The sequence below is a fragment of the Streptomyces sp. NPDC017095 genome, assembly GCF_044332325.1.
Classification (GTDB): Bacteria; Actinomycetota; Actinomycetes; order Streptomycetales; family Streptomycetaceae; genus Streptomyces.
Genome location: NZ_JBIROU010000005.1, coordinates 170,010 through 285,352, shown reverse-complemented (window position 1 = coordinate 285,352; position 115,343 = coordinate 170,010). Strand labels below are relative to the sequence as shown.

95 protein-coding genes and 2 pseudogenes (2 of these 97 cut by a window edge) are annotated in these 115,343 nt (G+C 73.2%); 58 read left to right on the top strand and 39 right to left on the bottom strand.

Annotated elements, in window-relative coordinates; all coding sequences use genetic code 11:
* Positions 1 to 670 carry the 5' portion of a TIM barrel protein gene (locus tag ACH4OA_RS12670; RefSeq protein WP_397968914.1) on the bottom strand. It extends 170 nt beyond the left edge of the window, so the window shows 670 of its 840 coding nt (coding positions 1–670); its start codon is at positions 668 to 670; its stop codon lies off the left edge, out of view.
* Between the two features lie 218 nt (positions 671 to 888).
* Between ACH4OA_RS12670 and ACH4OA_RS12665 the strand changes: the two genes are divergently transcribed.
* The 8 genes from ACH4OA_RS12665 to ACH4OA_RS12630 all read left to right on the top strand — a co-directional run bounded on the left by ACH4OA_RS12665 (position 889) and on the right by ACH4OA_RS12630 (position 8,068).
* The gene (locus ACH4OA_RS12665) at positions 889 to 1,176 is read left to right on the top strand and encodes a hypothetical protein (protein ID WP_397938908.1); all 288 of its coding nucleotides are present in this window, start codon (positions 889 to 891) and stop codon (positions 1,174 to 1,176) included.
* Positions 1,173 to 1,535 carry a helix-turn-helix domain-containing protein gene (locus tag ACH4OA_RS12660; protein ID WP_397938906.1) on the top strand — a complete coding sequence of 121 codons (363 nt, stop codon included), beginning with the start codon at positions 1,173 to 1,175 and terminating at the stop codon, positions 1,533 to 1,535. The genes ACH4OA_RS12665 and ACH4OA_RS12660 overlap by 4 nt, the downstream gene beginning before the upstream one ends.
* A 150-nt stretch (positions 1,536 to 1,685) precedes the next feature.
* A complete protein-coding gene (gene uraD / locus ACH4OA_RS12655; RefSeq protein ID WP_365883301.1) occupies positions 1,686 to 2,198 on the top strand; it encodes a 2-oxo-4-hydroxy-4-carboxy-5-ureidoimidazoline decarboxylase in 513 nt (170 codons plus the stop codon).
* A gap of 4 nt (positions 2,199 to 2,202) precedes the next feature.
* Entirely contained in the window at positions 2,203 to 2,598 is a 396-nt protein-coding gene (gene uraH / locus ACH4OA_RS12650) for a hydroxyisourate hydrolase (protein ID WP_397938904.1), read from the top strand.
* A gap of 4 nt (positions 2,599 to 2,602) precedes the next feature.
* Positions 2,603 to 3,526 (top strand): factor-independent urate hydroxylase, encoded by a 924-nt coding sequence (gene pucL, locus ACH4OA_RS12645; RefSeq protein WP_397968912.1) that lies wholly within the window; start codon positions 2,603 to 2,605, stop codon positions 3,524 to 3,526.
* A gap of 64 nt (positions 3,527 to 3,590) precedes the next feature.
* Positions 3,591 to 5,003, top strand: a complete 1,413-nt coding sequence (locus tag ACH4OA_RS12640; RefSeq protein ID WP_397938900.1) for a nucleobase:cation symporter-2 family protein — start codon at positions 3,591 to 3,593, stop codon at positions 5,001 to 5,003.
* 70 nt (positions 5,004 to 5,073) lie between these two features.
* The gene (locus tag ACH4OA_RS12635) at positions 5,074 to 6,459 is read left to right on the top strand and encodes an 8-oxoguanine deaminase (protein WP_397938898.1); all 1,386 of its coding nucleotides are present in this window, start codon (positions 5,074 to 5,076) and stop codon (positions 6,457 to 6,459) included.
* A 241-nt stretch (positions 6,460 to 6,700) separates the two neighbouring features.
* On the top strand, positions 6,701 to 8,068 hold the full coding sequence (locus ACH4OA_RS12630) for a nucleobase:cation symporter-2 family protein (RefSeq protein ID WP_365878826.1): 1,368 nt from the start codon (positions 6,701 to 6,703) through the stop codon (positions 8,066 to 8,068).
* Positions 8,069 to 8,145: 77 nt separating this feature from the next.
* On the opposite strand, the gene ACH4OA_RS12625 is transcribed toward ACH4OA_RS12630, so the two are convergent.
* The 6 genes from ACH4OA_RS12625 to ACH4OA_RS12600 all read right to left on the bottom strand — a co-directional run bounded on the left by ACH4OA_RS12625 (position 8,146) and on the right by ACH4OA_RS12600 (position 13,873).
* Positions 8,146 to 8,568 carry an acyl-CoA thioesterase gene (locus tag ACH4OA_RS12625; RefSeq protein WP_397968911.1) on the bottom strand — a complete coding sequence of 141 codons (423 nt, stop codon included), beginning with the start codon at positions 8,566 to 8,568 and terminating at the stop codon, positions 8,146 to 8,148.
* 52 nt (positions 8,569 to 8,620) lie between these two features.
* The gene (locus ACH4OA_RS12620) at positions 8,621 to 9,244 is read right to left on the bottom strand and encodes a hypothetical protein (RefSeq protein WP_397968910.1); all 624 of its coding nucleotides are present in this window, start codon (positions 9,242 to 9,244) and stop codon (positions 8,621 to 8,623) included.
* 157 nt (positions 9,245 to 9,401) lie between these two features.
* Positions 9,402 to 10,001, bottom strand: a complete 600-nt coding sequence (locus tag ACH4OA_RS12615; protein ID WP_365878820.1) for a histidine phosphatase family protein — start codon at positions 9,999 to 10,001, stop codon at positions 9,402 to 9,404.
* Between the two features lie 76 nt (positions 10,002 to 10,077).
* Positions 10,078 to 10,704 (bottom strand): DUF4232 domain-containing protein, encoded by a 627-nt coding sequence (locus tag ACH4OA_RS12610; protein WP_397968908.1) that lies wholly within the window; start codon positions 10,702 to 10,704, stop codon positions 10,078 to 10,080.
* 30 nt (positions 10,705 to 10,734) lie between these two features.
* Positions 10,735 to 12,582, bottom strand: coding sequence for a trypsin-like serine protease (locus tag ACH4OA_RS12605; RefSeq protein WP_397968906.1), 1,848 nt, complete (start codon positions 12,580 to 12,582; stop codon positions 10,735 to 10,737).
* An 82-nt stretch (positions 12,583 to 12,664) separates the two neighbouring features.
* Positions 12,665 to 13,873, bottom strand: coding sequence for a pyridoxal phosphate-dependent aminotransferase (locus ACH4OA_RS12600; RefSeq protein ID WP_365878814.1), 1,209 nt, complete (start codon positions 13,871 to 13,873; stop codon positions 12,665 to 12,667).
* A gap of 80 nt (positions 13,874 to 13,953) precedes the next feature.
* Between ACH4OA_RS12600 and ACH4OA_RS12595 the strand changes: the two genes are divergently transcribed.
* Positions 13,954 to 14,589 carry a winged helix-turn-helix transcriptional regulator gene (locus ACH4OA_RS12595; RefSeq protein WP_397968904.1) on the top strand — a complete coding sequence of 212 codons (636 nt, stop codon included), beginning with the start codon at positions 13,954 to 13,956 and terminating at the stop codon, positions 14,587 to 14,589.
* Positions 14,590 to 14,764: 175 nt separating this feature from the next.
* Here the strand turns inward: ACH4OA_RS12595 and ACH4OA_RS12590 are convergent, their stop codons facing one another.
* From ACH4OA_RS12590 to ACH4OA_RS12580, 3 genes are read right to left on the bottom strand one after another with little or no spacing between them, the layout of a single operon-like run.
* Positions 14,765 to 15,565, bottom strand: a complete 801-nt coding sequence (locus tag ACH4OA_RS12590) for a hypothetical protein (RefSeq protein WP_397938888.1) — start codon at positions 15,563 to 15,565, stop codon at positions 14,765 to 14,767.
* Positions 15,565 to 16,827: a VWA domain-containing protein gene (locus tag ACH4OA_RS12585; RefSeq protein ID WP_397938887.1), complete on the bottom strand. Its 1,263-nt coding sequence runs from the start codon at positions 16,825 to 16,827 to the stop codon at positions 15,565 to 15,567. The genes ACH4OA_RS12590 and ACH4OA_RS12585 overlap by 1 nt, the downstream gene beginning before the upstream one ends.
* Positions 16,828 to 16,836: 9 nt before the next feature.
* Positions 16,837 to 18,372 (bottom strand): IucA/IucC family protein, encoded by a 1,536-nt coding sequence (locus ACH4OA_RS12580; RefSeq protein ID WP_397968902.1) that lies wholly within the window; start codon positions 18,370 to 18,372, stop codon positions 16,837 to 16,839.
* Between the two features lie 138 nt (positions 18,373 to 18,510).
* Between ACH4OA_RS12580 and ACH4OA_RS12575 the strand changes: the two genes are divergently transcribed.
* Positions 18,511 to 20,022 (top strand): IucA/IucC family protein, encoded by a 1,512-nt coding sequence (locus tag ACH4OA_RS12575; protein WP_397968901.1) that lies wholly within the window; start codon positions 18,511 to 18,513, stop codon positions 20,020 to 20,022.
* 34 nt (positions 20,023 to 20,056) lie between these two features.
* Here the strand turns inward: ACH4OA_RS12575 and ACH4OA_RS12570 are convergent, their stop codons facing one another.
* The 5 genes from ACH4OA_RS12570 to ACH4OA_RS12550 all read right to left on the bottom strand — a co-directional run bounded on the left by ACH4OA_RS12570 (position 20,057) and on the right by ACH4OA_RS12550 (position 24,436).
* Positions 20,057 to 21,901: an alpha/beta fold hydrolase gene (locus ACH4OA_RS12570; protein WP_397947951.1), complete on the bottom strand. Its 1,845-nt coding sequence runs from the start codon at positions 21,899 to 21,901 to the stop codon at positions 20,057 to 20,059.
* A gap of 296 nt (positions 21,902 to 22,197) precedes the next feature.
* The gene (locus ACH4OA_RS12565) at positions 22,198 to 22,383 is read right to left on the bottom strand and encodes a hypothetical protein (RefSeq protein ID WP_397938879.1); all 186 of its coding nucleotides are present in this window, start codon (positions 22,381 to 22,383) and stop codon (positions 22,198 to 22,200) included.
* 115 nt (positions 22,384 to 22,498) lie between these two features.
* Entirely contained in the window at positions 22,499 to 22,891 is a 393-nt protein-coding gene (locus ACH4OA_RS12560; RefSeq protein WP_397947950.1) for a hypothetical protein, read from the bottom strand.
* A 93-nt stretch (positions 22,892 to 22,984) separates the two neighbouring features.
* Positions 22,985 to 23,512, bottom strand: coding sequence for a hypothetical protein (locus ACH4OA_RS12555; RefSeq protein WP_397968899.1), 528 nt, complete (start codon positions 23,510 to 23,512; stop codon positions 22,985 to 22,987).
* Positions 23,513 to 23,602: 90 nt separating this feature from the next.
* The gene (locus ACH4OA_RS12550) at positions 23,603 to 24,436 is read right to left on the bottom strand and encodes an RHS repeat-associated core domain-containing protein (RefSeq protein ID WP_397968897.1); all 834 of its coding nucleotides are present in this window, start codon (positions 24,434 to 24,436) and stop codon (positions 23,603 to 23,605) included.
* Here ACH4OA_RS12550 and ACH4OA_RS12545 point away from each other — a divergent pair.
* Positions 24,396 to 24,882: pseudogene (locus ACH4OA_RS12545) on the top strand (TetR/AcrR family transcriptional regulator); the annotation flags it as partial. The gene ACH4OA_RS12550 and the pseudogene ACH4OA_RS12545 overlap by 41 nt on opposite strands.
* A 284-nt stretch (positions 24,883 to 25,166) precedes the next feature.
* On the opposite strand, the gene ACH4OA_RS12540 reads toward ACH4OA_RS12545, so the two are convergent.
* The 3 genes from ACH4OA_RS12540 to ACH4OA_RS12530 form a co-directional block, all read right to left on the bottom strand.
* Complete coding sequence (locus ACH4OA_RS12540) at positions 25,167 to 25,985, bottom strand: DUF1963 domain-containing protein (protein ID WP_397938871.1); 819 nt, start codon at positions 25,983 to 25,985, stop codon at positions 25,167 to 25,169.
* Between the two features lie 1,059 nt (positions 25,986 to 27,044).
* Positions 27,045 to 27,941: an RNA polymerase sigma-70 factor gene (locus ACH4OA_RS12535; RefSeq protein WP_397938869.1), complete on the bottom strand. Its 897-nt coding sequence runs from the start codon at positions 27,939 to 27,941 to the stop codon at positions 27,045 to 27,047.
* 1,082 nt (positions 27,942 to 29,023) lie between these two features.
* Positions 29,024 to 29,938, bottom strand: a complete 915-nt coding sequence (locus tag ACH4OA_RS12530; protein ID WP_397938867.1) for an MBL fold metallo-hydrolase — start codon at positions 29,936 to 29,938, stop codon at positions 29,024 to 29,026.
* A gap of 523 nt (positions 29,939 to 30,461) precedes the next feature.
* Here ACH4OA_RS12530 and ACH4OA_RS12525 point away from each other — a divergent pair.
* Entirely contained in the window at positions 30,462 to 31,376 is a 915-nt protein-coding gene (locus tag ACH4OA_RS12525) for a HipA family kinase (protein WP_397938866.1), read from the top strand.
* A gap of 74 nt (positions 31,377 to 31,450) precedes the next feature.
* Here the strand turns inward: ACH4OA_RS12525 and aceB are convergent, their stop codons facing one another.
* Together aceB and ACH4OA_RS12515 are read right to left on the bottom strand one after the other, a co-directional pair.
* Complete coding sequence (gene aceB, locus ACH4OA_RS12520) at positions 31,451 to 33,076, bottom strand: malate synthase A (RefSeq protein WP_397968896.1); 1,626 nt, start codon at positions 33,074 to 33,076, stop codon at positions 31,451 to 31,453.
* 184 nt (positions 33,077 to 33,260) lie between these two features.
* On the bottom strand, positions 33,261 to 33,869 hold the full coding sequence (locus tag ACH4OA_RS12515) for an NTP transferase domain-containing protein (protein WP_397947944.1): 609 nt from the start codon (positions 33,867 to 33,869) through the stop codon (positions 33,261 to 33,263).
* Between the two features lie 147 nt (positions 33,870 to 34,016).
* On the opposite strand from ACH4OA_RS12515, the gene ACH4OA_RS12510 reads away from it, so the two are divergent.
* Positions 34,017 to 34,334: a DUF5955 family protein gene (locus ACH4OA_RS12510; RefSeq protein WP_365878373.1), complete on the top strand. Its 318-nt coding sequence runs from the start codon at positions 34,017 to 34,019 to the stop codon at positions 34,332 to 34,334.
* Between the two features lie 50 nt (positions 34,335 to 34,384).
* On the opposite strand, the gene ACH4OA_RS12505 is transcribed toward ACH4OA_RS12510, so the two are convergent.
* From ACH4OA_RS12505 to ACH4OA_RS12495, 3 genes are all read right to left on the bottom strand, one after another.
* Positions 34,385 to 34,687 (bottom strand): DUF6234 family protein, encoded by a 303-nt coding sequence (locus ACH4OA_RS12505; RefSeq protein WP_397969034.1) that lies wholly within the window; start codon positions 34,685 to 34,687, stop codon positions 34,385 to 34,387.
* Between the two features lie 3 nt (positions 34,688 to 34,690).
* A complete protein-coding gene (locus ACH4OA_RS12500) occupies positions 34,691 to 34,837 on the bottom strand; it encodes a hypothetical protein (protein WP_397968895.1) in 147 nt (48 codons plus the stop codon).
* 442 nt (positions 34,838 to 35,279) lie between these two features.
* The gene (locus ACH4OA_RS12495) at positions 35,280 to 36,077 is read right to left on the bottom strand and encodes an IclR family transcriptional regulator (protein WP_397968893.1); all 798 of its coding nucleotides are present in this window, start codon (positions 36,075 to 36,077) and stop codon (positions 35,280 to 35,282) included.
* 275 nt (positions 36,078 to 36,352) lie between these two features.
* On the opposite strand from ACH4OA_RS12495, the gene allB reads away from it, so the two are divergent.
* The 3 genes from allB to ACH4OA_RS12480 all read left to right on the top strand — a co-directional run bounded on the left by allB (position 36,353) and on the right by ACH4OA_RS12480 (position 39,980).
* On the top strand, positions 36,353 to 37,690 hold the full coding sequence (gene allB, locus ACH4OA_RS12490) for an allantoinase AllB (protein WP_397947940.1): 1,338 nt from the start codon (positions 36,353 to 36,355) through the stop codon (positions 37,688 to 37,690).
* Between the two features lie 54 nt (positions 37,691 to 37,744).
* Positions 37,745 to 38,860 (top strand): allantoicase, encoded by a 1,116-nt coding sequence (alc, locus tag ACH4OA_RS12485; protein ID WP_397938854.1) that lies wholly within the window; start codon positions 37,745 to 37,747, stop codon positions 38,858 to 38,860.
* Between the two features lie 310 nt (positions 38,861 to 39,170).
* Entirely contained in the window at positions 39,171 to 39,980 is an 810-nt protein-coding gene (locus ACH4OA_RS12480; protein WP_397947937.1) for an AIM24 family protein, read from the top strand.
* Between the two features lie 177 nt (positions 39,981 to 40,157).
* On the opposite strand, the gene ACH4OA_RS12475 is transcribed toward ACH4OA_RS12480, so the two are convergent.
* Positions 40,158 to 40,553 carry a ribonuclease domain-containing protein gene (locus ACH4OA_RS12475; RefSeq protein WP_397938851.1) on the bottom strand — a complete coding sequence of 132 codons (396 nt, stop codon included), beginning with the start codon at positions 40,551 to 40,553 and terminating at the stop codon, positions 40,158 to 40,160.
* Positions 40,554 to 40,638: 85 nt separating this feature from the next.
* Positions 40,639 to 41,658 (bottom strand): Gfo/Idh/MocA family oxidoreductase, encoded by a 1,020-nt coding sequence (locus ACH4OA_RS12470; RefSeq protein ID WP_397938849.1) that lies wholly within the window; start codon positions 41,656 to 41,658, stop codon positions 40,639 to 40,641.
* 130 nt (positions 41,659 to 41,788) lie between these two features.
* On the opposite strand from ACH4OA_RS12470, the gene ACH4OA_RS12465 reads away from it, so the two are divergent.
* From ACH4OA_RS12465 to ACH4OA_RS12430, 8 genes are all read left to right on the top strand, one after another.
* Positions 41,789 to 42,526, top strand: coding sequence for a GntR family transcriptional regulator (locus ACH4OA_RS12465; RefSeq protein ID WP_397938943.1), 738 nt, complete (start codon positions 41,789 to 41,791; stop codon positions 42,524 to 42,526).
* A 162-nt stretch (positions 42,527 to 42,688) separates the two neighbouring features.
* Positions 42,689 to 43,693 (top strand): sugar ABC transporter substrate-binding protein, encoded by a 1,005-nt coding sequence (locus ACH4OA_RS12460; RefSeq protein ID WP_397938847.1) that lies wholly within the window; start codon positions 42,689 to 42,691, stop codon positions 43,691 to 43,693.
* Positions 43,690 to 44,769, top strand: coding sequence for an ABC transporter permease (locus ACH4OA_RS12455; protein ID WP_397968892.1), 1,080 nt, complete (start codon positions 43,690 to 43,692; stop codon positions 44,767 to 44,769). Before ACH4OA_RS12460 ends, ACH4OA_RS12455 begins: the two co-directional genes overlap by 4 nt.
* The gene (locus tag ACH4OA_RS12450) at positions 44,766 to 45,536 is read left to right on the top strand and encodes an ATP-binding cassette domain-containing protein (RefSeq protein WP_397938844.1); all 771 of its coding nucleotides are present in this window, start codon (positions 44,766 to 44,768) and stop codon (positions 45,534 to 45,536) included. Before ACH4OA_RS12455 ends, ACH4OA_RS12450 begins: the two co-directional genes overlap by 4 nt.
* Before the next feature lie 175 nt (positions 45,537 to 45,711).
* Positions 45,712 to 46,857, top strand: coding sequence for an ROK family glucokinase (locus ACH4OA_RS12445; protein WP_365872179.1), 1,146 nt, complete (start codon positions 45,712 to 45,714; stop codon positions 46,855 to 46,857).
* Positions 46,854 to 47,435 carry a sugar kinase gene (locus tag ACH4OA_RS12440; protein WP_365872181.1) on the top strand — a complete coding sequence of 194 codons (582 nt, stop codon included), beginning with the start codon at positions 46,854 to 46,856 and terminating at the stop codon, positions 47,433 to 47,435. Before ACH4OA_RS12445 ends, ACH4OA_RS12440 begins: the two co-directional genes overlap by 4 nt.
* 99 nt (positions 47,436 to 47,534) lie before the next feature.
* Positions 47,535 to 50,390 (top strand): SNF2-related protein, encoded by a 2,856-nt coding sequence (locus tag ACH4OA_RS12435; RefSeq protein WP_397968890.1) that lies wholly within the window; start codon positions 47,535 to 47,537, stop codon positions 50,388 to 50,390.
* Positions 50,391 to 50,530: 140 nt separating this feature from the next.
* Entirely contained in the window at positions 50,531 to 52,687 is a 2,157-nt protein-coding gene (locus ACH4OA_RS12430) for an SWIM zinc finger family protein (protein WP_397969032.1), read from the top strand.
* A gap of 259 nt (positions 52,688 to 52,946) precedes the next feature.
* Here the strand turns inward: ACH4OA_RS12430 and ACH4OA_RS12425 are convergent, their stop codons facing one another.
* Positions 52,947 to 53,912, bottom strand: a complete 966-nt coding sequence (locus ACH4OA_RS12425) for a ScbA/BarX family gamma-butyrolactone biosynthesis protein (RefSeq protein WP_397968888.1) — start codon at positions 53,910 to 53,912, stop codon at positions 52,947 to 52,949.
* A 599-nt stretch (positions 53,913 to 54,511) separates the two neighbouring features.
* On the opposite strand from ACH4OA_RS12425, the gene ACH4OA_RS12420 reads away from it, so the two are divergent.
* From ACH4OA_RS12420 to ACH4OA_RS12405, 4 genes are all read left to right on the top strand, one after another.
* Positions 54,512 to 55,231 (top strand): HAD family phosphatase, encoded by a 720-nt coding sequence (locus ACH4OA_RS12420; protein WP_397968887.1) that lies wholly within the window; start codon positions 54,512 to 54,514, stop codon positions 55,229 to 55,231.
* Positions 55,232 to 55,245: 14 nt separating this feature from the next.
* Positions 55,246 to 56,001, top strand: coding sequence for a glucose 1-dehydrogenase (locus ACH4OA_RS12415; RefSeq protein WP_365872225.1), 756 nt, complete (start codon positions 55,246 to 55,248; stop codon positions 55,999 to 56,001).
* A gap of 169 nt (positions 56,002 to 56,170) precedes the next feature.
* Complete coding sequence (locus tag ACH4OA_RS12410; protein ID WP_365872189.1) at positions 56,171 to 56,842, top strand: ScbR family autoregulator-binding transcription factor; 672 nt, start codon at positions 56,171 to 56,173, stop codon at positions 56,840 to 56,842.
* Between the two features lie 346 nt (positions 56,843 to 57,188).
* A complete protein-coding gene (locus ACH4OA_RS12405; protein ID WP_397968885.1) occupies positions 57,189 to 59,699 on the top strand; it encodes a BTAD domain-containing putative transcriptional regulator in 2,511 nt (836 codons plus the stop codon).
* Positions 59,700 to 59,924: 225 nt separating this feature from the next.
* On the opposite strand, the gene ACH4OA_RS12400 is transcribed toward ACH4OA_RS12405, so the two are convergent.
* From ACH4OA_RS12400 to ACH4OA_RS12390, 3 genes are all read right to left on the bottom strand, one after another.
* The gene (locus tag ACH4OA_RS12400; RefSeq protein WP_397938831.1) at positions 59,925 to 61,496 is read right to left on the bottom strand and encodes an alpha-L-arabinofuranosidase B; all 1,572 of its coding nucleotides are present in this window, start codon (positions 61,494 to 61,496) and stop codon (positions 59,925 to 59,927) included.
* 232 nt (positions 61,497 to 61,728) lie between these two features.
* Complete coding sequence (locus ACH4OA_RS12395; RefSeq protein ID WP_397968884.1) at positions 61,729 to 62,931, bottom strand: type III PLP-dependent enzyme; 1,203 nt, start codon at positions 62,929 to 62,931, stop codon at positions 61,729 to 61,731.
* Positions 62,928 to 63,860, bottom strand: coding sequence for a DMT family transporter (locus tag ACH4OA_RS12390; protein ID WP_365872195.1), 933 nt, complete (start codon positions 63,858 to 63,860; stop codon positions 62,928 to 62,930). The genes ACH4OA_RS12395 and ACH4OA_RS12390 overlap by 4 nt, the downstream gene beginning before the upstream one ends.
* A 681-nt stretch (positions 63,861 to 64,541) precedes the next feature.
* Between ACH4OA_RS12390 and ACH4OA_RS12385 the strand changes: the two genes are divergently transcribed.
* Together ACH4OA_RS12385 and ACH4OA_RS12380 are read left to right on the top strand one after the other, a co-directional pair.
* Positions 64,542 to 66,461 carry an ABC transporter ATP-binding protein gene (locus ACH4OA_RS12385; RefSeq protein WP_397969030.1) on the top strand — a complete coding sequence of 640 codons (1,920 nt, stop codon included), beginning with the start codon at positions 64,542 to 64,544 and terminating at the stop codon, positions 66,459 to 66,461.
* A 181-nt stretch (positions 66,462 to 66,642) separates the two neighbouring features.
* Entirely contained in the window at positions 66,643 to 67,530 is an 888-nt protein-coding gene (locus tag ACH4OA_RS12380; protein ID WP_397938825.1) for a helix-turn-helix transcriptional regulator, read from the top strand.
* Positions 67,531 to 67,621: 91 nt separating this feature from the next.
* Here ACH4OA_RS12380 and ACH4OA_RS12375 read toward each other — a convergent pair whose 3' ends face one another.
* Entirely contained in the window at positions 67,622 to 69,268 is a 1,647-nt protein-coding gene (locus tag ACH4OA_RS12375; RefSeq protein WP_397968882.1) for a glycoside hydrolase family 27 protein, read from the bottom strand.
* A gap of 325 nt (positions 69,269 to 69,593) precedes the next feature.
* On the opposite strand from ACH4OA_RS12375, the gene ACH4OA_RS12370 reads away from it, so the two are divergent.
* A complete protein-coding gene (locus tag ACH4OA_RS12370; protein WP_397938821.1) occupies positions 69,594 to 71,021 on the top strand; it encodes a non-reducing end alpha-L-arabinofuranosidase family hydrolase in 1,428 nt (475 codons plus the stop codon).
* A 199-nt stretch (positions 71,022 to 71,220) separates the two neighbouring features.
* Here the strand turns inward: ACH4OA_RS12370 and ACH4OA_RS12365 are convergent, their stop codons facing one another.
* The gene (locus ACH4OA_RS12365) at positions 71,221 to 71,901 is read right to left on the bottom strand and encodes an alpha/beta fold hydrolase (RefSeq protein ID WP_365872203.1); all 681 of its coding nucleotides are present in this window, start codon (positions 71,899 to 71,901) and stop codon (positions 71,221 to 71,223) included.
* Between the two features lie 211 nt (positions 71,902 to 72,112).
* Between ACH4OA_RS12365 and ACH4OA_RS12360 the strand changes: the two genes are divergently transcribed.
* Positions 72,113 to 74,896: an AAA family ATPase gene (locus ACH4OA_RS12360; protein WP_397968880.1), complete on the top strand. Its 2,784-nt coding sequence runs from the start codon at positions 72,113 to 72,115 to the stop codon at positions 74,894 to 74,896.
* Here the strand turns inward: ACH4OA_RS12360 and ACH4OA_RS12355 are convergent.
* On the bottom strand, positions 74,893 to 77,514 hold the full coding sequence (locus tag ACH4OA_RS12355) for a CHAT domain-containing protein (RefSeq protein ID WP_397968878.1): 2,622 nt from the start codon (positions 77,512 to 77,514) through the stop codon (positions 74,893 to 74,895). The genes ACH4OA_RS12360 and ACH4OA_RS12355 overlap by 4 nt on opposite strands.
* Positions 77,515 to 77,547: 33 nt before the next feature.
* Here ACH4OA_RS12355 and ACH4OA_RS12350 point away from each other — a divergent pair, with 33 nt between their 5' ends.
* The gene (locus tag ACH4OA_RS12350; protein ID WP_397968876.1) at positions 77,548 to 79,191 is read left to right on the top strand and encodes a glycosyltransferase; all 1,644 of its coding nucleotides are present in this window, start codon (positions 77,548 to 77,550) and stop codon (positions 79,189 to 79,191) included.
* 15 nt (positions 79,192 to 79,206) lie between these two features.
* Here ACH4OA_RS12350 and ACH4OA_RS12345 read toward each other — a convergent pair whose 3' ends face one another.
* A complete protein-coding gene (locus ACH4OA_RS12345) occupies positions 79,207 to 79,929 on the bottom strand; it encodes a hypothetical protein (RefSeq protein ID WP_365872211.1) in 723 nt (240 codons plus the stop codon).
* A 194-nt stretch (positions 79,930 to 80,123) separates the two neighbouring features.
* On the opposite strand from ACH4OA_RS12345, the gene ACH4OA_RS12340 reads away from it, so the two are divergent.
* The 8 genes and pseudogenes from ACH4OA_RS12340 to ACH4OA_RS12305 all read left to right on the top strand — a co-directional run bounded on the left by ACH4OA_RS12340 (position 80,124) and on the right by ACH4OA_RS12305 (position 87,696).
* Positions 80,124 to 80,612 carry a GNAT family N-acetyltransferase gene (locus ACH4OA_RS12340; RefSeq protein WP_397938812.1) on the top strand — a complete coding sequence of 163 codons (489 nt, stop codon included), beginning with the start codon at positions 80,124 to 80,126 and terminating at the stop codon, positions 80,610 to 80,612.
* 157 nt (positions 80,613 to 80,769) lie between these two features.
* On the top strand, positions 80,770 to 81,135 hold the full coding sequence (locus tag ACH4OA_RS12335) for an STAS domain-containing protein (protein ID WP_397949116.1): 366 nt from the start codon (positions 80,770 to 80,772) through the stop codon (positions 81,133 to 81,135).
* A 359-nt stretch (positions 81,136 to 81,494) separates the two neighbouring features.
* Positions 81,495 to 81,698: a cold-shock protein gene (locus ACH4OA_RS12330; RefSeq protein WP_003973099.1), complete on the top strand. Its 204-nt coding sequence runs from the start codon at positions 81,495 to 81,497 to the stop codon at positions 81,696 to 81,698.
* A 345-nt stretch (positions 81,699 to 82,043) separates the two neighbouring features.
* Positions 82,044 to 83,537 carry a DEAD/DEAH box helicase gene (locus ACH4OA_RS12325; protein WP_397968874.1) on the top strand — a complete coding sequence of 498 codons (1,494 nt, stop codon included), beginning with the start codon at positions 82,044 to 82,046 and terminating at the stop codon, positions 83,535 to 83,537.
* A gap of 45 nt (positions 83,538 to 83,582) precedes the next feature.
* The gene (locus ACH4OA_RS12320) at positions 83,583 to 84,023 is read left to right on the top strand and encodes a CBS domain-containing protein (protein WP_397938805.1); all 441 of its coding nucleotides are present in this window, start codon (positions 83,583 to 83,585) and stop codon (positions 84,021 to 84,023) included.
* Between the two features lie 1,338 nt (positions 84,024 to 85,361).
* Positions 85,362 to 85,700 carry a MerR family transcriptional regulator gene (locus tag ACH4OA_RS12315; RefSeq protein WP_365880015.1) on the top strand — a complete coding sequence of 113 codons (339 nt, stop codon included), beginning with the start codon at positions 85,362 to 85,364 and terminating at the stop codon, positions 85,698 to 85,700.
* A gap of 226 nt (positions 85,701 to 85,926) precedes the next feature.
* Positions 85,927 to 86,007: pseudogene (locus ACH4OA_RS12310) on the top strand (hemolysin III family protein); the annotation flags it as partial.
* 450 nt (positions 86,008 to 86,457) lie between these two features.
* On the top strand, positions 86,458 to 87,696 hold the full coding sequence (locus tag ACH4OA_RS12305) for a PP2C family protein-serine/threonine phosphatase (RefSeq protein ID WP_397969029.1): 1,239 nt from the start codon (positions 86,458 to 86,460) through the stop codon (positions 87,694 to 87,696).
* A 43-nt stretch (positions 87,697 to 87,739) separates the two neighbouring features.
* Here ACH4OA_RS12305 and ACH4OA_RS12300 read toward each other — a convergent pair whose 3' ends face one another.
* On the bottom strand, positions 87,740 to 88,123 hold the full coding sequence (locus ACH4OA_RS12300) for a PRC-barrel domain-containing protein (RefSeq protein WP_397968873.1): 384 nt from the start codon (positions 88,121 to 88,123) through the stop codon (positions 87,740 to 87,742).
* Positions 88,124 to 88,244: 121 nt separating this feature from the next.
* On the opposite strand from ACH4OA_RS12300, the gene ACH4OA_RS12295 reads away from it, so the two are divergent.
* The 7 genes from ACH4OA_RS12295 to ACH4OA_RS12265 all read left to right on the top strand — a co-directional run bounded on the left by ACH4OA_RS12295 (position 88,245) and on the right by ACH4OA_RS12265 (position 94,192).
* Positions 88,245 to 89,546, top strand: a complete 1,302-nt coding sequence (locus ACH4OA_RS12295; protein WP_397968872.1) for an alpha/beta fold hydrolase — start codon at positions 88,245 to 88,247, stop codon at positions 89,544 to 89,546.
* 38 nt (positions 89,547 to 89,584) lie between these two features.
* Positions 89,585 to 90,220, top strand: a complete 636-nt coding sequence (locus ACH4OA_RS12290) for an MBL fold metallo-hydrolase (RefSeq protein ID WP_397968870.1) — start codon at positions 89,585 to 89,587, stop codon at positions 90,218 to 90,220.
* Between the two features lie 48 nt (positions 90,221 to 90,268).
* A complete protein-coding gene (locus ACH4OA_RS12285; RefSeq protein ID WP_365880007.1) occupies positions 90,269 to 91,048 on the top strand; it encodes an exodeoxyribonuclease III in 780 nt (259 codons plus the stop codon).
* 15 nt (positions 91,049 to 91,063) lie between these two features.
* A complete protein-coding gene (locus ACH4OA_RS12280; protein ID WP_397938793.1) occupies positions 91,064 to 91,483 on the top strand; it encodes a DUF6278 family protein in 420 nt (139 codons plus the stop codon).
* A gap of 251 nt (positions 91,484 to 91,734) precedes the next feature.
* Complete coding sequence (locus ACH4OA_RS12275; RefSeq protein ID WP_397968869.1) at positions 91,735 to 92,661, top strand: glutamate ABC transporter substrate-binding protein; 927 nt, start codon at positions 91,735 to 91,737, stop codon at positions 92,659 to 92,661.
* An 11-nt stretch (positions 92,662 to 92,672) separates the two neighbouring features.
* On the top strand, positions 92,673 to 93,317 hold the full coding sequence (locus tag ACH4OA_RS12270) for an amino acid ABC transporter permease (protein WP_397968867.1): 645 nt from the start codon (positions 92,673 to 92,675) through the stop codon (positions 93,315 to 93,317).
* Positions 93,314 to 94,192: an amino acid ABC transporter permease gene (locus tag ACH4OA_RS12265; RefSeq protein ID WP_397949125.1), complete on the top strand. Its 879-nt coding sequence runs from the start codon at positions 93,314 to 93,316 to the stop codon at positions 94,190 to 94,192. The genes ACH4OA_RS12270 and ACH4OA_RS12265 overlap by 4 nt, the downstream gene beginning before the upstream one ends.
* Positions 94,193 to 94,240: 48 nt before the next feature.
* On the opposite strand, the gene ACH4OA_RS12260 is transcribed toward ACH4OA_RS12265, so the two are convergent.
* Positions 94,241 to 95,806 (bottom strand): CocE/NonD family hydrolase, encoded by a 1,566-nt coding sequence (locus ACH4OA_RS12260; RefSeq protein ID WP_397968865.1) that lies wholly within the window; start codon positions 95,804 to 95,806, stop codon positions 94,241 to 94,243.
* Positions 95,807 to 96,017: 211 nt separating this feature from the next.
* On the opposite strand from ACH4OA_RS12260, the gene ggt reads away from it, so the two are divergent.
* Positions 96,018 to 97,817: a gamma-glutamyltransferase gene (gene ggt, locus ACH4OA_RS12255; protein ID WP_397949129.1), complete on the top strand. Its 1,800-nt coding sequence runs from the start codon at positions 96,018 to 96,020 to the stop codon at positions 97,815 to 97,817.
* A gap of 9 nt (positions 97,818 to 97,826) precedes the next feature.
* Here the strand turns inward: ggt and ACH4OA_RS12250 are convergent, their stop codons facing one another.
* A complete protein-coding gene (locus ACH4OA_RS12250; protein ID WP_397968863.1) occupies positions 97,827 to 100,406 on the bottom strand; it encodes an ATP-dependent Clp protease ATP-binding subunit in 2,580 nt (859 codons plus the stop codon).
* Positions 100,407 to 100,561: 155 nt separating this feature from the next.
* Positions 100,562 to 101,338 (bottom strand): type I methionyl aminopeptidase, encoded by a 777-nt coding sequence (gene map / locus ACH4OA_RS12245; RefSeq protein ID WP_365883654.1) that lies wholly within the window; start codon positions 101,336 to 101,338, stop codon positions 100,562 to 100,564.
* A gap of 77 nt (positions 101,339 to 101,415) precedes the next feature.
* Between map and ACH4OA_RS12240 the strand changes: the two genes are divergently transcribed.
* From ACH4OA_RS12240 to ACH4OA_RS12215, 6 genes are all read left to right on the top strand, one after another.
* Positions 101,416 to 101,667, top strand: a complete 252-nt coding sequence (locus tag ACH4OA_RS12240; RefSeq protein ID WP_365883653.1) for a helix-turn-helix transcriptional regulator — start codon at positions 101,416 to 101,418, stop codon at positions 101,665 to 101,667.
* A 2,178-nt stretch (positions 101,668 to 103,845) separates the two neighbouring features.
* Positions 103,846 to 104,508 (top strand): hypothetical protein, encoded by a 663-nt coding sequence (locus ACH4OA_RS12235; protein WP_397968861.1) that lies wholly within the window; start codon positions 103,846 to 103,848, stop codon positions 104,506 to 104,508.
* 159 nt (positions 104,509 to 104,667) lie between these two features.
* Positions 104,668 to 105,510: a nitrilase-related carbon-nitrogen hydrolase gene (locus ACH4OA_RS12230; RefSeq protein WP_365883238.1), complete on the top strand. Its 843-nt coding sequence runs from the start codon at positions 104,668 to 104,670 to the stop codon at positions 105,508 to 105,510.
* Between the two features lie 29 nt (positions 105,511 to 105,539).
* On the top strand, positions 105,540 to 106,790 hold the full coding sequence (locus tag ACH4OA_RS12225; protein ID WP_397938933.1) for an aspartate aminotransferase family protein: 1,251 nt from the start codon (positions 105,540 to 105,542) through the stop codon (positions 106,788 to 106,790).
* 112 nt (positions 106,791 to 106,902) lie between these two features.
* The gene (hydA, locus tag ACH4OA_RS12220) at positions 106,903 to 108,342 is read left to right on the top strand and encodes a dihydropyrimidinase (RefSeq protein WP_397968860.1); all 1,440 of its coding nucleotides are present in this window, start codon (positions 106,903 to 106,905) and stop codon (positions 108,340 to 108,342) included.
* A gap of 11 nt (positions 108,343 to 108,353) precedes the next feature.
* Positions 108,354 to 109,397: a TIGR03842 family LLM class F420-dependent oxidoreductase gene (locus ACH4OA_RS12215; RefSeq protein WP_397968858.1), complete on the top strand. Its 1,044-nt coding sequence runs from the start codon at positions 108,354 to 108,356 to the stop codon at positions 109,395 to 109,397.
* A gap of 69 nt (positions 109,398 to 109,466) precedes the next feature.
* On the opposite strand, the gene ACH4OA_RS12210 is transcribed toward ACH4OA_RS12215, so the two are convergent.
* Both ACH4OA_RS12210 and ACH4OA_RS12205 read right to left on the bottom strand, forming a co-directional pair.
* Positions 109,467 to 110,135 (bottom strand): hypothetical protein, encoded by a 669-nt coding sequence (locus ACH4OA_RS12210; protein WP_397968856.1) that lies wholly within the window; start codon positions 110,133 to 110,135, stop codon positions 109,467 to 109,469.
* A 195-nt stretch (positions 110,136 to 110,330) separates the two neighbouring features.
* Positions 110,331 to 111,395, bottom strand: coding sequence for a biotin/lipoate A/B protein ligase family protein (locus tag ACH4OA_RS12205; RefSeq protein WP_397938773.1), 1,065 nt, complete (start codon positions 111,393 to 111,395; stop codon positions 110,331 to 110,333).
* 247 nt (positions 111,396 to 111,642) lie between these two features.
* Here ACH4OA_RS12205 and ACH4OA_RS12200 point away from each other — a divergent pair, with 247 nt between their 5' ends.
* The 3 genes from ACH4OA_RS12200 to ACH4OA_RS12190 all read left to right on the top strand — a co-directional run.
* Positions 111,643 to 112,830, top strand: coding sequence for a glutamate--cysteine ligase (locus tag ACH4OA_RS12200; protein ID WP_397968854.1), 1,188 nt, complete (start codon positions 111,643 to 111,645; stop codon positions 112,828 to 112,830).
* A gap of 180 nt (positions 112,831 to 113,010) precedes the next feature.
* The gene (locus tag ACH4OA_RS12195) at positions 113,011 to 114,792 is read left to right on the top strand and encodes an N-acetylglutaminylglutamine amidotransferase (protein ID WP_397938769.1); all 1,782 of its coding nucleotides are present in this window, start codon (positions 113,011 to 113,013) and stop codon (positions 114,790 to 114,792) included.
* Positions 114,768 to 115,343: the 5' portion of a S9 family peptidase gene (locus ACH4OA_RS12190; RefSeq protein WP_397968852.1), read on the top strand. 1,623 nt of this gene lie beyond the right edge of the window; only the first 576 of its 2,199 coding nucleotides appear in the window; the start codon lies at positions 114,768 to 114,770; its stop codon lies beyond the right edge, outside the window. Before ACH4OA_RS12195 ends, ACH4OA_RS12190 begins: the two co-directional genes overlap by 25 nt.

The window sequence follows — 115,343 nt, the reverse complement described above, 5'->3', positions numbered from 1 at the left end:
TGTCGGCGATCTGCACGTGCCCGGTCTTCGCCGCGTACGCCTCGATCACCGCCGGCAGGTCCTCGCCGTTCATCGACAGGTGGTACAGGTCCAGCAGGAACCTGGCGTTGCCGAGTCCCGTGGCCGCGTTCACCTTGTCCACGACCTCCACCGCGGCCGGCGCCGACACCAGCGGGTACAGCGGTGACTCGGGCTTGTTCAGCGCCTCGATCAGCAGGACCGCGCCGACGCGGTCGGCCGCCCGGGCCGCGAGGACCAGGTTCTCCAGGGCGAGCGCGTCCTGCTCGGCCGGGTCCACGCCCTCGACGCGGTTGCCGTACAGCGCGTTGAGCGCCGTGCAGCCGAGGGAGGCCGCGAAGTCCGCGGCCACGTCGATGTTGGCGCGGAACCTCTCCGACTCCTCGCCCGGGACGGACAGGGCGCCGCGGTCCGGGCCCGGCAGCCGTCCGGCGTAGAAGTTCAGTCCGGTGAGCCGGACTCCCGCGTCCTCGATCGCCGTCTTCAGGGCGTCCAGCTCGGACCGGGGCGGGGTGGGCGAGTCGATCCAGGGCCACCACAGCTCGACCGCGGAGAAGCCGGCCGCGGCAGCGGCCGCGGGACGCTCCAGGAGCGGGAGTTCCGTGAAGAGGATCGACAGGTTGACGTTGAAGCGCTGGTCTGTGAATCCCATTCGGGCCGCGCTCCCTTCCGTGGTCGTAATTCCGTAATGCGGAAGTTCGTTTCTGCGTAATGGAAGATTGCCGTCGTGTGTCGCCGCTTGTCAAGAGGCGCCGGCCGGGCAGTCGGTCCTGGTCCCGCTCCAAGCCCCGGTCCAGGCCCCGGCCGGGGAGGCGGACCGGGCCCGTCCGGGGCTGCCCGGGCGGCCGCCGGGCGCGTTAGGTTGAGGCCGTGCGATTGAGAGTGGAGTTCACGACCGAACCCTTCGACCTGGACGAGGCGCCCGCGCACGCCCTGGTGGCGCGTGAGGTCATCGAGACCGCCGGGCTGGACGCCGTCGACGTCGGCCCCTTCGGCAACACGGCCGAGGGCGGCGCCGACCGCGTGCTCACCGCGGTGGACGCGCTGCTGCGCAGGACCCTGCGGGCCGGCGCCACCCGGGTCTCGCTCCAGGTCAACGTCCTCGACGGCCCGGGTGCCGGGGACCGCGGCGACGAGGCCGGGGAGGGCGGTAGATGACCGGGGACGGGCCCTTCATCGCGGCCGTGAAGCCGCTGGTCGACGCCATGGGCGGGACGATGCTCCCGCCCGACGAGGCCGGACCCGAGGACGTCGTGCTCGCCTGGGAGGGCGCCGACGTCGTCGCCGTACGCCTGCCCCAGCTCGCCGACTCCCTCGATCACATCCTGGCCGCCATGGAGCGCAAGGAGGGCCGGCCGCTGGCCGATCTGGACCGCAAGGCCAAGCAGGAGGTCGTCCGGATCCTGGAGGCGCGCGGCGCGTTCGCCGTGCGGCACGGCGTGGAGACCGTGGCGGGCGCGCTCGGCGTCAGCCGCTTCACGGTCTACAACTACCTCAACCGGGAGAAGGGCGCCTGACCGGCCCTGACACGGGAGTTGACGCGCCGCGGGAGCCCGTCCCCCTTGTTACGCGGAATTTTCAACAAAGTGTTGACGTGATGTTTCCGAGGGCGTTAGCTATCGGCAGCCCGTTCAGCACGATGGCCCACCGCGGCCACGGAGGCTCCCGTGACTTCGACTTCCACGCCCCCGGGCCTGGCCCGGTTCAACGATCTGGAGGAGCGCGCCGCCCTCGCCGCCCTCCACGAGGCGTGCGCCTCCACCGAGTGGGCCCGGCGACTGCTCGCCGCCCGCCCCTACGCCACTCCGGAGGACCTCTACACCGCCAGTGACGCGGCCATGGCCGAGCTGACCGCCGCGGACCTCGCGGAGGCGATGGCCGGCCACCCGCCGATCGGGCGCCCCAGACCCGGCGACCCGACCTCCGCCCGCGAACAGCGCGGCATGGCCGGCGCCTCCGACCGGCTCAAGGCCGAGATGCTCGAACTCAACCTGGCCTACCAGGAGAGGTTCGGCCATGTCTTCCTCATCTGCGCCACCGGCCGGACCGGCGAGCAGATGCGCGACGCGGTCCGGGAGCGGATCGGGAACACGCCGGAACGGGAGCGCGAGATCGTCCGCACCGAGCTGGGCAAGATCAACCGCATCCGACTGGCCCGACTCGTCGAAGAGGACGCCTGACACCATGAGCACCAGCACCACCGCCTCCGTGTCCACGCACATCCTGGACACCTCGCTCGGCCGCCCCGCCGAGGGCGTCGCCGTCCACCTCTCCGCCCGGTCCGGGCAGGGCGGGGACTGGCAGGCACTCGGCGGCTCCGCGACCGACGCCGACGGCCGGTGCAAGGACCTGCCGGCGCTGCCGGAGGGGACCACACACGTGCGGCTGGACTTCGCCGTCGAGCCGTACTTCGCGAACAAGCAAGCCGATGCGCAGCAGGACGCCCCCGCGAATCGGGACAGCGGGCGCGGCGTGTTCTTCCCGGAGGTGGCGATCACGTTCGCCGTCGTACCGGGCGAGCACTACCACGTACCGCTGCTGCTCAACCCGTTCGGCTACTCCGTTTACCGAGGGAGCTAGCTACATGCCGACCATCCTGGGACAGAACCAGTACGGCAAGGCCGAGAACCGAGTCGTCAAGATCACGCGGGACGGCGCCACCCATCACATCAAGGACCTGAACGTGTCCGTGGCGCTGAGCGGCGACATGGAGGAGGTCCACTACTCGGGCTCCAACGCCAACGTCCTGCCGACCGACACCACCAAGAACACGGTGTTCGCGTTCGCCAAGGAATACGGCATCGAGTCCGCCGAGCAGTTCGGCATCCACCTCGCCCGGCACTTCGTCACCAGCCAGGAACCCATCCACCAGGCGCGCATCCGCATCGAGGAGTACTCCTGGGAGCGGATCGAGACCTCCGACGCCAACAGCAGGTTCATCGGCGCCGACGACGTCAAGCACTCCTTCGTCCGCAAGGGCCAGGAGACCCGCCTCACCCAGATCACCTACGACGGTGAGAAGTGGGAGGTGATCTCCGGCCTGAAGGACCTGGTCGTGATGAACTCGACCAACTCCGAGTTCTGGGGCTACGTCAAGGACAAGTACACCACCCTCCAGGAGGCGTACGACCGGATCCTCGCCACCCAGGTCTCCAGTCGGTGGCGGTTCAACTGGACCGACGACGAGCAGAAGATGCCCCACTGGGAGAAGTCCTACGAGCAGGTGAAGAAGAACATGCTCCAGGCCTTCGCCGAGACCTACTCCCTCTCGCTCCAGCAGACGCTGTACCAGATGGGCTCGCGCATCATCAACAACCGCAGCGAGATCGACGAGGTCCGCTTCTCGCTGCCGAACAAGCACCACTTCCTGGTCGACCTGGAACCGTTCGGACTGAAGAACGACAACGAGGTCTACTTCGCCGCCGACCGCCCCTACGGCCTCATCGAGGCCACCATCCTGCGGGACGGCTGTGCGGCCCTTATCCCGGTCGACATGACCAACCTCTGACGCGGGACGCGCGCCCCCGGCCCGGCCGTCCGGACCGGGGGCCCGCCACACCGGAGGGAACACCATGGCACAGCCTGCAACGGAGCCGGCGAAAGGCTCCTGTTCCACCCCGCCGGTGCACACCGAGGACGCCGTCACGTCCGTGCACCCGGTGGACGAGAAGCTCCACGTCTCGCGGCTCGTCCCCGCCGCGCTCCAGCACATCGCCGCGATGTACGCGGGCGTTGTCACTCCTCCGCTCATCATCGGCCAGGCCTGCGGCCTCGACATCGCGGCCCGCACCCGGCTCATCGCCGCGAGCCTGCTCATCGCCGGCATCGCGACCATTTTGCAGACCATCGGCGTCAAGGGCCTCGTCGGCAACCGGCTGCCCTTCGTCAACGCCGCCTCCTCCGCCGGCATCGCCCCCATCCTCGCCATCGCCGAGACCAACGGCAAAGGCCACCAACTCCCCGCCATCTACGGGGCGGTGATGGTCGCCGGCGCCTTCTGCCTGGCCCTCGGCCCGTTCTTCGGCCGGCTGCTGCGCTTCTTCCCGCCCCTGGTCACCGGCGTGGTCATCACCCTGATCGGCGTCACGCTGATGCCCGTCCCGGTGAGCTGGGCCCAGGGCGGCGACAAGGCCGCCGCGGACTTCGGCGCCATGCGGCACCTCGCGCTCGCCGGGTTCACCCTCGCCGTCATCCTGCTGATCCAGCGCTTCGGCAAGGGCTTCGTCCGGCAAGTCGCCCTGCTCTTCGGGCTGCTCGTCGGCACGCTCGCCGCGATGCCCTTCGGCATGGCCGACTTCAGCGGCCTGAAGTCCGCGCCGATCGCCGCGCTGCCCACCCCGTTCGCCTTCGGCGCCCCGGAGTTCCAGCCCGCGGCCATCCTCTCGCTGTGCATCGTGATGCTGGTGCTGATGACCGAGTCCAGCGCCGGCATGCTCGCCCTCGGCGAGATCTGCGACCGCCGCGCCGACGCCAGGACCATCACCCGCGGCCTGCGCACCGACGGCATCGCCACCCTCCTCGGACCCGTCTTCGGCGGCTTCCCCACCTCCGCCTTCGCGCAGAACGTCGGCGTCGTCTCCCTCACCCGGGTGCGCAGCCGGTACGTCGTCGCCGTCGCCGGCGCCAGCCTGCTCGTCCTCGGCGCCTTCCCGGTCCTCGGCGCGGTCGTCTCCCTGGTCCCCATGCCGGTCCTCGGCGGTGCCGGCATCGTCCTGTTCGGCTCCATCGCCGTCAGCGGCATCCGGACGCTCGCCGAAGCGGGCCTGGACGACAGCTCCAACATCATCCTGGTGGCCGTGGCGCTCGGCGCCGGCATCATCCCGCTGGCCGCGCCCACCTTCTACGCCGGCTTCCCGGCGTGGGCGCAGACCGTCCTCGGCTCCGGCATCAGCGCGGGCGCGCTCGTCGCGGTCCTGCTGAACCTGTTCTTCCACCATCTCGGCACCCGGAGCGGCCAGCCCGCCCCGGCACTCAAATCCTCCTAGGGTCCTGCCGTGCCCTCCCCGTGGACACGCCTTCCGTCCACGGGTCGCCACCAGAAGAGAAGGAAGCACGATGGCACCATCGGCAGCCCAGCGCATCGTCATCGAGAACTGCGCCATCGCGACCGTGGACGCGGGCGACACCGAGTACGCCTCCGGGCACCTCGTCCTCGCCGGCAACCGCATCGAGTCGGTCGGCGCGGGCGAGGCCCCCGAGGGCCTGGAGAACGTGGTGCGCCGGATCGACGGACGCGGGCACCTGGCCACACCCGGACTGGTCAACACCCACCACCACTTCTACCAGTGGATCACCCGGGGCCTGGCCACCGACCACAACCTGTTCGACTGGCTGGTCGCGCTCTACCCGACCTGGGCGCGGATCGACGAGCGGATGACGTACGCGGCGGCCCAGGGCTCCCTGGCCATGATGGCCCGGGGCGGAGTCACCACCGCCATGGACCACCACTACGTCTACCCGCGCGGCTGCGGCGACCTGTCCGGCTCGATCATCCGGGCCGCCGCCGAGACGGGCGTCCGTTTCACGCTGGCCCGCGGCTCGATGGACCGCGGCGAGAAGGACGGCGGACTGCCGCCGGACTTCGCCGTCGAGACGCTGGAGGGCGCCCTCACCGCGACCGAGGAAACCGTCAGGAAACACCACGACGCCTCCTTCGACGCCATGACCCAGGTCGCCGTCGCGCCCTGCTCGCCGTTCTCCGTCTCCACCGAACTCATGCGCGAGGGCGCCGCGCTGGCCCGCCGGCTGGGCGTACGGCTGCACACCCACGGCTCGGAGACGGTGCAGGAGGAGAAGTTCTGCCACGAGCTGTTCGGCATGGGCCCCACCGACTACTTCGAGTCCACGGGCTGGCTCGGTGCGGACGTGTGGATGGCGCACTGCGTCCACATGAACGACTCCGACATCGCGGCCTTCGCCCGCACGAAGACCGGTGTCGCCCACTGCCCCTCGTCCAACGCCCGTCTCGCCGCCGGCATCGCCCGCGTCCCCGACATGCTGAAGGCGGGCGTCCCGGTCGGCCTCGGCGTCGACGGCACCGCCTCCAACGAGTCCGGCGAACTCCACACCGAACTGCGCAACGCCCTGCTGATCAACCGGCTCGGAGCCCACCGCGAAGCCGCGCTGGGTGCCCGGCAGGCGCTGCGGCTCGGCACCCACGGCGGTGCCCAGGTCCTCGGCCGGGCCGAACAGATCGGCTCGCTGGAGCCGGGCAAGCTGGCCGACGTGGTGCTCTGGAAGATGGACACGCTCGCCCACGCCTCCATCGCCGACCCGGTGACCGCGCTGGTCTTCGGCGCGGCGGCCCCGGTCACCGCCTCCTTCGTGAACGGCCGGCAGATCGTCGAGAACGGCCGCCTGCTCACCGTCGACGAGGACGCCGTCGCCGTCAGCACCCGCGAGGAAGCCCGGCGCCTGGCCGGGATCGCCGCCCGGGGCTGATCCGGCACCGGCCGCCCACAGACTCCGGCCGGGAGGGACGGCTCCCGGCCGGGACCCGTGGATCCGAGCGGGATCCACGGCACGCCGTCTCCGGGCGCGCACCCGCGCGCCCGGAGCCGGTTCTCCCCACACCGCTCGCCCACCGCTCGATCGTCACCCCGTCACGGTCCCGCACGACCCTGCACCACCTCCATGAAACCCACGTCGACGTCCGACGTGTCACCCGCCCGGAGGAGCCGCCGTGGCCGCCCATCCAGTTGACGAGAAACTCCCCGCCCTCAAAATGGCGACCAGCGGTCTGCAGCACGTGGCCGCCATGTACGCCGGTGTCGTCGCCCCGCCGCTCATCGTCGGCGCGGCGATCGGCCTGTCCGCCACCGAACTGACCTTCCTCACCGGTGCCTGCCTGTTCACGGCCGGCCTCGCCACCTTCCTCCAGACGCTCGGCTTCTGGAAGATCGGCGCCCGGCTGCCCTTCGTCAACGGCGTCACCTTCGCCGGTGTCGCCCCCATGACCGCGATCGTCGCCTCCACCGAGGACAAGTCCGACGCCCTGCCGGTCATCTTCGGCGCGGTCATCGTCGCCGGACTCCTCGGCTTCCTCGCCGCCCCGGTCTTCTGCAAGGCGGTCCGCTTCTTCCCGCCGGTCGTCACCGGCTCCGTCATCACCCTGATCGGCGTCTCCCTGCTGCCCGTCGCGTTCGGCTGGGCCCAGGGACCCGACCCGCGGGCCGGCGACTACGGTTCGACCACCTACCTCACCCTCGCCGGCGCCACCCTGCTGATCGTCCTGCTGCTGCGCCGCTTCACCCGTGGTTTCGTCAAGCAGATCGCCGTCCTGATCGGCCTGGTCGCGGGCACCCTCCTCGCGATCCCGTTCGGCGTCACGGACTTCGGCCCGGTCGCCGACGCCGCCGTGGTCGGCTTCCCCACCCCGTTCCACTTCGGCGCCCCGCAGTTCCGGCTCGCCGCGATCCTGTCCCTCTGTGTCGTCATGGTCGTCTCGATGACCGAGTCGACCGCCGACATGCTGGCGCTCGGCGAGATCGTCGAACGTCCCGCCGACGAGAAGACCATCGCGGCCGGCCTGCGCGCCGACACCCTCGGCTCCGCGCTCAGCCCGCTGTTCAACGGCTTCATGTGCAGCGCCTTCGCCCAGAACATCGGCCTGGTCGCGATGACGCGGGTGCGCAGCCGCTACGTCGTCGCCACCGGCGGCGGCTTCCTGGTCCTGATGGGCCTGTGCCCGATGGCCGCCTCGCTGATCGCGGTGGTGCCCCGCCCGGTCCTCGGCGGCGCCGGCATCGTGCTGTTCGGCTCGGTCGCCGCGAGCGGCATCCAGACCCTGGTCCGGGCCGGGCTGGACCGGGACAACAACGTCCTGATCGTGGCCGTGTCCCTCGCGGTCGGCATCATCCCGATCACCGCGCCGGAGTTCTACCACTCCTTCCCGGAGACCGCGAAGATCGTCCTGGACTCGGGCATCTCCACGGGCTGCGTCACCGCCGTGGTGCTCAACCTCCTCTTCAACCACCTCGGCAAGGGCCGGGACGCCCAGGACGTCACCCATCCCATGGAGGCGGGAGAGGAGATCGCCGCCGTCCGCTGACACCGGTCGCCGGGACGTGGCCGGCCGGGGGAGACGCACCGCGCCGTCACCCCCGGCCCGCTGCCCGACGCGGGGGCCTACAGGCCGAACAGGGCCGGGTCCGTGGCCAGTTCCTTGAGCACCGCCCGCGGGTCGGCGACCAGCCTGCGCCGGGCGAGGTCCATGATGCCGCCCACCGCGGTGACCTCGGCCGCCAGGATGCCGTCGGTCTTGCGTATCTCCTGCCGGATCGAGAACGTCTTGCCCTCGCCCCACTCGAAGACACAGGTCACGTCGGTGTCGTCACCGGCGAGCAGTTCGCGCCGGAATCGGATGGTCGTCTCCAGCGCCACCGGTCCCACCCCCGCGCCGACCAGCCGGGCCTGGCTGATCCCGGCCGCCTGGAGCAGCGACCAGCGGGCGTGCTCCGCGTAGTTGAGGTACACCGACTGGTTGAGATGTCCCTGGGTGTCGGTCTCGTAACCGCGGACGGTCACCCGGACGGAAAACGGTTCGGCCACTGCTTGCCCTTCTCGCGTGTCTTCCTGAGATCGCCCGATCCTGGCACGCCGGTCAGGTCCGGCGCGGCGAGGCCAGCAGATAGCGGGCCCGCGTCCGGGGCTCGGTGTACTCGCCCGCCTGCCAGCCGGCCTCCTCCAGCGTGGCCGCGCACGCCGCCAGCGCCGGCGCGTCCGGTGCGTACACCGCGACCGCCTCCGGCTGCGGTGTCGCACGGACCCGGTAGCCGTCCGTGTCCCCGCCCGCCGGAGGGTGCCCGGCCGCCTCCAGCGCGAGCGCCGCGGCCCGCACCAGATGCGTCCGCTCCCAGCCGCACGGCCGGTCCGCTGCGCCGTCGGGATTGGTCATCCTGCGCAGCTCCAGCAGCCCCTGCCAGGCGCTGTGCACCTCGCGCCGCCGGGCCGGAGCGGACGCCGGCGGCTCCTCCTCGCCGCCGACGCGGGCCGCGAACACCCCGGTGTCCGGGGCGGACCGCACCGGCGGCGGCTCGGGCGCCGCCTCCCGGAGCCGGTGGCCCGCCGGGGTGAGGAAATGGTCGTGCGGCGGCCGGGGGTGCCGGAAGGCGAGGCCGTGCCTCACCAGCGACGCGAGCTGGGCCGGCGTACCGCGCAGCCGCCCGGTCACCGGGTCGGCGGCCTCGAGCACGCGCCGCTGCGCGGCGGTCGGCGGTCGGGTCACGGGACGCTCCTTCCGGCACCGGGCAGTTGGCGGACGCCGTCGGTCGGACGGCTCCTTCGCAGCGTACGGCCCGGGTCTGACAACGCCCCGCGCGCGGGACGGGGGCCGCGCACCGGCCCGCGCGGTACGGGAGCCGCGTGCCGGCCGGTGCCCGCCGTCACTCCCCGGGCCGGATGTTCCAGCCCGTCACCACCGGCCGCCCGTGCTCGGTGCCGAGCCGGCCCAGCGCGCCCGTCGCCAGCTGGAAGAGAGCTCCGTGCCGGGGCGGCAGGCCCAGGCGACGGGCGGTGAGGACGCGCAGGAAGTGCCCGTGGGCGATCAGGAGGACGATGCCGTCGGTGTCGGCGAGGGCGGCGTCGGCCTTGGCGAGGACCCGGTCGGCGCGCTCGCCGACCTGCTCGGGGCTCTCGCCCGGATGGTCCGGCGGGCCGGGCGGGACACCGTCGGTGAACAGGAACCAGCCGGGCCGGCCGCGCTGGATCTCCGGTGTGGTGACGCCCTCGTACCCGCCGTAGTCCCACTCGCACAGGTCGGCGTCGACCCGCGCGTCCGGTACCCCGATGAGCCGGGCGGTCTCCCGGGCCCGCCGGAGCGGGCTGACGAAGGCCGCGCCGATGCGGTGCGGGCGGATCAGCGGGACCAGCCGGCGCGCCTCGTCCCGCCCGTGCTCGGTGAGCGGTACGTCGGTCCGGCCGGTGTGCCGTCCGGACCGCGACCACGCGGTCTCCCCGTGCCGGACGAGAAAGAGGTCACCCATGACGGCACGGTGTCACAGGGCGCCCGCCGCCCGCAGGACGGACTGCGCCAGACGGCGTCGCCCGCGCCGCGCGGCCTCAGGTCCCGGCCCGGGTGCGCCGGGGCGGCGCCATGGCGATCGTCTCCCCGCACGCGTCGAGGACGGCCGTGCGCCCGTGTGCGTCGGTGACCGGGACGGCCGTGCCGTGGCTGTCGCGCGGCGCGCGCACCACGGCCTCGCCCTGCCGTACGCACCAGGCGTCCGCGCCGCCCGCGGTGTCGCGCGGCGTGTAGCGCAGGTCCACGGCGACGGCCGTGTGGCCGGGCAGGGAGAGGGCCGCGGGGTGCCCGGGGCCGGCGCCGTCGATGCTCTCCGCCTTGCCGTTGTGCAGTTCCAGGCCCGGATAGCCGGCGAACAGACACGCGCCGGAAGCCTTGTTGACGGCGGTGAGGCGCGCGTTGGGCCGGGACGCGCCGGGGTCCTTTGCCGTGCCGCTCCGCGTGCCCTCGGACGCGCTCGATCCGATGCCGTGCGTGCCGTGGGTGCCGCTGTCACCGTCGCCGTCGAGCAGGGACAGTGTCCAGGTGAGCGCGGTGGTCCGGCACAGCGGCGGCGGTGCGGTGGCGTCCGGGGCGGCCGTCGTCGTGGTGGTGCCGCAGCCCGCCAGGGCCAGGCCGGCGGCGAGTACGGCGAGAGCGCCGGCCGGCCGGGTCGTCGCGGTCATGGTTCCCCCTGGAGGCGCGATGGTGATCGGTCAGGTGCCGGGGTGGACCAGCGTGTGCTCGGTGCCGACGGACGTGCCGCCCGTGTCGGCGTACAGCGTGGTCTCCCCGTCCGCCCAGCGCACGACGAGGTCGTTGGCGGGGCCGTCGTGGCGGAAGGCGCCGGCCGTCAGCACCCGCGCCTGCTGCCACCGGCCGTTCGGGCCGCGCATCCGCGTCCTGTGGCCGGGCCCCGCGGCCGAGGTGCCGGCGTAACCGTCCAGCGCGCCGTCGGACCAGCGCACCAGCAGGTCCCCGGCGGCCGTGCCGCCGAAGTCGCCGCCGGTCAGCAGGGCGGCCTTGGTCCAGGTGCCGTTGGCCGCGAGGAGCGGGGTGCCGGTGCCCAGGCCGCCGGTCCCGACGCCCGGGTAGAGGGTGAGCGCGCCGTCCGCCCAGCGCACCAGCAGGCCGGTGCCCCCGTCGTCCCGGAACGCTCCGGAGGCGAGCTGGACGGCGTTCTTCCACGCGGAGCCCGGCGCGGCCATCCGGATCTCCCGGCCCAGGCCGGCGGGGCCGGGCTGCGGGTAGAGCGTGACCTCGCCGTCGGACCAGCGCACCAGCAGTCCGGACCGGTCGCCGGTGAACGCGCCGCCGGTGACGGCCCGGGCGTGGGTCCAGGTGGAGTTGGCCGCGCGCAGCCGGGTCTCGGTGCGGAAGCCGCCCCTGCCGTCGCCGGGGTGCAGGGTGACCGCGCCGTCGGTCCAGACCACCAGCAGATCGCCGTGCCGGTCGCCGGTGTAGTCGCCGGACGCCATCAGCGCGGCCTTGCGCCAGCGCCCGGCGCCGCCCGGCAGCGCGCCCTTCAGCCCCCGGTACGGCGGCAGGTCGGCGGGCGGGGCCTGGTCGGCGACGGCGTAGGCGAGCAGGTTCGCGGCGTCGGTGCCGAACGCGGGGGCGTAGCTGATGTAGTCCACGTTGGCGTCGTTGCCGCCGCCGTTGTAGCCGCCGAGGTTGCCGATGACGTGGCCGGTGCGGGCGTCGTCCTTGTAGTCGGTGATCCACGGGCTGCCGGACACCCCGCCGTAGTAGCCGCCGCAGGTCATCGACAGCTGCCGGAACCCGGGCAACTGCTTGGTCGGGACGGTGCACTTGACCGCGCGCCCGGCGCTGTTGTGCGAGTAGGAGGGGTAGCCGACGACGGTGACGCCCCGGTGGGTGTAGCCGGCGGGCCGGGTGAAGGTGAGTCCGCCGCCCACCGCGTCCTGGAGGTTTTTGCCCCACTGGTTGGGCGAGACCCGGGCGAACGCGGTGTCCAGGTCGGACACCGCCTTCTTGGTGGTGGCCGAGCCGCGGTCGGGCACGTACCGGGGATCGATGAAGATCCGCTGGATGGGGAAGATGCCGTACGGCTGCCGGTCGGGGGCCGCGCCCTTCACGAACTTCGGGACGAAGAGGTAGGCGCTCTTCATGTTCCGCGCGCAGTGGGCCGCGGTGAGCACGATGTTCCGGGCCTTGGTGTCGAGCACGCTGCCGGTGCAGTGCCAGGTGGTGCCGCGCGGCCCGTCGGCGCCGAAGAACGTCCCGACCAGCCGGGTGCCCTTGAACAGGGTGCCCTTCGGGCGGGCCGCCGCCGCGGCGGACGCTGCCGGTGACGACGCCGGCGGAGTGTGCCGGGGCGCGTCGAGCGGCCGGGCCGCGGCCATGCGCTCCGCGGTCCAGAACCGCGCGGCCTGCCGTGCCTCACGCCCGGCGGACGGTGCGGCAGGCGCGGGTGCCCCGGCGTGTGCGGCCGGCACCGTCAGCCCGGACAGCACCGCGCACAGCACGGCGACGACCGCCCGGCGCCGTGCGCGGACGAACGGCACCCCGGTGCGGGCGAACGGTTGTCTCTGCGAGAACACTGCTGGAAGCCCCCCGTCATACGGCGCGGTCCCCCTGGCCACGCCGGATGATCTTCACATGGACGAGCGAAACGGGCCAACTCTACTGCCGGTACCCGCCGAGGAACCTGCCGATCCGGCCGATCGCCGCCTCCAGGTCGTCCGCGTGCGGCAGGGTGAGGATGCGGAAGTGGTCGGGGGCGGGCCAGTTGAAGCCGGTGCCCTGGACGACCTGGATCTTCTCGCGCAGCAGCAGGTCCAGGACGAACTTCTCGTCGTCGTGGATCGGGTGCACCTTGGGGTCGATGCGCGGGAACGCGTACAGCGCGCCCTTGGGCTTGACGCAGGAGACGCCGGGGATCTCGTTGAGCTTCTCCCAGGCCACCGTCCGCTGGTCGTGCAGCCGGCCGCCGGGCCGGGTGAGGTCGCGGATGGACTGGCGGCCGCCCAGCGCGGCCTGGATGGCGTACTGGGCGGGCGCGTTGGCGCACAGCCGCATGGAGGCCAGCATGGTCAGGCCCTCCAGGTAGTTCCGGGCGTGCTGCTTCGGGCCGGTGACCACCAGCCAGCCGGAGCGGAAGCCCGCCACCCGGTAGGTCTTGGACAGCCCGCAGAAGGTGAGGACCACCAGATCGGGCGCGAGCGCGGCGGCCGAGTGGTGGACGGCGTCGTCGTACAGGATCTGGTCGTAGATCTCGTCGGCGAACACCATCAGGCCGTGCCGCCGGGCCAGGTCGAGGATGCCCTCGACGACCTCCTTCGGATAGACCGCGCCGGTCGGGTTGTTCGGGTTGATGATGACCACGGCCTTGGTGCGGTCGGTGATCTTCGCCGCCATGTCGGCCAGGTCCGGGTTCCAGTCGGCCTGCTCGTCGCACAGGTAGTGCACGGCCTTGCCGCCGGCCAGCGTGGTGACGGCCGTCCACAGCGGGAAGTCCGGGGCCGGGATGAGGATTTCGTCGCCGTCCTCGATCAGCGCCTGGACGGCCATGGAGACCAGCTCCGAGACGCCGTTGCCGAGGTAGACGTCGTCCACGTCCACGTCGAGGCCCAGCGTCTGGTAGCGCTGGGCGACCGCCCGGCGGGCGGAGAGGACACCGCGGGAATCCGTGTAGCCGTGCGCCCGCGGCAGCATCCGGATCATGTCCTGGAGGATCTCCTCCGGCGCCTCGAAGCCGAAGGCCGCGGGATTGCCGGTGTTCAGGCGGAGCACGCTGTGCCCCGCCTCCTCCAGCGCGTTGGCGTGCTCGATCACCGGGCCGCGGATCTCGTAGCACACCTCGCTGAGCTTGTTGGACTGCCGGAACTCCATGCGCCCCTCCGAAACTCGTGTTGCTTGGTTTTACCAAGTGACAGCTTGGAAAGTCCAACAACGCGTCTACACTGCGTCGCATGTCACCTCGCCGAAGCTACGACCAGTACTGCTCCGCAGCCCGCGCCCTCGACGTCGTCGGCGACCGCTGGACGCTGCTGATCGTCCGTGAGCTGCTCGCCGGGCCCCGCCGGTACACGGACCTGCACGCGGACCTGCCCGGCGTGAGCACGGACGTACTCGCCTCCCGGCTGAAGGAGATGGAGCGCGACGGCCTCGCCACCCGGCGGCGGCTGCCCCCGCCGGGCGCCGCGTACGTGTACGAACTCACCGCGCGCGGGCGGGAGCTGCTGCCCGTCCTCCAGGCGCTGAGCACCTGGGGCCGGCCCGAACTGGGCGAGCGCCGGCCCACCGACGCCGTGCGCGCGCACTGGTTCGCGCTGCCGCTGCTGCGCGCCCTGGACGGCGAGGGTGTCGTCGAAGTGCGGCTCGAGGAAGGCGACTTCCACCTCCGCGTCGGCGCCGCCGAGGGGCCGGTGTACGGCGACGGGCCCGCGCCGGGCGAGGCCGACGCCCGGCTGGTGCTGGACGCGGCGGCCTGCGAGGCCATCGCCCGCGGCGAGCTGACCCTGCCGGACGCCGTGCGGGAGGGCCGGGTGACGGTGACGGGCGACGGCACACCGGCCAAGGCGCTGCGGGCGGCGGCACAAGGCTGAAGGCCCGCCGGACGGGCGGGCCTTCAGGACCTGCGGGACGACGCGCGACCGGCCCCGGGAGCCGAGGACCCTCTCCGGCGAGCCGTACGAGCCGTGCGAGCCGTACGACCGGCCCCGGGAGCCGTGCAACTCACCCTGGGAGCCGGGCAGTCGGCTCCCGGAACCGTACGGCCGCTCAGGCGCCGGGCGGCACCCGCGACGGCCGGCCCGATCCGCGCGTCAGCGCGTAGCCGCCGATACCGGCGAGCGCGGCCAGCACACCGCCGAGCGCGGTCCACACCCAGCGGTCGGACCACCAGCCGGACGACCAGCCGTCGTCCCGGCCGAAGCTGGACAGCACGGCGCCCTTCGCACCGTCCCCGTCCTCCTCGGACGTGACGGCGATCCCCGGGACGAGCGGCTTGCCCAGCGAGCCGTCCACGGCCGCCGCGCCGCCGATGTGCTTGGAGTCGACGCGCACCTCGGCGCCGACCGGCTGGCCGAGGTCGGCGGCGGCGAGGTCCACCACCGTCAGCCGGACGTAGTACGTGCCCGGCAGCGGGTCGTTCGCCCACGGCTCCGACCAGCCGCGCACCGTGCGCAGCACACACGCCAGGTCCACCGAGGCGGTGCCCTGCGCGACGGTGCGGGTCTGCGCGCCGTACTGGCAGGCCTGCCGGCGCCGCAGTCCGTCGTACACGTCGAGCTGCCAGGTCTGCGCGCCGTGCGTGTCCGGCAGCTTCACCGTCGCCTGGACGGTGGGGCGCTGCCCGGTGTCCGCGGGGAAGGACCAGTACAGGTAGTCGCCGGTGGAGCCGGACGCGGTGGCCCGCTGCCCCTGCTCGATCTCGGTCGCCGTACGGAACGAGGTGCCCGCCCGGGTGGGCGCGTCACCGTCGGCGGAGGCGCTCGGGGAGGGCGAGGAGTCCGCGGCGGCCGGTCCGGCGGCCAGTCCCAGCGCCAGCAGCGCGGCGCCCAGTACGCGTGTGATCCGCATCAGTTCGTCCTCCAGACCGCGACCCGCCAGCGTGACAGCCAGCCCCACAGCAGACCCGCCAGGAAGCCGGCCAGCACCAGCGCGCCCAGCAGCCACCAGCCACGGCCGAGACCGAACGCGGCCACGTCGTGGTGGCCCGAGGGACCGTCCACCACGTCGACGGTCAGCTCCAGCGGCAGACCCGGCGTGGTCTTCACGCCCGAGGCCGCCGAGAACGACTGGGTGACCTGGAGGCACACCGTCTCCGCGGGCGCCGACTCGTCGTCGCCGTCCGCCTTCGGATAGCGCAGACCGGCGGAGACCACATCCGTGCGGCCGGTGCCCGCGGCCTCACCGCGCACGATCTCCCGCCCGTGCGTGGTCACCGCGCGCAGCAGGACGCCGTAGTCCGGGCCGACGGCCCGGTCGTCCGCCACGCTCACCGAGGCGCGCAGCTCCCGGCCGGGCGCCACGTCCACCCTGTACCAGCGCTGCTGCCCGAACCCCACCCGGTCGGTGTACAGCCCGGACTTCAGGGCCGGGGCCTTCTCGCAGCGGTCGGCGCCCTCGGTGGCCACCGGCGTCACCACGGGATCCGCCGCCCGGTCCACCAAGTCGCCGACGCGGTCGCTCAGTTCGTCCTTGTGCCGGACGTCGGTGTAGGTGCCGCCGGTGGCGTCCGCGATGCAGCTGAGCTGGTCGCGGGTCTTGGCGTCCGGCACCAGGCCGAGGGTGTCGATGGTCAGCCCGATGCCCTTGGCGGCTATCTCCCGGGCCACCTCGCACGGGTCGAGCGGCTGGCAGGTGTCCTCGCCGTCGCTGATCAGCACGATACGGCGGGTGCCGGATCCGCCGTCCAGGTCGCCCGCCGCCTTCAGCAGCGCGGGCCCGATCGGCGTCCAGCCGGTGGGCGCCAGCGTGGCCACGGCCGTCTTGGCCTCGGTCCGGTTCAGCGGGCCGACCGGGTAGAGCTGCGCGGTGTCCTTGCAGCCCTCCTTCCGGTCGTCGCCGCGGTAGTCGGCGCCGAGTGTGCGGATGCCGAGCCGCACCTCCTCGGGCGTCGCGTCCAGCACCTCGTTGAACGCCTGCTTCGCCGCGGCCATCCGGGTGCCGCCGTCGATGTCCCGGGTGCGCATGGAACCGCTGACGTCCAGGACGAGTTCGACCTTCGGAGCGGCCTGCTCCGTCTCGTCGGCGACCGCTTGGCCGGGAAGCGCGATCCCGGCGGTCAGGGCGGCGAGCAGAGCGCAGACGCCCGCCACCAGCCGTTGTCTTCTGATCATCGCCGGATCCTATTGACCGGACGGGCCGCACTCCAAAACGGTGGCCGCTTCCGAGCCAGGCCGGGGCAGGGCCGTCCAGATGTCCCCGGAGCGGCCGGGGGACAGGCGCATCAGCGTCAGGGCCTTGGCGGGCAGCGGGTGTTCGCGCAGGAAGGCGAGGTCCGCGGTCGCGGGCAGGTCCGGCAGCACGGTCTCCAGGGCCGCCGCCAGCGTGCCGCCCGAGCCCGCCGTGCCCGCCAGGGCGCCGGTCACCAGGGAGCCGAACAGCTTGCGGCGCAGGGCCTCCGGGTCGTCGGTGAGCAGGCGGCCCGTGAGGCCGGGCGGGGTGATGCCGTGGCGGACCAGGCGGGCGGGGCTGAGGCGGATGTCGGCCAGATCGCGGTAGACCAGGCGCAGCGGAGTGGCGTCCGCGGCCAGGACCACCAGCAGGTTCTGCCCGTGGGCCTCCAGCGCCACGCCCAGGTCCAGCAGGCGCAGCCCCACCGTGAGCGCCAGCCGGGTGAACGCGGCCAGCCAGGTGGGGCAGCCGGGCAGGGAGGTGGTGGCGAGCGCGGCCACCGGCAGCACCCACTCGCCCGGCGCCGCGTACTGCCGCGGCGACTCCCGCAGCAGCGCCGCCAGACCCGGCGAGTGCGCCGTGGCCGCGCCCAGCGTGCGCGTGATGTGCAGCAGGCCGTCCGTGCGCGCCGCCAGCTCCTCGGCGAACGCGGACAGTGTCGCCGCGGCCCGCACCGAGTACACGGAGATGTCCCGCACCGACGACGTCAGCCGGGCGCTCAGCGCGGTCTTCACATGCGGGCCGCCGGGGACCGCCAGGGTGCGCAGGGACATCAGCGGCCGGGCCGGGCACCAGATGCCGTACGGCCGCTTCAGCACCCGCGTGGCCTGCCACGGGTGCACCGGCAGCAACAGCCGGTCCCCGTCGCGCAGTTCCGCCGGCCACCGGCCCGACACCAGACAGTCGGCCGCCGGCACCGGGACCGTGCCCAGCTCCACCACCGGCCCGTGCTCCGGGCCGTACGCGAGCTGGTCCGCCACCGAGAAACCGGGCCGGGACCGGCAGTTCGGGTGGAACGGATGCCCGTCGACCACCCGCTGCTCCCACTCCCACTCCCGGTCCCGCTCCGGCCACTGCCGCGGCTGCTCCGCGCCGGCCCGGGACAGCGCCAGCGAGGCCGCGCTGTGCGCCAGTTCCGCCGCGAACGCGGTGCCGTGCGGCACCGCCAGCGCCATCATCAGCCGCGCCGCGTCCTCGTACGGCCGCCGGTCCAGGTGTACGGCGGTGACGTACGCGCTCGTGGCGTACGGGTCCGCGTGCGGGCCGCGCAGGGTCCGCCCGTCGGCGAGGCGCAGGGCGAGGCCGTGCGGGCCGGGCGTCCGGCCGGTGATCCAGGGCAGCGGCTCGTGGGCCAGCGCCCGCCACAGCCGGGTCAGCACGGCGGCCCGGGCGCCGGGCAGCTCCGCCGTGTACCGGGGCAGCAGGCCGGGCCGGACGGCGGCCAGCTCCTCGGCGATCCCGGCCTCGGCGGTGGGGGGACGGTGCACGGTCGGCTCCTGGGGTAGGCGGGGCACGGCACGATTGTCGGGGACCACCGGGGACGGCAGCCATACTGATCGTCTCCGGCCCCGGCGGGCGCGACCGGCGCGCGCCGGAACGACCGGGCGCCCCTGGACGACGGACGAATGGAACGCGTGGACCACACACCCTCCACCGGTGAGGCGGGCCGCCGCGCCGACGTGTACGCGGCAGCGCCCCTGCTCAACTGTCTGCTGCGGGAGGTGGCCGAACCGCTCCCGCCCGCCGGGGACCGCCGGGTGCACCGGCTGCCGGACGGCCGCCTGCTGCGGGTGCGCGCCGGGCGGCGCCCCGCGGACCCCGAGGTGTACGCGGCCGGCACCTGGCACCCGATCGGCCACACGGAACTGGTCAAACTGGTCGCGGAGGAGCTGCGCCGGCACACCGGGCTGCCCGGCGGCGACCTGCCCGCCGAGATGATCGACAGCCGGGACGCGGTCGCCGCCCTGCTCACCGCCCGCGCCCGGGCCACGCCGCCCGGCGACCCGTACCTGCGCTCCGAGCAGTCCCTGCTGACCGGCCACCCGTACCACCCGGCTCCCAAGGCGCGCGGCGGCGGCCCGGTCGCCTCCTGGCTGCCGTACGCGCCCGAGGCACACGCCCGCTTCCCGCTGACGCTGCTCGGCGTCCGCGCGGACCAGGTGGCCGAGGAGGGCGACACCAGCGCCCTGGACGCCCTCGGCACCGCCCCGCCCGGCTACCGGCTGCTGCCCGCCCACCCCTGGCAGCTCGACCTGGCCGGCCGCGAGCTGGCCCCCGCCTTCGCCGACGGCCGGCTGCTGCGGCTCGGCGGCACGGCGTTCGACACCTGGCCCACGGCCGCCGTCCGCACGGTGTACGAGCCCCGGCGCGATCTGTTCCTCAAGTTCAGCCTGGACGTCCGCATCACCAACGACATCCGCCGGCTGTGGCGCCACGACCTGCACCGGCTGCGCCGCACCGACACCGCCGCCGGGCACGCGTTCGCGGCGATGGGCCCGCCCGCGGCCTGGCTGAGCGACCGCGGCTACCGCACCGCCGCCTTCGCCTTCGAGGAGCTGGCCGTGCTGGTCCGCGACGGGCTGCGCGGCCACCTCCTGCCGGGTGCCACCCCGCTGCTCGCGGCCGCCCTCGCCGAGGGCTTCGAGGGCAACCCGCTGGCGGCCACCCGGGACCCGGCCGGATGGTGGGAGGCGTACCTGCGGCAGGTCGTGCCGCCCGCGCTGACCGCCTTCGACGACCACGGCGTGGTCCTGGAGGCCCATCTGCAGAACACCCTGGTCGCCGTGGACCGGTCCGGCACTCCCGTGCAGGCCCTGTTCCGGGACGCCGAGGGCGCCAGACTGCTGCCGGACGTGAGCCGGGCGGCCGGCTGGGAACGGCTGGTGTACTGCCTGGTCGTCAACCACCTCACCGAGATCGCCGGCGCCCTCGCCGAGCGGCGTCCCGGCCTCGACCCGTGGCCCGCCGTGCGCCGCGAGTTCGCCCGGCACGACCTGCCCGAGATCCCCACCCTGCTCACCGCGCCCACCCTGCCCGGCAAGACCAACCTGCTGCTGCGCTGGACGGGCGCGGACGGCGCGGACGCCCGCTATCTGCCGCTGCCGAACCCGCTGGCGCACACCGCCGCCGGCCGGTGACCGGACGGGCGCCGGCCGGCGGCGGTGCGTCCGGTCAGCCCAGCGGCAGCACCAGGCAGGCGGCGCCGTCGTCCGAGGAGCCGAGCGTCGTGGTGCCGCCGTCGGTGCCGGCGTCGGTGGCCGCGTCCGAGTAGAGCGCGTCGCCGCTGGTCACCGCCAGCGTCAGCCGGTGGCCGTCGGCCAGGTCGTACCCGGCGGCCTGGAGTTTCCAGGTGGCGGCGCGCTCCTGGCCCGGGGTCAGGCCGGTGAGGGTGAGCGGCTCGTGGGTGATGATGCGGGCCGTGCCGTCGGGACCGACGTCGAACAGGTAGGCCACCAGGGTCGCGGAGGCGTCGGTGCCGCGCACGGTCAGCGTGAGTTCGGGGACGCCGCGGATCCGGCGGGCCGCGCCGCCGCGGCTGTCCGCCGTGATCGGGTCGCTGGTGAAGACGGCGAGGTACTGCCGGTCGAACTTGTCCGGGGCGTAGGTCCTGGGGTTGCCGTTCCACTCGGCCTGACCGGTGGTGATGACGGCGTCCGCCGCGGTGGGCTCGGTCACCTGGCCGACGGTGAACGCGCGCTCCCAGCCCGACTCCGGGCTGGTGCCCAGACCGCCGTCACGGTCGTCCGGACCGGTGCCCGTCAGGTACCACCGCTCGGTGGAGACCGTGACGTCCTGCCAGGACGCCCGGGACTCGCGGTCGGCCGGGGTGACGATGTCGCGGTTGCCGGTCTGCGGGTCGGTCCGGGTCTCGTAGGTGAACATGATCTGGCTGCTGACCGGGGACCAGCCGGGGACCTCGTTGTCGATCCCGCGCACATGGTGGTCCAGCCAGGCGAACGCCTCCTCGACGGGCGGGTTCGGGCCGCTGAACGGGATGGTCAGGCCGGCGCCCTCGGGTGCCGCGTGGTCGCCGATCCACAGGTTGAGCCGCTTGGGCACGGTGAGGCTCTCGAAGTGCTCGATGACCTGGTTGGCCCCGAACAGCGTCTCGTGCCAGGTGTTGGAGAAGAAGGTGGGGATGCCGCGGGCGTTGGTCTTGTCGGCGTACGTGGCCGGTGACCGCCTCCGGCCCCACTCCTCCACGGCCTTCATGTTCTCGCCGGCCTGGAAGTCGGCCAGCATCTGACGGGTGTCCTCGTCGAACTTCCGCTCGGGCGGGCCGCCGGTGAAGCCGATCAGGGCGGCCACCGCCGCCAGGTGCCGGGTCTCGTGCTGGTAGAGACTCGCGGTCAGATCGCCCCAGGTGCTCAGGGCCACGACCGCGGCCACCCGCTCCTCCGGGTCGTTCGCCGCGACGAGCTGGCTGATGCCCGAACCGTACGACTCGCCCAGGAAGGCGATCTTGCTGGGGCTGAAGTGCTGCTGCGCGTAGGCGAGGACCGTGATGCCGTCCTGTACGTCCGCGGGTCCGGCCACGTCGATCGTGCCGCCGGAGGTGAACGGCCCGTCGACGTAGCCCTGACCGGGCACCGCCATCGTCAGGCCGATCCCGCGCGGGGTGTAGGCCAGCACGTGGTAGCCGCGCAGCGCGAGCTGGAGGTACGTGTACGCGAACAGGCCCCAGCCGAAGGGCGTCCAGCCGGCGGGCACGATCACCAGGGGAGCGGGTTCGCCGGTGTTCAGCTTGATCGTGTGCGCCGACAGCCGTACGCCGTCCTCGGCGGTGATGCGGGGAAAGCCGATGGTCGCCCTCCGGCGCACCTGCTCCGCCAGGCTCCGCAGCTCGGAGGGGAGCACCGGCTGCTCGGCCGTGCCGTCCAGCGTGGCGATCAGCGCCTCGGCGAGGTGGGCCGCTGCCGGGTCGACCGACGTGGGCGAGGTGTAGACGCCCTGCCTGGCGATCCGGCTCACCTGCGCCGCGGTGCCCACGCCGTCGTCGTCGTGCGGGTGACTCATGAAACCCGTCCTCTCGCGAGCGCCGCCCGGGCTCGCGGCACGGCCGGCGTCTGCTGCCTGCCGGAGGCCCCGGCACCCCTGGATCCTTTCGGTCTTTTGCCGCGCCGGAGCGCACGGCGCAGGGCGTACGGAAGCGCGACCTCCACCCCCACACACCCCGCACGCCCCCTGAACACCACGCACGCCGGAGCGCGGCCGGGCCCGTGGGCCGACGTGGGCGTGGCCGCGGAACGGGCAGGGCTTGGCCCCATGGCCGCCCGAGGGCGCTCCGGTGAGCGGACCGCCTGGCCGGGCCGCTAGGCGATGGTGGTGTGGAAGAAGACGACGCCCGCCGCGAAGGCGCTTGCGCCGGTCAGGACGGCAGTGGCTGGTCCGGCGTCTCCGAGTACGGCCACGGTCCCGGCCCCGATGCCCACGAGCACGCCCAGAAGCAGGATGAGGGCCGAGCGTTGACTCAGCAGCGGGTCTCGGTCGTTGGGCACGTGCGACTCCCGGGTCCGTGCGCGGAGCGGCGGTGCGGTCGCCACCGCTAGGAGCTGTCGATAGTAGAACATATGAGAGCCTGTGAGCAAGTTTGAGGCGTGGGTCCTCGGGGGCTCAGCGGCGACGGAGTGCCTGGAGGAGTTCCCCGCTGTCGTCGAGTACCCAGAAGCCCCAGCCGTTGCGATTGGGCTTCACCTGCGGCTTGAGCGCCTGTAGGACCGCGCTGGCCGCCCCGCTGGGTGTGCGGTACGTGCCGGCCGCCGGCCCTTCCGTGATGGTGAGCGCCTGCGTCGCGGGGTCGTACAGTCCCGGGACGCGCACCCCGTCGTACACGGCGTGAACGGCGACCCGAGCGCCCGTGGGCGCCGAGGGGGCGGCGGCGGGAGAGGGGTTCTGGAAGTGCTCGATCAGCCGGCGCACCGCCTCCCCGGGCGTGACGTCCCAGGCGCGGGCGAGCAGGGCGATCTGGGCGTGAGTGGCGTCGTCCACCGTGATGTCCTTGGGCATGAGGACAGCCTACCTCTATCTGAGAGAATGTGAGGAGGTTGAGAACGATCTCGCAGCGGCCCGAGCCTGAGGCGGCGGCGTGCCCCCGGCGGTCTACAACCGGACCGAAGGATCAAGCGCCCTTACCAGGTGTCCACCCGCAGGTCCCGCATGGCACTTCCACACTGCGGTCTCGTGGAGATAGTCCACGTGCAGGCCGAAGGAGTGGCGGTCGCAGACGGGCCAGACCGTGGCGTAGTAGTCCATGACGAATTCCTGCACTCCTTCCGCCACGACGCCCAGGACTTCCGTCCGGTCCGGTGTCGAGACTTCCGCGGACTTGAAGCGCACCACGCCGACCGGGCCGGATTCCGGATCGCGGAAATAGTTGACGTAGCTGAACTCGTCCCCGACGATCCTTTTCCCCGTGTCGTCGAGTACGGACTTCCGGATCACTTCGAAGGCCGATCTTGCCAGGGAAAACGTGCGCGTGGTCCAGAGTTCGCAGAATTCCGCTCCCGAGATTTCTCCGGATTCCTCGTACACCTCGGACATCCATGCCAGCACCTGTTCCGGCAGGGAATCATTCTGCCGCCAGACTGCTTGCAGCATCCTGTCCCGCCAGTCCAGAAAATTTGACACCCTCGCCAGCCTTCCCATCGGATTCACCTGCTGAAAGTCGCCCCAAAAATAGCATATCGCCGGAAGGAGTCCTTCCGGCGATATGCTGTTTCACGCGTTCACCCGGATCGATCCGGAGATCCTCAGGTGAACAGGGCCCAGATGCTCAGCCTCGGGTTTCTCACGCAGATTTTCTGGACGGTGACGGTGCCGGACCATTCGACGTTGTCGGTCCAGTCGCTCGGACTCCGATCTGCTCCGCCCGTTCGGCACCCCCCAGGAGGCGTGGAAGAAGTAATCCCCGGCCTCCGCGTGACCGTAGCTCTGATTAGAGACGATCCGCTTCCCCGGAATGGTGATGCTGAACACCAGGTCCACGGAGCCGTACTTCTTCCAGATGCTCTTCAGCTTCAGGCGCCAGGTCAGACTGCACTTGGAATGCCCGGTGCAGGACCGCCTGAGACACAGTGTGTAGTTCTTCGTCGCCTTCTGCTGATCGCGGTAGTTCAGCCGGCTCCCGTCGGTGTCCAGCTGTGTGACCGGATCGGCGGGGTAGACATAGCCGTTGGCGTTGCCGCCGTAGACCGGGTCGGCCTGGAGGTAGCGGCCGGTGGTCGGGTCGTAGACGCGGCCACCCATCAGGGTGTATCCGGCCAGGCCGTCGTTGGCGCGCTGGTAGGAGCCCAGTGATCCGTACTTCGCCGCCGTGGCGGTGGCGTCCAGCGGGGTGCCGTACTCGTCGTAACGCTGGACTCCGGCGGCGCCGGTCTCCAGGTCCAGCCGGACGGAGATGTCACCGTGCAGATTGGACAGTGGGAGGACCGTGTCGCCGGTGGCGCTGGTGGTGAAGGCCAGGCCGCCGAAGAGGTCCGAGACGGTGCGCTGGACGGTGGAAACGGAGCCGCAGCACTTGTCTCGGGCAACCGGCCTGAACCGCAGTTCCATCTACTCCTCCCTCGGCGACAAGAACACGCTCTTCCTGCGCTGCCTGGATCTCTACGCCGCGCGCTATGGCGAGAAGTACGACGCCGCCCTATCGAATGCGGCCTCGGAACCCGTTGCCGCTGTCCGGGCGTTCTCCGACGTGACTCTCGAGCGCATCGCCGATCCCGAACTGCCTGATGGGTGCCTGATTGCCCAGTCGGCCATGGCAATGCCAGTGCTGAGTCCGAGCGTCGCGGCGCGCACCAAGCAGGCGCTCGGCTTCCAGCGCCTGCGCCTGCGCGCCGCACTGAAGGCCGGCCGACCAGGACGCCGAGGCCTTCGCTGTACACGCGGCGGCTGTGAACCAGTCGCTCGCCGTCATGAGCAGGGCCGGGGCGAGCCCGGCACAGCTCCTGGCCGTCGTGGGCGTGACCGTGGACGCGCTGTCGCAGGCGTCGCGCCCGTAACGCGTCTGAATACGGGCGTCGGACTCGCACCCTGGTACGCGCAGTCACTTCACGAGTTCGAGGCATGCGCGGCCTGTTGTACGCGCCGTGTGATCATGGTGAGAAGGCGCTGGATCCCGGAGACGGTCAGCGCGGTCAGGCCGCAGTCGACCGGCGTCTTCTGGCCGGCCTCGTCGGGTAGGACAGGTGCGGGGTGGGTGGCTTTGACCAGAACCGATGCGCCGGCCGGCAGCGCCTGGGCGGCTGATGAGCCCTGGGGTACCCGTCGCCCCCGCCCCACACGGTCAGGCCATTTCGACGTAGCGGTGGACCCGGTCGAAGCGCCGGTTCCCCAGGTCTCCGTGGCGGATCACCCAGTGGGCCACACCGGAGTCCAGTTCCGTGACGTCGTCGCCGCACCTCCAGGTGGCCAGGAGAGCCCAGTCGTCGGCGCCCTCTCCGTGGCCCGCACCGCCCTGCCCGGAGCGGCCGGCCTCCCCGTCACGGGCGTAGTGGACGGGGTCGTTCTGGGGCGAGACCGGATGGCCGCCGATCTGCAAGGCCCAGGAAGGGCGGTAGCCGCCCACACGCGCCCAGGTGTCGCCGAGTTCATCGGCGAGTTCGAACTGCTCTTCCTCGGGGAAGTCACCCCATCGGTCGATGGCGAAGCTCTCCGGCATTTTCGCGCTCGACTGGCACCAGGCCGTGCGCAGTTCGCGCGGCCGGTACGGCTCGCGCCAGCTGTGTCCGAGAGGGCTCGGGGTCGTCGGGGTCCCGGCTGGAACGTACAGCACCGCGTCGGGCGCCTGCCCCTCGGCGCCGTGCACATCGGTGCCGGAGAAGAAGAGCAGATGGCCGTCGGCGGGCAGCGGAAGGGTGGTCGCGCCTGGCGGGAGGGCCGCGAGGTCGACGGAGGCCACGAAGGGATCGGACGGCTTCGGCACGCCGTGCGGCAGCATGGGGTCGCCGCCGACCCGAGCCACGAGGGGGCCGTCACCGCCCTCCGCCATGTAGACCGCCGGCAGGGTGACACGTATCCATTCCTCCACCTCCGCCGGCGGCAGGCCCCGGGATGCGGCCTCGACTCGAAAACGGCTCAGTCTGTCCACGGTCTCGTCGATCACCGGGTCACCCTAACCGGCTCATGAGCGGGCCGTGACAGGACCGAACTCGCATGAGGACACGGCCCTTTGCGGGACGGAAGACGCACGGCTACCGCGGCGGTTATGGAGCCGTCCGCGCCTGCCTCCGCCCGTTCGCCCCACGCCGTCCGCGCCGGCGGCCCGCCTGCCCTCGCCCCGGACCGTCGCCGAGGCGCGCACGCCGGTGCCGTGGGCCGCCCGCGACCCGGTTGGCCAGCGGACAGCCTGCCGGCACCGACAGCGGGCAGGCCGCCGATGACGCCGCGGGCAGCAGCATGGGCAGCAGGAAGAAGCCTCGCGCCTGCCCGGTACCGACCGCCACGGCTGCGCGGGTCACCCTGGCGACCTGCCCGGAACTGACCGCTCCGGTCCGCTGGGAACTCGCCGAGGTGGCCGCCGCCCTGCCGCTGCCGATGCGATTCCGGCGTGGTCCGCTTCGAGCGGCCCACTGCGGTGCCGGCCTGGGCGCTGGACCTTGGCTCCGCGCCCGGCCGGCTTGTCCCGCCGGGTGTGGGAGGCGGTGGCCGCGGACAGCCCGCCCGAGACCCTCAACCCCTGCCACGAACCCGGGCACCGGAGCCCGCACATCACCCTTGGCCGGACCCGGCGGGCCGATGCCTTCGGAGGCCGGCGGGTCCCCGAACCGCTGCCGGCGCCTCCGCTGCCGGTCCGGTCCGTCACCCTGCGCAGCCACGACACCGGGACCGGTGCTCCGGCGACGCCGGAGCACCGCCTCTGAACAGCCCGTTGGCGCCCTCCGGGTGCTGACCCGAGTCCGGCGATGACCCGGGACCGGACCGATGCCGACCGGGACAACCAACCCGGGCGGGGATGCCGGAGGCATCGCTGGGGCGCTCGGCGCAGCCGTGCTCGCTCCACCGGCCAGGGTGGCGCGGCGACAACCGGGCCCGCTCGGTCGCGGTATGACTCCGGCGTCGTCGTGTACGCCGTCCCGGCAGAGGGCCGGGACCACGGGAGGACCGGCCGACGACCTCTCTCGTGACGCCTGGCCTTCGCCGGCCGACGACTCCCGACAGCGGGTCAGTCGCTCAGCGAGGCCACGTAGGGCGCCAGCTTGGCCGGGTTCATCACCCACATGAGCCGGTCGATGCCGTCCGCCGAGATGTCGGCGGTCAGCAGGGCGATCGCCGCCTCGCCGGACGAGACCAGCACAGCCGATCGGCCGTTCGCCTCGACCCACCGGGTCTCCGCTCGCGGCCAGAAGCGCGGAGCGAAGGCCACGAGATACCGCGAGACGTGCGGCCGTCCGATGACCGGGATCTTGGACGCGCCGCGGATTCCGTTCCCGTCCGAGTAGCTGACGACGTCGGCGGCGAGCACGCCCTCCAGCACCGAGAGGTCGCCCGTCCGCGCCGCGGAGAGGAAGACCTCCAGCAGCCGCCGATGGGCTGCCGGGGCGACGGGTTCCTTGCGCTCGGCAGTCAGGTGCCTGCGGCCACGGCTCACCAGCTGACGGGCGTTGGCCTCAGTGGTCTCCAGGATCTCGGCGACCCGCCTGTAGGGGTAGTCGAACGCCTCCCGCAGCACATAGGCGGTCCGCTCCACGGGATTCAGCTTCTGCAGCAGCAGCAGAACCGCCATCTCCAGGGCCTCGGCCCGTTCCGCGCCCAACTGCGGATCCTGCGCGGTGTCGACGGGTTCGGGAAGCCAGGGCCCGACATAGGACTCCCGGCGTACCCGCGCGGACTGGGCCAGATTGATCGCCAGCCTTGTGGCGACCGTGGTCAGGAAGGCGGCCGGTTCGCGGACCTTCGCACGGTCGGTGTGCTGCCACCGCACCCAGGTCTCCTGCACGACGTCCTCGGCCTCCACCGCGCTGCCCAGGACCCGGTACGCGACGCCGAAGAGCTGTGGCCGCGCCGCAAGGAAGTCCTTCGTGGCTTGGTCAAGGGTGCCGGACTCGGCGCCAGCGCGCATGGGTCGTCCCTTCTGGCTTCGGGTGCCCCATGCTACAAGCGGCTGCGTACGGATCTCCTGGTCCACGACGGTTCTCAGCCCCGAGGAGGCGTCCGGAGCGCTGCCGCCCACGAGGCCCTGACCGACGACGTTCCGAGCGCCCACCACACCGCGGCGCTCGGCCATGCCATGCCGCGAGCGCCTCGTTGACGGAAGCCGTGATCACCGTCCTGGCGAGGAACCGTCCCCCCGGCTCCGGCCTGTGGCCGGTGACGCGTGCCCTGCCCGCGCTCCGGACCGCCACGGACACCGCGTACCGCGCCGTCGCGGCGGACCCGTGGGGGCACGTGCGCGACTGGGCGACACCGACGGGGCCGCCCGTGCTGCCGCTCTTGCCCCGCCGGCCGCTGTCCACCCGACACCGACGGCCTCGCCGCGCGTCAGGCAGGCACACATCGGCGATGGTGGTTCCGTCGGTGGTGTGCCGGGCAGTGCGCAGTCGCGGGAGAGGACCGAGAGCACGCACGCCGCCGCAGGCGTCGACGGCGGACACCTCGCGCCGACGCGCCCATACGGCGTGCCCGGCACCGAGGGTCGGAACCCGGCGCTCCCGGACCCTCCCGCCGACAGCGGGGCCGCCGTCCACGGCCACTGGTGGTCCCGGGACGGCGGGAGCCTGAGGAGCGGGGGAGGGGTTCATGCCGTGTCCTGGCGTCGTCCGGCGAAGCGGCCGCGGTCGGCGGTCCCCTGCCCCGGGTGGCGCACGTCGCGCACGTCGCTTACGGCCGCCGCGAACGCCCCGGGGCGCTCCCTCGGGAGATCGCGGCCGGCATCCGCCACCTTGCGGTGGAGCGGGGGACCGGTGAAGTGACGCACGGACGGGGAACCGTCCGGGGCCGGGAGGCCGCCGTCGGCCGGACCGCCCAGAGCGATGGTGGGAACCGGATCACGGGCGGCCCGCACCGCCGGACACATCCGGTCCGAAGCGATGCCCACGGGGATGGCGAGTGGGCACTGCCTCCCTGCTCGCTTGGCCACCCGGGATGCGTACCGGGGCCGGCCACTCACGGGCTGCCCACGCGCGGGCCCTGACCGGGGCCGGGTCAGTAATTCCAGACGGCCGGTACGAATCGGAAGGCATTCCCGGCGACGGCCACGCGGCACACGGAGGGGAACGACAGGTGAGTCGCCACCAGTTGCTCGCCGCTCGCGGCCAACTCCTGCAAGAGGCGGATCCGGACGCGGGCCGACTCCTCGGGGTCGTGGTCGAAGCCGTTGTGCCACTCGGGGTTGTCGAATCCGCACTGGAACACGGCATCACCGGCGAACGTCAGCCGGTCGCCTCCGGACTCCAGGCGGACGATGCTGTGGCCGGGGGTGTGACCGCCGGTGCGGCAGATCCTTACTCCTGGCGCCACCTCGTACTCCGTTTCGAACGGCCGCAGCTGACCGCGGTAGACCTCCAGGAATCGCGAGGCGGTCGTTCGGAGCACGCTCGGCACCGGTGCCGGCATGACGGTGCGGGAGAAATCAGGCGCTGCCCAGAACTCGGCCTCGGCGGACGCCAGGTGGACCCGCAGGTCCGGGCGCAGCCGGCCCCTCAGACCGTCGACGAGCAGCCCGCCGATGTGGTCCATGTGCAAGTGGGTGAGCACCACGTCGGTCACGGATGCGGGATCGATCCCGGCGGCGTCCAGTCGCATGGCCAGCTGCCCGGCCCGCGGGAAGCCCGGAAACTCTGTCCCCAGTCCGGAATCGACGAGGATGGTCCGGCCACCGCTGCGCACCACGGCCACATTCAGTGGCCAGTCGAGCATCTCCGGGGACAGGAACATGTCACTGAGCCAGGCCGACAGGTCGGCCATGGCGGCGTTGGTGGCCAGCGTCACGGGGGAGATCGGCAGCACCCCGTCACTGATCATCATCACGTCGATGTCGCCGACGTTCAGCGCGTAGCGCGACGGGACCGATTCCTTGTTCCCCGGAGCATCGGTGCGTGCGATGTCGACCCGGCTCATGGCGTCCTCCTCTTGAAGCGGTGACCGAAGTCATCGACGGCGCGGGAGTCGCACCGTCCGGTCATCCCTTGAGACCGGACGGCGGCCCGCTCTGTGACGGCCGTGCCGCTTCCCCGCCCGGTGCCGCACGGCCGGTCATGCCGAGGAATGGCCCAAAGGGCCGAGGACTTGGACGTATGTCTGCCCGTGATCGACGTCGATCACGAATTGCAGCGAAGCGTCAGCCACTGGCGCCAATGATGACTACCGGGCAGGAGCGTGCCATCTGGTCGGCTCAGGGCCGACGAGGCCGTGGACCCATTCCTCTCCGGCTGTCACCCTTCGTTACTATGCTCACTTCATGCCGGAGGCCGGTGGCAAGGGGCGCACGGCCATCGACGGACTGCCGGGCAGAGAGGGGCACGAGCGTGCCATTCGAAACTCCCCAGATTCTCCGCAGGGCTGACCGTGGAACGTTCGCCCGGACCACGGCCTCTGGGATGGTCATGAAATGCAAGGTCGGTGAGCGGGGGAGCCTTCGAAAATGCTGAGAGAAGTCACCGCGACCCGCTACGTCGAGCCCCTGCGCTCCGGCGGGTCCGTCCCCGCGGTCGTGGAGGCCGACGACCTCGGCACGTACGTCGTGAAGTTCACCGGTTCGGCGCAGGGGCACAAGGCGCTGGTCGCCGAGGTCATCGTCGGCGGGCTCGCCCGCGCGCTCGGGCTGCGCTTCCCGGAGCTGGTGCTCGTCCGCTTCGACCCGGCCATCGCCGCCGCCGAGCCGCACCAGGAGGTGCGCGACCTGCACGCCGCCAGCGCGGGCGTCAACCTCGGCATGGACTATCTGCCGGGCGCCCGCGACTTCACCCCGCAGATCGCCCGGACCTTCCCGGTGGACCCGCTGGAGGCGGGCCGGATCGTCTGGCTGGACGCGCTGACCGCCAACGTCGACCGTACGGTCCACAGCTCCAACCTGATGGTCTGGCCCACGCTGGGCACAGTGCCCCCGCGGCTGTGGCTGATCGACCACGGCGCCGCCCTCGTCTTCCACCACCGCTGGGACACCACGGCCCCGGGCCGCCGGTACGACTTCCGGCACCACGCCCTCGGTCACTACGGCCCCGACGTGCGCGCCGCCGACGCCGAGCTGGCGCCCCGGGTGACGCAGGAGCTGCTGCGCGGAATCGTCGCCGAGGTGCCGGACGCCTGGCTGGCCGAGGACGCCGGGTTCGCCACGCCCGACGACGTCCGGGACGCCTACGTCGGCTATCTGCTGGACCGGGTCCGGCTGTCGCCCGAGTGGCTGCCCGCCGGCTTCCCGAGCCGCGAGGAACTGGCCGCCGAGGAGGCCGTCCGCGCGGCGAGGACCCAGGCGGGGCGCCCGGACTGGCTGAAGCAGGTGCCCGACCTGCACGGCAGGCCGGCGGTGGAACAGGACGGCACGGTGCACTTCGGCTGAGCCCGCGGCGGACGCGGCGGCCGGAACGCGAAGTGGCCCGGGGCGGGACCCCGGGCCACTCGGACGGGCGGTGCTCAGCCGCGCAGCCGCTCGTACGCCGGCAGCGTGAGGAAGTCGGCGTAGTCCTCGTCCAGGGACACCTGGAGCAGCAGGTCGTGCGCCTCCTGCCAGTGGCCGGCCGCGAACGCCTCGGCGCCGATCTCCTCGCGGATGGCGTCGAGTTCCGCGGCGGCGACCTTGCGGGCCAGCTCCGGCGTGGCCTTGTCGCCGTTCTCGAAGACGACGCCGGCGTTGATCCACTGCCAGATCTGCGAGCGGGAGATCTCGGCGGTGGCCGCGTCCTCCATCAGGTTGAAGATGGCGACCGCGCCGAGCCCGCGCAGCCACGCCTCGATGTAACGGATGCCCACCTGCACGGCGTTGACCAGACCCGCGTACGTCGGCTTCGCGTCGAGCGAGTCGATCGCGAGGAGATCGCCCGCCGCCACGCGCACGTCCTCGCGCAGCCGGTCCTTCTGGTTCGGCTTGTCACCGAGGACCTTGTCGAAGGACTCCATGGCGATCGGCACCAGGTCCGGGTGGGCGACCCAGGAGCCGTCGAAACCGTCGTTCGCCTCCCGGTCCTTGTCGGCCCGGACCTTCTCGAAGGCCACCTTGTTGACCTCCGGGTCCCTGCGGGACGGGATGAAGGCCGCCATGCCGCCGATCGCGTGCGCGCCGCGCTTGTGGCAGGTGCGCACGAGGAGTTCGGTGTAGGCCCGCATGAACGGGGCGGTCATCGTCACCGCGTTGCGGTCCGGCAGGACGAACCTGGCGCCGCCGTCCCGGAAGTTCTTCACGATGGAGAACAGGTAGTCCCAGCGGCCGGCGTTCAGTCCGGAGGCGTGGTCGCGGAGTTCGTAGAGGATCTCCTCCATCTCGTACGCCGCCGTGATCGTCTCGATCAGGACGGTGGCGCGGATGGTGCCCTGCGGGATGCCGGTGTAGTCCTGCGCGAAGACGAACACCTCGTTCCACAGGCGGGCTTCGAGGTGCGACTCGGTCTTGGGCAGGTAGAAGTACGGGCCCTTGCCGAGGTCGAGCAGCCGCCGGGCGTTGTGGAAGAAGTACAGGCCGAAGTCGACGAGAGCACCCGGGACCGGCCGGCCGCCGTCGTCGACGAGGTGCCGCTCCTCCAGATGCCAGCCGCGCGGGCGCATGACGACGGTCGCCAGCTCCCCGTCCGGCCGCAGGGCGTACGACTTGCCGGTGCGCTCGTCGGTGAAGTCGATGTTCCGGGTGTAGGCGTCGCTCAGGTTGAGCTGGCCGAGGACGACGTTCTCCCAGGTCGGCGCGGAGGCGTCCTCGAAGTCCGCGAGCCAGACCCGCGCGCCCGAGTTGAGCGCGTTGATGGTCATCTTGCGGTCGGTGGGGCCGGTGATCTCCACGCGCCGGTCGTTCAGCGCGGCCGGGGCCGGCGCCACCTTCCAGGAGTCGTCCGCGCGGACCGCGGCCGTCTCGGGCAGGAAGTCGAGCGTGGAGGTGCGGGCGATCTCGGCGCGGCGCTCGGCCCGGCGGGCGAGGAGTTCGTCACGGCGCGGGGTGAACCGCCGGTGCAGCTCCGCCACGAAGGCGAGCGCCGCGTCCGTGAGGACCTCCTCCTGCCGGGGCAGGGGCTCGGCGTCGACGATGGCCAGCGAGGACGGCGCTGGTGCGGACATGAGCTGTCACTTCCTTCAGCGGTGGCACCGGGTGCCAAGTGGCACGAAGCGGACGGTGAGCGCCCACTGTGCGGACGGACGCTTCTGAGCAGTGGATAATAGTTTCCTCATCGTGGAACTTCAATGGTTTGTTGATGTCGAGATTCTCTGAGTCGAGGCAAGGTGGCGCTGGGTGCCACCCCGTTCACTCAAGGTGGCTCAGGTCGGCCTCGGTGTCGATGTCGTACGGCTCGGCGACGTCCGCGCACTCCACGAGCCGGACCTCGGCCGCGTGCGCCGCGAGATAGGCCCGCGCCCCGCGGTCCCCGGCGGCCGAAGCGGCGATGCCCCGCCAGTGCGCCGCGCCGAACAGCACCGGGTGCCCGCGTACCCCGGCGTACGCGGCCGAGACCAGCGACTTGTCGTCCTCGTACGCGCCCAGCACCCGGGCCACCGCGGCCGGTCCGATGCCGGGCTGGTCGACCAGGGAGACCAGGGCCGCCCGCACGCCCGTGCCGGCCAGCGAGGCCAGCCCCGCGCGCAGCGAGGAGCCCATGCCGTCCGCCCAGTCGGGGTTGTCCACCAGGACGCAGCCGCCCAGCTCGGCGCGGGCCCGCACCTCGTCCGCCCGCGCGCCCAGCACCACGTGGACCCGCTCGCACCCCGCCGTACGCAGCACTCCGGCCGCGTGTTCGACCAGGGGCCGGCCCCGGTGCGGCAGCAGCGCCTTGGGACGCCCGCCGAGCCGCCTGCCGCCGCCGGCGGCGAGCAGCAGGCCCGCCACGTCCCCTCGAAGATCACGGTTGTCCGTCATGCGTCCTGCATACCCGACGGCGGCGGAACCGGCCGCTTGTCCGGGGCCTGTTCCCGTGGGGCTGAATTCCGGTCCGCACTGTGGCGCCGGGGCGCCCGGGTGGCGTTTACTGACCGGCGCACGAGGGCGTGCCGAAGGGGGAGCGCTGTGTGGCGGAGCCTGGGGCAGCGGCCGGTGACCGGCGGCGACGAGGACCCGAGAGTGACGGAACTGCGGACGGCGGTGTCCCGGCTGCGCCGTGACCTCGCCGCGTTGCCGGCGGACTTCCCCGACCGGCCGATAGCCGAAGAGGAACTGGCGTCCCTGGCCGCGCTGGCCGCCGACGGCCTCGCGGAGGTCCCGCGCCTGCGCGGCTCCCTGCTGCTGCTCGCCGGCGCGCTCGGCTCGATGAGCGCGCTGGCCCGCGGGCTGTCCGAGGTGCGCGACGCGGTCGACCTGTTCGGCGAACCGCTCCGCAACCGCTAGGGCCGGTCCTTCCCGTCAGCCGTGGACGACGACGCGAAGGGCCGGACGGGTCACTGGGTTCCGTCTCTCCGGTCGGTGTCGGGTCCGGGTGAGGATGCCGGGCAGTCCGGCGCCGACGGCAGGTCGCGGCAGCGCTGGTCCTGGTGGGACTGCGCCGCCGCCCCGCCGAAGACGAGCACGCAGACCAGCGCGGCCATGACGGCCTGGGCGACCACCGTCACGACGGCCCCGGCCCGCGCGGCGATCACCGCCGCCGTCAGCGCCAGGAGCCCGACTCCGCCGGCGGCGGCCAGGTAGTTCCACAGGGAGTCCGCCGTGCCGGTGCCGGCCGGGTCGAGGTCGAAGCCGGACAGCCACTAGAACCCGAAGATCACCGCGAGGGCGACCAGTTCCAGGAGCACCAGCCCGCACCCGGCTCCGAGGTCGGCGCCCACGTCGGCCCGGTCGCGTCGCCGGGGGCCGGAGGTGGCGTCGAAGGCGGGCGGGGCGACGGGCAGGTCCATGCCCGCCACCCTGCCCGCGCGGACGCGGCACGCGCAATGAGTACGGCTACTCAGCCCCGGACACGGACCCGCTCCGCGGTCCGCGTTCGCCGGCGGAGGTGCTCCGGCCAAGTGCGGCGAGGCCGTCCACGTTCACCAGCCGCACCGGTCCGGCCGCCCGCGCCGGTCCCGACCGCACCGGTCCGGCCGCCCGCGCCGGTCCCGACCGCGCCGGTCCGGCCGCCCGCGCCGGTCCCGACCGCGCCGGTCCGGTCGACCGCGCCGGGCATCCGCGCCGGGGCATCCGTGCCGGCGCCTTTCCGGCTGGCGGCCACCCCGGACCGGGGCTCCAGGACCAGGGCGCCGGACCCGGGGCGGCGCCCCCACGGCCGTAGCCGAAGGGGTGTGTCTACCGGCCGCCGCACGTATGTCTGGCGGGCCGGGGCCGGGCCCGTGCCGCCGGTCAGCCCGGGTTCTGGCTGGTCAGTACGGCGGACAGTTCGTGGGCGATCTGCTGGAGCACCGGCACGATCCGCTCCGTGGCCGTCTCCGTGACGCGTCCCGCCGGCCCGGAGATGGAGATGGCCGCCGCCGTGGGGGAGTCGGGCACGGACACCGCGAGGCAGCGCACCCCGATCTCCTGCTCGTTGTCGTCCACGGCGTACCCCATCCGCCGTACGTCCGCCAGGGCCGCGAGGAACCCGTCCGCCGTGGTGATGGTCTTCTCGGTCGCCGCCGGCATGCCGGTGCGGCCCAGCAGCGCCCGCACCTCCTCGTCCGGCACCCCGGCCAGCAGCGCCTTGCCCACGCCGGTGGAGTGGGGCAGCACCCGCCGGCCCACCTCCGTGAACATCCGCATCGAGTGCTTCGACGGCACCTGGGCGACGTACACGATCTCGTCGCCGTCGAGCAGCGCCATGTTCGCCGTCTCGCCGGTCTCCTCCACCAGCCGGGCCAGGTACGGCCGTGCCCAGGTGCCCAGCAGCCGGGACGCCGACTCGCCGAGCCGGATCAGCCGGGGCCCCAGGGCGTACCGCCGGTTGGCCTGCTGCCGGACGTAGCCGCAGGCGACCAGCGTGCGCATCAGCCGGTGGATGGTCGGCAGCGGCAGCCCGCTGGCCGCGGACAGTTCGCTCAGGCCGACCTCGCCGCCCGCGTCGGCCATCCGCTCGAGGAGGTCGAAGGCGCGCTCCAGGGACTGCACCCCGCCGGTGGCGGAGGGCTTGGCGGAGTCGGTGGTGCTGGCGCTGGACGTCGGCACGGCGCGGTTCCTTTCGGGGCGGGCGGGAGAGCAGAAGCCTACCCGGCAGCCGGTTGACTCCCCGCTTGTACGTAGCTACGTTCTGCTTGATGGAATTCTAATTCCGCTTTGTGGAAACGTCCAGGGCGAGCCTTCCCTGCCCGGCGCCCCGGAGGGTGCCTCTTGACGGGCGGGAAGCGGGAGTGAAGACTCCTTCAACAGAATGTTGAAATCCGTTACGTGGCCGTACATCCCGGTTTCCTGGACGTGCAACGGCGGTGGAGAGAGGGGTTCGGGTGTCCGACGCTGAACTGGCGCTGCGCTCGACGCGCGTGATCACTCCGGAGGGGACGCGGGCCGCCACGGTCACCGTGTCCGGCGGCAAGATCACCGCCGTCCTGCCGTACGACGCGGAGGTACCGGCCGGGGCCCGGCTGGAGGACTTCGGCGACCACGTCCTGCTGCCCGGCCTGGTCGACACCCACGTGCACGTCAACGACCCGGGCCGCACCGAGTGGGAGGGCTTCTGGACCGCCACCCGCGCGGCGGCGGCCGGCGGCATCACCACCCTGATCGACATGCCGCTCAACTCGCTGCCGCCCACCACCACGGTCGAGCACCTGCGCGTCAAGCAGGACGTGGCCCGGGACAAGGCCCACATCGACGTCGGCTTCTGGGGCGGCGCCCTGCCCGACAACGTCAAGGACCTGCGCCCGCTGCACGAGGCCGGCGTCTTCGGCTTCAAGGCCTTCCTCTCCCCGTCCGGCGTGGAGGAGTTCCCGCATCTGGACCAGGACCAGCTCGCCCGTTCCCTGGCCGAGATCGCCGGGTTCGGCGGCCTGCTGATCGTGCACGCCGAGGACCCCCACCACCTGGAGGCCGCCCCGCAGCACGGCGGCCCGAAGTACGCCGACTTCCTCGCCTCCCGCCCGCGCGACGCCGAGGACACGGCCATCGCGCACCTCATCGCCCAGGCCCGGCGCCTGAACGCGCGGGTGCACGTGCTGCACCTGTCCTCCGCCGACGCCCTGCCGCTGATCCGGGCCGCCCGCGCCGAGGGCGTCCGGATCACCGTGGAGACCTGCCCGCACTACCTCGCCTTCACCGCCGAGGAAGTCCCGGACGGCGCCAGCGAGTTCAAGTGCTGCCCGCCCATCCGCGAGGCCGCCAACCGGGACCTGCTCTGGCAGGCCCTCGCCGACGGCACCATCGACTGCGTGGTCACCGACCACTCGCCCTCCACGGCCGACCTGAAGACGGACGACTTCGCCACCGCCTGGGGCGGCATCTCCGGCCTCCAGCTGAGCCTGTCGGCGGTGTGGACCGAGGCCCGCGGGCGCGGCCACACCCTGGAGGACGTCGTGCGCTGGATGTCCAGCCGGACCGCCGCCCTGGCCGGCCTGGACGGCAAGGGCGCCATCGAGGCGGGCCGCGACGCCGACTTCGCCGTCCTCGCGCCCGACGAGACCTTCACCGTCGACCCGGCGGGCCTCCAGCACCGCAACCGGGTCACCGCCTACGCCGGCAGGACCCTGTACGGCGTCGTCAAGTCCACCTGGCTGCGCGGCGAACGCATCGTCGCCGACGGCGAGTTCACCGAGCCGAAGGGCACGCTGCTCAACCGCCCCCGATAAGCCGGTTTCCGCATCCGCATCCCGGCCGACTCCCGAAAGGACCCCCTGATCACCGTGACGGCGACACCCAGCTTCACCGGCGACGCGAACCCCTACGGAGGCGGCGACCCGTACGCGGACTACCGCACCGCCGATTTCCCCTTCACCCGGTACGCCAACCTCGCCGACCGGCGGCTCGGCGCCGGTGTCATCGCCGCCAACGACGAGTTCTTCGCCGAGCGCGAGAACCTGCTGGTGCCCGAGCGGGCCGAGTTCGACCCCGAGCACTTCGGCCACAAGGGCAAGATCATGGACGGCTGGGAGACCCGCCGCCGGCGCGGCACCTTGGCCGAACACCCCTGGCCCACCGCCGAGGACCACGACTGGGCGCTGGTCCGGCTCGGCGCGCCCGGGGTGATCCGCGGGATCGTCGTCGACACCGCCCACTTCCGCGGCAACTACCCGCAGGCCGTCTCCGTCGAGGGCGCCTGCGTGCCCGGCTCGCCCGCGCCGAGCGAACTCCTCGCCGACGACGTGAAGTGGACCACCCTGGTCCCGCGCACCCCGGTCGGCGGCCACGCGGCGAACGGCTTCGCCGTCTCCGCCGAACAGCGCTTCACGCACCTCCGGGTCAGCCAGCATCCCGACGGCGGCATCGCCCGGCTGCGCGTGTACGGCGAGGTCGTCCCGGACCCGCGGTGGCTCGCGGCCCTCGGCACCTTCGACGTGGTCGCGCTGGAGAACGGCGGCCGGGTGGAGGACGCCTCCGACCTCTTCTACTCGCCGGCCACCAACACCATCCAGCCGGGCCGCTCCCGCAAGATGGACGACGGCTGGGAGACCCGCCGCCGCCGCGACCAGGGCAACGACTGGATCCGCTACCGGCTCGTCGCCCAGTCCAGGATTCGCGCCGTCGAGATCGACACCGCGTACCTGAAGGGCAACAGCGCCGGCTGGGCGTCGCTCTCGGTCCGGGACGGCGAGGACGGCGAGTGGACCGAGGTGCTGCCGCGCACCCGGCTCCAGCCCGACACCAACCACCGCTTCGTCCTGACCGAGGCGGCCGTCGGCACCCACGCGCGGATCGACATCTTCCCCGACGGCGGCATCTCCCGGCTGCGCCTGTTCGGCTCCCTGACCGAGCAGGGCGCGAGCGGCCTCGCCGCCCGCCACCAGGAACTGGGCGGCTGACCTCCGTCCGCCTCCATGAGCCGGGCGGCCGACCGCCGCCCGCCCGCACGCGCGGGGCGCCCCGGCCGGACAGCACCGGGGGCGCCCCGCGCGCACCGGCATGTCCCGCGCCTCGCGCCCCACGTCCCGCGCCCCGCCGCTTCAGTCCCGCCGCCCCAGTCCCGCGCCCCACGTCCCGGGCCTCGCGCCCCACGTCCCGCGCCCCGCGTGCCTCGGCCGGGCGGGTGGGGCGCATCCCCGTGCTCACCCGTCCGGCTCCTCGTCCCGCCGGCGTGGAACTCTTCCGTCCGCCTCCGGCGTTGTCTTCCACGTGACCCTTCAGCAAGAGATCGTCGGCACCGCCATGCAGATGGCGGTCGTCAACCTGCGCCCCGGCCAGACCGTGTACTGCGAGGCCGGGAAGTTCCTGTTCAAGACCGCGAACGTGACCATGGAGACGCGGCTGTCCGGCCCGTCGGGCGGGGGCGAGCGAAGCGGCCAGGGCGGTGGCATGGGCGGCCTGCTCCGCCAGGCCATGGGCACCGCCATGCAGGCCGGCCAGCGCATGCTCGCCGGCGAGTCGCTGGCCTTTCAGTACTTCACCGCTCAGGGCGGCGAGGGCACGGTCGGCTTCGCCGGGGTGCTGCCCGGCGAGATGCGCGCCCTGGAACTGGACGGCACGCGCGCGTGGTTCGCCGAGAAGGACGCCTTCGTCGCCGCCGAGTCCAGCGTCGACTTCGGCATCGCCTTCGCCGGCGGCCGGACCGGCATGAGCGGCGGTGAGGGCTTCGTCCTGGAGAAGTTCACCGGGCACGGCACGGTGATCATCGCCGGCGCGGGCAACTTCATCGACCTGAACCCGGCGGACTTCGGCGGCCGCATCGAGGTCGACACCGGCTGCGTGGTCGCCTTCGAGGAGGGCATCCAGTACGGCGTCCAGCGCGTCGGCGGCCTCAACCGCCAGGGGATCATGAACGCCGTCTTCGGCGGCGAGGGCCTGTCCCTGGCCACCCTGGAGGGCAACGGCCGGGTGATCCTGCAGTCCCTCACCATCGAGGGCCTGGCCAACGCGCTGAAGAAGGCCCAGGGCGGCGACAAGCAGGGCCCGACCGGCGGACTGTTCTCCACCCACACCGGCTGAGCCGGCGCGCGGGGACCGCTGCGTCACGGACGGCGGGCGGGGTCCGCCGGGGCGGCCGGAGCGTCCCGCGAGGCGCCTTCGGGCTCCCGGACGGTTCCTGAGCCGCGCGGCCCGGCCGGAGCAGGCCGGACCGCGCATGCCGTGCCGTCCCCCGGGCCGATCCCGCGGGGGAGGGGCTCAGCAGCCGTAGTCGATCAGGTCGAACGAGGCGTAGTGGTCGGCCGTGTAGTAGTCCTCGCGGTACTGCTTACCGGTGACGACGCGGCGCGCGCCGCGGGTGGGGGAGCCCGGGGTGATGACGGTGTACTCGTGGTAGTAGCCCGTGGTCCGGCCGGGCAGGACGCCCTCCCGGTTCTGGAAGACGCTCCCGTCCTGCGTGTACGGGTAGGGGCCGCCCCGTGCGATCAGGTTCAGGGTGTCGTACGCCTGGGAGGGCAGGTCGCCGTAGCAGACGCTGCCGACGGAGGCGGCCGTGGCCTGGGCGGTGGTGGCGGTGACGGTGCCGCCCACGAGGAGGGCGGACAGCAGAGCGGCGGCCGCGCCGATGCGCGTTGCGCGTGGGGGGATATTCATGGCGCCATGATGACGCGCGTAGAGGATGGCATGTCAATGACAAGAGGGGAAGATTTCCCCGTACGTGTGGCGAGTTTTCCGGGGGTTAACCCGCGGGTCGCGGTGCGTCCGGGAGTTCCGCGAGCGGCACCGGCCGCCGTTCCCGGCGGGAGACCTCGCACGCCTCCGCGATCCGCAGCGCCCGCAGCGCCTCCCGGCCGTCGCAGGGATTGGGCCGCTCACCCCGCACCACCGCCACGAAGGCGTCCAGCTCGGCCGCGTAGGCGGGACCGAACCGCTCCAGGAAACCGGTCCAGGGCCTGTCCGCGGGCGGCGGCCCGGCCGGTTCGGTCGACGCCAGGGGCGTACGGTCGTCCAGGCCCACCACCACCGTGTCCCGCTCCCCGGCCAGCTCCATCCGCACGTCGTAGCCCGCGCCGTTCAGCCGGGTCGCCGTGGCGGTGGCCGGCGTGCCGTCGTCCAGCGTGAGCAGCGCCGCGCCCGTGGTGACGTCCCCGGCCGCGCGGAACTCGGCGCGGCCGCCGTCCGCGCCGGTGGCGTACGCCTCGGTCACCTCCCGGCCGGTCACCCAGCGCAGCATGTCGAAGTCGTGGATCAGCGTGTCCCGGAACAGCCCGCCGGACAGCGCCAGCCACTCGGCGGGCGGAGGCGACGCGTCGCAGGTCAGGGCCCGTACGGTGTGCAGCGGGCCGAGCCGGCCCGTGGCCACCGCCTCGCGGGCGCCCGCGTAGCCCGCGTCGAACCGGCGCTGGAACCCCATCTGGAGGACCGTCCCGGCCGCCTCCACCTCGGCGAGCGCGTGCAGCGTGCCCGGCAGGTCCGGGGCGACCGGCTTCTCGCAGAAGACCGGCAGCCCCGAGCGGGCCGCCCGGGCGATGAGGTCGGCGTGGGCCGGTGTCGTGGTGGCGATCACCACCGCGTCCACGCCCCAGCGGAAGACCTCGTCCACGCCCGGCGCCGCCGTCTCGCCCAGCCGCTGCGCCAGCGTCTGCGCCCGCGCCGGGTCCGTGTCCGTCAGGATCAGGGAACCGACCTCGCGGTGCCGGCTGAGCGTCCTCGCGTGCAGGGTGCCGATGCGGCCCGTACCGATGACCCCGATGCGCATGGGACCACGGTGCGGGCCGCGGCCGTATCCTGTCAACGCATATGTCCTGACAATCGGACTACACAACTTCCCGTCAACCGGTCACGGGACTACGCTCGGCCCCGTGCCGAAACCTGCTGTGGACCCGTCCGTGACGCTCGACCTCCAGGTGGACCGCGGCTCCCCGGTGCCGCTGTACTTCCAGCTCTCGCAGCAACTGGAGGCCGCCATCGAGCACGGCCGGCTCACCCCGGGCAGCCTGCTGGGCAACGAGATCGAGCTGGCCGCCCGGCTCGGGCTGTCCCGGCCGACCGTCCGCCAGGCCATCCAGTCGCTCGTCGACAAGGGGCTCCTCGTCCGGCGGCGCGGTGTGGGCACCCAGGTCGTGCACAGCCAGGTCAAGCGCCCGCTGGAACTGAGCAGCCTCTACGACGACCTGGAGGCGGCCGGCCAGCGCCCCGCCACCAAGGTGCTGGTCAACACGGTCGTCCCGGCCTCCGCCACGGTCGCCGCCGCGCTCGGCGTCCCCGAGGGCGGTGACGTGCACCGCGTGGAACGGCTGCGCCTCGCCCACGGCGAACCGATCGCCTGCCTGGTCAACCACCTGCCGCCGGGCCTGCTCGACCTCGACACCGGCCAGCTGGAGGCCACCGGCCTGTACCGGCTGCTGCGGTCCGCCGGGATCACCCTGCACAGCGCCCGCCAGTCCATCGGCGCCCGCGCCGCCACCGCCGCCGAGGCCGAACGGCTGGCCGAGACCGCGGGCGCCCCGCTGCTGACCATGCGGCGCACCACGTACGACGACACCGGCCGCGCGGTGGAACTCGGCGACCACATCTACCGCCCGGGCCGCTACTCCTTCGAATTCCAGCTCCTCGTCCGGCCTTGACGGCCCCGCCTGACGCGTCACAATGTCCGGACAACCGGACGGCGCGGGCACTCCCTGCCGCACTCCGCACGCCGGTCATGCCCGATACTGGAGTATTTGGGGCCGCCCCAGCGATGGCGGCCCCCTCGTCCGTCGGTACACATCAAGAAGGGGCACTGCCTCGTGGCACGGTTTCGAACCTGGGTAGGCATAGCGCTGGCGGGGGCACTCTCCGTGTCCCTGGCGGCGTGCAGCAGCACCGGAGGGAAGCGGGCGGAGGACGCCCGCAAGGCCGCCGCCGCCCAGGGGCGCGCGGCGGTGAACACCCCGCGCTGGACCGTCGCCATGATCACCCACTCCGGGGACGGCGACACGTTCTGGGACATCGTGCAGAGCGGCGCCGAGCAGGCCGCCCGCAAGGACAACATCAAGTTCCTGTACTCCCACGACGACGAGGCCCAGCAGCAGGCCCAGCTCGTGGACGCGGCCGTCGACAAGAAGGTCGACGGCATCATCGTCACCCTCGCCAAGCCGGACGCCATGAAGGCCGCCGTGGCCCGCGCCGAGAAGGCCGGCATCCCGGTGATCACGGTGAACTCCGGCTCCGCGCAGTCCAAGGCATTCGGCGCCCTGACCCACATCGGCCAGGACGAGACCATCGCCGGCGAGGCCGTGGGCGACGAGCTGAACCAGCGCGGGAAGAAGAGGGCCCTGTGCGTGCTGCACGAGCAGGGCAACGTCGGCCACGAGCAGCGCTGCGACGGCGTCGCCAAGACCTTCCACGGCACGCTGCGCAAGCTGTACGTCAACGGCACCAACATGCCCGACGTGCAGTCCGCGATCGAGGCCAAACTCCAGGCCGACCGGTCCATCGACGCCGTCGTCACCCTCGGCGCGCCGTACGCCGACACCGCCGTCAAGGCGCGCTCGGACGCGGGCAGCAAGGCCGAGATCGACACCTTCGACCTCAACGCCAAGGTCGCGGCCGCGCTGCGGGACGGCACCCTCGGCTTCGCCGTGGACCAGCAGCCGTACCTCCAGGGCTACCAGGCCGTCGACCTGCTGTGGCTCTACAAGTACAACGGCGACGTCCTCGGCGGCGGCAAGCCGGTGCTGACCGGCCCGCAGATCATCACCAAGGACCAGGCCGGCGCGCTCGCCGAGTACACGGGCCGGGGCACCCGATGAGCGCGACCACGGCACGGGAACCGAACCGGAATCCGGGCGGGACGCCGAATGCCGGGGCGCCGGACGAGAGAATCCTGCGGACCTCCCCGCTGCGGAAGCTGCTCGCCCGCCCCGAGCTGGGCTCGGTCGTCGGCGCGCTGGCCGTCTTCGTCTTCTTCGCCTTCGTCGCCGAGGGCTTCCTGCGCGCCTCCAGCCTGAGCACGGTCCTGTACGCCTCCTCCACCATCGGCATCATGGCCGTACCGGTCGCCCTGCTGATGATCGGCGGCGAGTTCGACCTCTCGGCGGGCGTCCTGGTGACCTCCTCCGCGCTGGTCTCCTCGATGTTCAGCTACCAGATGACGGCGAACACCTGGGCCGGCGTCGGCGTCTCGCTGCTGGTCACCCTGGCCATCGGCGCCTTCAACGGCTTCATGCTCACCCGCACCAAGCTGCCCAGCTTCATCATCACGCTGGGCACCTTCCTGATGCTGACCGGCATGAACCTGGGCTTCACCAAGCTGATCGACGACACGGTCTCCACCAAGACCATCGGCGACATGGACGGCTTCGCCGGCGCCCGCGCCGTCTTCGCCTCCACGCTCACCGTCGGCGGCGTCGACGTCAAGGTCACCATCCTGTGGTGGCTGGGCCTGGTCGCCCTCGCCTCCTGGATCCTGCTGCGCACCCGCACCGGCAACTGGATCTTCGCCGTCGGCGGCAACGAGGACGCGGCCCGCGCGGTCGGCGTCCCGGTCGCCAAGACCAAGATCGGCCTCTACATGGGCGTCGCGTTCGGCGCCTGGATCTCCGGACAGCACCTGCTGTTCTCCTTCGACGCCGTCCAGTCCGGCGAGGGCGTCGGCAACGAGCTGATCTACATCATCGCGGCCGTCATCGGCGGCTGTCTGATCACCGGCGGCTACGGCAGCGCGGTCGGCTCGGCCGTGGGCGCGCTCCTGTTCGGCATGACCAGCAAGGGCATCGTCTTCGCGGAGTGGAACCCCGACTGGTTCAAGTTCTTCCTCGGAGCCATGCTGCTCCTGGCGACCCTGCTCAACGCCTGGGTCCGCAAGCGCGCGGAGGCCATCAAGTGACACTCGTCGAGCTGACCGGCGTCAGCAAGTACTACGGCACCGTCCGCGCCCTGGAAGGAGTCTCCCTCCAGGTCGGCGCGGGCGAGATCACCTGCGTCCTCGGCGACAACGGCGCGGGCAAGTCGACCCTGATCAAGATCATCGCGGGTCTGCACCGGCACGACGCCGGCACCTTGCGCATCGACGGTGAGGAGACCACCCTTTCCTCGCCGCGCGAGGCCCTGGACCGGGGCATCGCCACGGTCTACCAGGACCTCGCCGTCGTCCCGCTGATGCCGGTCTGGCGCAACTTCTTCCTCGGCTCCGAGCCCCGCAAGGGCACCGGCCCCGTCAAGCGCCTGGACACCGACCTCATGCGCCGCACCACCCGCGAGGCGCTGCTGCGCATGGGCATCGACCTGCGCGACGTCGACCAGCCCATCGGCACCCTCTCCGGCGGCGAACGCCAGTGCGTGGCGATCGCCCGCGCGGTCCACTTCGGCGCCAAGGTCCTGATCCTGGACGAACCGACGGCCGCACTGGGCGTCAAGCAGTCTGGTGTGGTCCTCAAATATGTGGCCGCCGCCAGGGACCAGGGCCTGGGCGTTGTGTTGATCACCCACAACCCGCATCACGCGTACCTCGTGGGCGACCGTTTCGTGCTGCTGCGGCGCGGCACCATGGTGGGCCATTACACACGGGACGAGATCACCCTGGACGAACTGACCCGGCAGATGGCCGGCGGCTCCGACCTGGACGCGCTGCGCCACGAACTGCAACGTGACTGACGAGCGCGGGGCCGGGCCGGCCGACCGCCCCGGAACGGAGGCGTGACCGGCCACGGCACCCTTGGAACGGGGGGCGTGACCGGCCACGGCACCCCCGCGCCCGGCCCCGGACGCGCCTTTCCCCCAGCCGCCCCGCGCAGCACTCAGCGTGAGCGTGCGGCAGAATCGACCAACGATGAGCACCTACCGCGACCTCACCGCCCCCATCGGCTCCCGCCGCGCCCCGGTCCTGCGCACCGTCGGCACCCGGGAGCGCCGGTCCCACCTGACAGCGCCCCGGGTGCCCACGGTCGGCATCGACATCGGCGGCACCAAGGTCATGGCGGGCGTCGTGGACGCCGACGGCAACATCCTGGAGAAGCTCCGCGCGGAGACCCCGGACAAGTCCAAGAGCCCGAAGGTCGTCGAGGACACCATCGTCGAGCTGGTCCTGGACCTGTCCGACCGGCACGACGTGCACGCCGTCGGCATCGGCGCGGCCGGCTGGGTCGACGCCGACCGCAACCGCGTCCTGTTCGCGCCCCACCTGTCCTGGCGCAACGAACCGCTGCGCGACCGCCTCGCCGGCCGGCTCTCCGTGCCGGTCCTGGTGGACAACGACGCCAACACCGCCGCCTGGGCGGAGTGGCGGTTCGGCGCCGGCCGCGGCGAGGACCACCTCGTCATGATCACCCTCGGCACCGGCATCGGCGGCGCCATCCTGGAGGACGGCCAGGTCAAGCGCGGCAAGTTCGGTGTCGCCGGCGAGTTCGGCCATATGCAGGTCGTACCCGGCGGACACCGCTGCCCGTGCGGCAACCGCGGCTGCTGGGAGCAGTACAGCTCCGGCAACGCGCTCGTCCGCGAGGCCAAGGAGCTGGCCGCCGCCGACTCCCCGGTGGCCTACGGGATCATCGAGCACGTCAAGGGCAGCATCGACGACATCACCGGCCCGATGATCACCGAGCTGGCCCGCGAGGGCGACGCGATGTGCGTGGAACTCCTCCAGGACATCGGCCAGTGGCTCGGCGTCGGGATCGCCAACCTCGCGGCGGCGCTCGACCCGTCCTGCTTCGTCATCGGCGGGGGCGTCAGCGCCGCCGACGACCTGCTCATCGGCCCGGCCCGGGAGGCCTTCAAGCGCCACCTCACCGGCCGCGGCTACCGCCCCGAGGCCCGCGTCACCCGCGCCCAGCTCGGCCCCGAGGCGGGCATGGTGGGCGCCGCCGACCTGGCCCGGCTGGTCGCCCGCCGGTTCCGCCGGGCCAAGCGGCGCCGCGTGGAGCGCCACGAGCGCTACGAGCGGTACGCCCAGGCCCGCCGCTCCCGGGACAGCGCATGACGCCCTCGCTGCCCCATCAGGGCGGCCCGCCCGGGGAGCGCGGCGACAGCGCCGGGCACCCCCGGCACACGGCCCGGCGCCGGGCGCTCACGCTGCTGATCATCGTCCTGCTCATCGGCGTCCCGGCCGGCTATCTGGTGATCTCCGCCAACCAGAGCCGCGACAGCGGAAAGGACAAGGAGGAGAAGTACTCCGCGACCGGCCTCACCCCCGGCTGGCCGTCCAAGGTGCAGCGCCGCCTCTACCAGGTGACCGTCCCGCACCCCGCCGACGACATCGCCTACTACGAGACGAACAACTGGAAGACCAGCCGCCTCTACGTGCAGTTCCGCACCAACCCGGCCGGCCTCGACAGCTTCCTGGAGGCCATGGGCGTACGCCGGGAACAGCTCCGCAAGGACGACATCACGGTCGGCGAACGGGACCGCGACGTCAGCGGCTGGACCTTCGACGCCCCGGGCCCCTGGTGGGGACTGACTCACGAGCAGAAGAACCCGGCGCCCACCCAGGACGTGGTCGTCAACCTGTCCGACCCCCAGCACCCGATGGTGTTCGCGGTCTCCCGCACGGTCCCGTGACCCGGGGCCCGGCGCGGGCTCCGGAGCCGGTTGTCAGACCCCGCCCGTAGAGTCGGAGACAGCTGATCCGACACACACGGGCAGGAGGTGGCAGGACGTATGAGCGGCACGGCCGCGGTGGCCGGACGCGCGGACGGCACCCGGGAGACGGGGACCGGACACCCCGCCTGGGCACGCCTCGCCTGCGTCTATCTGCCGGCGCCCCTGCCCCGCCAGGGCCGCGTCGCCTTCTGGGACCCCGACGACGGCCCGCTGCCCGCGGAGCCCCCGGACGGCCCGGAGGAGCTGACGGTCGTCCGCCGCCACGGCAGCGCGGTGCGCCGCCGCCAGGTGCCCGCGCTGACCCTGCCGCTCGCCGAGGCCCTGCCCCTGCTGGTGCGCGCCCGGCGCGACCCGGCCGCCCACCCGGCCACCGCCTGCTGGGGCGCCGCCGCCCTGCACGCCCTGGGGCTCGTCGCCCGCGGCCGGCTGCTGCCCGGCCTCACCCCGGCCGGCCACGACGCCTGGCGGGCCGGCCCGCTGGAACCCGGCGACCTCGCCCACCTGCGCGCCATCGCCGCGGCCCTGCCGCCCGAGGGCCACGCCGTGCCCCTGCCCGGCCCCGGCGCGCTGCGGCTGCCGGAACCCGAGGCCCTGGTCCGCTCCTTCCTCGACGCGGTCGCCGACAGCCTGCCGCGCACCCCGGCCGCCCCGCACGCCACCGGCCGGCCCTTCGCCGCCCGCGAACCGCAGAGCCTGCCGGCGGCCGGCGCGTGGGCGGCGGAGGTCGCCGCCGGGATGGACGCGGGCGTCCGGATCTCCCTGCGCCTCGACCTGTCCGCGTCCGACGTCTTCGACGCCGGCGCGCACGAGGGCACCCGCGCCGCCGGCGCGGCCGTCGTCCAGGTGCACAGCCTCGCCGACCCCACCCTGATGGCCGACGCGGCGGCCCTGTGGGCGGGCGGGGCCGACCCGGCGTTCGGGCCCCGCGCGCGCGTGGACGCCGCCCTCGCCGTCCGGCGCGCCGCCCGGGTGTGGCCGCCCCTGGACCGCCTCGCCGAGCAGGACGTGCCCGACGTCCTCGCCCTGTCCGAGGAGGAGCTGGGCGAACTGCTCGGCGTGGCCGCGAGCCGGCTGGCCGCCGCCGGGGTCGCCGTGCACTGGCCCCGCGACCTCGCCCGCGACCTGACCGCCACCGCGGTGGTCCACGCGGCGCCCGGCTCCGCCACCGACGGCACCGGCTTCTTCGAGAGCGAGCACCTGCTGCGGTTCCGCTGGCAGCTCGCGCTCGGCGGAGATCCGCTCAGCGAGACCGAGATGGACGCCCTCGCCGAGGCCCACCGCCCGGTCGTCCGGCTCCGGGACCGCTGGGTGCTGGTCGATCCCGCGCTGGTCCGCAAGGCCCGCAAGCGCGAACTGGGCCTGCTCGACCCGGTCGACGCGCTGTCCGTCGCGCTCACCGGCAGCGCCGAGGTCGACGGCGAGACCGTCGAGGCCGTCCCCGCCGGCGCGCTCGCCGCCCTCCGCGACCGGCTCACCGCGGGCCTGCGCCCCGCCGCCCCGCCGCCCGGCCTGAACGCCACCCTGCGCGACTACCAGCTGCGCGGACTGGCCTGGCTCGACCTGATGACCTCGCTCGGCCTCGGCGGCTGCCTCGCCGACGACATGGGCCTCGGCAAGACCGTCACCCTCATCGCGCTGCACCTGAAGCGGGCCCGCACCGAGCCGACCCTCGTCGTCTGCCCGGCCTCCCTCCTCGGCAACTGGCAGCGGGAGATCACCCGGTTCGCGCCCGGCGTCCCGGTCCGCCGCTTCCACGGCCCGGACCGCACCCTGGACGGCGTCGCCGGCGGCTTCGTCCTCACCACGTACGGCACGATGCGGTCGGCGGCCGCGCACCTCGCCGGGCGGCCCTGGGGCATGGTCGTCGCCGACGAGGCGCAGCACGTGAAGAACCCGTACTCGGCCACCGCCAAGGCCCTGCGCACCATCCCGGCACCCGCGCGCGTGGCGCTCACCGGCACCCCGGTGGAGAACAACCTCTCCGAACTGTGGGCCCTGCTCGACTGGACCACCCCCGGGCTCCTCGGCCCGCTGAAGTCCTTCCGCGCCCGGCACGCCCGCGCGGTGGAGAACGGCGAGGACCAGGAGGCGGCGCGGCGCCTGGCCGGGCTCGTCCGCCCCTTCCTGCTGCGCCGCAAGAAGTCCGACCCGGGCATCGTGCCGGAACTGCCGCCCAAGACCGAGACCGACCACCCCGTGCCGCTCACCCGGGAACAGGCCGCGCTGTACGAGGCGGTGGTGCGCGAGTCGATGCTGGCCATCGAGACCGCCCAGGGCATGGCCCGGCGCGGCCTCGTGCTGAAGCTGCTCGGCGCGCTGAAGCAGATCTGCGACCACCCCGCGCTCTATCTGAAGGAGGACCCGCGTCCCGACCGGCTCGCCGCCCGGTCCGGCAAACTGGCCCTGCTCGACGAGCTGCTGGACACCCTGCTCGCCGAGGACGGCTCGGCGCTCGTCTTCACCCAGTACGTCGGCATGGCCCGGCTGCTCACCGCCCACCTGTCCGCCCGCGCGATCCCGGTCGACCTGCTGCACGGCGGCACCCCGGTCCCGGAGCGCGAGCGCATGGTCGACCGCTTCCAGAGCGGCGAGACCCCGGTCCTCGTGCTGTCCCTGAAGGCCGCCGGCACCGGGCTGAACCTCACCCGCGCGGGCCATGTCGTCCACTTCGACCGCTGGTGGAACCCGGCCGTGGAGGAACAGGCCACCGACCGCGCCTACCGCATCGGCCAGACCCAGCCCGTCCAGGTCCACCGCCTGGTCACCGAGGGCACGGTGGAGGACCGCATCGCCGAGATGCTCACCGCCAAGCGCGCCCTGGCCGACGCCGTCCTCGGCTCCGGCGAGGCGGCCCTCACCGAACTGACGGACCGGGAACTGTCCGACCTCGTCTCCCTCCGGAGGACCTCATGACGGCCCCCGGCCACCCCCGCCCCGCCGACGCCGCCCGCCAGGCCCTACGGGCGGCCCGGGAACGCAGGGAACGAGCGGAGACGGGCCGGGAGGACGCAGCGACGGCCGCACAGGGTGACGAACGCGCGGGAACGGGCGCGGTGGAGGAGGAGCGCGGGGGAGCGGGCGTACGGGACGACCCGGCGGCCGACCGCCCGGCGCCGACCGCCGCCGCCCCGGGGACGACCGGGAGCCCTGAGGAGTCCGCAGGCGCTGCGCGGGACGGCGGCCCGGACGGGGCGGGTCCCGCGGGTTCCGCCGGGAGTGCCGGTGCCGTGGACGACGGTCGCGGGCCGGGAGTGGGGCCGGTGGATGTCGGTTGTGCAGGGAGAGATGAGTCGGGTGCTGACACCTCGCCGGGAGCCGGGCCGGACGGGCCCGGTCCCGGGCGCAGCGGCGAGTACGGCCGAGTCCGTGCCGGTGCGCGTACCGGCGGCACCGGCGACGCGCCCTCCGGTGGCACCGGCGGCACCGGTGGCGGACCCTCCGGCGGCACCGGCGACGCGTCCTCCGATGGCACCGGGAGTGGACCCTCCGGGGGTACCGGTGATGCGCCCTCCGGCGCCGCCGGCCGCCGCCCCGGTGATGTCGCCCGGGAGGCGCTGCGCGCGGCCCGGCGGGAAGCGGCGCGTGCGGAGGCAGCGGAGGCCGGCGAGGCAGGGCGGGCCGGGGAGGGCACGGTTGCTGCCGGGCCGCGGCGCGAACGGCGGGCCGCCGCGGCCGCCCGTTCCGCGGCGTCGCGTGCTCCGGTCCCGCCCGGGCGGGAGACCCGGTCCGCCAAGGCCGGCACCGTACGGGACATTCGGCACTACCTGTCGACCGCCTTCCGTATGCCCGCCTGGACGGAAACCCCCGGCGAACCGGAGACCTCCGACGGCAGCGCGGCCGGGCCGACCGGTCCGGCAGCACTCTCGGCGACCACGGAGCCGGCCGCGCCCGTCGAGCCGGACCAGCCGTCACCCGCCCCCGCTCCCACCTCCTCGGTCACCATGGCCAGCCCGCACCGCGACGGTGAACTCCGGCGCACGTTCCCGGCCTTCACCTCACGCGTGCGCACCGGCGCGGACGAGGCGTTCGCCGGGACCTGGTGGGGCAACGCCTGGGTCGGTGCGCTGGAGCAGGGCGCGCTGGACGCCAAGCGGCTGGCGCGCGGCCGGAGTTACGCCGACCAGGGTCATGTGGACGCCATCACCGTCACCCCGGGACTGGTGCTGGCGTACGTGCGGGGAAGCCGGCCACGGCCCTACCGCACGCAGGTGCGGCTGCGGACGCTGGAGGACGAGGACTGGGACCGGTTCCTGGACGCCGCGGCCGGCCGGCCGGGCCATATCGCCGCGCTCCTCGACAAGGAGCTGCCCCAGTCGCTCGCCGACTGCGGTGTGCCCCTGCTGCCCGGTCCCGGCGATCTCGTCCCGCGGTGCAGCTGCCCCGACTCCGGCCACCCCTGCAAACACGCGGCGGCCCTCTGCTACCAGACGGCCCGGCTACTGGACGCCGACCCCTTCGTGCTGCTCCTGCTCCGCGGCCGGGGCGAGAAGGACCTGCTCGACGCGTTGTCCCGGCGCAGCGCCGCCCACGCGGCCCGCGCCGCGCGGGAACGGCAGCCGCGGACCCTGCCCGGCGTCCGGGCCGCCGAGGCGCTCGCCGCGCGTGAACGCCCGCCGCTGCCGCCGCCGTCGCCGGTGCCGCCGCACCCCGGGCAGCCCCCGGTGTACCCGTCGGCGCCCGGCGGCCCGGACTCCTTCGCGCTGGACCAGCTCGCGACCGACGCCGCCGCCCGCGCGCACGCCCTGCTCGGCACCGGACACGATCCGGTCGGCGGGCTGACCCTGTGGCAGGACGCGGTCCGGCTGGCGGCGGCCCGCCCCGGCTCCGGCCTGACCGCGGCCACCCGCGCGCTGTACGCCGCGCTCGCCGACGCGACCGGCCGTACCCCGGCCGACCTGGCGCGTGCCGTCGCGGCCTGGCGGCAGGGCGGCCTGGAGGGGCTGACGGTCCTGGAGGAGCCGTGGGATCCGCCGGCCGGCCGTTTCGACCGGGCCCGCCCGCTGCTGCTCGCCGCCGACCTGCCCGCCTTCCGCCCCTGGCGCAACCGCCTCACCCACCCGCGCGGCCACGTGCAGCTGCGCCTGGGCCGCGACGGCCTGTGGTACGCCTACGAGTCGGAGCCCGGCCAGGACGACTGGTGGCCCCGCGGCACCCCGGACCACGACCCGGTCGGCGCGCTGACCGGCCTGGGCGCGGCCGGCGACCTCTGACACCGGCGCCCTCCGACACCGGCGCCCGCGCGGGAAAGGCCACCGGCTCCGCCTCCCCAGCGAGGCGTCCTGGCGACCGGGCCGCCGCCGGCACGTCCACCGTCTCCCCAGCGAGGCGTCCGGCGGCGACCGGGTCGCCGCCGGCACCGCACCGCGACCGTCCTCGGTGCCTGGAGCGACGGGTCCCCGTCCCGACGGGCCCCCGCCGCTCCGCCCGCCACGGCCGGCCCCCTGTTCCGGCCGTGGCGGAACCCAGTGGTCAGGCCACCGCCGGATGCGTCGTCACCGTGCACGCGCAGACCAGTTCGGCGTGCTGCTCGACGGTGACGCGGACCCGGCCGGCGCCGAGCGGCTCGGCCGCGACCCAGGCCGGGGCGTCCAGTTCCGCGTACCGGTGGAAGGCCGCGTCCAGACCCGTGGCGAGGACCGGTGCCGGACCCAGCAGGTGCTGTGCCGCCTGGCGGGCCGCCTCCAGGAGCAGCATGCCGGGAGCGTGGTCGTTCGGGTGGTCGAAGATGACCGGGTGCAGGGTGTGCACCCGCAGCTGCCAGCGGCCGTCGGCGTCGCGGGGCGAGAGGACCACGTCGTGCGGGCGGTCCCGGCCGACGAGTTCGGGCTGGACCGGCAGCGGCAGCGCGATGGCGCCGGCCATGGCCTGCTCGGCGTCGGCGTAGGCCCCGCGCAGCCGCTGGTACAGCGCCCTGCTGTGCGAGCTGAAGGTGGTCGACGCGGTGGCCAGGTGCCGCCCGTCACAGGTGGCGGTCACCTCCATCCGCATGCCGCGCAGGACGCCGGCCCGCCGTTCGACGTCCGAGCAGCGGATGCGCAGTTCCACGTCGGCCGGGGTGAGCCCGGCGCGCAGTGCGGCCGGGTCGAGCGCCACATGGAGGTCGCGCCATATCTGCTTGTGGTCCATGGGCGCGCCGTAGACCGCGTGGGACAGCAGCGGCACCGTCTGCCGCAGCGTCTCGCTGAACAGCAGCGGGTCGTGGAAGCCGCCCGCGGGTCCGTAGAACGTGTGGGCCCGTGGCCACTGGGCGGTGACCACGCACGTGTCCGGGGCCGACTGCCGCCACCCGGTGAGGAACACCTCGGTGACCGCCGCGCGGTGGACGTACTCCTTGGGCACGGTCGTCGTCAAGGTGTCCGGTGTCGCGGGTGCCGTGACGGGCAGGGCCGCCCGGGTTTCCGAGGCTGTGCTGTCGCTGGGCGCAAACGTAGTCATGTGCCTCTCCCCCAGGGCATAGAGAACGGAGTGCTGCCGGAACACAGGCCAAGCCGCGCGGGACTTGGGCGGAGCGCGAATCGGACCGAGCGGTGCGGGCCGGGCGCCACTGTACGGACTGACCGGTTTTTTTTCCAGCTTTCCCGGCCCCCGCCGGCCGCTCCGCGACCCTCCGGCCAGGCACTCCCGGACAGGGGCAAAACGGAAGCGGGTGCGGTGAGCGGAGCGGTGTCGCCGCGGGGACGGGCGGGCATGGCGGGAACCCCCTTCGCAAGTGCGGCGTCCTGTCTCGTCTCGACACCGCCGGTTCGGCAAGGAATCGCTGGGGCGGCGCGGTCGTGCGTGCCCGTCCGGACCGCCGCGCACGCCTGCCCGCGGACCGGAAACGGGCCTGGCCAGGGTACTCGCGGCCGGTCGCCGCGGCTGTGAGGTGTGACGCACGGGACACCCGCGCGGCCGTCTCGTTCCCGGCGCCCGGGCGCCGGACCAAGATCCTTGGACTATCGACGGCGACCGTGTGAGGATCGAGCCGATCGTGAGGTTTACCCGGTCCGTCGTCCGCGCCTCGCGCCGGCGGGCCGCCGGGAGGGAGAGGATCCATGAGCGAGCAGCTCGGCAAGCTCCGCATGGCCGCGCTCAACATCGACGGAGTGCTGCTGAACGACACGTTCAGCCCCGTCATCCACCACTTCGTCACCAGCCGGGGCGGCACCTACTCCGCCGAGCTGGAGCGCCGGATCTTCTCCCAGACGCGGGCGGTCGCGGGCGAGGTGCTCGCCCGGACGTGCGGCATGACGACCACCCCGATGGAGACGATCGCCATCTACCTCCAGGAGCGCGAGCGTTACCTCGCCGACCACCCGGTCCGCATCCTCGACGGCGCGGTGGAGCTGCTGCGCCGGCTGCGCGCCCTGGGACTGAGCACCGTGTGCTACGGCGGGCTCGACGCCTCCCACTTCGAGCGCTATCTGGGGCACCTGGGCGACCTGTTCGACGAGCCCCGGTACGTCTGCACCAACGACATCCGCCCCGGCCTGTACGAGATCGCGGTGGACATCGCCGGACTCGCCTGCGACGAGGTGCTGTTCATCGACGACGTGGCCCGCGTCGCCGAGACGGCCCGGGAGCTGGGCGCCCCGTTCATCGGCCACCCCAGCGACTTCGCGCACGGCTATCAGCGGCAGCTCATGGCGGAGGCCGGCGCACGCCATGTCGTCGGCTCCCTCGGCGAGATCGACGACCGGCTGCTGCGGACGATCGACGCCGAGGCGCGGACCGGCACGCTGTGGCAGAGCGTGCCCGGAAGGGATGTGGCGTGACGCGGGAGCCGGGGATGCTGGCCGGCAAGGCCATGCTGGTGACCGGGGCGAGCAGCGGCATCGGAGCGGCGGCGGCCCGGGTGGCGGCGCGGCAGGGCGCCGTACTGGTGCTGATGGCCCGGCGGCTGCCGCGACTGGAGGAGCTGGCGGCCGAGTTGCGCGGCCAGGGCGCCGAAGTCGCCTGCGCCGCCGGCGATGTCACCGTCGCCGAGGACGTCGAGCGGGCGGTGCGGCTGGCCGTCGACCGGTACGGCAGACTCGACGCCGCGTTCAACAACGCCGGTGTCACCACCCGGCCGGCCCTGCTGCACGAGACGGACGACGCCGACTACGACACGGTGCTCGACGTGAACGCCCGTGGCGTCTGGCTCTGCATGAAGCACGAGATCCGGGCCATGCTCGAGAGCGGCACGGGCGGCGCGATCGTCAACAACAGCAGCATCGCCGGGGTCCGCGCCACGTCGGCGGGCGCGCCGTACGTGGCCGCCAAGCACGCCGTGCTCGGTCTGACCAAGTCGGCCGCGGCGCAGTACGCGCCGCACGGCATCCGGGTGAACGCGCTCGCCACCGGACTGACCCGGTCGGAGATGTCGGAAGGCGTCTTCGCCCGTGACCCGGCGGCGGAGGAACGGATGCGCCGGCGCAACCCGCAGGGCAGGGTGGCCGACCCGGAGGAGGTGGCGCAGGCCGCCGCGTGGCTGTGCAGCGACCAGGCCAGCTTCGTCACGGGTGCCACCATGGCGGTGGACGGGGGTGCCGGGGCCTGGTGAGCCCGGGCGTCCGGGCCGGCGGCAGCCGGCTCGACGGCGCCCGGCTCGGCGGATTGGGTAAAGTACCAGACATCTGGTTTCTTTTGTCTCCCGGGGTGCTCGCGCTCCGGGATCAGACATCCGCGTCAGCTCAGAGGGGGTGGCGTGGCGCGGACGAGAGGACGAACACATGGCACGGCAGTTGCGCGCGATCCGAACCCGTGGCGCGATCCTGGACGCGGCGGCGGAGGTCTTCGCGCAGCACGGCTACCACGGTGCCAGCATCGCGCAGATCCTCGAGAAGGCCCAGGTCACCCGGGGCGCCCTGTACTTCCACTTCTCCTCCAAGGAGCAGCTGGTCCAGGGCATCTTCGAGCAGCAGGTGACGGAGCAGGGTTATCCGCCGCGGACGTACAAGCTCCAGGAGCTGGTCGACGAGGCGATGGCGCTGGCCTGCCGGCTGCCGGAGGAGATGATGCTGCGGGCCGGCGCCAAGCTGGCCATGGAGCCGCAGCTCCAGGAACTGACGGACGGCGGCCCCTGGGAGGCGTGGGCCCTGCGGTTCGCCTCCATGGTGGACGCCGCCAAGCAGCACGGCGAGGTCTACCCGCACGTGCAGCCCGAGGACCTGGGCCGCTTCCTGGTCAGCGCCTGGATCGGCGCGCAGGTGGTGTCGGAGGTGACGTCCGGGTGGCAGGACCTGGAGCAGCGCATCTCGTCCATCTTCGCCTACACGCTGCCCAGCGTCGCGATGCCGGCGGTCTTCGCGCAGCTCGACTTCGGGCCGGACCGCGGGAGCCGGGTGCTGGAGGAGATGGAGACGGCCCGCCGCGCGACGCTGGTGGCGGAATCGGCGAGCTGAGCCCGCTCGCGCGCCACGGCACGCCCCGGTCTCGCCGATCAGGCGGACCAATACCCCGTAGCGGGACGGATATCAAGTCCCGTCAGGCGGTCCGGCAGGCGATCGCGCCGCTGTGGCCGAAGAGTGTCGGTCGTCACATCTGTGAAGCGATCGGTAAAAGCGCAGGTCAAAAGGGCAGGTAGGCGTCGTATCCAGGACTTCGTGGCCGGTTGTTTAACTGTGAACATTGGCTTGTAAACCGGACCTCCGGTTTGTACGGTGACCGGAGGCTTGCGCTTCTGCGCGCCCGTCAGTGGAGATCCATCTGATGCGGGGGGTTGTCATGTGGTTCCGGATGCTTGGTCCCTTGGAGGTCGTCTCGGACGGCCGTGTCATCGACCTGGGAGGCAGCAAGCAGCGTGCGACGCTCGGGTTCCTGCTCTTGCGGCCCGGTGAAGTCGTACCCGTCAGCGGACTGTTGACCGCGCTGTGGAGCGCGGGGGAGACCCCGGCGACGGCGCGCAAGATCCTCCAGAACGCCGTCTGGGGCCTGCGCGGAAAGCTGTCGTCCGACGACGGCATGCGGGCCGGCGTGACCCTGCGCACCCAGTCCCCCGGCTACCTCCTGGAAGTCGACCCGGAACACATCGATCTGCACCGGTTCCGCCGGCTGGCGGACGAGGGCCGGGCCCTGCTCGCGGCGGGCCGGCGCGAGGAGGCGGCCCGGCGGCTGCGCGAGGGCCTCCGGCTGTGGCGCGGCGCCGCCCTCGCCGACCTGGTCGAACTCGGCTTTGACTGGCCGGAGTTGACGGCCCTCCAGCGCGCCCGGCTGGAGGTGCTGGAGGACTACTTCGAGGCCGAACTGGAGTGCGGCCGGCACTCGGCGGTGCTCGCCGAGATCGAGGCCGTCGTCGAGAGCGAGCCGCTGCGCGAACGCGCCTGCGGCCAGCTGATGCGCGCCATGTACCGCTGCGGCCGGCAGGCCGACGCACTCGGTGTCTACCAGCGGCTGCGCGGGTCGCTGGTGGAGCGCCTCGGCCTGGAACCGGGCCCCGACCTCCAGTCGCTCCAGCGGGCCGTCCTCATCCACGACCCGGTGCTCGGTCTCACCCCGTCCGCCCCGCCCGTCGCACTGACCGCGCGGCCGGCGACGACCGCCCGGCAGACGGCGGCGGTACGGCAGACGCCGGCGACCGCACCGCAGAGGCCGGCCGCACCACAGATCCCGGCGACCGCGCCGCGGACACCGGCCGGACGGCAGGCCCCGGCGACGGCACGGCAGGCTCCGGCGACCGAACGCCGGGTGCCGGCCGCGCCGCAGGCGACGGTGACGTCGGCCGATCGTCATGAAGCGGCCATTCCGGCCCCCGAAACCGACCGGTCGTCCACCCCGAACCGCGGAACCGAGCGGTGGTCGAGCCCGGGTTCCAACGCCGCCCGCGTCCCCGCCCGGTGCCCCGCGCACCAGCCCGCGACGCCCCCGGCCCGGCGGCCCGCGCAGCCTACGGCGCACCGGCCCGCGCAGCCGTCGACGCGGCGGCCCGGCCGGCAGGAGGTCAGCGCGCTGCTGGTGCGGGTCGGCGTCGCGGTGCGCCCGGGACGGCCCGACGACACGGACACCGTGTTCGACCGGATCAGCGGCAGCGTCCGGCGGGAGATCGAGAGCCGGGGCGGTACCGTCGTCGCCACACTGGGCACCGACACTCTCGGCGTCTTCCCGGCCCGGCCGGGCGGGGAGGACCACGCCCGGCGTGCCGTGGCCGCCGCCACCGCCCTGCGGGCCGCCCGCGCGCGGGAGGGCGCCGGCGCGGAGGTGACGGTCAAGGCCGCGATCGTGACCGGCGAGGCGCTGCCGCGGCACCGTGCCGAGGACGGCGCCTCCCCGGTGCCCGGCGGCGCGCTGCTCCAGGCGGCCCAGGCGATGCTGCCGCTCGTGCCGGACGGCCGGATCGAGGTCTGCGCGGCGACCCGGGAGGCGACCGGACCCGCCTGCTCCTACCGCCCGGCCCCCGGCGACCCGGCCCGCTGGCAACTGCGGCACACCGCCGCGGACACCGACCCGGCCGGCCGCGTCCGCTCTGGCACGAAGAACGCGTACGAAGGCGAACTGGAGCTGCTGGCCACCCTGTTGGAACACACCACGCGCTGGCACCGGCAGCACCGGGTGTTCGTGCTCGGCAGGTCGGATGCGGCGCGGGCGCGTCTCCTCGCGGAGTTCGCCCGGATCGCCGGGCAGCGCCCGCACGACTGCCTGGTGCTGCGCCGGCCCGGACCGGGCACGGAGGGCGACGGCCGGTTCGCACCGCACCGGGCGATCGTCGCCGCGTACTGCGGTGTGACGGCGCAGGACACGCCCGCCGTGGCCCGCGGCCGGCTGGAGACGGCCCTGCACGGGATGACCGGGGACCAGGACCGGGCCGACCGGATCGCCGGCCGGCTCGGAGCCCTGCTCGACCCGGCCGCACGGGCGGAGGGGGAGAGCGGTGAAGGACCGGCGGGCTGGCGGGAGTTCATCGAGACGGCGAGCGGGTACCGTCCGCTCGTCCTGGTCACCGACCGGCTCCACCGGGCCGACGACGCCGTCTGCGACCTCCTCCAGTCGCCGGCCGGCCTGGCCCGCGGGCTGCCCGTCCTGGTGGTCGCCGGCGCCGAACCGGCCTTGCTGAGCCGGCGCCCCGGCCTCGCCGTCGACCGGCACGGCACCACCGTGATCCGCATGGACACCCGGCCGGACCCGGTGGCCGGCCGGCTGCTCGACGGCACCGGGCTGCTGCGCCTGCCGGCGCTCACCGGCGTCGCCGGCCCCGCCCCGGAGGGGTACGCCGGCGCGGTGGGCGAGGCCGCACCGGCCCCGGTGCGCCGCCGCGACGTCGCCTGACCGGCCGCGTTCCGGAGACCGTCCGGCACGGCGCGGGCGTCGTACCGGCCGCCTCCGCCGGAGGAGCGTCGTGGGAGTGCCGAGGGAGCGTCGGGAAAGAGGGCGTGGCCGGGCGGCGGGCGGGGCGGTGATCGGCCGGCGCCCGGACACCGCGGCGCCGTGCCATGACCGCGCGGGTCACGGCACGGCGGCCGGTGGAGGTCCGGCTCGGTGGCCCGGCGGGCGTCAGGCCCAGGGGGAGGAGACGACCCAGCTCGTGTCGTCGGACCAGGCGGTGGCGTTGTCCCACTCGGCGGAGCCGCCGTCGCTCGCGACGTAGGCGGCGTGGGTGTAGTGGCGCACGAAGTCAGCGGGATAGTTGGCGGAGCGGAGCGAGACGCCCTGCCCGTTGTGGCCGGCCTGGGGGCAGAAGGTGGCGTCCAGCCTGGCCAGGTCGCTGTTGGCGGGGGTGTCGACGCGCAGCCGGAAGTCGTAGTGGCGCAGGTACTGGCCCGGTTTGTCGGCGGACTCGAAGGAGACGCAGGAGGCGTCGCCCAGGCCCGTGCGGACGATCCAGGTGGCCGCGGCCTTGTCGGCGGCCGGACTGGAGGAGGAGACCGCCCCGATGACGGCGTTGTTGTCGGCGCTGTTGTGCCGGAGGTACTCGGTGGTGCAGCAGGGGGTGGTGGCCCGCAACGAGATCCTGGAGCCCACGGCCGGTCCGCCCGCCAGGGGCGCCGTGGTGTACCCGGCCGCGTTGACGTTGGCCTGTACGGCGTTCTCGGTCGCGTCCGAGGGGTAGCCGGACGTCATCGCGCCCTCGTAGAAGGTGCCGGCGGAGCTGTTGCTGTTGTCGCCGCCGATGCCGAGGATGATGGCGCCCTCCTTCTTCATCGGGTGGTAGCCCGTGGCGTTGGGCCGCGCCCCGTTGTAGAAGGTGGACAGCCCGCCGGACTGGGCGTTGCCGGCCCGGATCGACCAGTGGTTCGACTCGCCCTTGACGACGGCGGTGAGGAACCGGTGGCTGACGCTGGGGTTGCCCGCGTTGTAGCCGCGGTTGACTCCGGAGAACAGCCCGTTCTCCAGGTCGGCCATGACCCAGGGGCCGTTGCCGGTGCCGTAACCCCAGGCCTTGCTGTTGCCGAAGTAGATGGTCTCCATGGTGCCGTTGCCGTTGTCCCGGCTGTTGGTCTCGGCGTTGCCGTAGTCGAAGCAGCAGCCTCCGTTGTAGTGGCTGCCGTCGAGGATGGCGTACATGCCTTCCGGCTGGTCCCCGGTGGCGATGCCGTTGGTGGTGTTGTCGCGGTATCCGGTGCCGGGTGCGACGAAGATGCCGTACGCCTTGTGGCCGCCCACGGTGACCGGTGCGGCGGAGGCCTCGGCGAGGTTGTCGTACCCGCCCGCGGCCGGGCCCTGGAACCCTCCGGGCGGTGCCTGGGTGAGGTGGTTGCCGCGGCCGGACTGGTCGTAGACGACGGTGATGAGGCAGCTCGTGCCCGCGCAGAAGGAGTCCTGCGCGGCGGCGTCGGCGTAGCCGCCCGCGCCGAGCGCGCCGATGTCCCGGGTGGCGCCGTCCGAGGCGCGTTTGACCTGGTAGAGGCGGCCGCTGTAGGCGGAGTACAGGGCGCGGGTGGTGCTGTGCGCGGCCACGCAGGGCGTGCCGCCGGCGGCGTACAGGTCGCAGGGCAGCGAGCCGGCGGCCGCGGTGGCGCCGCCGGCGGCGGCCCGGCCGCCGAGCAGGGCCGTGGCCATGGTCAGTACGAGGGCCAGCAGAAGCAGGGGCCTGGCCCGCCGTGGGCGGGCCGATGTCACGGACATGGGGGGTCTCCGGTCTCCTGGGAAGGTCGGTCGGGTCATGCGCATGACAATTGCGAGGGCGATCGGTTCGCTATTTCGAACATTGGTCGCAGTCGCGGACAGGGATTGATAATAGGAAGCACCTGGAGGGTGTCAACACATCGCGCAGGATCGTCGTGGAGCCGCTCCGCCGCGCGTGGGTCGGTACCCGGCGCGGCGGCGTCCGGCTACGCCCGGGTGCCGGTCCCGGTGCTCACGCGTCCGTCCCGTCGGCGTCGCTGCCGACCTCGCCGGAGAAGCAGTAGGCGGGCAGCGGGGGGAAGCCGTTGAAGCCCACGGAGGAGTACGGCACGGTGTAGGCGCCCGCGGCGAGGAAGTCGACATGGTCGCCGGGGCGCAGATCGAGCGGCAGGTCGGCCGGCGTGTTCTCGTAGAGCACGTCCGCGCTGTCGCAGGTGGGCCCGGCCAGGACGGCGGGCGCGGTGCCGGGGGCGACCGGGGCGCCGTCCCGGGTCACGGTCAGCGGGAAGCGGATGGCCTCGCCCTCGGTCTCGGCGAGCCCGCCGAAGCGGCCGGCGTCGACATAGGCCCAGCGCCTGCGCACCGGCTCGGTGCGCTCGGTGACGAGGACGACCTCCGAGCGGACCAGACCCGCGTCCGCGGGCAGGTACCGGCCCGGTTCGATGACCGTGCGCGGCGGGCTCGGGAAGTGGTGGCCGATCGCGTCCGTGATCGCCTTGCCGTACGTCTCCAGGGCCGGCACGGCGGCGTCGTAGCCGGCGGGCAGCCCGCCGCCGAGATTGAGCAGCCCCAACTCGATCCCGTCCTCGGCGAGTCCGGCGAAGAGCCGGGCCGCGTGGCCGATCCCCTCGTCCCAGCTCGCCGGGTTGCGCTGCTGCGATCCCACGTGGAACGTGCAGCCGTAGGGGTTCAGGCCCAGGTCGCGGGCGCGGCGCAGCAGGACGCGGGCGTCGTCGGCGGAGCAGCCGAACTTGCGGCTGATCGGCCACTGGGCACCGGTGGTGACCACGGTGACCCGGCACATCACGTCGGCCCCCGGCGCGGCGGCGGCCAGCTTCTCCAACTCCTCGGCGGAGTCGAAGGCGAACAGGGGCACCCCGAGCCGGTGCGCGTAGGCGATGTCGGCCCGCTTCTTGACGGTGTTGCCGTAACTGATCCGCTCGGGGGCCGCCCCGGCCGCCAGGCAGCGGTCTATCTCGCCGGGACTGGCCACGTCGAACCCGCAGCCCGCGTCGGCCAGCAGGCGCAGCAGCTCCGGTTCGGCGTTGGCCTTCACCGCGTAGTACACCTCGGCGTCCGGGAGGGCCGCGCGCAGCCGCCGCAGCTGTTCGGCCACGGCGTCGAGGTCGAGCAGGAGGCAGGGGGTGGGCAGCGCGTGGCGGCGGAAATACGCGTCATGCCGGGCGTAGGCGGGTTCGGGATACCGTCCGGTCATCTGTATGTCTCCTCGGGATCAGGGAGCGCCGCGGCGCCGGGCGGGGATTTCGTGGCGGCCGCGTCGTCCGATGCGTAGGGGAAGAGAGCTATTCCGGCGACGATGAGCGCGCCGCCGGTCAATTTGAGGACAGAGAGGTCCTCGCCGAGCCAGAGAACGGCGACCGCGACTCCGAAGAGCGGGATCAGATTGAGCGCCATTCCGGCGACACCGACCGGTACCTGGGGAATGGCGTAGTTGTAGGCGAGATAGGCGAGGGCGAAACCGACCAGGCCGATGGCCGCCGCCGCCCCGACATGGGACAGTTCCGCCGCGCCGGGAATCGGTTCCGCACCGGTGCCCCAGACCACGGCGATGACGGGAATGCCGAAGAGGAATCCGAACCCGAATTGGTAGGCCGTGAGTTCCAGCGCGGAGGCGCCGGCCGCCAGGCGGCTGACCACGATGACGGAGGCGGAGGCGCCCAGGGAGCCGAGCAGGACCAGGCCGTTGCCGATGCCGACATCCACGCTGAAGTGCGCCCCGGTGAGCAGGGCGGCGCCGACCGTCCCGACCAGGACGCCCGCGACACTGCGTCGGCTGACCGCCTCCTTGATGAAGACCACGCCCATGACCAGCACCATCGCGGACTGCAGTCCGTCGAGCAGCGCCGCGTCGGCCGCGCCCGTGCGCTGGAGTCCGAGATCGAGCGCGCCGTAGGCGACGACGGGTTCCAGCAGGCCGAGGAAGGCGAAGTGGCGCAAGGGGACGGTGCGGCGCGGGCGTACCCACAGCATCGCCGCCCACAGCACGGCGGCGGCGACACCGACCTCGATGAAGAACGTGGTGAACGCGCCTATTCCGTCCACGGCGTATTTGGCGACGGCGGTGGCGACACCCCAGCTGCCGGCTGCGACTATCAGGGCGCCGTACGGTCGCAGACGATTCACTCCGGCTCCCAGGGCGGCTTCGCGAATGGATGGCGGACTTCCGCCGGCGGCATTCCGGCACGGGAATCCCGCCGACGGTCCAGGCATGTCCTTGCGAGGGGCACGGTTACCCCGTTGGTCGCGGCGAGGCGAGGTGGTGGTCGGCCTCGCCGAGTCGGTCATATGGTCATCATGGCGACGAGCCAAGTGTCAACAGATTCCGGCCAATTGAAGTGATCTCGCGGACGGATGAGCCGGAACTCGCTGTCGCCGCTGCGGATTTCGTCGCGCCGCCGATCCGGGTGCCGGGCCCGCGAGGAAGGCTGCCGGTGGCCGCCGCCCCGGCGCCGGACACGGAATCCGTGGCGGGGCGCCCGGACCGGGAACGCGGGTCGGCGGACCCGGTCGCCCGGCACACGGCCGGGGATCGGCGGACCAGGCCGCCCGGCGCACGTCGGCGGACCGGCGGGCCCGGTCGTCCGGCACACGGCCGCGGACCGGTGGACCCGGTCGCCCGGTGCACGGCCGTAGAGCCCAGCGCACGGCCGTAGAGAAGCGCTCCCGGGCGGCCTCGCACCGGTCGGAGGAGGACGAGGGCCGTGTACGCCGAACGTGTCCGCTTCTCGCCGGTCCGCGGTAAATGCCTGGACCGGGTGACGCCGTGGACGGGAGACTTCCGACTTCCGAACCTCCGGGAGCATGATGGGGACGACAGACACACGAGAGTCGGCACCGGGCAGGAGCGCGGTCCTGCTGGCACTGCGCCACTACGGCGGGGAACTGCTACGGCTGCGCAAGCCGGTCCTGCCCGCGCTGCTCTTGCCGGCCGTGGGCAACATCGGCATCCGCTACATCGCCCCGCTGCTGATCGCCAAACTGGCCGGGCAGGCCGCCGGCGACCACGGTCTCACCCTCGCCTCGGCGCTGCCGTACGTGCTGGGTTTCGGCGGGACGCTGCTGCTCGCCGAGGCCGTGTGGCGGGTCGGGCAGCACTGCCTGAACCGCCTGGGCGCCTTCGGTATGGAACACCTGTACGTGAGCGGCATGGACGCGCTCCTGGCCAGGGACGCGGCGTTCTTCCACGACAACTTCGCCGGCTCCCTGACCAAACGCGTGCTCAGCTACGGCAAGCGCTTCGAGGACTTCGTCGACACGGTGACGTACCGGATCGTGGGCAGTCTCGTCCCGCTGGCGTTCGGTGCCGTGGTGCTGTGGAGCTACGCACCGATGCTCGTCGCCGGCCTCTTCGTGATGATCGCGCTGACCGTGGCGGCCGTGACGCCTCTGGTCCGGCGCCGGCAGCGGCTCGTCAACGCCCGGGAGGCGGCGGTCGCCCGGGTCTCCGGTCATGTCGCCGACAGCCTCACGAACATGGAGACCATCCGGGCGTTCGCGGCGGAGCGGCGGGAGGCCGGCGAACACCGCAGCCGGGTCGCGGAGTCCCGCCGCCTGACGCTGCGGTCGTGGGACTACGGCAATCTGCGCGTCGACGCCCTGGTCGCCCCGATGTCCGTGCTGACCAGCGTGCTCGGCCTGGTGGTCGCCGTCGCCTTCGGCGGCCCGGGCCAGGGGGTCGAGGAGATCGTCGTCAGCTTCACGTACTACTCGAACGCCACCCAGATCATGTTCGAGTTCAACCAGATCTACCGGCGCCTGGAAAGCTCGATGACCGAGGCCGCCCAGTTCACGGAGCTGCTGCTGGACCCGCCCACCGTCCTCGATCCGGCGGTACCCGAACCGCTCGCGCCGCGGGACACGGGCATCCGCTTCGAGGCGGTGACCTTCGCCCACGCGGGTGCGAAGCCGATCTTCCGGGGACTCGACCTGGACGTGCCCGCAGGCGCGCGGGTCGGCCTGGTCGGCAGGTCCGGCGGCGGCAAGACCACGCTGACCCGGCTCCTGCTGCGGATGTCGGACATCGACGCCGGACGCATCCTGATCGGCGGCCAGGACATCAGCCGGCTGCGCCAGGCCGATCTGCGCTCACTGCTCGCCTACGTCCCGCAGGACCCCGCCATGTTCCACCGCAGCCTGCGGGACAACATCGCCTTCGCCCGGCCCGGCGCCACCGACGAGGAGATCCACGCGGCGGCCGCGGCGGCGCACGTCACGGAGTTCGCCGGGCGGCTCCCCGACGGCTTCGCCACCCTGGTGGGGGAGCGGGGCGTCAAGCTCTCGGGCGGCCAGCGCCAGCGCGTCGCCCTCGCCCGGGCCATCCTGCGCGACGCCCCCATTCTGCTGCTCGACGAGGCGACCAGCGCGCTGGACTCGGAGAGCGAACTCCTCGTCCAGGACGCCCTGTGGCGGCTGATGGACGGGCGTACGGCCCTCGTGGTCGCCCACCGCCTGAGCACCGTCGCCGGCATGGACCGACTCGTCGTCCTCGACCGCGGCAGCGTCGTCGAGCAGGGCACCCACGGCGAGCTGATCGCGGCGGACGGCGCCTACGCCCGGCTGTGGCGGCACCAGTCGGGCGGCTTCCTCGGTGAGAGCGCCGAGCCGGCCCCGGGGCGCCCGGTCCCGCGCACCGGTCCCGGCGCGCTGCCCGACCCGGCCGGTCCGGCAGCGGACGGTGACCGGGGCACACCGTCGCCCGCCCGCACGAGCACCGGGACCACGTGACCGGGCCGGCTCCCGGACCTCCTCGTCCCGCGGGTGGCGGCACCCCGGTACGTCCGTCACCTGCGGCACACCGCGCAGCAGCAGCGGTCCTGCCCGTCGTCCCGCGCGGGGGCGGGGCCCCGTCGAGGGGTGTACCGGCAGTACATCCCTCCGGCCGCGTGGGCGACGTACCGTCGAAGGCGTGGACAACCAAGCAGAGGTCCGCGAGTTCCTCACCTCGCGGCGAGCCAAGATCACCCCCGAGCAGGCGGGCCTGCCCTCCGGCAGCCGCCGGCGCGTACCCGGCCTGCGCAGGAGCGAGGTCGCCGCGCTCGCCGACATGAGCGTGGAGTACTACGCCAAGCTGGAGCGCGGCAACCTCGCCGGCGTCTCCCCGGCCGTCCTGGAAGCGGTCGCCCGCGCCCTGCGGCTCGACGACGCCGAGCGGGCCCACCTCCTCCACCTGGCCCGGGCGGCCGACGGCTCCGACGCCCTCACCCGCCCCCGGCGGCGCACCACCCGGCAGTGGACCCCGCACCGCAGCCTCCAGTGGACCCTGGACGCCGTCACCGCAGGCCCGGCCTTCGTCCGCAACGGCCGCATGGACCTGCTCGCCGTCAACCAGCTCGCCCGCGCCTTCTACGCCGACGTGTACGCCACCTCCGCCAATCAGGCGAACCTCGCCCGCTTCCACTTCCTGGACCCCGCCGCCCGCCGTTTCTACCCCGACTGGGAGCAGGCCGCCGACATCACCGTGGCCATCCTGCGCACCGAGGCCGGCCGCAACCCCCACGACAAGGACCTGCACGACCTCGTCGGCGAGCTGTCCACCCGCAGCGACGCGTTCCGCACCCGCTGGGGCGCCCACAACGTCCGCCACCACGGCACCGGCACCAAACGCTTCCACCACCGGACGGTCGGCGACCTCACCCTTTCCTACGAGGGCCTGGAGATGGCCGCCGAACCCGGCCTCACCCTCACCGTCTACACCGCCGAGCCGGGCTCCCCCTCCGAAGAGGGCCTGCGCCTCCTCGCCTCCTGGGGGGCCACCCAGGAGGCGAGGACGGCCACGGGACAGGCGGCCCGCTGACCCAGCCGGCCCAGCCGGCCCGGCGGCCCGCTGACCCAGCCGGCCCCGGCCCTCCACGCCGGCGGACCGGGAAGCCCGCGTCAGGCCCGGGTCAGGACCGGCTCCACTTCTGGCTCGCCCGGCCGTCGCAGGCCCACAGCACCAGCGGGGTCCCGTCGGCGGTCGCCGCGCCCTTGGTGTCGAGGCACAGCCCGGAGTGGACGTTGCGGACGGACCCGTCGGAGCCGACGGTCCACTTCTGGTTGTCCTGACCGTTGCAGGGCCAGGTGACGACCCGGGTGCCGCTGGCGGTGCCCTGGTCGTAGGCGTCCAGGCACTTGTCGCCGTAGACGCGGATCTCGCCGCCCGCCCAGGTGGTCCACAGCTGGTTGGCGGCCGTGTGGCAGTCCCAGAGCAGGACGGTGGCGCCGGCGGCGGTGGAGGCGTTGTCCACGTCCGCGCAGCGGCCGGACGCGCCGCCCCGCAGCCGCGAGGTGGAGGCGGCCACAGGGGTGCCACCGGTCACCCGGAACACGGCCACGCCGTGGGCGGGGACACTCGCCGAGATCTGCCCGGACGTGCTCGACGTGCCGCCGGTCCACAGGTCGGTGAGGCCGAACGGCCCGCCCGACAGGCCGACTTGGGCGGCCGACGTGGTGACCGTCGCCGTGGCGTCGCCCCGGTTGAACAGGCCCACCGCGACCGAGCCGTCGGACAGCGGTTTGGCGAACACCTCGGTGGCGCCGTCGTCGCGCACCCGGCGACCGCCCGCGCCCAGCGCGTCCTGGTCCACCGCCAGCAGCCGGGGGTTGCGCAGGATCGCGCTCACGTCGGCGGACATGGTGCGGATGTCGTTGCCGGCCATGAGCGGGGCGCCCAGCAGGGCCCACAGGGCGAAGTGCGAGCGGGACTCGGTGAGCGTCAGGCCGGGGCGGCCGACGACCAGCATGTCGGGGTCGTTGAAGTGTCCCGGGCCGGACTGCGCCGCCAGCGGCGCGGTGACGTCCAGGACGTTGCCGACGCCCATCGGATAGCTGTTGGTGTTGCCGTTCTGCCAGATGTCCAGCAGGTCCTCGGTCGTCCGCCAGAGGTCGGCCACCTCCCCCCAGTTGTAGGCGGCACCGGTGATGGCGTGCAGGCTGTTGGGGTTGATGCTGTAGACGATCGGCCGCCCGGTGGCGCGCAGCGCGTCGCGCATCAGCGTGAACCGCGCGACCTGCTCGTCACGGGTGCCGCTGGAGGAACACCAGTCGTACTTGAGGTAGTCGACGCCCCACGAGGCGAACGCCGCGGCGTCCTGGGCCTCGTGCCCCTTGCTGCCCGTGGAGCCCGGGTAGCCGCCCGTGGCCTGTGCGCAGGTGCGCTCGCCCGGCACCTCGTAGATGCCGAACTTCAGGCCCTTGCCGTGGATGTAGTCCCCGAGCGCCTTCATCCCGCTCGGGAACTTGGTGGGGTTCGCCCGGAGGTTGCCCTGCGCGTCGCGCTGCGGGTCGAACCAGCAGTCGTCGACCACCACGTACCGGTAGCCGGCGTCGCGCATGCCGGAGGACACCATCGCGTCGGCGGCCTGGCGGACCTGGGTCTCGGTGACCCCGCACCCGAAGCTGTTCCAGCTGTTCCACCCGAGCGGCGGGGTGAGTGCCGGACTGCCCGGCGCCGCCGAGGCGGTGGAGTGGGAGGAGGCCGTCAGGGACGCGGTGACCGTCAGCACGGCGGTCGCGAGGAGACGGAGCAGTCGTCCGCCGGATCGTCTGGGCACCAAGGGCTCCTTTACCCGGGGAATCACCTGGAAGCAGTGTCCGAAATTTCGGACGCCATTCGGAAAGTAGGTGCCACGGATACTAGAGAGGCGATGGATCCTGTCAACACCCTGCGGTGCGGCGGCTTCGTTCGCTGCCGGATCCCTCGAGCCGACCTGCGCGAATCCCTCGAATGTTTCGGCGAGGTCGGCGAATCATGCGAGAAGTATTGACGCCGTTCAACGGTTCCCTACCATCGAACCTGCTCGTCACCCCGACCAATGTTCGAGATGACGAACGTCTCAGCCGCACCACGACCGCTCACTCCAGGATGACGAGGTCCCCATGCGCAGACGAAGTTTCCGTCGCGGACACCTGTCCACGGTGCTCGCCGCGGCGGTCGCGGCCCTGGTCGCGTTGGCGGCGATGCTCGTCGCCGGCCCGGCCCAGGCGGCCACCGCCGGCGCCTTGCGCGGTGCCGGCTCCGGCCGGTGTCTCGACGCGGCGAACTCCAGCCAGGCCGACGGCACGGCCCTGCAGATCTGGGACTGCTCGGGCGGGACCAACCAGCAGTGGACGCTGACGGACGCCAACCAGCTCACCGTGTACGGCAACAAGTGCCTCGACGTGCCCGGCCACGCCACCACGGCCGGGACCCGGGTGCAGATCTGGACCTGTAGCGGCGCCGCGAACCAGCAGTGGCGGGTGAACTCCGACGGCACGATCGTCGGCGTGGAGTCCGGACTCTGCCTGGACGTCACGGGTTCCGGTACGGCCAACGGCACGGCGGTGGAGATCTGGACGTGCAACGGCGGCAGCAACCAGAAGTGGTCCGGCCTGTCCGGGACCACCCCGCCCACGGGCGACACGTGCGCCCTTCCGTCCACGTACCGGTGGTCGTCGACGGGCGTGCTGGCGCAGCCGGCGAACGGATGGGCCGCGCTGAAGGACTTCACCAGCGTGGTCTACAACGGCAAGCACCTGGTCTACGGGTCGAACGTGTCCGGCTCGTCGTACGGCTCGATGGCCTTCGCGCCCTTCACGAACTGGTCCGACATGGCGTCGGCGGGACAGACCGGGATGAGCCAGGCGGCGGTGGCGCCCACGCTGTTCTACTTCGCGCCCAAGAACATCTGGGTGCTGGCGTACCAGTGGGGCCAGTGGCCCTTCGTCTACCGCACGTCGAGCGACCCCACCAACCCCAACGGCTGGTCCGCGCCGCAGCCGCTGTTCACCGGCAGCATCTCCGGTTCCGGCACCGGCCCGATCGACCAGACCCTGATCGCCGACGGCCAGAACATGTACCTGTTCTTCGCCGGTGACAACGGCAAGATCTACCGCGCGAGCATGCCGATCGGGAACTTCCCGGGCAACTTCGGCTCGTCGTACACGACGGTCATGAGCGACACGACGAACAACCTGTTCGAGGCGGTGCAGGTCTACAAGGTCAAGGACCAGAACCAGTACCTCATGATCGTGGAGGCGATGGGGGCCAACGGGCGCTACTTCCGCTCCTTCACGGCCTCCAGCCTGAGCGGTTCGTGGACCCCACAGGCCGCCAGCGAGAGCAGCCCCTTCGCGGGCAAGGCCAACAGCGGTGCCTCCTGGACCAACGACATCAGCCACGGTGACCTGGTCCGCACCAACCCCGACCAGACCATGACCATCGACCCCTGCAACCTGCAGTTCCTCTACCAGGGCAAGTCCCCCAGCGCGAGCGGCCCCTACGACCAGCTCCCGTGGCGGCCGGGCGTGCTCACCCTGCAGCGCTGACCCGTCCGCCGGGAACCTCCCCGTGAGCGGCCCCCGTTCCGGGCCGCTCCGCGCGGAGGACGGCAGCTCCCGACACGACGGAACCCCGGCCGGGGAACATCCCCGGCCGGGGTTCCGTCGTGTCAGGAGTCGCCCGCCGTACCCGGGGCGCCCGGCCCGCCCTGCGCGGTCCCGGACCCGGGAGGCGGCCACGGGTGGCTCAGCCGCTGACGAAGCGCTCGACGGCCTGGAGGGTGGGTACGTCGGCCAGGAAGCCGAGGTGGGTCTGGCACGGGACCAGGTGGTTGGCGGCACCGGCGAGCGGCGTGCTGGTGTAGGGGAGGATGACGCCGTCGCACGGCGAGTACCAGGTGGCGTACTGGGTGTCCCCCGGGGTCTCGTCGCCCGCGTTGAGCGTGGCCAGGAAGGCGGAGCCGGGGAACATCTCGACGCAGGACAGGTTCACCAGACAGGCGCCGGCCGCGGTGGTGCCGTGGTTGGCGCCCGCGATGGAGGCCAGGTGACGTACGTAGGGCTGGCCACCGAGTTTCTTGATGTACCAGTCGCTCACTATCCCGCCCATGGAGTGGTTCACGATGTCGACCTGCCGGGCGCCGGTGGTGGCCAGCACCCCCCGTACGTACGCGGCCAGGCCGGCGGCGCTGACGGCGTTGGACTGCGACCAGTTGTAGTCGTAGGTGAACAGATCGCCGCTGGAGTAGCCGTCGGCCCTGAACACGGCTTCCGCGGTGACCCAGTTGGTGGCGTTGCCGGTGAAGCCGTGGACGAAGACCACGGGGGTGCGGCCGCCGGCCGCGGCCCCGGCGGTCCCCGACATGCCGAACGCGGCAAGCGCCACGGCCGCGAGTACGGCGAGCAGGATGCTGTGCAGACGTCGCACGGGTGACTCCCTTCTCCGTGTCCCCGGACGAGGGGGACGATCGGGAAGGAGTGTGCGCGGGCCCGGCCGGGCGCGGACCGGTGGAACCACCAGTCGTCCACGGGACGCGCGCACGGGGCACGGAGCCGTCACGAGGGGCGGCACGAGTACGGCAACTCCCGTGCGTGACAGGTCCCTTCCGTTTCAACGAACCGCGCCCCACACTGCGGTCATGGACAGCGACAGTGACGCGGTCGCCCGCACACCCAGTCCCCTGTACGGGCGTGCCGAGGAGCGACGGACGCTGTGCGGCGCGGTCGAGGGGCTGCGGTCCGGGCGCGGCGCCGCCGTGCTGGTCACGGGCGGACCCGGCAGCGGGCGGTCCGCGCTCCTCGCCGCCGCCGCGCGTGCGGCGACCGGATGCACCGTGCACCACGTCGCAGGCGTCGAGAGCGAGGCCGGGGTGGAGGGGGCGTGGTGCCAGCGTCTGCTGCTGCGGCTGACCGAGGACCTGCCGGCACCGTCCGGGCATGACACGGAGGTCCTGGCCGCCGTCAGGGCGGGCCGGTGCCCGCCGGAGGCGGTTCTCGTGGTCGCCTCGTCGCTGCGCGGGGTGCTGGAAGCCCGCTGCGCCGGGAAGCCGCTGCTGCTGTGCGTGGACGACGCGCAGTGGCTGGACCACGTCTCCCTGTCCGTTCTGGGGCTGCTGGCCCGCCGTTCCGGGAACCTGCCGGCCGGTCTCCTGCTGACCGTGGTCACCGGGCACCCGGCCCGCGCGGCTCTGGACGGGATCGACACGGTGGCCCTGCCGCCGCTGGACGAGACGGCGGCCCGCCGGCTGCTGGCGGACGCGGTGCCCCCGGACCGGACCGCCGGCCTGTGCCCGGCGGCCGAGGCCGAGGTGCTCGCCCTCGCGGCCGGCAACCCGCTGGCACTGACCGAGCTGGCGGCCGCTGCCTGCGCCGGCCACCCCGGCGGCCCCCTCACCCTGCCGCCGGGCAGCAGATGGCGGGCGCACCACGGCCGCCGCTACCGCCGACTGCCCGCGGGAGCCCGGGCGGTGGTCGCCACCGTCCTCGTCGGCGGCCCCCTCGGACCGGACGTGTTGCGCACCGCCGTCCGCCGGACCGGACGGGACCCGGGCGCGATCGACACGGCCCTGGCCGGCGAGCTGATCGCGGCGGCCGGCGACGGCACGGTGGCGGTTCCGGGCCGGCTGCTGCGCCGGGTGCTGCGCGCGGAGGTCCCGCTCGCCGAACAGCACGCGGCCCACACGGTCCTGGCCGAGGTGTCCGACGGCGAGGGAACCCGGCTGCGCCGAGCGCTGCACCGGCTGGCCTGCGGCATCGGCCCGGCGGAGCAGGAGGCGGCGGACCTGGAGCGGGCGGCCGGCGACGCCGTCCACCACACGGCCGGGGCGGTGCTGGAGGACGCGGCCGACTTCGCGCCACGGCCGGGGGTGCGGGAACGGTGGCTGACGCTCGCGGCCCGGCACGCCTTCCTGGCCGGCGAGGACACCCGCACCCGGGACCTGCTGCGCCGCGTGCCGCCGCACGGCGTGCCCGAGGGATCGCGTGCGCTGCGCAGCCTGATCGAGGGAGAGCGCCTGCTGCGTGACGGCACGCCCGCCGAGGCGTGCCGGCAACTCGGCGCGGCAGCCGACCTGTTCCTGGACGAGAGCGAGGAATCGGCGGCACGCGCGCTGATGCTCGCCGGGGAAGCCGCCTGCCTCGCCGGTGACTTCGCCGGCTACTTCGCGCTGGCGCGGCGCGCGGCATCGCTGCGGCACGGCGACGGCACCCCCACCACGCGGCTGGTCCTCGACCACTTCGCGGGGATGACCGCCACCTTCGAGGGCCGGCACCGGGAGGCGGGCCGGACGCTGCGGCGGGTGATGCGGCTGGCCGAGGGGATCCCGGACGCCTACTGCGCGCTGTGGGCCGGGCAGGCCGCCTACACCCTGGGCGACGCCGCCCGCGCCCACACCTTCGCCGTGGCCGCGGCCGGCCTGGCCCGCCGCGAGGGCGCCCTCTCCCTGGTGCCCGCCGCGCTCGTCTACCAGGCCCTGGCCGCGCTCCTGACGGACCGCTGCGCGGCCACCGAGGAAGCGGCCCTGGACGGGCTGCGGCTGGCCCGCCGGACGGGACAGCGCAACCTCGCCGTGGACCACTTGGCGGTGCTCGCGCTGGTGTCGGCGCTGCGGGGCGACGGGGACGGCGCGGCGGCCAGGCTGCGGTCCATCGCCCAGCAGGTGTCCACGCGCGGACTGGGCCGCCCGGCCGCGTTCGGCCACTGGGCGTCCGCCTGTGCCGATCTCGCGGACGACCGGCCCTCCGACGCGCTGACCCGGCTCGCCGGCATGACCCATGCCGCGGTGGGCAACCAGCCCAACCTGGTCATCCGCCAGCTCGCCACACCGCACTTCGTGGAGGCCGCCGTACGCTGCGACCGGCGGGCCAAGGCGGCCGGAGCGCTGCGCTCGTACCACGCCTGGGCGGCCAGCGGGACGAGCGCCGCCCGGCTCGCCCTGGCCCACCGCTGCCACGCGCTGCTGGAGTCCGATGACGCGGCGGCCGACGAACTGTTCCGGCAGGCCGCCCGGCTCCACCAGCGGGACGGAGCGGTGCTGGAGCTGGCCAAGACCGAGCTGTTCCACGCCCACCGGCTGCGGCGCGCGCGCAAACCGCGCCCGGCGCGCGAACTCCTGCGGGAGGCGCTGCAGATCTTCCAGCAGTTCGGTGCCGCCTCCTGGGCCCAGCGGGCCACCGCGGAACTCCGCGCCACCGGCGCCCGGCCGCAGACCGCCGCCCGCCCCGGCGACCGCGGGTCCGCGGCGGGCGCGGACCTCACGGCGCAGCAGACGCGAATCTGCGAGCTGGTCGCCCAGGGCGCGACCAACCAGGAGATCGCCGAGGTGATGATGGTCAGCGTCCGCACCGTCGAGTACCACCTCAGGAACGTCTTCACCCGGCTCGGCGTCCGCTCCCGCGTCGAACTGGCCGCGCACTTCCGTTAGTACCCATCCGCTCGGAAGAGGGGCTCCTCTCCGCGTCCGATCAGGCACATGCCCGCCCAGTCGTAGGGTCCCAGCTCGGGATAGGCGTCGCGCAGTTCCCGCTGCGCCTGCCGCAGAGCGGCGCCGGGAGTCCCGCCCCGGGCGACCGAGGCGAGAAGCCCCGCGCCCACCTGCGCGGAGGACCAGCTGTTGATGTGGCCGACACCCGCCACGACGGCCTGTGCCCGGCCGAGCAGCCCGCCCACGGCCAGGCTCAGCGGGTCACGGCCGTAACGGCTGGCCGCCGTCCCGGTCCAGCAGCCGTTGAGGACCAGCAGTCTGGGCAGCCGGAGGGAGGCGAGCAGACCGAGGGTGATCCGCAGCGGGCCGAGCCGGGTCTCCCCGGCGGCCTCGCCCAGACCGCTGAGGTAGAGCAACGCGGCGGAGGTGAGGTCCTCGGCGGGATCGAGCGCCGCCAGTTCCACATGGGACCCGGGCCAGCCGGCGAGTGCCGCGGCCTCCTCGGCATGACCGCTCAGCCGCGGATCCAGCACGCTGACGGCGGGCGCCGCGTCCGCCCCGGGGGCCCCGCCGGTGCCGCCGCCCGCGCGCCCCAGCAGGCCGTGGGTTCGCAGACTGGGGGTGAGGGTCACCTCCGCGACGTCGAGCAGGCAGACGCCGTCCCGGCGGAGCGCGCCGTAGGGAAGCTGCCACAGCCGGAGGTCGGGGCTCAGCAGGAGGGCGAGCGGACGGTCGGCGGTTCCGCTCCACGCGGTGTCGTGGGGGAGCAGGAACCGCCCGAGCAGCTCCCAGGTGTGATCACTGACGCCGTACTCGGGCAGCGGTTCCCCCGCGGCGAGCGTGTCCAGCAGGCCGTCCAGTGCGGCGGGCGCGGACTGCCGGCTGGAGTGCCAGGCGCCGTGCCGTACGCGCGAGGCCACCGAGGACCACCAGCCGTCGGCGCCCTTGCCCACGTGCACGAGGACCACCGCCTCGGCCAGCGCATCCGTCCCGGCCCCGGACGGCAGCCGGCCGGGCAGGGCCGGGGCCCCGGGGCCCAAGGGCGGCCCTTCCTCGCCGGCGCCGGCGAGGGCGGCGCGCACCGCCCGCGCGGTGCGGAACACCTCCCCGGCGCGGCCGGGATCGCCACCGGGGAGCGTCATCGGCAGCGTGGCCAGGGGCTGGTGCGCGTCCGCGGGCGGGTTCTCCAGCACGTGGTCGAGTACGTCGGAGCGGCCGAGTTCGATGATCCGGGCCACGTCCTCGTGACGCCGCGCGGTCCCGTGCACCATGAGGGCTCCGGCGTAGACCTCCTCCCGTTGTTCTTGCAGCGCCCAGCGGTTCTCGGGCAGCGTCAGCCGGTCGCGCTGGAGGTCGGCGCCCGCCAGGGCGGTCCGGCTCACCAGCAGGGCGAGGTCTTCGCCGAGTGCGGCGTCGCCCCGCAGACGCAGCAGGTCGTGCAGGGTGAGCCAGGTGCGGGTGAGGTCGGGGCCGTCGTCGCGGACGGCGATGCCGAGCGAGGCGGTCAGATGGGCGGCGGCACGTCCCATGTCGCCGTCGGACATGATGAGCCGGCGTCCCATGTGGCGGTGCCAGCGTGCCGCCTCCAGGGTGCGCGCGCCGTCGTGGTGCCGGCGCGCCTGTTCCAGGGCCTCGTCCGCCCCCGCGCCGTCGCCCATCGCCTCCGAGACCTCGGCCTGTTCCAGCAGGACCTGGCCGCGCATCCGCTCGCGCCCCGGCTCCGCGCACTCCCGGAGCAGCTCGCGGCAGAGCAGCAGGGCCTCGGGGAAGCGCCGCAGGGTACGCAGCGCCGCGACCCGCGCCAGCCGCACGACCCGCACGTTGACACTCGACCCGCTCTCCCGGAAGCACTCCTCGGCCTCCAGGTACATGGCGAGGGCGGAGTCGTAGTGCCCGACGATGATGTCCGTGCGGGCGTGCACCCGCGCGATCAGCCCCCTGAGGTGCGGTGAGGCGTCCTCCGCGGGCAGCTCCCCGGCCTGTGCGCGCGCGTCGCGCAGGAACGCGTAGGCGGCCTCGATGTCCCCCCGCAGCCGTTCGGTGTTGCCCCGTTGCAGCAGCGCCTGCGCCCTCGCCCGGGCCACCCCGGGTGCCCCGGCGAAGTCGTCGGCGACGGCCAGCGCCCGGTCGCTGAGGACGACGGCCGAGTCGTAGGCGCCGGACGGCTCGCACAGCTCCGCCAGGGCGCGCCACGCGGTGACGTGGTACACGGCGCTCCCGGACGTCAGTGGCGTGCGCAGCTGTGCGCGGTTCCAGGACTGCGCGGCGAGGAAGGACGTGGACAGGCGGTGCCGCTCGGCGAGGAACCTCGTCCGCTCCAGCACGGCGCCGGTGTCACCGGCGAGCCGCGCCGCGGTACGGGCCGCGAGGAGCAGCCGCAGCGTCTCGGCACGGCAGCCCGCCTTCCAGGCCCGCTCGGCGATCAGGTCGTAGCGGTCGCCGAGGGCGGCCCAGTCGGACGCGTCGAACAGCGCGGCGGCGTCGGCGCGGTCCCGGTCCTCGACGAGCCGGATGTCCCGCTCCGGGTGGGAGGCCGTGGCCGGCGGGAAGGAGAGGGCGACGCCCGGTTCCGCTATCCGGTCCGTCCAGTGCGGCGGGGAGGAGCGTGCCATCATCATCCCATGACGTCCCGTCAATCAGCCTCTGTGGTAGTGCGGTTCGGCCCCACCGTAGCGGCCGGGGAGCGCGAGGACCTGGTCGCGCGGCTGCGCCTGACCGGTGCCACCGTGCGGATCAGCCCCGCCGACGTCGACCACCGCGCCCTGCTCGACGAGGCCCGCAAGCTGGTCAGGGCCGTCCTGCTGGACACGGCGGGCCATCTCGACGGCGTGGGCTTCGCCGAGACCGGGCGGGTGTTCCGGGACTGGCTGCGCGACACGGACGCGGCCGCCGCGGGGAGCGGCAGCGCGCAGCTGGTGACGGCAGAGGGGCGTTCGGTGTCCGTCGACGGCACCGTGCCGGACCACGCCTTCGCGGAACTCGCGCGGAACGCGCGGGAACCGTCCGCCGCGGACCGTGTCGCATGGGACGGGACGGCCTGGTCGCCGGCGGCGTCCGGCGGCGCGGCGGGTGTGGCGCCGCCCGCGTCCGGGCGCCGGCCGTTGCGCGTCCTGGCGATCGCCGACGAATGGTTCTCCGGGCGGGGCGGGATCAGCACGATCAACCGGGAACTCTGCGCGGCGCTGGCACGATCGGCCGGCGTCACGGTGTACTGCCTGATCACCGGCTCCGTCTCGGAGGGGGAACGGCTCGACGCCGCTCGGGCGGACGTCGCACTGATCGAGGCTCCGCGGGCCCCGCTCCGCAGCGGGCAGACCCTCCTGCTGCCGCCGGCCCTGCCCGACGGGGCGGAGCCGGACCTCGTCATCGGGCACGGCCATGTGACCGGGACGCACGCGCGCGGGATGGTCGCCGGCTTCTTCCGGCGAGCGTGCCTGTTCCACGTCGTGCACACCGAGCCCGACCTCCTCGAATGGCGCAAGCCGGGCCGCGAGGAGGACCCCGCCCGGCGGGCCGAGGAACGCTCCTGGGAGCAGTGGCAACTGGGGGCCGGAGCCACCCGCGCGGTCGGTGTCGGACCGGTCCTGCACCGGATGCTCCAGCGCGACCTCCCGCGCGGGGCACCGCCGCCCCTGCGGCTGGACCCCGGATTCGACCTCTCCCGGACGCCTCCGCCCGAGAACCTCCGGGGCGTGCCGCTGGTCACGCTGATGGGCCGGCTGGAGGACGAGGACGCCAAGGGGGTCGGCCTCGCCGTGCGGGCGACGAACCGGGCCGTCGGGCTGCGGCCGGACCTCGGCCGGGTCGACCTCATGCTGCGCGGGACGGCGGAGGGCCGGGCAGCCGCTCTCGCCGAGAAGGCGGCGCACTGGGCCACGGAGCCGGACCTGCGGGTGCTGCCCCGCGACTACACCACCGACCGGGCGCGGCTGGACCACGACCTGGGACGGGTGTGGCTGGCGTTGATGCCGTCCCGGTCCGAGGCGTTCGGCCTGGTGGGCGCGGAACACATACGGGCGGGCGTGCCCTGCCTGGTGAGCGCGGACAGCGGGCTGGGAGCACTGCTCGCCGAGGTCGTGCCCGAGCTCGCGCGCCACGTCGTCGTCCCCGTCACGGGCCGCGAGGACGACGACGCCGTGTGGGCCCACCACATCGCCGCCGCCCTCGCCGAACCCGGGATCGCGCTGGAGCGGGCCCGGAAACTGCGCGACGCCATGGCCGGTGCCCGCAGTTGGGCCGCGGCGGCGCACACACTGCTCGACGCGGCACGCGCGGCGCTCGCCGGACCCGGGTGAGACCCGGCCGTCATTTCACCGCACCGGCGCGCGGAAGGCGACGGCCGACACGTCACGGGCCAGGGTGCCGCCGTGGAAGCCGTACGTGCCGATCGACTCGACGCGCACGACCAGGCAGAACCGCTCCGTGGTCGCCAGCCGGGCGGCCAGTTCCCGCCAGGACGTCAGCAGATAGTGCACGGCGGCGTGATTGGCCATGGAGGTCTGTCCGCTGACCAGGACGACCGGCCGCCGGGCGCCCGGCGGCACGAACTTCGCGACCAGCGCGTGCTCCTGGTCACCGCGCCGCCACGGGAACACCTCGCCCCCGGCCTCGATGGCCATGGAGAGCCCGGGCGCGTCGAAGGGGTGGACGGTCACGCCGGGCAGGTTGTGGCGCAGATGGCCGCCGGTACGGACGTTGGACCCGTTCTCCGGGCTGCCGATGCAGAACTCGACCGCCGCGCCGTTGCTGCCGCGGAACTCGTCGCTCGAGCGCATCGTCACCTCGCAGCCCAGTTCCGTCGCCAGCGTCGCCGCTTTCAGCAGGGCCTGTACGTCTCGGTGCTGGGCGCTGCCGGGCGCGTCCCACTTGTTGTTCATCACCACGATGCACGGATCGCCCGGCACGATGCCGAAGAACCGGGCCTTGCGCCGCAGGAAGCGCCGCCTCGCGTGACGCTGCCACAACCACACCGCTCCACCGCTGAGCGTGCTGGTGACCAGCCCGATCACTATGTTCAGCAAGATGCCCGTCATGCTGTCCCTCCCCCGGGTCCGGCCCTTCATGGTGGCAGGAAAGGGGGCCTCGCGGCCCTGGTGGGGCGAGGGGTGAACCCCGGACCCGGCAGCGGGGCCGGTGCGTGCCGGATCCGGGGTCGCGACGGGCCCCGGCGGGGCGTGGGAGCCGACCCGCCGTGCCACGGCGCTCCCCGGTGCGGAATACTCGTCCGATGAGTTCACGCACGTCCCCGGTCAGCCGGCCGGTCACGATACGGAGGGCAGTCGCGCGGGATGCCCGACGGCTCACGCGGCTCGTGCGCGGCTCAGGCGCCTACCAGGGGAAATACGCGGTCGCGGTGGCGGGCTACCGGGTCGGTCCCGACTACATCGAAGCCCACCGCGTCTTCGTGGCCGTCGACGCCGGGGAGCAGGGCGGCCGGGTCCTCGGGTTCTACTCGCTCGTCCTCGCCCCGCCGGAGCTGGACCTGCTGTTCGTCGCGGACGACGTGCAGGGCCGTGGCATCGGACGGCTGCTCGTCGCGCACATGCTGTCCGAGGCCCGTGCCGCCGGGACCGACCGCCTCAAGGTCGTGTCGCACCCTCCCGCCCAGGACTTCTACCACCGCGTCGGCGCGGTCCGGACCGGGACCGTGTTCGCGAACCCGCCCGCCGTGCCGTGGGACCGCCCCGCATTCGAGTTCCGCGTTCCGTCCCGTTGACGCGGGGCGCCGGTCACCGCCCGCTTCCCTTCCCGGGTTGTCCGGCCTGCGCGGGCTCCGTCTGTACGATGCTCGGGCGTCTTGCCTCACGTACCTCGCCGACGAGGGTGTGCCGCCGGGGCCTTGAGTCCCATCAGCGAGCACAGTCGAGGAAACGGTGACAGACACCCAAGGAGCGGCCCGGCCCGGCCAACTGTCGATCGACCACACCACCGTCGAGGGCATCCGGGTGGTCACCCTGCGCGGCGAGATCGACCACGCCGTCAAGGACCTGCTCAGCGAGGCCCTCCTGTCCTGCGACGGCGCGGCGCCCCGGCGGACCGTGGTGGACCTCAGCGGCGTGACCTTCTTGGACTCCAGCGGCATCAACGTCTTCGTCGCCGTCCACCAGGCCGCGAGTGACGGTCAGGGATGGGTGCGTATCGCCGGCGCCCAGGAATCGGTGCTCAGGCTCCTTGAGATCGTCGGCCTGGACGAGGTCATCGGCTGCCATCCCACCGTCGGCCAGGCCCTGACCGCCTGACCCGCGCCGTTCCCGGCCACCGCGTTTCTACCCGGCTTCCGCGCCTGGGGCATCCAGAGACGTCAAACTCCGAGTGAATCAATATCTGTTCCCGAGGGATCAGATTTTGGGGGGCCGTGTAGCGGGAGTTTTCGTCGCGAGAGAAGAGTGGAATTATCCAACGCACACGGACCGCTCCGGCGTGCTACTGTCTATCTCAGTTGCAGTTGTGGTTCCCAAGACTTCAAGTGCGCCCACCGGGCTTCTGCCGGGCGGGAGCACTTTTGTATTTCCGGTCATTTCCGGGCGGGGTAATCATCGCGGCGACACGGCGTCCGCGTGGTGCGGAAGCCGATGCACTGCCCCAAAGGAGATATGACATGGCTGCTGGTACCGTGAAGTGGTTCAACGCGGAAAAGGGCTTCGGCTTCATCGAGCAGGACGGTGGCGGCGCCGACGTGTTCGCCCACTACTCGAACATCGCCGCGCAGGGCTTCCGTGAGCTGCTCGAAGGCCAGAAGGTGAACTTCGACATCGCGCAGGGCCAGAAGGGCCCGACGGCCGAGAACATCGTTCCGGCCTGACGCTCACGCACCATCTGTAGCTGGGGCCCGCATCCTTCGGGGTGCGGGCCCCAGCTGCACGCGTATCCCGCAGCGGCTTTCACCCGCGGGACGCCCCGGAGGAATCCGCAGTACCACCACAAGCGGTTCCTCCCGCAGGACGCAAACGCCTCCTGAAGCGCTGCACCGCAGCCGGCGCCCGGATCGCAAGGTCCCCATCGCGTCACCCATTTCAGCGCCCGCGCCCACGGATGTTTCCGCCGGCCGGCTCTGCTTTCTTTTGCCACCGGTCCATACTTGTAATTCTCCATGCCATGCATCGCGGCGGGAATTCCTTGATATGTGCCACATCGAGGAAGGTTCCGCATGAACCGCACGTACACGAACGACCGCCCCGCCCGCGCCCGTAATAGCAGTGCCGACGCCGGAAGGGGCGGCAGCCGCTTCGGCTCGCCGGCGCCGCGCCGTTCGGGCGGGCCTGCCCGTTCCGGCGGTTACGGCCGCCGGCCCGCCGCGGTGCAGGGTGAGTTCGCGCTCCCCGAAACGATCACCCCCGCGCTGCCGGCAGTCGAGGGCTTCGCCGATCTCGACATGCCCGAGCAACTGCTGGCCGAACTCGGCAGGCAGGGTGTGACCGCACCGTTCCCGATCCAGGGCGCGACGCTGCCGAACTCCTTGGCGGGCCGTGACGTCCTGGGCCGCGGCCGCACCGGGTCCGGCAAGACCCTGGCCTTCGGTCTCGCTCTGCTCGCCCGCACCGCCGGACAGCGTGCCGAGCCCCGCCAGCCGCTGGGACTGATCCTCGTACCCACGCGTGAGCTGGCGCAGCAGGTGACCGACGCGCTGACCCCGTACGCCCGCTCCGTGCGGCTGCGGCTGGCCACGGTGGTAGGCGGCATGTCGATCGGCCGGCAGGCCAGTGCGCTGCGCGGCGGCGCCGAGGTCGTCGTCGCGACCCCGGGCCGGCTCAAGGACCTCATCGACCGCGGCGAATGCCGGCTGAACCACGTGGGCATCACGGTGCTGGACGAGGCCGACCAGATGGCCGACATGGGCTTCATGCCCCAGGTCACCGCGCTGCTCGACCAGGTGCGCCCGGAGGGGCAGCGCATGCTGTTCTCCGCCACCTTGGACCGCAACGTCGACCTTCTGGTGCGCCGCTATCTGACCGATCCCGTCGTGCATTCGGTCGACCCGTCGGCCGGTGCGGTCACGACGATGGAGCATCACGTCCTGCACGTCCACGGCGCCGACAAGCACGCCGCCACGACCGAGATCGCTGCCCGCGACGGTCGCGTGATCATGTTCCTGGACACCAAGCACGCCGTCGACCGGCTGACCCAGGACCTGCTCAACAGCGGGGTGCGGGCCGCCGCGCTGCACGGCGGCAAGTCGCAGCCGCAGCGCACCCGCACGCTGGCGCAGTTCAAGACGGGGCACGTCACCGTGCTGGTGGCGACCAACGTCGCGGCGCGCGGCATCCACGTCGACAACCTCGACCTGGTCGTCAACGTCGACCCGCCGACCGACCACAAGGACTACCTCCACCGCGGCGGCCGCACCGCTCGTGCCGGCGAGTCCGGCAGCGTCGTCACCCTGGTCACGCCGAACCAGCGCCGAGGCATGGTCCGTCTGATGTCGGACGCCGGAATCCGGCCGCAGACCACCCAGGTCCGCTCGGGCGACGAGGCCCTGAGCCGGATCACCGGCGCCCAGACCCCGTCAGGCATCCCGGTCGTCATCACCGCACCGGTGGTCGAACGCCCCAAGCGCAGCGCCACCTCCCGAGGCCGCCGCCGCCCCGCCTCGGCGACCAGGCGCACCCCGGTACGCCAGTCCGGCTTCGGTGCGGTGGCCTAGAACTTCCGTGATCAGGAAGCCGGCGCATCTCTGCAGGAGGCACCCTTGACGATGGTTCAGACGCAGCCCCGCCCGGCGGACACCAACCCCGTGCACACGACGATGACTGAGGTCATGGACCCGGCCGGACCGCAGGTCTGTGACGACATGAGCGTCGAGGTGGCGCTGGCCGTCATGGCTGCCGCGCGCACGGCCCGACTGGTCGTCTGCGACCAGGACGGCCAGTGCACCGGTCTGGTCACCCGTACCGAACTCGCCGCCGTCCGTGACAGCTCCGGCTACACGGACCGTGTCCGCCTGCGCGACATCCTCGGCGACCACGGTTCGTCCACCTCACCCGTGACCACGATCGCCGAAGCCGAGCACGCGATGCGCGCCCGTCGGCTCGGTGTCCTGCCGGTGGTCGACGAACAAGGCAGCGCCCTGGGCATCCTCAGCCCGATGCAGCACGCTTCCGCGATGCTCGGCACCCCCGTCTCGGTCTGACCGGGTACACAGACACGAGCCGACACCTGAACAGCAGTGTGGGCCCGACCGGTACGCCGGTCGGGCCCACACTGCGTGCAGCGGGTTCCCGTCGCCGTCGCTCAGTGGTCGGAACAGCTGAAGCCGACCACGGTCCAGGCGCCGACGTCCTCGCTCGCAACCCGGTACCTCCCGCCCGTCTCCTGACCCCCACCGTGCCCTGCAGGATCCGGGCGGACCGCTTCGCCGGCCATCCGGCTGCTTGAGCGGTGAAGCTACCGGGCAAGGAAGGCGCTCACGGTCTTGCCGCCGGAGGCGCGGCTGGTGACCGCCGTGGCGTGGGCAGGCCGGTGACCATGGGCCGGCCGAAGCCCCCGTGCCGTATCGCGTGCGCCGGCAATGGCTGTTGTGGAACGGCTGCGGCGCCGGCAATCACCGTGATCATCAGGGTCACCCTGGCGTCTGAATCAGCCGTGCCCCCTGCCCGTGCCTGCCCAGCCCCTGTGCCCTGCCCCTCCACCCGCCAACCCCGGGCCGTGCCGGTTCGCCACGAGCTTCCGGACCGAGTCTCGGAGCTGCTTGAACCATCCGTGGGCCGGTCGAGGCGCAACTGGCCGAGGCGGAGTACCTCATCTTCGAGCACGCGCAAATCTATGCCAGTCACAGTAGACATTCGTCAGCGGTGTGGTTATGGTTTTCCCGTAGCCGAGATCGAGCAAGGCCCGGCAGAGATGAACTGCCGGGCAGCAGTACGCAGTTGCAGTGAGCAGGACGGTGCGGTGGTGGAGTTGCGAAGCCGGAGCAGTTGCAGGATGGCGACGGGACTGACGACCGGACCGGGTGGCCCGCAGTGATCAGGGGCCGCCATGAGCAGCACCGCAGTCGCAGTACCCGTAAGTGAAGGTTCGCAGTACCCAGCAGCGAAGTCGGTGAGAAGTACCTCGGTGAAGGCGTCGGCTGCGGGCGCGCGCACCGGGAAGTTCGGCAGTGGGGTTCTACGCCAGAGCAGACGCAGGACGGGCGACGGGGCCGGCTGCCGAAGAGTGGCGCTGTTCGAGGCCACCAGTAGTTCGCAGTTTCCGTCAGTGAGTAGTTGATCAAGAGGGAGAACGGAGGAGCCGAGCGCCATCAGGATCGCCCGGGCGCAAGTCTTGGCCCCGGGTACCGCAGGACATCGATAGTGAGGTGGTCTCCGGTCAGGCAACCGCGATCCCCGCGCCCCCGACAGCAACTCGGTCGGGTCCGCGGAAACAGAGGGCCGGTGCAGTATCAGGGCCGGCAGATGGTGTAGTAGTTCCTTCGGGGCCCTGGCGGCGGTACGGCGCCAGGGCCCCTCCACGTATGCCACAGAGAGGTGCAATGACTGCAGACGACACGTTCGGCCGTCTCGATGACGACGACTACCCCGCCTACACCATGGGCCGAGCCGCCGAACTGCTCGGCACCACACAGAGCTTCCTCCGCGCTGTCGGCGAACACCGCCTCATCACCCCACTCCGCTCCGCAGGCGGCCACCGCCGCTACTCCCGCTACCAGCTACGTATTGCCGCCCGCGCCCGGGAACTCGTCGACCAAGGGACCCCCATCGAGGCCGCCTGCCGGATCGTCATCCTCGAAGACCAGCTCGAGGAAGCCCAGCGCCTCAACGCCGAATATCGCCGTTCCGCCGAATCGGCGAACCCGACGGCAGCAGCATGAGATGAGTGCCCGTCAGCGTCGGCGGGCACCACACGTACGGTCTCGGTGTGCGGTGTGATCATTTCCTAGGGTGACGCGGTATGTGTGCGTGTAGCGTCTGCGTCAGCTGTCGTGGTCCGGAATTCCCTCTTGCCCCGCGCCTTCGGTGTGGGCGTTTTGCTGTGCTGTGCCGCAGGGACCCGCGGAGAACGGCTTCGGCTTCATCGCCCAGGACGGCGGCGGTCCCCTCCCGCCGGACCAGCGGTCCGTGCTGCTGTGGATCGTCTGGACAGGAGCGTTGGCCGGCATCGCGTTCCGGGTCCTGTGGCCTTTACCGCGCACTACACCGCCATCCCGCTCGCCACCTACTGACCTCGGGACAGTGTTCCGGTCCGCCGCTCGTCGCCCACGCCGCCGCGTGCTGGACCGCGACGGGCCGGGCGGTCGCCGACGCAATCTCCCCGCGCGTTCGAGCACGGTGAGTCGCCTATGTTCGCTGCGTCCCGGGGAGATCGCCACCGGATCAGAACTCCGAGCGCAGCCCCTCGGCACTCCAGCCACCGGTCGGACAACTGACCGACAGGTGCATCCGTTCAGTGGCTCTGTGGTGCAATGACATCTACCGGTCACCAGGCTTGACGCCAGCCCCTCGCATCCCCGGGCCGGAGCCCTGAGCAGCAGCGAGCAGCGAGGAGTCACCGTGACCGTGCGCGGGCCGGACGAGGACGGTGGGCTGACCACCCCTACTCCCGCGAACGGGGGTGGCCGGGGCAGGGCGATAACCCTGGCGGAGACTCTGGCCGCAGCGGAGTCCGCGGCACCTGTGGAGTCGCTCGACGTGGTCGCGGGCATGCTCAAGGAGCGCCTCGGGGCCGCTGCGGTGTCGTTCCTCATCACCGACTTCACCGGTGGCTCGGTCGTACGGTTGGGGGCGGCGGGCAGCATCGATACCGATGAACCCGCCCAGCGCATCATGCTGCGGGGCACGCTCTACGACGACGTGATCCGTACCCAGCGGCCGAGCATGGAGGACAAGGGCGACGGCGCGCTCGTGCGGATCGTCGCCCCGGTGACCAACCGCGGGGACGCCATCGGGCTCCTCGAACTCTTCATGCCCGCGACGCCGGACGCGGAGGTGATGCGGGAGATCGGCGAGACCGCGCACGCCCTGGCGTACATCGTCATCGCGAATCGGTCGTTCACTGACGTGTACCAGTGGGGTCGCCGCACCAAGCCGCTGAGCCTGGCCGCGGAGATCCAGCACCGGTCGCTCCCGGCGTCGCTGGCGTGCGAGGCGGCGCAGTTCGCGGTGGCCGGAGCGCTGGAGCCGGCCGACCACGTCGGGGGAGACACCTTCGACTACGTGATCGACCGGAACACCGTCCAGCTCTCCGTCACCGATGCCATGGGGCACGATGTCGCTGCCGCGCTGCTGGCCACGCTTGCGGTGGGCGCCTTGCGCCGGGCCCGGCGGGCCAGCGGCGACCTCGCCGAACAGGCCCGCCAGGCCGACCAGGCCATGCGGGAGCACGGCCACAAGGGCTACGTCACCGGCCAGCTCCTGCGTATCAGCCTGGTCGACGGCACGACCGAGTTCGTCAACGCCGGGCACCCCTGGCCGCTGCGGATGCGGGACGGCCAGGTGCGGGAGATCTCTCCGAAGATCGACATGCCGTTCGGTTTCCAGGTCCCTCATACCTACCGGGTCCAGTCGCTGGACCTGCTGCCGGGCGACCGGCTGGTGATGCTGACCGACGGCATGCTGGAGGGCAACGCCAACAGCGTCGATCTGTCCGACCTGATCGTGCGCACCCGCGATCTGCATCCCCGTGAGGCCGCCCGCACCCTCATCGCGGCGATCGTCGACGCCAACCACGGCCACCTGCAGGACGACGCGACCGTCATGTGCCTGGACTGGCACGGCGTCGGCCACTCCGCGCGGGACGCCGACACCGGCGCCAACCTCTCCGACGCCTCCGCCCCGTCGCGGACGGGTCGGACGACTCCTGGGCGATGACTCGACGACTGCTCCGACACCACGCTACGTCCGGTCTAGGACATCAGCGACGGGCGAGGCGCCGTTCGCCGCCCGCACCCGTTCGGTAGGCGAGTTCGTAGTGCGCGAAGACTGTCTTCTCGTCCTCCGCGAGCAGTTCGCCGTCCGTGCCGATCGAGGGCGCTTCCTTGACCTGCTTCTTGTCGTAGGCGACCTTCAGATAACCGGGACCGACCGTCGCGTCGCCGAGAGGGACGAACACCAGCCGGTGCCGGGTCGGCAGGCCGACCGTCACCGTCGCGAACGCGGGCCGGTCTGTGGCCGTGTCGACATAGACCGCCTCCAGGACGCCGATCTTGCGCCGCTCGTGGTCGACCACGTCGTGGCCTCGCCATTCCCTGATGTCTTGCGCCGAGGACGCACTGTCCCCACGGTCAAGCGTGCACACCGAAGAACTCGTACGTGGACCCGCGAGTCTCCGCAGTGCCGGGCGTGCCTCCCTCCGAGGTGCAAGCCGCCAGGTCGCCCTGGCCGTGTGGGATCTCCTGAGACGTGAGAGGGTCTGGGGCGTGAGTGAGACACCACCGAACACCCTGCAATACCGCTTCGACGGGCCCGAAGACGCTCCGGTCCTGCTCTTGGGTCCCTCACTGGGTACCACGTGGCACATGTGGGACCGTCAGGTGCCGGAGCTGGCCGGGCAGTGGCGGGTCTTCCGGTTCGATCTGCCCGGGCACGGCGGCGCCCCCGCGCACCCCGCCGGCTCCGTCGCCGACCTCACCGCCCGGCTGCTGGCCACGCTGGACGCGCTCGGCGTGCAGCGCTTCGGCTACGCGGGCTGCGCGCTGGGCGGCGCCATCGGCATCGAGCTGGCCCTGCGCCACCCCGAGCGGCTCGCCTCGCTGGCGCTGGTCGCCGCCTCGCCCCGGTTCGGCACCCCCGACGAGTTCCGCCAGCGCGGGGTGGTGGTCCGGACCAACGGGCTCGACCCGATCGCCCGGACCGCGCCCGACCGCTGGTTCACCGGCGGGTTCGCCGCCGCGCAGCCCGCGATCACCGAGTGGGCCGTGCAGATGGTCCGCACCACCGACCCGGGCTGCTACATCGCCGCCTGCGAGGCCCTGGCCGGCTTCGACGTCCGGCCCGAGCTGGGCCGGGTCGGCGTACCGACGCTGGTGCTGGTCGGCTCCGACGACCAGGTCACCGGCCCCGCCGAGGCCCGCACCCTGGTCGCCGGCATCCCGGACGCCCGGCTCGCGGTCGTCCCCGGCGCCTCCCACCTGGTGCCGGTCGAGCAGCCCGCCGCCGTCACCGATCTGCTCGTCCACCACTTCTCCACCGCCTGGCAGCAGCCCTTCGACACCGGCCAGACCGCCCTGCCGGCCGCCGCCCCCGCCTCCGCCGCCGTGCCCGCCCCGGCCGCGCCGCCGCAGCCCGCCCCGGTCGCCGAGATCGCCCCGGCGGCCGTACCGGCACAGTCCGGCGCGCAGCCCGACCGGTACGCGACCGGGCTGAAGATCCGCCGCGAGGTGCTCGGCGACGCGCACGTGAACCGGACCCTGGAGGAGGCCGGCCCGTTCTCCGGGGACTTCCAGGAGTTCGTCACCCGCTACGCCTGGGGCGAGATCTGGGACCGGCCGGGCCTGGACCGCCGCACCCGCAGCTGTGTCGCGCTGACCGCGCTGGCCGCCGGCGGCCACCTGGAGGAGCTGGCCGCGCACACCCGGGCCGCCCTGCGCAACGGGCTGACCCCGGCCGAGATCGCCGAGGTGCTGCTCCAGACGGCCGTCTACTGCGGGGCGCCCGCCGCGAGCAGCGCGTTCCGGGTGGCCCAGCAGGTCATCCAGGAGGAGACCACGCCCGCCGGGTAGCGCCCCGGGAGGCGGCCGCAGGCGTCAGGATGGGAGCCATGAAGCTCACGAAGAAGTCCCACGCCTGCGTCCGCCTCGACAAGGAGGGACGGACGCTCGTCATCGACCCGGGCGGGTTCTCCGAGGAGGACGCGGCGCTCGGCGCGGACGCCGTCCTGGTCACGCACGAGCACCCGGACCACTTCGACGAGTCCCGGCTGCGGGCCGCCCTGGAGGACAACCCGGCCGCGGAGATCTGGACGCTGAAGTCGGTCGCCGAGCGGATCGCGGCCGCCTTCCCGGGCCGGGTGCACACCGTCGGCCACGGCGACACCTTCACCGCCGCCGGCTTCGACGTGCAGGTGCACGGCGAGCTGCACGCGGTGATCCACCCGGACCTGCCGCGCGTCACCAACGTCGGCTATCTGATCGACGACGGCAAGGTCTTCCACCCCGGCGACGCCCTGACCGTGCCCGGCCGGCCGGTGGAGACGCTGATGGTGCCGGTGATGGCCCCCTGGAACAAGATCGCCGAGGTCATCGACTACGTCCGCGAGGTCGGCCCGCGGCGCGCCTACGACGTCCACGACGCCCTGCTCACCGACCTCGCCCGGCCGATCTACGACGGTCACCTCGGCCGCCTGGGCGGCACCGACCACCGGCGGCTCGCGCCCGGCGCGTCGGCGGAGGTCTGAGACGGCGGGGGAGCGGTGTTGTCGGTGGTGCCGGGTAGGTTGTGAGACATGCGCATCGCCACCTGGAACGTGAACTCGATCACCGCCCGCCTGCCGCGCCTGCTGGCCTGGCTGGAGAGCAGCGGCACCGACGTGCTCTGCCTCCAGGAGGCCAAGGTCGCGGAGGAGCAGTTCCCGTCCGGCCAGCTGCGCGAGCTGGGGTACGAGTCGGCGGTGCACGCCACCGGCCGGTGGAACGGCGTGGCGGTGCTCTCCCGGGTCGGTCTGGAGGACGTGGTCAAGGGCCTGCCCGGCGACCCGGGGTACGAGGGCGTGACCGAGCCGCGCGCCGTCTCGGCGACCTGCGGCCCGGTCCGCGTCTGGTCGGTGTACGTGCCGAACGGCCGCGAGGTCGGCCACCCGCACTACGCGTACAAGCTCCAGTGGTTCGAGGCCCTGAAGGCCGCCGTGCACGGCGACGCCCAGGGCGCCCGCCCGTTCGCGGTCCTGGGGGACTACAACGTGGCGCCGGCCGACGAGGACGTCCACGACCCGGCGGCCTTCGAGGGCTCCACCCACGTCACGCCCGCCGAGCGCGCCGCGCTCGCCTCCCTGCGCGAGGCGGGTCTGAGCGACGTGGTGCCCCGCCCGCTGAAGTACGACCGGCCGTTCACGTACTGGGACTACCGCCAGCTCTGCTTCCCGAAGAACCGCGGCATGCGCATCGACCTGGTGTACGGCAACGAGCCGTTCGCGCGGGCCGTCAAGGACGCCTACGTCGACCGCGAGGAACGCAAGGGCAAGGGCGCCTCCGACCACGCGCCGGTGGTGGTCGACCTGGACGTGTGATGCCACGCTGGGTCCATGCACCTTCCGTTCCTGGGCCCCCGGCACAAGAAGAACGGTGACGCGGCCGCCCTCGTCGACCCCGGGGCGGTCGCCGGGCTGCTGGCCGAGTGCGAGCTGCTGCGTTCGCAGGCGGCCCGGGCGGGCGTCCGCCTGGACGACACCCCGGCCTCCCTGGAGGCCCTGGACCAGATGGTCCCGCGCTGGCGGGACGACCCCGAGACGCTGCCCTGGCTGGGCCACGACGCCGGGCTGTACCTGGGCACGGTCGTGGTGCGCACGGTGCCCGGCGCCGGCTGGCGGATCCGGTCCGACGGCGAACCCGTCGTACGGCTCGCCTCCGGCCGCACGGTCGAGGTGGTGCCGGCCGGACAGGAGTGGGCCGCGACCGGCGCCCCCGGCCTGTCCCAGCTGTACGCCGGGATCGCCGAGACCTGAGCCCGGCCACGACCCCCGGCCCTCGCTGACGTAAATACGGCTAATGCCCGGCAGGTGCGTGTCGTCCCTCGACTCCGCGGCCCGCCGGATAGGTTGCGCCGATCACGACACAGCCGAAACCGAGCGGGGCCGCGGATGTCCGTCGATCCGTCGACCGGACCGCGGGACCTCACCACGTACTGCGGCGAGCCGCATGTCCCGAGGGACTTCCTCGCCGAGGTCCTCGCGCACCGACCGGGGGACCGCGACCCATGTGCCCTGCCACCCGGGCGCGCCGGGCCCTGGGCGCCGCCCTCGCCTGCCTGCTCGCCGCCGGCCTCGCCGCCGCCTGCGGCAAGGAGGGCAGCCCGCCCGGCAAGGGCCCGGCACCCGAGCGGCTGCCGCACTACCGGGTGGCGCGGGACGTCCGCCTGCCCGCCTCCCCGACCTGGACGCGGGCGAAGCGGCGCGGCCACCTCGTCGTCGGCGTCAAGGAGGACCAGCCCTACCTCGGCGAGAAGGACCCGGCCACCGGCACCTACGCCGGGTTCGACATCGAGATCGCCAAGATGATGTCCGCCTCCCTCGGCTTCCCGCCGCGGTCCGTCCGCTTCCGCACGATCGCCTCCGCCAACCGCGAAACCGCCCTGCAGAACGGCCAGATCGACCTGTACGTCGGCACCTACACCATCAACGCGCGCCGCGCGAAGCTGGTCGGCTTCGCCGGCCCCTACTACCTGGCCGGGCAGTCGCTGCTCGTCCGCCGCGCCGAGGACGACATCCACGGCCCCGGCGACCTGGCCGGCAGACGCGTCTGCTCGGCGGCCGGCTCCACGCCCTACCAGCGCCTCAAGGCCGACTACCCGAAGGCGGTCCTGGTGGCCTACGACACCTACTCGGTCTGCGTCGACAACCTCCTCACCTACCAGGTCGACGCGGTCACCACCGACGACGCCATCCTCATCGGCTACGCGGCCAAGGCCCCCCGCGAACTCAAGGTCGTCGGCAAACCGTTCTCCGAGGAGCCCTACGGCATCGGCGTCCCGCGCGGCGACACCGCCCTGCGCCTCGCCCTGGACGACGCCCTGCGGGCGCGCGAGCGCGACGGCGACTGGAAGAAGGCGTACGACGCCACGCTCGGCCTCTCCGGAGTCCCCGCGCCCCACCCGCCCGCCATCGACCGCCACCCGGCGAGCTGACCGAGGACGGCATGCACGTACTGACAGACAACTTCGCGCTCTACGGCGAGGGTTTCCTCGGCACCCTCGAACTCACCGTGTACGCCTCCGTGCTGGCCCTCGTGCTGGGCTTCCTGACGGCGGCCTTCCGGGTCGCGCCCGTCGGCTCGCTGCGCGCCTTCGGCACCATGTGGGTCACCGTGCTGCGCAACACCCCGCTCACCCTGCTGTTCTTCGCCGTGCTGCTCGGCCTGCCCCGGTTCGGACTCGTCCTGCCCTTCGAGGTGTTCGCCGTCCTCGCGCTCGGCTGCTACACCTCGGCGTTCGTCTGCGAGGCGCTGCGCTCCGGCATCAACACCGTGCCCGCCGGGCAGGGCGAGGCCGCCCGCAGCCTCGGCATGACCTTCGGGCAGACCCTGTCGCTGATCGTGCTGCCGCAGGCCTTCCGGGCCGTGATCCCGCCCGTCGGCTCCGCCCTCATCGCGCTCGCCAAGAACTCCGCCATCGCGGGCGCGTTCAGCGTCACCGAGCTGCTCGGCACCTACAAGACGCTCAACGAACTCGGCTACGACGTCGTCTGGTCCTTCGTCTGGATCGCCCTCGGCTATCTGGTGCTCACGCTCGCCATCAGCGCCCTGTTCCACGCGCTGGAGCGCAGGTGGGGAGCCGTCCGGTGACCGGGCCCGGCGCGCTCTACGACCTCCCGGGCCCGCGCACCCGGCGCCGGCACGCCCGCTACGGCGCGCTGTCCGCCGCGGTGCTCCTCGCGCTGTCCGCCTGGATCCTGTACCTCCTGTTCGCCAGCGGCCAGTTCACCACCGTCAAGTGGCGGCCGTTCGCCTACCAGGGCATCCAGGAGCTGCTGCTGCGCGGCCTCGGCAACACCCTGAAGGCATTCGCCGTCGCGGCCGTCCTCTCCCTCGCCCTCGGCGGGCTGCTGGCCACCGGCCGGCTCTCGGACCACCGGCCGGTCCGCGTTCTCGCCACGCTCGTGGTGGAGTTCTTCCGCGCCATGCCCGTCCTGGTGATGATCTTCTTCATCTTCGTGGCGCTGAAGGTGCAGCCGCTGCCCGCGCTGGTCGCCGGACTCACCCTCTACAACGGCTCGGTGCTCGCCGAGGTCTTCCGCTCCGGTGTGCACGCCGTCGAACGCGGCCAGCGGGAGGCCGCGTTCGCCCTCGGCATGCGCAAGACGCAGGTCATGACGTACGTCCTGGCACCGCAGGCGGTGCGCGCGATGCTGCCCGCCGTCATCAGCCAGCTGGTGGTCGCGCTGAAGGACACCTCGCTCGGCTTTCTCATCACCTACGAGGAGTTCCTCCATGCCGGGAAACTCATCGCCTCCAACCTCGACTACGATTTGCCGTTCATCCCCGTGGTGATGGTGATCTCGCCGATCTACATCGGGATGTGCATGCTGCTCTCGTGGTGCGCCGGCCGGGTGTCCCGCCGTGAGCAGCAAAGCCCCAAGACCGGGGCCGTGGCGGTCGCCACGGCCGGCCCTGGGGCGCTGCTGCCGGGCGGGGAGCCTCCCATGGCCCCGAAACCGTGAGGGGGCGGCAGTTCACACGGGCCAGGCTCGTCCGGCGGCAGCCGGAGATCACTGCTCGCGGAGCGGGACGGACACGTACGACGGGTCGTCCCCGGGCGAGGAGAAGGTCAGCTGCGCGCCGGACGGGTTGTGCTCGGCGTAGAGCGGGTCGACGGTGTCGACGACCAGCGCCAGGCGGTGCCCGGCGGGGACGTCGTAGGCCGTGGCGAACAGGTCCAGGTCGACGCCGAACGGCTCGCCCGGCGTCCGCCCGTGCCAGGTCAGCGGCGCGTGGGTGACCAGCCTGCCGGTGCCGAGCGGGCCCACGTCGTACAGGTAGGCGAAGAGGGTGCCGCTCTCCGCGGTCGGGGTGAGCGTGGTGTGCAGGCGGGCCGTGCCGCGCACCCGCTGGACCCCGGCGTAGCGCTCCGACTGCCACACGGCCGCCCAGCGGCGCGGCAGCAGCGGCAGCGAGGCGACGGGCGGGAGCCGGACGGCCTGGTCCAGGATGCCGGTGAGGAAGACGACGCCGCCGTCCGCGCCGGAGTCGACGTTCGTGTGGACGGTGGCGGAGCCGGCGAGCGCGAGCTTCCGGCGGGTCGCGGCGACCGACTTCCAGTCCGGATAGCTCTCGTACTCGCCGGTGCCACGGGTCTTCAGCCGGACGGGCTGCTCGCGGTCGACGCCGTTGTCCTCGCCCTTGAGGTAGTGGTCGAACCAGCGCCCGGTGTCCGTCCACACGTCGTTGGGCAGCCCGAACAGGCCGGTCAGCTCGGCGGTGGCGTGGTCGCCGGGGCGTAGCTGGAGCCGCTTGGGGACGGTGAGCTTCTCGTAGAAGGAGGCGTACTGGTTGGCCGGGAAGATGCTGTCGCCCCAGGCATTGGCGAGCATGACCGCGGGGCCGTTCTCGTTGAGCTGGTCGGCGTAGGTGGTGACGGAACGTTTCCGCCCCCAGTCGATCATCTCCTGTTCCTTGTCCAGGTCGGACGAGTAGAGGTTGTCGAAGATCGCCCGCAGCTCGGGGCTCTCGCGTCCGGTGAGGGCGGCCGCGCCGTCCAGCACGGCCACCGCCTGGAGGTGCTGGGTGCGGCCCGAGTAGACGGAGTCGATCAGGTCGGCCCAGCCGCTCAGCGCGGCCACGGCCTTGACGCGCGGGTCCCGCGCGGCGGTCAGCAGGCTGATCCCGGCGCCGTACGACACCCCGGCCATGCCGATGTGCCGCGGGTCGGCGGGGGTGTGGGCGAGGGCCCAGTCGATGACCCGGGAGGCGTCCGCGGTGTCGGGCGGACCGGCCACCTCGATCCGGCCGCCGGACTGCCAGAAGCCGCGCACGTTGTAGGCGAGCACCACATAGCCGGAATCGGCCAGCTTCCGGGCCTGGGCGAGGTACTCCACCTGGGGCAGGGCCCAGCTCGTGGGCAGCACGACGAGCGGGTAGGCGCGCGTGCCGTCGGCGCCCTCGGGCGTGAGGACGTTGGCCTTCAGCACGGTGCCGCCGTCCCCGGCGATGTCGACGAAGCGGATGTCCGGGGCGGCCTGCGCGGCAGGTGCCAGGCCCACGACGGTTCCCGCGACCAGTGCCGCCGACACCGCTGCGGCGGCCGCGGTGCGCAGCGCGGCGCGACCAGGTCCCATGAGTCACTCCCTCACTCGTGTCCGTGCAAAGTGACCCGACGGTAACCGGGCGCGCTTACCGCAAGTAACCCGTCGGTAAGTTACGTACCGGTAAAGATTGTTCACGTACCCGTGTGCGTTCGGTGACGTGGTGTGTCGGGGCGCCTCGGCGTACTGTCGGTACAGCGCCGATCTGGTTACGCTGCGCGGACTGTCCCGACGGGAGGTACGCATGGGTCGCCCAGGCAAGCGGAAACTGGTGGGTCTGGCGGTTTCGGCCGCCGTGGTGTCGGTGGGCGCGGCGCCACCCGCCGCGCCGGAGGGCGGGCCGGCCGCCAAGACACCGGTGGCCGTCGGTTACGGCGGAGCCGTGGCCAGCGTCGACGCCGACGCCTCCGCCGCCGGTATCGAGGTGCTCAAGCACGGCGGCAACGCGGTGGACGCGGCCGTCGCCACCGCCGCGGCCCTCGGCGTCACCGAGCCCTACTCCGCCGGTGTCGGCGGCGGCGGGTACTTCGTCTACTACGACGCCCGCACCCGCACCGTGCACACCATCGACGGCCGCGAGACCGCGCCGCTCGCCGCGGACGAGGGCCTGTTCACCGAGAACGGCAAGCCGCTGCCGTTCGCCGACGCGGTCACCAGCGGCCTGAGCGTCGGCACCCCGGGCACCCCCGCCACCTGGCAGAAGGCGCTGGACCAGTGGGGCAGCAAGCGGCTGGGCACCGTGCTGCGGCCGGCCGAGCGCATAGCCCGCGACGGTTTCACGGTGGACGACACCTTCCGCGCGCAGACCGCGTCCAACGAGACCCGGTTCCGCTACTTCCCGGACACCGTGAAGCTGTTCCTGCCGGGCGGCCGGCTCCCCGTCGTCGGCTCCACCCTGAAGAACCCCGAACTCGCCCGCACCTACGAGCAACTGGGCCGCGAGGGCGTCGGCGCCCTGTACCACGGGGACATCGGCGACGACATCGTCAAGACCGTCGAACACCCGCCCGTGGACCCGGCCTCCGGCTGGAAGGCCCGGCCCGGCAAGCTGGCCGAGAAGGACCTCGCGGTCTACCAGGCCAAGGCACAGGCCCCGACCAGGACGTCGTACCGCGGTCTGAACGTGTACTCCATCGCACCGTCCTCCTCCGGCGGCACCACGGTCGGCGAGGCCCTGAACATCCTGGAGAACACCGACCTGTCGAAGGCGAGCCAGACGCAGTACCTGCACCGCTATATCGAGGCCAGCCGCATCGCCTTCGCCGACCGCGGACGCTGGGTCGGCGACCCGGCCTTCGAGTCGGTGCCGACCCGGCAGCTGCTGTCCCAGCGGTTCGCCGACTCGCGCGCCTGCCTCATCAAGGACGACGCGGTCCTCACCAGCCCACTCGCCCCGGGCGACCCGCGCCACCCCGCGGCCTGCGGCGCGGGCGGCACGGCGGCCCCGACGACCTACGAGGGCGAGAACACCACCCATCTGACCGTGGCCGACAAGTGGGGCAACGTCGTCGCCTACACGCTCACCATCGAGCAGACCGGCGGCAGCGGCATCACCGTGCCGGGCCGGGGCTTCCTGCTCAACAACGAGCTGACCGACTTCTCCTTCGCCCCGGCCAACCCGGCCGTCCACGACCCGAACCTGCCCGGACCGGGCAAGCGCCCGCGCTCCTCGATCTCCCCGACGATCGTCCTGGACCGGAACAACAGGCCCGTCGTCGCGCTCGGTTCGCCGGGCGGCGCCACCATCATCACCACGGTCCTGCAGACCCTGACCGGGTTCCTCGACCGGGGGCTGCCCCTGGTCGACGCCATCGCCGCACCGCGCGCCAGCCAGCGCAACGCGGCCCGGACCGAACTCGAACCCGGGCTCTACGACAGCGCGCTGCGGGGCCGGCTGGAGGCCCTCGGGCACTCCTTCAGTCTGAACCCCGAGATCGGCGCCGCCACCGGCGTACAGCGGCTGCCGAACGGCGCGTGGCTGGCCGCCGCGGAGAAGGTACGGCGCGGCGGCGGCTCGGCGATGGTGGTGCGCCCGGAGCGGTAGCGGGCGGGGTCACCCCTCCGCTGCGGGTGGCGGGGCTTCGCCGGGTGTTCCGCCCGGTGAGGCCCCGGGTGTCCCGCCGGGTGCTTCCCCGGTGCGGAAGTCCAGCCGCCCGTCCCGCACGTCCACCGTCACCCGGCCGCCCGCGGCGATCGTGCCGTTCAGCAGCAGCCGGGACAGCCGGTTGTCCACCTCGCGCTGGATGGTGCGGCGCAGCGGCCGGGCGCCGTACTCGGGCTGGTAGCCGCGCTCGGCCAGCCAGTCCACGGCCGCGTCGGTGAACTCCACCCCGACGCCCTGCCCGTCCAGCAGCCGCCGCGTGTCCTCCAGCAGCAGAGCGGTGATCCGCCGCAACTGGTCGCCCGTCAACTGCCGGAAGACCACGATCTCGTCGATCCGGTTGAGGAACTCCGGCCGGAAGTGCTCGCGCAGCGGCCGCAGGATCCGCTCGCGCCGCGCCTCCTCGTCGGCCTCCGTGCCGCCCGGCCCGAACCCGATCCCGCCACCGCGCCGGGTGATCGCCTCCGAACCCAGGTTGCTGGTCATCACGATGACCGTGTTGGTGAAGTCCACCGTCCGGCCCTGCGAGTCGGTGAGCCGGCCGTCGTCCAGGACCTGGAGCAGGATGTTGAAGACGTCCGGGTGGGCCTTCTCCACCTCGTCCAGCAGGAGCAGCGAGTACGGGTGCCTGCGCACCACCTCGGTCAGCTGCCCGGCCTCCTCGTGGCCGACGTACCCGGGCGGCGCGCCCACCAGCCGGGAGACGGTGTGCCGCTCCTGGTACTCGCTCATGTCCAGCCGGACCATCCGGTCCTCGCTGCCGAACAGCGCCTCCGCGAGCGCCCGGGCCAGCTCGGTCTTGCCGACGCCGGTCGGGCCGAGGAAGAGGAAGCTGCCGATCGGCCGGCGGGGGCTCGCCAGGCCCGCCCGGGAGCGCAGCACCGCCTCGGAGACCACGGCGACCGCCTCCTCCTGGCCGACCACCCGCTGGTGCAGGTGCTCCTCCAGGCCGAGCAGCCGCTCCTTCTCCTCCTGGGTCAGCCGGCTGACCGGAATGCCGGTCTGCCGGGACACCACCTCGGCGATGGCCTCCGCCGTCACCTCGAGCTGCCCCTCGTCGGCCTTCCCCTCGTCGCTGGCCGCCGCGATCCGCTGCTTCAGCTCGGTGATCCGGTCGCGCAACTGCTTGGCCTGTTCGTAGTCCTCGTCCGCGACCGCCTGGTCCTTGTCCCGGAGCAGCTGTTCCACCTCGCGTTCCATGGCGCGGACGTCCGTGCCCTTCGTCCGGGCCCCGAGCCGCACCCGCGCGCCCGCCTGGTCGATCAGGTCGATCGCCTTGTCGGGCAGCCGGCGGTCGGTGAGATACCGGTCCGACAGCTCGACGGCGGCGACCAGCGCCTCGTCGGTGTACTGGACCTGGTGGTGGGCCTCGTACCGGTCGCGCAGCCCGCGCAGGATCTCGATCGTGTCCCCGACCGTCGGCTCGGGCACCAGCACCGGCTGGAACCGGCGGGCCAGCGCCGCGTCCTTCTCGATCCGGCGGAACTCCTCCAGCGTGGTCGCGCCCACGATGTGCAGTTCGCCCCGGGCGAGCGCCGGTTTGAGGATGTTCCCGGCGTCCAGCGCGCCGCCCTCGCCGCCGGACCCGGCGCCGACGACGGTGTGCAGCTCGTCGATGAACACGACCAGTTGGTCGGAGTGGGCGCGGATCTCCTCCACGATGGTGTTCAGGCGTTCCTCGAAGTCGCCCCGGTAACGGGTGCCGGCCACCACGCCGGTCAGGTCCAGGGCGACCACCCGGCGCCCGGCCAGCACGTCCGGCACGTCCCCGTCGGCGATCCGCTGCGCCAGCCCCTCGACGATCGCCGTCTTGCCGACGCCCGCGTCGCCGATCAGCACCGGGTTGTTCTTGCCGCGCCGCGACAGCACCTCGATGGTCTGCTCGATCTCCGTGTCCCGGCCGATCACCGGGTCGACGCGGCCCTGCCGGGCCAGGTCGGTCAGATCCCGGCCGTACTTGTCCAGGGTGGGCGTGCCGGTGGGCCGCTGCCGCTCCGGGCGTGGCTGGGCGCCGTCCGGGGCCTCCGGCGGCAGGGCGCGCGGCGCGAACCGGGCCGCGTGCAGGATGTGCCCGGCCGCCGAGTCCGGATTGGCGGCCAGCGCGCTCAGCACGTGCTCCGGGCCGATGTATCCGGCACCGCTGGAGCGCGCCATGTCGTGCGCGTCCAGCAGGGCCCGCTTGACGGCCGGGGTCAGGGACAGCGAGGTCGGCGGCGGTGTCTCGCCCGGCGGATGCAGCACCGGGCCCGTCCGGTCGTCGATCTCGGACGCGAGCGAGTCCGGGTCCGCGCCCGCCCGGCTCAGCAGGCTGCGGGTGGGCTCCGTCGACACGGCCGCGCGCAGCAGGTGCTGGGTGTCCAGATCGCGGCTGCCGTGCTCGGCGGCGTACTGGGCGGCTCCTCTGACCAGCTCCCGGGCCGGCTGGCTGAGCAGCCGGCCGATGTCGATGTGACGCGGTGCTCCGCCGCCCGCCCCGCTGAAGAAGCGGGCCAGGAAATCACCGAAAGGGTCAGGAGGGTAGCCGTTGGTCATGGCGTGGGTTCCTTCGCTGACGACACGCGGAGCGGCCGGGTAACCCGGGGGCGGGTGGCTCATGCCCACCATGTCACGATCCGTTGGGGCGAGCATGTCCGCTTACACGGTGGTATGCCCCTCCTGAACCCTTCGGTGAACTAATGCTCCGTTTCTCAGGAGGCTTCCCGCGCCGTCAGGATCACCGGTCCGTCCGCCGTGATCGCCACGGTGTGCTCGGCGTGGGCCGCCCGGGAGCCGTCGGGCGTGCACAGGGTCCAGCCGTCGTCCGCCGTGCGGTAGTCGTCCCGGCCGCTCGCGATCAGCATCGGCTCGATCGCCAGGACCATCCCCGGGCGCAGCGGGAAGCCGCGGCCCGGCCGGCCCTCGTTCGGGACGTCCGGTTCCTCGTGCATACGGCGGCCCACGCCGTGGCCGCCGAAGTCCTGCGGGACGCCGTAGCCGGCGCCGCGGCAGATCCGGCCGACGGCGTGCGAGATGTCGCCGACGCGGTTGCCGGGCACGGCCGCCGCGATGCCCGCGGCGAGCGCCCGCTCCGCGGTCTCGATCAGCCGCAGGTCCGCGGGGCGGGGCCGGCCCACCGTGAAGCTGACGGCCGAGTCGCCGACCCAGCCGTCCAGCTCGGCGCCGCAGTCCACGGAGAGCAGGTCGCCGTCGCGGAGCCGGTACCGGGTCGGGATGCCGTGCACGATCGCGTCGTTCACCGAGGCGCAGATGACCGCGGGGAAGGGGGTCTCGGCGAAGGAGGGGCGGTAGCCGAGGAAGGGCGAGGACGCGCCCGCCTCGCGCAGCACCTCCCGGGCCACCTCGTCCAGCTCCAGCAGCGACACTCCGACGCGTGCGGCCTTCCGCACGGCGGTCAGGGCCCGCCCGACGACTTCTCCCGCCCCGCGCATCGCCTCGATCGACGTGGGGGTCTTCAGTTCCACCATGCCAATTACTATACCGGTATTTAAATTGGGTGACGACCGGGCGTGGGGCGGTGGCGGGGGCGGGGCAGAATGGGGGCATGGTGCGGACCCCTCTCACTCCCGAAGAGCACGAGCGCGGCGAACGGCTCGGGCGGCTGCTGCGCGAGGCCCGCGGCGAACGGAGCATGGCCGACGTCGCCGCCGAGGCGGGCGTCTCGGCCGAGACGCTCCGCAAGATCGAGACGGGACGGGCGCCGACACCGGCGCTCTTCACCGTCGCCGCGCTGGCGGGCGCCCTCGGCCTGTCCCTGGACGACCTCGTGGCCCGGTGCGCCCTCGTTCCCGTCTGAGCTTCGCGCGCTGCCGGAAAACCGTCCGTAGCAAGCCCGTAACACCTCTGGTGTTGCCTACCGGCCAGACACGGGGAGTCGGGCGGGAGCTGGGCGATGTCGGTGGGTCAACGGCCCGATGGGGTACGGGAGTTCGCGAGCTATCTGTCCGTCCTGCTGGCCCGCCTCGATCCGCGCGGTGGCTGGAGCGGGGTCTTCTGGCGCCGTGATCCCGCGGGGATGAGCGCCTGCCTCGACGGGCGTGAGGTGCCGCCGTGGGACGTGGTGGAGGCGCTGCTGGACGACCTCGGCGCCGGGTACGGGCCCGCCGTCGCGGCGGCCGAGCGGGACCGGGCCGGCGCGCTGTACACCGCCGCGGTCCACGCGTACGACGCCCGGCCCGGCGCCCGGGCCGTCCTCGCGGGCCGGCTCGACACCCTGCTCGGCGAGCGGCGCCGCGCGGCGGAACGCCAGGCCGAACTGAGCCGCCGCCTCTCGGCACCGGTGTCCGCGGAGCGGGCCGAGTCGCTGCGCCTGGACCTCGCCTGGGCCCACGACGACCTCCGGCGCGCCACGGCCCGCTGCGCGGACCTCCACGCACGGCTCACCGCACTGGACCACCGCCCGCCACGAAGCACGGCGGCCCCGGCCGCATCCACCGGCACCGGCCCAGGCCGCCCCCTCCCGGCACCACCGGAGGCCGCGGAACGCGGGCAGTGGCCCACGCGGACAACAGGGGACGGCGGGGGCGCGCCGGGGGCCGGTGGCGCGGGCGTGGCTTCCGGGGCGGTGACGGGGGTCGGCGATCCGGGCGCGGGTACGGCTTCCGGGGCGGGCTGGGGCGGCCCGGGTACGGCTTACGCGGCGCCGGCGGCCGGGAGTGGTCCGGGGGCGGCTGCTGGGGCGGGCTGGGGCGGCGGCACGGCTTCTGGGGAGGGCTGGGGCGGTGCCGACGCGGCTTCTGCGGTGGTACGACGCGGGGATGGCCCGGGTACGGCTTCCGGGGCGGGCTGGGGCGGCCCGGGTACGGCTTACGCGGCGCCGGCGGGCGAGAGTGGTCCGGGGGCGGCTTCCGGGGCGGTGGGACGCGGGGATGGCCCGGGCGCGGGTACTGCGGCCGCAGGCGCGGGTGGTGTGGGTGCGGTTTCTGTGCCGGTGCCGGGCGGGGCTGGTCCGGGGGCGGTTTCTGGGGCGGGCTGGGGCGGCGGCACGGCTGCTGGGGAGGGCTGGGGCGGTGCCGACGCGGCTTCTGCGGTGGTACGACGCGGGGATGGCCCGGGTACGGCTTCCGGGGCGGGCTGGGGCGGTGCCGGCACGGCTTCCGGGGCGGTGGGACGCGGGGGCGGTCCGGGGGCGGCTTCCGGGGCGGTGGGACGCGGGGGTGGTCCGGGGGCGGCTTCCGGGGCGGCGGGACCCGGGGGTGGCCCGGGCGCGGCTGCTCCGGTGGTACGACACGGGGATGAGCCGGGTGCGGGCACTGTGGCGGCAGGCGCAGGCGGTGTTGACGCGGTTTCTGTGCCGGTGCCGGCTTCCGGGGCGGGCTGGGGCGGCCCGGGTACGGCTTACGCGGCGTCGGCGGGCGAGAGTGGTCCGGGGGCGGCTTCCGGGGCGGTAGGACCCGGGGATGGCCCGGGTGCGGGTACTGCGGTGGCAGGCGCAGGTGGTGTGGGTGCGGTTTCTGTGCCGGTGCCGGGCGGGGCTGGTCCGGGGGCGGTTTCTGGAACGGGCTGGGGCGGTGCCGATACGGCTGCTGGGGCGGTGGGACGCGGAGGCGGTCCGGGGTCGGCTTCTGTGCCGGTGGTGTCCTCCGTTCCGCCCGGCGGCGGTGCGGGCGGGCCCCGCGACGGTCAGGTCGGGTCCCGTAGCGACGGGGGGCGGTCCCTTGACGACACGGTCCGGTCCCGTGGTCCTGGTGACGTGGTGCCGTCCCGTGGCGACACGGTCCGGTCCCGTGGCGACGGGGTCCGGGACCGTGGTGACGCGGGCCGGTCCCCTGGCGACGCGGGCCCGTCCCGTGGTGACGGGGTCCCGTCCCGTCGTGACGGGGTCCCGTCCCCTGGCGACGGGGTCCCGTCCCCTGGCGACGCGGGCCCGTCCCGTGGTGACGCGGGCCCGTCCCGTGGTGGCGGCGGCCCCCGTAAGCGGCGGCGGGGCAGTGCGCGGTTCGCCGGGGGTGTGGACGGGGGCGGGGAGCCGGTGGTGCCGGTGGTCGGTGGGCCGGACGCCGGGGCCGGCAGCGGTACACCGCGAGGTGCCCGGTTCGCCCGGGAACCGGTGGCGCCGGACGCCGGGCGCGGCGAGGCCGCCGCGCCCGAGGCGCCGGCCGCGGCCGGGGAGACCGGCGCGGTGGTCGCCGGCACCGTGCGGCGGCTGGCCCTACTGCGGGCCGAGGGGCGGTCCGGGGAGGCGCACGTGCTGCTGGTGGAGGCCGCGTCGTGGCCCGCCGGCCGGCTGCCGTCGCTCGCGGACGCCCTGCACCGGGCCGGACTCGGCGCCGACTGGGCCACGCTGCTGTGGGAGGCCGCCGCCCTGCCCGCCGAGCGGCTGGCCGCCGCCGCCGACGCGCTCACCGCGGCCGGCCGGGACGAGGACGGCCGGCGGATGCTGCGGCACGGTGTCGCGCGGCCGGCCGAGCAGATCGGCGCGGCCGTGCTGCGGCTGGCCGACGCGGGCCGGCACCGGGAGGCGCGGAGCCTGCTGGACGCCTGCGTGCGGGCCCGTACCGCCGAGGAGGCCGCCCGGTGCGCCGCCCCCGATCCCCGGCGCCTGGTGCCGCCGCTGCTGGACGCCGCGCTCGGTGTCTCCGGCGAGCGGCACCGGGATCTCGTGCACGCGCTGCGCGTCGCCGGACACGCCCTCTGAGCGGAGCCGGTCCGCTCACCCACCGGAGTGTGAAACATGATCGACCCAGCGGGTTGACGACGATGGTCTTGGCAAGGGCCGCCCGGAGGCTTAGTTTCGTGCCTCTACGGCCTGCTCTACGGGCGTAGAGGCTCTGACGTCGTGTCGAAGGAGCAGCTCATGGCCCATGTCGTCCGCGCCGCCCTGGTCCAGGCCACCTGGACCGGCGACACCGAGTCCATGATCGCGAAGCACGAGGAGCACGCCCGCGAGGCGGCCCGCCGGGGCGCGCGCATCATCGGATTCCAGGAAGTCTTCAACGCGCCCTACTTCTGCCAGGTGCAGGAGCCGGAACACTACCGCTGGGCCGAACCAGTGCCCGACGGCCCGACCGTGCAACGGATGCGCGACCTCGCCCGGGAGACCGGCATGGTGATCGTCGTCCCGGTCTTCGAGGTCGAGCAGTCCGGCTTCTACTACAACACCGCCGCCGTGATCGACGCCGACGGCACCGTGCTCGGCAAGTACCGCAAGCACCACATCCCGCAGGTCAAGGGGTTCTGGGAGAAGTACTACTTCAAGCCCGGCAACCTGGGCTGGCCCGTCTTCGACACGGCCGTCGGCAAGGTCGGCGTCTACATCTGCTACGACCGGCACTTCCCGGAGGGCTGGCGGCAACTCGGCCTGAACGGCGCTCAGCTCGTCTACAACCCGTCCGCCACCCACCGCGGCCTGTCCGCCCACCTGTGGCAGCTCGAACAGCCCGCCGCGGCCGTCGCCAACGAGTACTTCGTCGCCGCGATCAACCGGGTCGGACAGGAGGAGTACGGCGACAACGACTTCTACGGGACGTCGTACTTCGTCGACCCGCGCGGACGCTTCGTCGGCGAGCCGGCCGGTGACAAGACCGAGGAACTCCTCGTCCGCGACCTCGACTTCGACCTCATCGAGGAAGTGCGGCAGCAGTGGGCCTTCTACCGCGACCGCCGCCCCGACGCCTACGAAGGGCTGGTGCAGCCGTGACCGACCTGTACTCCCGGCACCGCCGGGTCATGCCCGACTGGCTCGCCCTCTACTACGACGACCCGATCGAGATCACCCACGGCGAGGGCCGTCACGTCTGGGACTCCGCCGGCCGCAGGTACCTGGACTTCTTCGGCGGCATCCTCACCACGATGACCGCGCACGCGCTGCCCGAGGTGACCAAGGCGGTCGCCGAGCAGGCCGGCCGGATCGTCCACTCCTCGACCCTCTACCTCAACCGGCCGATGGTGGAACTCGCCGAGCGGGTCGCCGCGTTGAGCGGCATCCCGAACGCCCGGGTGTTCTTCACCACCTCCGGCACCGAGGCCAACGACACGGCCCTGCTGCTCGCCACCGCCTACCGGCGCAGCAACACCGTGCTGGCCCTGCGCAACAGCTACCACGGCCGCTCCTTCAGCGCGGTCGGCATCACCGGCAACCGCGGCTGGTCCCCGACCTCCCTGTCCCCGCTCCAGACCCTGTACGTGCACGGCGGGGTGCGCACCCGGGGGCCGTTCGCCGGTCTCGACGACCGCGCGTTCACCGACGCCTGCGTCGCCGACCTGAAGGACGTGCTCGGCCACACCCGGGCGCCGGCCGCGCTGATCGCCGAACCCGTGCAGGGCGTCGGCGGGTTCACCTCGCCGCCCGACGGACTGCTCGCGGCCTTCCGCGACGTGCTCGCCGCCCAGGGCATCCTGTGGATCAGCGACGAGGTGCAGACCGGCTGGGGCCGTACCGGCGACCACTTCTGGGGCTGGCAGGCCCACGCCCGCAGCGGCCCGCCGGACATCCTCACCTTCGCCAAGGGCATCGGCAACGGCATGTCCATCGGCGGGGTGGTCGCCCGCGCCGAGATCATGAACTGCCTGGACGCGCAGAGCATCTCCACCTTCGGCGGCACCCAGATCACCATGGCCGCGGGCCTGGCCAACCTCACCTACCTCCTCGAACACGACCTCCAGGGCAACGCCCGGCGGGTCGGCGGGCTGCTCATCGAGCGGCTGCGGTCGGCCACCGCCGGGCTGCCCGGGGTGCGGGAGGTGCGCGGCCGCGGGCTGATGATCGGCGTCGAACTGGTCCGGCCCGGCACGGACGAGGCCGACCCGCAGGCCGCCGCCGCCGTGCTGGAGGCGGCACGTCACAACGGGCTGCTCATCGGCAAGGGCGGCGGCCACGACTCCAGCGCCCTGCGGATCGCCCCGCCGCTGTCGCTGACCGTCGCCGAGGCCGAGGAGGGCGCGGCGATCCTCGAAGAAGCGCTCCGGAGCCCGTACTAGACCCTCCGGGCGCCGCCCGTACGCGGCCCGCCCGCAGACCCTCCGGGCGCCGCCCGTCCGCGGCACCCTCACGCGCCGCCCGTGCGCGGCGCCCGTCCCGGCAGGAGGACCCATGACCGGTCGTACCGTCATCCGCGGGGGTCTCGTCATCACCGCGTCCGACGAGATCCACGCCGACGTCCTGATCGAGGACGGCCGTATCGCCGCCCTCGCCGCCTCCGGCACCCCCGCGGCCGCCGCGTTCACCGCCGGGCCGGGCGAGCAGGGGGCGGCCGGGGCCGGAGGATGGCGGGTCATCGACGCCACCGGCAAGTACGTCATCCCGGGCGGTGTCGACGCCCACACCCACATGGAGCTGCCGTTCGGCGGCACCTTCGCCTCCGACACCTTCGAGACCGGCACCCGGGCCGCCGCCTGGGGCGGTACGACGACCATCGTGGACTTCGCGGTGCAGAGCGTCGGCCACACCCTGCGCGAGGGCCTGGACGCCTGGCACGCCAAGGCCGAGGGCAACTGCGCGATCGACTACGCCTTCCACATGATCGTCTCCGATGTGCACGAGGAGACGCTGAAGGAGATGGACCTGCTGGTCGAGGAGGGAGTGACCAGCTTCAAGCAGTTCATGGCCTATCCGGGGGTGTTCTACTCCGACGACGGCCAGATCCTGCGCGCCATGCAGCGCGCCGCCGGGAACGGCGGGCTGATCATGATGCACGCCGAGAACGGCATCGCGATCGACGTGCTGGTCGAACAGGCCCTGGCCCGGGGCGAGACCGGCCCCCGCCACCACGGCGAGGTGCGCAAGGCCCTGCTGGAGGCCGAGGCCACCCACCGCGCCATCAGGCTGGCCCAGGTCGCCGGCGCTCCGCTGTACGTCGTGCACGTCTCGGCGGCGGAGGCGGTGGCCGAGCTGGCCCGCGCCCGGGACGAGGGCCTGCCCGTCTTCGGCGAGACCTGCCCGCAGTACCTGTTCCTGTCCACCGACAACCTGGCCGAGCCGGACTTCGAAGGCGCCAAGTACGTGTGCTCGACACCGCTGCGGCCCCGGGAGCACCAGGCCCGGCTGTGGCGGGGGCTGCGCACCGACGACCTCCAGGTCGTCTCCACCGACCACTGCCCGTTCTGCTTCACCGGCCAGAAGGAACTCGGCAGGGGCGACTTCTCCAAGATCCCCAACGGCCTGCCGGGCGTGGAGAACCGCATGGACCTGCTCCACCAGGCCGTCGTGGACGGGCACATCTCGCGCCGCCGCTGGATCGAGATCGCCTGCGCCGCCCCGGCCCGCATGTTCGGCCTCTACCCGAAGAAGGGCACCCTCGCACCGGGCGCCGACGCGGACGTCGTCGTCTACGACCCGCACGCCGAGCAGGTGATCTCCGCGTCCACCCACCACATGAACGTCGACTACTCGGCGTACGAGGGCCGGCGCGTCACCGGCCGCGTCGAGACGGTCCTGTCGCGCGGCGAACCCGTCATCGACCGGCGGGAGTACACCGGACACGCCGGCCACGGCGCCTACACCCCGCGCTCCACCTGTCAGTACCTGAACTAGGAGCGCCGACCATGGACTTCGGACTCGTCCTGCAGACCGACCCGCCCGCCTCCCGCGTCGTCAGCCTGATGAAGCGGGCGGAGCGCAACGGCTTCCGCTACGGCTGGACCTTCGACTCCGCCGTGCTCTGGCAGGAGCCGTTCGTGATCTACAGCCAGATCCTGGCCAACACGCGAAGGCTGAAGGTCGGGACGATGGTCACCAACCCGGGCACCCGCGCCTGGGAGGTCACCGCCTCCGCCTTCGCCACGCTCAACGACATGTTCGGCAACCGCACCGTGTGCGGCATCGGCCGGGGCGACTCCGCGCTGCGCGTGGCCGGCCGCAAGCCCCACACCCTGGCCCGCATCAGCGAGGCCATGAAGGTCATCCGGGCCCTCGGCAGCGGCGGGGAGGCCGACCTCGGCGGCACGACGATCCGGTTCCCCTGGATCAAGGAGGGCGCCGAACTGCCCGTCTGGATGGCCGCGTACGGGCCGAAGGCGCTGAAGATGGCCGGGGAGGAGGCCGACGGGTTCATCCTCCAGCTCGCCGACCTGTACCTGACCGAGTCCATGGTGCGGACCGTCCGGGAGGCGGCGGCCGCCGCCGGCCGGGACCCGTCCGAGGTGACGGTCTGCGTCGCCGCCCCGGCCTACGTCACCGCGGACGACTCGCCCGAGGCCCTCGCCCACGCCCGCGACCAGTGCCGCTGGTTCGGCGGCATGGTCGGCAACCACGTCGCCGACCTGGTCGCCCGGTACGGCGCCCACTCCGGCGAGGTCCCCGGGGAACTCACCGACTACATCGCGGCCCGGCAGGGCTACGACTACGCCCACCACGGACGCACCGGCAACCCGGACACCGCGTTCGTGCCCGACCGGATCGTGGACCGGTTCTGCGTCATCGGGCCCGTCGAGAAGCACATCGAGAAACTGACCGCGCTGCGCGCCCTGGGCGTCGACCAGTTCGCGGTGTACGACATGCACGACGCGCAGGAGGCGACGATCGACGCCTACGGCAGCCGGGTCATCCCCGCCGTCGGCGCCGGGGCCCCGGGCCGGACGGACCCATGACCGGCACCGCTTCCTCCGCCGGCCGCCCGGTCCCGGCGCCGTCCCCGCTCCCCGGCCGCGGCCGGGCGCTCAGTCCCGGCCGCCGTCCAGCGCGGCGACCGCGGACTTCGCCGCCTTGATGGCGCCCTTGTTGATCTCGTCCGTCGAGGGAGCCCGCCGGGTCTCGAAGTCGCTGCCGCTGTAGGTGACCACGACCAGCGCGTTGGCGGCGCGGACCAGCACCACGCCCTCGCGGGTCTGCTGCCCGTCCTCCGTGGTGAGGCCGACGACGGAGTACGCGCTGTCCCCGAGCCCCGGGACGGCACCGCCGCCGCCGCGCTCCGCGACCCGCTGGTCGTACTCCCCGCGCGCCTCCCGCGCGGAACCGCCGATCTCGAACGACACGTCCAGCCAGCGGTAGTCGTAGCCGTCGAGGGCGTTCCAGGAGCAGGTGCGGCGCAGGCTGGTGTCCGTCGACGGGATCTCCTTGCCGGCCGTCCCGGCGCCCGGCACCAGGGACTTCAGGGTGGCCGCGGGCACGCTGGAGCACGGGGCGGGCGCGGTGGTGTAGGCGTTCGCCGCGGCGGCCGGCGCCGGGTCCGCGGCGGCGGAGGGACCGGCGGGCGTGTGCCGGGCGCTTAGGTGGCCGGCGGCGGGCGGGGCGGCCGGGCCGGACGTCAGCGCCCAGCCGGCGCAGGCGAGCACCGCGACCGGCGACAGGCGCGCGGTGAGAGCGAGCGGCAGAGGAAGGGAACGCACGGCGCACTTCTCAAGGGGGGAGCGGGCGGGGAGGGGTCCGCGGGGCGGACGGGGTAGGACAGTGTCACATGACCGCCTGTGAGCGGAAGGGCCGACGCGGTCCGTGTCCGGCCGCTCACGACGGGCGGAACGCGGTGCACCACTTTGCCCCCGTCCGCCCCGCCAGGCCCCGCCGCGCACGTCCCTGCCCGGCGGCTACGGCACTCGCGCCGTCCACTCCGGGGAGGCGAACTTGGTGCGCGCCAGTTCCTCGGCCCGGGCCAGCTCCGCTTCGCCGACCCCGCCCCGGGTCAGGCCGTAGCGCGCGCGGAAGGACTCGATCATCCGGTCGATGACCGCCTCGCGCGCCAGCCCCGTCTGCCGCCGCAGCGGATCGACCCGCTTCTTCGCGCTGCGCGTGCCCTTGTCGGACAGCTTCTCCCGCCCGATCCGCAGCACCTCCACCATCTTGTCGGCGTCGATGTCGTACGACATGGTCACGTGGTGCAGCACCGCGCCCGGGCCGCCGCCGGGGCCGACGATCCGCTTCTGCGCCGCGCCCGCGATCTTGCCCTGGTCGGTGGCGATGTCGTTCAGCGGCTGGTACCACGCCCGGATGCCCATGTCGCCGAGGGCGCCCAGCACCCAGTCGTCCAGATAGGCGTAGCTGTCCTGGAAGGACAGACCCTGCACGAGGGACTCGGGCACCGACAGCGAGTAGGTGATCGTGTTGCCGGGCTCCACGAACATCGCGCCGCCGCCGGAGATCCGCCGCACCACCTCGATGCCGTGCCGCGCGGCGCCCTCGGGGTCCACCTCGTTGCGCAGCGACTGGAAACTGCCGATGATCACCGCCGGGGCGCCCCACTCCCACACCCGCAGCGTCGGCGGGCGCCGGCCCGCGGCCACCTCGGCGGTCAGCACCTCGTCCAGCGCCATGTGCAGGGCCGGCGGCTGGGGGCCCTCGTGGACCAGCTGCCAGTCGTAGTCGGTCCAGTCCGTGGCGCGGGCCAGCGCGCGACGCACCGCGATGCCGACGCCCTCCGAGGTCAGGCCGTACATCACCGTGCCCGCGGGCAGCGCCGCGTCGATCCGCGCGGCCAGCCCCGCCGCGTCGGTGTCCGCGGGGGCGCCCTCCAGCGCGCCGTCCACCGCGTCCAGCGCCTCGTCCGGCTCCAGGAAGAAGTCGCCCGCCACGCGCACGTGCCGCAGCACGCCGTCCTCGACCTCCACATCGACGACGACCAGCTTGCCGCCGGGCACCTTGTACTCACCGTGCACTGTCAGGGCCTCCGTTCCTGCCGCAGAGATCAACGTCCGCCCCGGCCGCCGTGTTCCCGGCACCCCGGACGGCGCACGGCACCCGCTCCTCCTCGCGCTCATCTGTGAGGTGTCGCTCTCCGGAGAGCGCCCGTGCTTATTAATGAGCCGGGTGGGAAGTCGGAGGTGCACAGCCCGCCTGCGGACCGGCGGGCGGGTCGATCCCCGGGTGAGGCAGTCAGCGTCCGCCCGTCACCAGAGGAGTACCGTGACCGTTCGCATCGGAGTGGAAGAGGAATTCCACATCGTCGAGGTGGAGACGGGCCTGCTCGCGCCGCGAGCCGACAGCATGCTGGAGAAGCTCCCCGCACAGACCTTCACGACCGAGATGCAGCAGGCGACCATCGAGTCCAACAGCGGGGTGCACGACTCCCTAGCCGGCCTGTACGACGATGTGCTCGGTGCCAGACGGCGGCTCGACGCCGCGGCCGGCGCCCAGGGCCTGGCCGTGGTGGCGGCCGGCACCGTGCCGCTGGCCCGCACCCAGGACACCCGCCCGACCGCCGGGCGCCGCTATCGCCACATGGCCGACGAATACCGCATGATCGCCGACGAGCAGCTGATCTGCGGCACCCACGTCCACGTCGACATGCCCGACCGCGACCTGGCCGTGCGCGTCATGTGCGAGGTGTCCCCGTGGCTGCACGTCCTGCTGGCCCTGTCCGCCAGTTCCCCCTTCTGGCTGGGCGCCGACACCGGCTACGCGAGCTGGCGGACCATGGTGTGGCAGCGCTGGCCCACCGCGGGCCCGCCGGGCTGCTACGCCGACGCCGCCGAGTACGACGCGGACGTGCGGTGTCTGATCGACTCCGGGGTCATCAGCGACGCGAAGATGATCTACCACGACATCCGGCCGTCCGCCCACCAGCAGACCCTGGAACTGCGCATCTGTGACGCCTGCCCCCGCGCGGAGACGGTCGTGCTGATCGCCGGGCTGTACCGCGCGCTGGTCACCGAGGCCCGCGCGCGGCTGGAGACGACGGACGCGCCCGCCTGCCCGGGCCGGCACGAGTGGCTGCGCGCCGCCGCCTGGCGGGCCGCCCGGTCCGGCCTGGAAGGCGCCCTGATCGATCCCGTGACCCGGCACGAGGCACCCGCGGCCCAGGTCGTCCGGCGCCTGCTGGAGCGGGTGCGCCCGGCGCTCGAGGCCGCCGGTGACTGGCACACGGTCCGCGAACTCGCCCAGCGGGCGCTCGCGGCCGGCAGCGCCGCCCACCGCATGCGCCTCGCCGCCGAGGCGGACGACCTGCTCGCCTGCACGGACCTGGCGATCGCGGAGACCCGGGGCGACGCCCAGCCGCGCCGCCGGCCCGCCGCCCCCGCCCGGCGCCTCGCCCCGGAGCGTCCCGTCGCCTACCCCTCCGGCGCCGGCCGGACCGGGTTCGCCGGCCGCTGAGCCGCCCGGGATGCCGGCACCGCCCGTCCCGCACCCGCAGAGCCCCTGCCCACCCCCGTCCCGAAGGAGAAGCACCACCGTGTCCATCAGTTCCGGCCACATACCGCTGGGCGGCCCGCCGCCCGCCTCGCCCGCGCGCGGCCCGCGCGGCACCTGCGCCCGGCGGGGAGGTGAGCGCGGATGTGCGGCCTGAGCGGAGAGATGCGCTTCGACGGCACGCGCCCCGACCTGGCGGCCGTCCAGCGGATGAACGACCGGCTCGCCGCCCGCGGACCCGACGGCGAGGGCATCTGGTCACGGGACGCCGTCGCGCTGGGGCACCGCCGTCTGAAGATCATCGACCTGTCCGAGCGCGGTGCCCAGCCGCTGACCGACACCGAGCAGCAGATCACCGGCGTCTTCAACGGGTGTATCTACAACTACAAGGAGCTGCGCGCGGAACTGACGGCCCTCGGCCACCGGTTCCGGTCCACCTCCGACACCGAGGTCGTCCTCACGGCGTACCGGCAGTGGGGCACCGACTGTGTCGACCACTTCCACGGCATGTTCGCCTTCGCCCTGGTCGAGCACCGGACCGGCCGGCTGGTCCTCGCCCGCGACCGGCTCGGCATCAAGCCCCTGTACCTGGCCCGGACCCCCGGACGGCTGCGGTTCGCCTCCTCGCTGCCCGCCCTGCTCGCGGCCGGCGACGTGGACACCTCGCTCGACCCGGCCGCCGTGCACCAGTACCTCAGCTGGCACGCGACCGTGGCCGTGCCCCGGACCGTGCTGGCGGGCGTGCGCAAGCTGCCCCCGGCCACCGTGCGGGTCGTCGAGCCGGACGGAACCCACCGGGACCACCGCTACTGGCAGCCGTCGTACACGCGCCGCCCCGAGCACGCCGGCATGGGCCCCGACGAGTGGCGGGACGCGGTCCTGGACGCCCTGCGCACCGCCGTGCGGCGGCGGATGGTCGCCGACGTCCCGGTCGGTGTCCTGCTGTCCGGCGGACTGGACTCCAGTCTGATCGTGGCCCTGCTGGCCGACGAGGGACAGCGGGACCTGGCCACGTTCAGCGTGGGCTTCGAGTCCGAGGGCGGCGACGAGGGGGACGAGTTCCGGTATTCCGACCTGGTGGCCAAGGAGTTCGCCACCGACCACCGGCAGCTCGTGGTTCCCTCGCGGCGCGTGTCGACGGCCCTGGACGCGGCGGTCGCGGCGATGAGCGAGCCCATGATGAGCCACGACGTGGTCGCCTTCCACCTGCTGTCCGAACAGGTCTCGCAGAACGTCAAGGTCGTCCAGAGCGGGCAGGGCGCCGACGAGGTCTTCGCCGGCTACCACTGGTACCCGGAGCTGGCCGCCGCGGCCCGCGAGGAGGAGCCGCGGCGCTATGCCGAGACCTACTTCGACCGGTCGCACGCCGACCTCGCCGCGATGCTGCACCCCGACATGTTGCCGCGCAAGGACGTCTCCGCCCGGTTCGTCGAGGAGCACATGGCGGCGCCCGGGGCCGAGACGGCGCTCGACGCGGCCCTGCGCCTCGACACCCACGTCATGCTGGTCGACGACCCGGTCAAGCGGGTCGACAACATGACGATGGACTGGGGCCTGGAGGCCCGCGTGCCGTTCCTGGACCACGAACTGGTCGAGCTGGCGGCCGCGTGCCCGCCGGAGCTGAAGCTGGCCGACGGCGGCAAGGGCATCCTGAAGGAGGTCGGCCGCAAGCTGCTGCCCCGCGAGGTGGTCGACCGGCCCAAGGGCTACTTCCCGGTCCCGGCGATCACCCACATGGCCGGACCCGTCCTGGAGAAGGTCAGTACGGCGCTGAACGCCCCCGAGGCGAAGCGGCGCGGCCTCTTCAAGGACTCCTACATCGCCGAACTGCTGGCGGCCCCCGACCGACACCGCACCAAGCGCGGAGCGAACGCGCTGTGGCAAGTGGCTTTGCTGGAGATATGGCTGCAGACGCACGGAATCTGACGGGGGAGACCCTCGCGGTACGGCCGCCCGCCGCCCACCCCGGGCGCACCGCCCCGCCGTCCCCGCCGCCCCCGGACGGCCGTACCGCCGCCTTCGCCGCGCCCGCCCGCGTCCCGCTGCCCGACGCCTCCGGACCGCGCGACGCGACGACACGGCTCATCGCACACGGCTGCTGGTACCCCTCGGCCGACCCGTCCGGCACCCAGGCCGCCTTCATCTGCGACCGGGGCGGCGTGCCCCAGCTCTGGGCCGGCCCCGTCGACGGCGAGGCCGTACGCCTGCTCGACGACGGACCGGACCCCGTCACGGAGGTGTCCTGGTCGCCCGACGGCCGCTGGATCGCCTACACCACGGCGCCCGGCGGCGGCGAGCACACCCGGGTGCTGTGCGTCCGCCCCGACGGCAGCGACCGGCACATCCTGGCCGGGGCCGAGCCGGGCAGCTCCGCCCACCTGGGCTGCTGGGCGCACGACGGCTCGGCGCTCGCGGTCACCGTCGCGGTCCCCACCGCCGTACCCGCCCCGGAGGCCACGGCGGAGGCCGCCGCGCCC

Coding starts and splice junctions, on each gene's coding strand:
- ACH4OA_RS12660 (WP_397938906.1), top strand. CDS start 1,173: ATGACCGGGGACGGGCCCTTCATCGCGGCCGTGAAGCCGCTGGTCGAC.
- uraH (WP_397938904.1), top strand. CDS start 2,203: ATGAGCACCAGCACCACCGCCTCCGTGTCCACGCACATCCTGGACACC.
- pucL (WP_397968912.1), top strand. CDS start 2,603: ATGCCGACCATCCTGGGACAGAACCAGTACGGCAAGGCCGAGAACCGA.
- ACH4OA_RS12640 (WP_397938900.1), top strand. CDS start 3,591: ATGGCACAGCCTGCAACGGAGCCGGCGAAAGGCTCCTGTTCCACCCCG.
- ACH4OA_RS12635 (WP_397938898.1), top strand. CDS start 5,074: ATGGCACCATCGGCAGCCCAGCGCATCGTCATCGAGAACTGCGCCATC.
- ACH4OA_RS12615 (WP_365878820.1), bottom strand. CDS start 10,001: ATGGGTGACCTCTTTCTCGTCCGGCACGGGGAGACCGCGTGGTCGCGG.
- ACH4OA_RS12610 (WP_397968908.1), bottom strand. CDS start 10,704: ATGACCGCGACGACCCGGCCGGCCGGCGCTCTCGCCGTACTCGCCGCC.
- ACH4OA_RS12600 (WP_365878814.1), bottom strand. CDS start 13,873: ATGGAGTTCCGGCAGTCCAACAAGCTCAGCGAGGTGTGCTACGAGATC.
- ACH4OA_RS12595 (WP_397968904.1), top strand. CDS start 13,954: ATGTCACCTCGCCGAAGCTACGACCAGTACTGCTCCGCAGCCCGCGCC.
- ACH4OA_RS12590 (WP_397938888.1), bottom strand. CDS start 15,565: ATGCGGATCACACGCGTACTGGGCGCCGCGCTGCTGGCGCTGGGACTG.
- ACH4OA_RS12585 (WP_397938887.1), bottom strand. CDS start 16,827: ATGATCAGAAGACAACGGCTGGTGGCGGGCGTCTGCGCTCTGCTCGCC.
- ACH4OA_RS12575 (WP_397968901.1), top strand. CDS start 18,511: ATGGAACGCGTGGACCACACACCCTCCACCGGTGAGGCGGGCCGCCGC.
- ACH4OA_RS12570 (WP_397947951.1), bottom strand. CDS start 21,901: ATGAGTCACCCGCACGACGACGACGGCGTGGGCACCGCGGCGCAGGTG.
- ACH4OA_RS12560 (WP_397947950.1), bottom strand. CDS start 22,891: ATGCCCAAGGACATCACGGTGGACGACGCCACTCACGCCCAGATCGCC.
- ACH4OA_RS12550 (WP_397968897.1), bottom strand. CDS start 24,436: ATGGAACTGCGGTTCAGGCCGGTTGCCCGAGACAAGTGCTGCGGCTCC.
- ACH4OA_RS12535 (WP_397938869.1), bottom strand. CDS start 27,941: ATGCGCGCTGGCGCCGAGTCCGGCACCCTTGACCAAGCCACGAAGGAC.
- ACH4OA_RS12530 (WP_397938867.1), bottom strand. CDS start 29,938: ATGAGCCGGGTCGACATCGCACGCACCGATGCTCCGGGGAACAAGGAA.
- ACH4OA_RS12525 (WP_397938866.1), top strand. CDS start 30,462: ATGCTGAGAGAAGTCACCGCGACCCGCTACGTCGAGCCCCTGCGCTCC.
- aceB (WP_397968896.1), bottom strand. CDS start 33,076: ATGTCCGCACCAGCGCCGTCCTCGCTGGCCATCGTCGACGCCGAGCCC.
- ACH4OA_RS12515 (WP_397947944.1), bottom strand. CDS start 33,869: ATGACGGACAACCGTGATCTTCGAGGGGACGTGGCGGGCCTGCTGCTC.
- ACH4OA_RS12500 (WP_397968895.1), bottom strand. CDS start 34,837: ATGGACCTGCCCGTCGCCCCGCCCGCCTTCGACGCCACCTCCGGCCCC.
- ACH4OA_RS12475 (WP_397938851.1), bottom strand. CDS start 40,553: ATGAATATCCCCCCACGCGCAACGCGCATCGGCGCGGCCGCCGCTCTG.
- ACH4OA_RS12470 (WP_397938849.1), bottom strand. CDS start 41,658: ATGCGCATCGGGGTCATCGGTACGGGCCGCATCGGCACCCTGCACGCG.
- ACH4OA_RS12455 (WP_397968892.1), top strand. CDS start 43,690: ATGAGCGCGACCACGGCACGGGAACCGAACCGGAATCCGGGCGGGACG.
- ACH4OA_RS12445 (WP_365872179.1), top strand. CDS start 45,712: ATGAGCACCTACCGCGACCTCACCGCCCCCATCGGCTCCCGCCGCGCC.
- ACH4OA_RS12440 (WP_365872181.1), top strand. CDS start 46,854: ATGACGCCCTCGCTGCCCCATCAGGGCGGCCCGCCCGGGGAGCGCGGC.
- ACH4OA_RS12435 (WP_397968890.1), top strand. CDS start 47,535: ATGAGCGGCACGGCCGCGGTGGCCGGACGCGCGGACGGCACCCGGGAG.
- ACH4OA_RS12425 (WP_397968888.1), bottom strand. CDS start 53,912: ATGACTACGTTTGCGCCCAGCGACAGCACAGCCTCGGAAACCCGGGCG.
- ACH4OA_RS12420 (WP_397968887.1), top strand. CDS start 54,512: ATGAGCGAGCAGCTCGGCAAGCTCCGCATGGCCGCGCTCAACATCGAC.
- ACH4OA_RS12415 (WP_365872225.1), top strand. CDS start 55,246: ATGCTGGCCGGCAAGGCCATGCTGGTGACCGGGGCGAGCAGCGGCATC.
- ACH4OA_RS12410 (WP_365872189.1), top strand. CDS start 56,171: ATGGCACGGCAGTTGCGCGCGATCCGAACCCGTGGCGCGATCCTGGAC.
- ACH4OA_RS12400 (WP_397938831.1), bottom strand. CDS start 61,496: ATGTCCGTGACATCGGCCCGCCCACGGCGGGCCAGGCCCCTGCTTCTG.
- ACH4OA_RS12395 (WP_397968884.1), bottom strand. CDS start 62,931: ATGACCGGACGGTATCCCGAACCCGCCTACGCCCGGCATGACGCGTAT.
- ACH4OA_RS12385 (WP_397969030.1), top strand. CDS start 64,542: ATGGGGACGACAGACACACGAGAGTCGGCACCGGGCAGGAGCGCGGTC.
- ACH4OA_RS12370 (WP_397938821.1), top strand. CDS start 69,594: ATGCGCAGACGAAGTTTCCGTCGCGGACACCTGTCCACGGTGCTCGCC.
- ACH4OA_RS12360 (WP_397968880.1), top strand. CDS start 72,113: ATGGACAGCGACAGTGACGCGGTCGCCCGCACACCCAGTCCCCTGTAC.
- ACH4OA_RS12355 (WP_397968878.1), bottom strand. CDS start 77,514: ATGATGATGGCACGCTCCTCCCCGCCGCACTGGACGGACCGGATAGCG.
- ACH4OA_RS12345 (WP_365872211.1), bottom strand. CDS start 79,929: ATGACGGGCATCTTGCTGAACATAGTGATCGGGCTGGTCACCAGCACG.
- ACH4OA_RS12340 (WP_397938812.1), top strand. CDS start 80,124: ATGAGTTCACGCACGTCCCCGGTCAGCCGGCCGGTCACGATACGGAGG.
- ACH4OA_RS12330 (WP_003973099.1), top strand. CDS start 81,495: ATGGCTGCTGGTACCGTGAAGTGGTTCAACGCGGAAAAGGGCTTCGGC.
- ACH4OA_RS12325 (WP_397968874.1), top strand. CDS start 82,044: ATGAACCGCACGTACACGAACGACCGCCCCGCCCGCGCCCGTAATAGC.
- ACH4OA_RS12315 (WP_365880015.1), top strand. CDS start 85,362: ATGACTGCAGACGACACGTTCGGCCGTCTCGATGACGACGACTACCCC.
- ACH4OA_RS12290 (WP_397968870.1), top strand. CDS start 89,585: ATGAAGCTCACGAAGAAGTCCCACGCCTGCGTCCGCCTCGACAAGGAG.
- ACH4OA_RS12285 (WP_365880007.1), top strand. CDS start 90,269: ATGCGCATCGCCACCTGGAACGTGAACTCGATCACCGCCCGCCTGCCG.
- ACH4OA_RS12280 (WP_397938793.1), top strand. CDS start 91,064: ATGCACCTTCCGTTCCTGGGCCCCCGGCACAAGAAGAACGGTGACGCG.
- ACH4OA_RS12275 (WP_397968869.1), top strand. CDS start 91,735: ATGTGCCCTGCCACCCGGGCGCGCCGGGCCCTGGGCGCCGCCCTCGCC.
- ACH4OA_RS12270 (WP_397968867.1), top strand. CDS start 92,673: ATGCACGTACTGACAGACAACTTCGCGCTCTACGGCGAGGGTTTCCTC.
- ACH4OA_RS12260 (WP_397968865.1), bottom strand. CDS start 95,806: ATGGGACCTGGTCGCGCCGCGCTGCGCACCGCGGCCGCCGCAGCGGTG.
- ggt (WP_397949129.1), top strand. CDS start 96,018: ATGGGTCGCCCAGGCAAGCGGAAACTGGTGGGTCTGGCGGTTTCGGCC.
- ACH4OA_RS12250 (WP_397968863.1), bottom strand. CDS start 100,406: ATGACCAACGGCTACCCTCCTGACCCTTTCGGTGATTTCCTGGCCCGC.
- map (WP_365883654.1), bottom strand. CDS start 101,338: ATGGTGGAACTGAAGACCCCCACGTCGATCGAGGCGATGCGCGGGGCG.
- ACH4OA_RS12240 (WP_365883653.1), top strand. CDS start 101,416: ATGGTGCGGACCCCTCTCACTCCCGAAGAGCACGAGCGCGGCGAACGG.
- ACH4OA_RS12230 (WP_365883238.1), top strand. CDS start 104,668: ATGGCCCATGTCGTCCGCGCCGCCCTGGTCCAGGCCACCTGGACCGGC.
- ACH4OA_RS12225 (WP_397938933.1), top strand. CDS start 105,540: ATGCCCGACTGGCTCGCCCTCTACTACGACGACCCGATCGAGATCACC.
- hydA (WP_397968860.1), top strand. CDS start 106,903: ATGACCGGTCGTACCGTCATCCGCGGGGGTCTCGTCATCACCGCGTCC.
- ACH4OA_RS12215 (WP_397968858.1), top strand. CDS start 108,354: ATGGACTTCGGACTCGTCCTGCAGACCGACCCGCCCGCCTCCCGCGTC.
- ACH4OA_RS12195 (WP_397938769.1), top strand. CDS start 113,011: ATGTGCGGCCTGAGCGGAGAGATGCGCTTCGACGGCACGCGCCCCGAC.